General features: G+C 60.0%; 92 protein-coding genes (1 of these 92 only partly in view). 48 read left to right on the top strand and 44 right to left on the bottom strand.

The genetic code is table 11. The features are described 5' to 3' along the window. Positions 1–98: 98 nt before the first annotated feature. A complete protein-coding gene (locus tag ABAC402_RS32635; protein ID WP_023450021.1) occupies positions 99–1,757 on the bottom strand; it encodes an MFS transporter in 1,659 nt (552 codons plus the stop codon). Between the two features lie 156 nt (positions 1,758–1,913). Here ABAC402_RS32635 and ABAC402_RS32630 point away from each other — a divergent pair, with 156 nt between their 5' ends. The 14 genes from ABAC402_RS32630 (at position 1,914) to ABAC402_RS41250 (ending at position 14,804) form a co-directional block, all read left to right on the top strand. Beyond that, complete coding sequence (locus ABAC402_RS32630; protein WP_023450020.1) at positions 1,914–2,147, top strand: hypothetical protein; 234 nt, start codon at positions 1,914–1,916, stop codon at positions 2,145–2,147. Between the two features lie 161 nt (positions 2,148–2,308). Continuing rightward, positions 2,309–2,929, top strand: a complete 621-nt coding sequence (locus ABAC402_RS32625) for a carbonic anhydrase (protein ID WP_023450019.1) — start codon at positions 2,309–2,311, stop codon at positions 2,927–2,929. Positions 2,930–3,099: 170 nt separating this feature from the next. After that, positions 3,100–4,008, top strand: a complete 909-nt coding sequence (locus tag ABAC402_RS32620; protein WP_023450018.1) for an aldo/keto reductase — start codon at positions 3,100–3,102, stop codon at positions 4,006–4,008. A gap of 115 nt (positions 4,009–4,123) precedes the next feature. Then, entirely contained in the window at positions 4,124–4,984 is an 861-nt protein-coding gene (gene mutM / locus ABAC402_RS32615; RefSeq protein ID WP_023450017.1) for a bifunctional DNA-formamidopyrimidine glycosylase/DNA-(apurinic or apyrimidinic site) lyase, read from the top strand. Positions 4,985–5,149: 165 nt separating this feature from the next. After that, entirely contained in the window at positions 5,150–5,419 is a 270-nt protein-coding gene (gene rpsT, locus ABAC402_RS32610) for a 30S ribosomal protein S20 (protein WP_006271342.1), read from the top strand. 879 nt (positions 5,420–6,298) lie between these two features. After that, positions 6,299–7,723: a chromosomal replication initiator protein DnaA gene (gene dnaA / locus ABAC402_RS32605; protein WP_082179977.1), complete on the top strand. Its 1,425-nt coding sequence runs from the start codon at positions 6,299–6,301 to the stop codon at positions 7,721–7,723. Positions 7,724–7,902: 179 nt separating this feature from the next. Next, positions 7,903–9,024 carry a DNA polymerase III subunit beta gene (dnaN, locus tag ABAC402_RS32600; RefSeq protein WP_023450015.1) on the top strand — a complete coding sequence of 374 codons (1,122 nt, stop codon included), beginning with the start codon at positions 7,903–7,905 and terminating at the stop codon, positions 9,022–9,024. Positions 9,025–9,225: 201 nt separating this feature from the next. Then, positions 9,226–10,329: a DNA replication/repair protein RecF gene (gene recF, locus ABAC402_RS32595; protein WP_023450014.1), complete on the top strand. Its 1,104-nt coding sequence runs from the start codon at positions 9,226–9,228 to the stop codon at positions 10,327–10,329. A gap of 14 nt (positions 10,330–10,343) precedes the next feature. After that, positions 10,344–12,815 carry a DNA topoisomerase (ATP-hydrolyzing) subunit B gene (gyrB, locus tag ABAC402_RS32590; RefSeq protein ID WP_023450013.1) on the top strand — a complete coding sequence of 824 codons (2,472 nt, stop codon included), beginning with the start codon at positions 10,344–10,346 and terminating at the stop codon, positions 12,813–12,815. Positions 12,816–12,844: 29 nt separating this feature from the next. Then, positions 12,845–13,216 (top strand): peptidyl-tRNA hydrolase, encoded by a 372-nt coding sequence (locus ABAC402_RS0120375; RefSeq protein ID WP_023450012.1) that lies wholly within the window; start codon positions 12,845–12,847, stop codon positions 13,214–13,216. A 70-nt stretch (positions 13,217–13,286) separates the two neighbouring features. Next, on the top strand, positions 13,287–13,706 hold the full coding sequence (locus ABAC402_RS40920) for a helix-turn-helix domain-containing protein (protein ID WP_235079969.1): 420 nt from the start codon (positions 13,287–13,289) through the stop codon (positions 13,704–13,706). 4 nt (positions 13,707–13,710) lie between these two features. Next, on the top strand, positions 13,711–14,169 hold the full coding sequence (locus ABAC402_RS40915) for a GyrI-like domain-containing protein (protein WP_235079968.1): 459 nt from the start codon (positions 13,711–13,713) through the stop codon (positions 14,167–14,169). A 72-nt stretch (positions 14,170–14,241) separates the two neighbouring features. Continuing rightward, a complete protein-coding gene (locus tag ABAC402_RS32580; RefSeq protein ID WP_023450011.1) occupies positions 14,242–14,511 on the top strand; it encodes a type II toxin-antitoxin system ParD family antitoxin in 270 nt (89 codons plus the stop codon). Beyond that, positions 14,508–14,804 carry a type II toxin-antitoxin system RelE/ParE family toxin gene (locus ABAC402_RS41250; RefSeq protein WP_023450010.1) on the top strand — a complete coding sequence of 99 codons (297 nt, stop codon included), beginning with the start codon at positions 14,508–14,510 and terminating at the stop codon, positions 14,802–14,804. The genes ABAC402_RS32580 and ABAC402_RS41250 overlap by 4 nt, the downstream gene beginning before the upstream one ends. A 1-nt stretch (position 14,805) precedes the next feature. On the opposite strand, the gene ABAC402_RS32570 is transcribed toward ABAC402_RS41250, so the two are convergent. The 6 genes from ABAC402_RS32570 to gstA all read right to left on the bottom strand — a co-directional run bounded on the left by ABAC402_RS32570 (position 14,806) and on the right by gstA (position 18,973). Continuing rightward, the gene (locus ABAC402_RS32570; RefSeq protein WP_023450009.1) at positions 14,806–15,537 is read right to left on the bottom strand and encodes a vWA domain-containing protein; all 732 of its coding nucleotides are present in this window, start codon (positions 15,535–15,537) and stop codon (positions 14,806–14,808) included. Between the two features lie 135 nt (positions 15,538–15,672). After that, positions 15,673–17,226 (bottom strand): ATP-dependent DNA helicase RecQ, encoded by a 1,554-nt coding sequence (locus tag ABAC402_RS32565; RefSeq protein WP_023450008.1) that lies wholly within the window; start codon positions 17,224–17,226, stop codon positions 15,673–15,675. 38 nt (positions 17,227–17,264) lie between these two features. Continuing rightward, positions 17,265–17,726, bottom strand: a complete 462-nt coding sequence (locus ABAC402_RS32560) for a DMT family transporter (RefSeq protein WP_023450007.1) — start codon at positions 17,724–17,726, stop codon at positions 17,265–17,267. 1 nt (position 17,727) lies between these two features. After that, entirely contained in the window at positions 17,728–17,931 is a 204-nt protein-coding gene (locus tag ABAC402_RS32555; protein ID WP_023450006.1) for a 4-oxalocrotonate tautomerase family protein, read from the bottom strand. A 62-nt stretch (positions 17,932–17,993) separates the two neighbouring features. Beyond that, positions 17,994–18,365, bottom strand: coding sequence for a nuclear transport factor 2 family protein (locus tag ABAC402_RS32550; RefSeq protein WP_023450005.1), 372 nt, complete (start codon positions 18,363–18,365; stop codon positions 17,994–17,996). After that, complete coding sequence (gstA, locus tag ABAC402_RS32545; RefSeq protein ID WP_023450004.1) at positions 18,362–18,973, bottom strand: glutathione transferase GstA; 612 nt, start codon at positions 18,971–18,973, stop codon at positions 18,362–18,364. Before gstA ends, ABAC402_RS32550 begins: the two co-directional genes overlap by 4 nt. A gap of 185 nt (positions 18,974–19,158) precedes the next feature. Between gstA and ABAC402_RS32540 the strand changes: the two genes are divergently transcribed. Both ABAC402_RS32540 and ABAC402_RS32535 read left to right on the top strand, forming a co-directional pair. Then, entirely contained in the window at positions 19,159–19,470 is a 312-nt protein-coding gene (locus ABAC402_RS32540; RefSeq protein WP_023450003.1) for a helix-turn-helix domain-containing protein, read from the top strand. 167 nt (positions 19,471–19,637) lie between these two features. Further along, complete coding sequence (locus ABAC402_RS32535; RefSeq protein WP_023450002.1) at positions 19,638–21,701, top strand: transglycosylase domain-containing protein; 2,064 nt, start codon at positions 19,638–19,640, stop codon at positions 21,699–21,701. Positions 21,702–21,803: 102 nt separating this feature from the next. Here the strand turns inward: ABAC402_RS32535 and ABAC402_RS32530 are convergent, their stop codons facing one another. From ABAC402_RS32530 to ABAC402_RS0120365, 3 genes are all read right to left on the bottom strand, one after another. After that, a complete protein-coding gene (locus ABAC402_RS32530) occupies positions 21,804–22,517 on the bottom strand; it encodes a M48 family metallopeptidase (protein WP_023450001.1) in 714 nt (237 codons plus the stop codon). Further along, complete coding sequence (locus ABAC402_RS32525) at positions 22,501–23,751, bottom strand: polyhydroxyalkanoate depolymerase (protein WP_031235698.1); 1,251 nt, start codon at positions 23,749–23,751, stop codon at positions 22,501–22,503. Before ABAC402_RS32525 ends, ABAC402_RS32530 begins: the two co-directional genes overlap by 17 nt. Before the next feature lie 78 nt (positions 23,752–23,829). Further along, positions 23,830–24,363, bottom strand: coding sequence for an NUDIX hydrolase (locus ABAC402_RS0120365; protein WP_052025324.1), 534 nt, complete (start codon positions 24,361–24,363; stop codon positions 23,830–23,832). Between the two features lie 129 nt (positions 24,364–24,492). Between ABAC402_RS0120365 and ABAC402_RS40710 the strand changes: the two genes are divergently transcribed. Further along, complete coding sequence (locus ABAC402_RS40710) at positions 24,493–24,882, top strand: isoaspartyl peptidase/L-asparaginase (RefSeq protein ID WP_235079972.1); 390 nt, start codon at positions 24,493–24,495, stop codon at positions 24,880–24,882. A 400-nt stretch (positions 24,883–25,282) separates the two neighbouring features. Here ABAC402_RS40710 and ABAC402_RS32515 read toward each other — a convergent pair whose 3' ends face one another. Together ABAC402_RS32515 and ABAC402_RS32510 are read right to left on the bottom strand one after the other, a co-directional pair. Beyond that, positions 25,283–26,179 carry a hypothetical protein gene (locus ABAC402_RS32515; protein WP_031235697.1) on the bottom strand — a complete coding sequence of 299 codons (897 nt, stop codon included), beginning with the start codon at positions 26,177–26,179 and terminating at the stop codon, positions 25,283–25,285. Between the two features lie 367 nt (positions 26,180–26,546). After that, on the bottom strand, positions 26,547–27,344 hold the full coding sequence (locus ABAC402_RS32510; RefSeq protein ID WP_023449995.1) for a TerC family protein: 798 nt from the start codon (positions 27,342–27,344) through the stop codon (positions 26,547–26,549). Positions 27,345–27,605: 261 nt separating this feature from the next. Between ABAC402_RS32510 and atpH the strand changes: the two genes are divergently transcribed. From atpH to ABAC402_RS32485, 5 genes are read left to right on the top strand one after another with little or no spacing between them, the layout of a single operon-like run. Further along, the gene (gene atpH / locus ABAC402_RS32505) at positions 27,606–28,160 is read left to right on the top strand and encodes an ATP synthase F1 subunit delta (protein WP_031235696.1); all 555 of its coding nucleotides are present in this window, start codon (positions 27,606–27,608) and stop codon (positions 28,158–28,160) included. 5 nt (positions 28,161–28,165) lie between these two features. Further along, complete coding sequence (gene atpA, locus ABAC402_RS32500; protein ID WP_023449993.1) at positions 28,166–29,698, top strand: F0F1 ATP synthase subunit alpha; 1,533 nt, start codon at positions 28,166–28,168, stop codon at positions 29,696–29,698. A 23-nt stretch (positions 29,699–29,721) separates the two neighbouring features. Further along, entirely contained in the window at positions 29,722–30,594 is an 873-nt protein-coding gene (locus ABAC402_RS32495; RefSeq protein ID WP_031235695.1) for a F0F1 ATP synthase subunit gamma, read from the top strand. 9 nt (positions 30,595–30,603) lie between these two features. Further along, positions 30,604–32,052 carry a F0F1 ATP synthase subunit beta gene (gene atpD, locus ABAC402_RS32490; protein ID WP_023449991.1) on the top strand — a complete coding sequence of 483 codons (1,449 nt, stop codon included), beginning with the start codon at positions 30,604–30,606 and terminating at the stop codon, positions 32,050–32,052. Beyond that, complete coding sequence (locus ABAC402_RS32485) at positions 32,052–32,327, top strand: ATP synthase F1 subunit epsilon (protein WP_023449990.1); 276 nt, start codon at positions 32,052–32,054, stop codon at positions 32,325–32,327. The genes atpD and ABAC402_RS32485 overlap by 1 nt, the downstream gene beginning before the upstream one ends. Positions 32,328–32,400: 73 nt before the next feature. Here ABAC402_RS32485 and ABAC402_RS32480 read toward each other — a convergent pair whose 3' ends face one another. Both ABAC402_RS32480 and ABAC402_RS32475 read right to left on the bottom strand, forming a co-directional pair. Beyond that, a complete protein-coding gene (locus ABAC402_RS32480; protein WP_023449989.1) occupies positions 32,401–32,748 on the bottom strand; it encodes a DUF1428 domain-containing protein in 348 nt (115 codons plus the stop codon). A 172-nt stretch (positions 32,749–32,920) separates the two neighbouring features. Next, complete coding sequence (locus tag ABAC402_RS32475) at positions 32,921–34,195, bottom strand: type III PLP-dependent enzyme (RefSeq protein WP_023449988.1); 1,275 nt, start codon at positions 34,193–34,195, stop codon at positions 32,921–32,923. Between the two features lie 962 nt (positions 34,196–35,157). Between ABAC402_RS32475 and ABAC402_RS32470 the strand changes: the two genes are divergently transcribed. From ABAC402_RS32470 to phnE, 3 genes are read left to right on the top strand one after another with little or no spacing between them, the layout of a single operon-like run. Then, positions 35,158–35,979 (top strand): phosphonate ABC transporter ATP-binding protein, encoded by an 822-nt coding sequence (locus tag ABAC402_RS32470; protein WP_023449987.1) that lies wholly within the window; start codon positions 35,158–35,160, stop codon positions 35,977–35,979. After that, positions 35,972–37,018, top strand: coding sequence for a phosphate/phosphite/phosphonate ABC transporter substrate-binding protein (gene phnD, locus ABAC402_RS32465; protein WP_023449986.1), 1,047 nt, complete (start codon positions 35,972–35,974; stop codon positions 37,016–37,018). The genes ABAC402_RS32470 and phnD overlap by 8 nt, the downstream gene beginning before the upstream one ends. Further along, positions 37,018–37,827, top strand: coding sequence for a phosphonate ABC transporter, permease protein PhnE (phnE, locus tag ABAC402_RS32460; RefSeq protein WP_023449985.1), 810 nt, complete (start codon positions 37,018–37,020; stop codon positions 37,825–37,827). The genes phnD and phnE overlap by 1 nt, the downstream gene beginning before the upstream one ends. Before the next feature lie 41 nt (positions 37,828–37,868). Here phnE and ABAC402_RS32455 read toward each other — a convergent pair whose 3' ends face one another. Continuing rightward, positions 37,869–38,936 carry a glycosyltransferase family 1 protein gene (locus tag ABAC402_RS32455; protein WP_023449984.1) on the bottom strand — a complete coding sequence of 356 codons (1,068 nt, stop codon included), beginning with the start codon at positions 38,934–38,936 and terminating at the stop codon, positions 37,869–37,871. Between the two features lie 233 nt (positions 38,937–39,169). Here ABAC402_RS32455 and ABAC402_RS32450 point away from each other — a divergent pair, with 233 nt between their 5' ends. The 6 genes from ABAC402_RS32450 (at position 39,170) to ABAC402_RS32425 (ending at position 46,008) form a co-directional block, all read left to right on the top strand. Then, positions 39,170–39,838 carry a TetR/AcrR family transcriptional regulator gene (locus ABAC402_RS32450; protein ID WP_052025323.1) on the top strand — a complete coding sequence of 223 codons (669 nt, stop codon included), beginning with the start codon at positions 39,170–39,172 and terminating at the stop codon, positions 39,836–39,838. 105 nt (positions 39,839–39,943) lie between these two features. Next, positions 39,944–40,252, top strand: coding sequence for a hypothetical protein (locus tag ABAC402_RS32445; protein WP_023449982.1), 309 nt, complete (start codon positions 39,944–39,946; stop codon positions 40,250–40,252). A 497-nt stretch (positions 40,253–40,749) separates the two neighbouring features. Further along, positions 40,750–40,980, top strand: a complete 231-nt coding sequence (locus ABAC402_RS40905; RefSeq protein WP_369751399.1) for an aspartate 1-decarboxylase — start codon at positions 40,750–40,752, stop codon at positions 40,978–40,980. A 411-nt stretch (positions 40,981–41,391) separates the two neighbouring features. Further along, positions 41,392–43,209 (top strand): ribonucleoside-diphosphate reductase subunit alpha, encoded by a 1,818-nt coding sequence (locus ABAC402_RS32435; protein WP_023449980.1) that lies wholly within the window; start codon positions 41,392–41,394, stop codon positions 43,207–43,209. A gap of 230 nt (positions 43,210–43,439) precedes the next feature. Then, positions 43,440–44,624, top strand: coding sequence for a Gfo/Idh/MocA family protein (locus tag ABAC402_RS32430; protein WP_023449979.1), 1,185 nt, complete (start codon positions 43,440–43,442; stop codon positions 44,622–44,624). 19 nt (positions 44,625–44,643) lie between these two features. Beyond that, positions 44,644–46,008, top strand: a complete 1,365-nt coding sequence (locus ABAC402_RS32425; RefSeq protein WP_023449978.1) for a Gfo/Idh/MocA family protein — start codon at positions 44,644–44,646, stop codon at positions 46,006–46,008. A gap of 375 nt (positions 46,009–46,383) precedes the next feature. Here ABAC402_RS32425 and ABAC402_RS32420 read toward each other — a convergent pair whose 3' ends face one another. The 10 genes from ABAC402_RS32420 to ABAC402_RS32375 form a co-directional block, all read right to left on the bottom strand. After that, complete coding sequence (locus tag ABAC402_RS32420) at positions 46,384–47,415, bottom strand: type II secretion system F family protein (protein WP_023449977.1); 1,032 nt, start codon at positions 47,413–47,415, stop codon at positions 46,384–46,386. A gap of 15 nt (positions 47,416–47,430) precedes the next feature. Then, positions 47,431–48,441 (bottom strand): type II secretion system F family protein, encoded by a 1,011-nt coding sequence (locus ABAC402_RS32415; RefSeq protein WP_023449976.1) that lies wholly within the window; start codon positions 48,439–48,441, stop codon positions 47,431–47,433. A gap of 8 nt (positions 48,442–48,449) precedes the next feature. Further along, on the bottom strand, positions 48,450–49,973 hold the full coding sequence (locus ABAC402_RS32410) for a CpaF family protein (protein WP_031235690.1): 1,524 nt from the start codon (positions 49,971–49,973) through the stop codon (positions 48,450–48,452). Positions 49,974–50,106: 133 nt separating this feature from the next. Beyond that, the gene (locus ABAC402_RS32405) at positions 50,107–51,609 is read right to left on the bottom strand and encodes a pilus assembly protein CpaE (protein ID WP_023449974.1); all 1,503 of its coding nucleotides are present in this window, start codon (positions 51,607–51,609) and stop codon (positions 50,107–50,109) included. 31 nt (positions 51,610–51,640) lie between these two features. Beyond that, positions 51,641–52,321 carry a CpaD family pilus assembly lipoprotein gene (locus ABAC402_RS32400; RefSeq protein ID WP_023449973.1) on the bottom strand — a complete coding sequence of 227 codons (681 nt, stop codon included), beginning with the start codon at positions 52,319–52,321 and terminating at the stop codon, positions 51,641–51,643. Positions 52,322–52,331: 10 nt separating this feature from the next. Then, positions 52,332–54,065, bottom strand: coding sequence for a type II and III secretion system protein family protein (locus tag ABAC402_RS32395; protein WP_023449972.1), 1,734 nt, complete (start codon positions 54,063–54,065; stop codon positions 52,332–52,334). Beyond that, on the bottom strand, positions 54,062–55,000 hold the full coding sequence (cpaB, locus tag ABAC402_RS32390; protein WP_023449971.1) for a Flp pilus assembly protein CpaB: 939 nt from the start codon (positions 54,998–55,000) through the stop codon (positions 54,062–54,064). Before cpaB ends, ABAC402_RS32395 begins: the two co-directional genes overlap by 4 nt. A gap of 223 nt (positions 55,001–55,223) precedes the next feature. Beyond that, positions 55,224–55,742 (bottom strand): prepilin peptidase, encoded by a 519-nt coding sequence (locus ABAC402_RS32385; protein WP_023449970.1) that lies wholly within the window; start codon positions 55,740–55,742, stop codon positions 55,224–55,226. Between the two features lie 248 nt (positions 55,743–55,990). Further along, complete coding sequence (locus ABAC402_RS32380; protein WP_023449969.1) at positions 55,991–56,164, bottom strand: Flp family type IVb pilin; 174 nt, start codon at positions 56,162–56,164, stop codon at positions 55,991–55,993. A gap of 112 nt (positions 56,165–56,276) precedes the next feature. Further along, entirely contained in the window at positions 56,277–56,456 is a 180-nt protein-coding gene (locus ABAC402_RS32375; protein ID WP_023449968.1) for a Flp family type IVb pilin, read from the bottom strand. 442 nt (positions 56,457–56,898) lie between these two features. On the opposite strand from ABAC402_RS32375, the gene ABAC402_RS32370 reads away from it, so the two are divergent. From ABAC402_RS32370 to ABAC402_RS32360, 3 genes are all read left to right on the top strand, one after another. Further along, on the top strand, positions 56,899–57,378 hold the full coding sequence (locus ABAC402_RS32370) for a pilus assembly protein N-terminal domain-containing protein (protein WP_235079967.1): 480 nt from the start codon (positions 56,899–56,901) through the stop codon (positions 57,376–57,378). A gap of 131 nt (positions 57,379–57,509) precedes the next feature. Beyond that, positions 57,510–58,067 carry a TadE/TadG family type IV pilus assembly protein gene (locus ABAC402_RS32365; protein ID WP_235079966.1) on the top strand — a complete coding sequence of 186 codons (558 nt, stop codon included), beginning with the start codon at positions 57,510–57,512 and terminating at the stop codon, positions 58,065–58,067. Next, positions 58,067–58,627, top strand: coding sequence for a TadE/TadG family type IV pilus assembly protein (locus tag ABAC402_RS32360; protein ID WP_023449965.1), 561 nt, complete (start codon positions 58,067–58,069; stop codon positions 58,625–58,627). The genes ABAC402_RS32365 and ABAC402_RS32360 overlap by 1 nt, the downstream gene beginning before the upstream one ends. 130 nt (positions 58,628–58,757) lie before the next feature. On the opposite strand, the gene ABAC402_RS32355 is transcribed toward ABAC402_RS32360, so the two are convergent. From ABAC402_RS32355 to bioB, 4 genes are all read right to left on the bottom strand, one after another. Continuing rightward, positions 58,758–60,116, bottom strand: coding sequence for an anthranilate synthase component I family protein (locus ABAC402_RS32355; RefSeq protein WP_235079965.1), 1,359 nt, complete (start codon positions 60,114–60,116; stop codon positions 58,758–58,760). A 269-nt stretch (positions 60,117–60,385) separates the two neighbouring features. Continuing rightward, complete coding sequence (locus ABAC402_RS32350) at positions 60,386–61,894, bottom strand: AMP nucleosidase (protein WP_023449963.1); 1,509 nt, start codon at positions 61,892–61,894, stop codon at positions 60,386–60,388. A gap of 261 nt (positions 61,895–62,155) precedes the next feature. Further along, positions 62,156–62,401 carry a hypothetical protein gene (locus ABAC402_RS32345; protein WP_023449962.1) on the bottom strand — a complete coding sequence of 82 codons (246 nt, stop codon included), beginning with the start codon at positions 62,399–62,401 and terminating at the stop codon, positions 62,156–62,158. Then, a complete protein-coding gene (gene bioB, locus ABAC402_RS32340; RefSeq protein ID WP_369751398.1) occupies positions 62,394–63,374 on the bottom strand; it encodes a biotin synthase BioB in 981 nt (326 codons plus the stop codon). The genes ABAC402_RS32345 and bioB overlap by 8 nt, the downstream gene beginning before the upstream one ends. A gap of 384 nt (positions 63,375–63,758) precedes the next feature. Between bioB and ahcY the strand changes: the two genes are divergently transcribed. Then, complete coding sequence (ahcY, locus tag ABAC402_RS32335; RefSeq protein ID WP_023449959.1) at positions 63,759–65,159, top strand: adenosylhomocysteinase; 1,401 nt, start codon at positions 63,759–63,761, stop codon at positions 65,157–65,159. Between the two features lie 648 nt (positions 65,160–65,807). On the opposite strand, the gene ABAC402_RS39295 is transcribed toward ahcY, so the two are convergent. The 7 genes from ABAC402_RS39295 to ABAC402_RS32305 all read right to left on the bottom strand — a co-directional run bounded on the left by ABAC402_RS39295 (position 65,808) and on the right by ABAC402_RS32305 (position 69,965). Then, positions 65,808–66,224, bottom strand: a complete 417-nt coding sequence (locus ABAC402_RS39295) for a DUF3597 family protein (RefSeq protein ID WP_023449958.1) — start codon at positions 66,222–66,224, stop codon at positions 65,808–65,810. A 3-nt stretch (positions 66,225–66,227) separates the two neighbouring features. Then, positions 66,228–66,653 carry a DUF3597 domain-containing protein gene (locus ABAC402_RS32325; RefSeq protein ID WP_023449957.1) on the bottom strand — a complete coding sequence of 142 codons (426 nt, stop codon included), beginning with the start codon at positions 66,651–66,653 and terminating at the stop codon, positions 66,228–66,230. 154 nt (positions 66,654–66,807) lie between these two features. Further along, positions 66,808–66,963 carry a hypothetical protein gene (locus ABAC402_RS40260; protein ID WP_155847398.1) on the bottom strand — a complete coding sequence of 52 codons (156 nt, stop codon included), beginning with the start codon at positions 66,961–66,963 and terminating at the stop codon, positions 66,808–66,810. A gap of 87 nt (positions 66,964–67,050) precedes the next feature. Next, on the bottom strand, positions 67,051–67,578 hold the full coding sequence (locus tag ABAC402_RS32320; RefSeq protein WP_023449956.1) for an exonuclease domain-containing protein: 528 nt from the start codon (positions 67,576–67,578) through the stop codon (positions 67,051–67,053). Between the two features lie 125 nt (positions 67,579–67,703). After that, positions 67,704–68,516: a class I SAM-dependent methyltransferase gene (locus tag ABAC402_RS32315; RefSeq protein ID WP_023449955.1), complete on the bottom strand. Its 813-nt coding sequence runs from the start codon at positions 68,514–68,516 to the stop codon at positions 67,704–67,706. Between the two features lie 79 nt (positions 68,517–68,595). Continuing rightward, positions 68,596–69,093 (bottom strand): hypothetical protein, encoded by a 498-nt coding sequence (locus tag ABAC402_RS32310; RefSeq protein ID WP_023449954.1) that lies wholly within the window; start codon positions 69,091–69,093, stop codon positions 68,596–68,598. Positions 69,094–69,137: 44 nt separating this feature from the next. Beyond that, positions 69,138–69,965, bottom strand: coding sequence for an AraC family transcriptional regulator (locus ABAC402_RS32305; protein ID WP_023449953.1), 828 nt, complete (start codon positions 69,963–69,965; stop codon positions 69,138–69,140). Positions 69,966–70,057: 92 nt separating this feature from the next. Between ABAC402_RS32305 and cutA the strand changes: the two genes are divergently transcribed. Beyond that, positions 70,058–70,375 carry a divalent-cation tolerance protein CutA gene (gene cutA, locus ABAC402_RS32300; RefSeq protein ID WP_023449952.1) on the top strand — a complete coding sequence of 106 codons (318 nt, stop codon included), beginning with the start codon at positions 70,058–70,060 and terminating at the stop codon, positions 70,373–70,375. 71 nt (positions 70,376–70,446) lie between these two features. Continuing rightward, entirely contained in the window at positions 70,447–71,574 is a 1,128-nt protein-coding gene (locus ABAC402_RS32295) for a serine hydrolase domain-containing protein (protein ID WP_023449951.1), read from the top strand. Between the two features lie 142 nt (positions 71,575–71,716). Here ABAC402_RS32295 and ABAC402_RS32290 read toward each other — a convergent pair whose 3' ends face one another. Continuing rightward, complete coding sequence (locus tag ABAC402_RS32290; protein ID WP_023449950.1) at positions 71,717–72,313, bottom strand: hypothetical protein; 597 nt, start codon at positions 72,311–72,313, stop codon at positions 71,717–71,719. A 197-nt stretch (positions 72,314–72,510) separates the two neighbouring features. On the opposite strand from ABAC402_RS32290, the gene ABAC402_RS32285 reads away from it, so the two are divergent. Continuing rightward, on the top strand, positions 72,511–74,928 hold the full coding sequence (locus ABAC402_RS32285; protein WP_023449949.1) for a PAS domain-containing sensor histidine kinase: 2,418 nt from the start codon (positions 72,511–72,513) through the stop codon (positions 74,926–74,928). Between the two features lie 326 nt (positions 74,929–75,254). Here the strand turns inward: ABAC402_RS32285 and ABAC402_RS32280 are convergent, their stop codons facing one another. Genes ABAC402_RS32280 through sdhC form a run of 7 tightly spaced genes read right to left on the bottom strand, consistent with a single transcriptional unit; the run spans position 75,255 to position 80,575 of the window. Then, complete coding sequence (locus tag ABAC402_RS32280; RefSeq protein WP_023449948.1) at positions 75,255–76,091, bottom strand: glycosyltransferase family 2 protein; 837 nt, start codon at positions 76,089–76,091, stop codon at positions 75,255–75,257. Then, positions 76,088–76,408 carry a 2Fe-2S iron-sulfur cluster-binding protein gene (locus ABAC402_RS32275; protein ID WP_023449947.1) on the bottom strand — a complete coding sequence of 107 codons (321 nt, stop codon included), beginning with the start codon at positions 76,406–76,408 and terminating at the stop codon, positions 76,088–76,090. The genes ABAC402_RS32280 and ABAC402_RS32275 overlap by 4 nt, the downstream gene beginning before the upstream one ends. Positions 76,409–76,436: 28 nt before the next feature. Further along, positions 76,437–77,192 carry a hypothetical protein gene (locus ABAC402_RS32270; protein WP_023449946.1) on the bottom strand — a complete coding sequence of 252 codons (756 nt, stop codon included), beginning with the start codon at positions 77,190–77,192 and terminating at the stop codon, positions 76,437–76,439. Between the two features lie 2 nt (positions 77,193–77,194). Further along, the gene (locus tag ABAC402_RS32265) at positions 77,195–77,971 is read right to left on the bottom strand and encodes a succinate dehydrogenase iron-sulfur subunit (protein WP_023449945.1); all 777 of its coding nucleotides are present in this window, start codon (positions 77,969–77,971) and stop codon (positions 77,195–77,197) included. 1 nt (position 77,972) lies between these two features. Beyond that, entirely contained in the window at positions 77,973–79,763 is a 1,791-nt protein-coding gene (sdhA, locus tag ABAC402_RS32260) for a succinate dehydrogenase flavoprotein subunit (protein ID WP_023449944.1), read from the bottom strand. Beyond that, a complete protein-coding gene (gene sdhD / locus ABAC402_RS32255; protein WP_235079964.1) occupies positions 79,764–80,150 on the bottom strand; it encodes a succinate dehydrogenase, hydrophobic membrane anchor protein in 387 nt (128 codons plus the stop codon). After that, positions 80,147–80,575: a succinate dehydrogenase, cytochrome b556 subunit gene (sdhC, locus tag ABAC402_RS32250; RefSeq protein ID WP_040409967.1), complete on the bottom strand. Its 429-nt coding sequence runs from the start codon at positions 80,573–80,575 to the stop codon at positions 80,147–80,149. Before sdhC ends, sdhD begins: the two co-directional genes overlap by 4 nt. 378 nt (positions 80,576–80,953) lie before the next feature. On the opposite strand from sdhC, the gene ABAC402_RS32245 reads away from it, so the two are divergent. The 10 genes from ABAC402_RS32245 to ABAC402_RS32200 all read left to right on the top strand — a co-directional run. After that, positions 80,954–81,400, top strand: a complete 447-nt coding sequence (locus ABAC402_RS32245) for a hypothetical protein (RefSeq protein WP_023449941.1) — start codon at positions 80,954–80,956, stop codon at positions 81,398–81,400. 171 nt (positions 81,401–81,571) lie between these two features. Beyond that, positions 81,572–82,534, top strand: coding sequence for a malate dehydrogenase (mdh, locus tag ABAC402_RS32240; RefSeq protein ID WP_023449940.1), 963 nt, complete (start codon positions 81,572–81,574; stop codon positions 82,532–82,534). 293 nt (positions 82,535–82,827) lie between these two features. Beyond that, positions 82,828–83,148 carry a hypothetical protein gene (locus ABAC402_RS32235; RefSeq protein WP_023449939.1) on the top strand — a complete coding sequence of 107 codons (321 nt, stop codon included), beginning with the start codon at positions 82,828–82,830 and terminating at the stop codon, positions 83,146–83,148. A 5-nt stretch (positions 83,149–83,153) separates the two neighbouring features. Further along, positions 83,154–83,801, top strand: a complete 648-nt coding sequence (locus ABAC402_RS32230; protein ID WP_023449938.1) for a GNAT family N-acetyltransferase — start codon at positions 83,154–83,156, stop codon at positions 83,799–83,801. Positions 83,802–84,040: 239 nt separating this feature from the next. Beyond that, positions 84,041–84,445, top strand: a complete 405-nt coding sequence (locus tag ABAC402_RS32225) for an iron chaperone (RefSeq protein ID WP_023449937.1) — start codon at positions 84,041–84,043, stop codon at positions 84,443–84,445. A 7-nt stretch (positions 84,446–84,452) separates the two neighbouring features. After that, complete coding sequence (locus ABAC402_RS32220; RefSeq protein ID WP_023449936.1) at positions 84,453–84,791, top strand: helix-turn-helix transcriptional regulator; 339 nt, start codon at positions 84,453–84,455, stop codon at positions 84,789–84,791. A 113-nt stretch (positions 84,792–84,904) separates the two neighbouring features. Further along, on the top strand, positions 84,905–85,360 hold the full coding sequence (locus tag ABAC402_RS32215; protein ID WP_023449935.1) for an SRPBCC domain-containing protein: 456 nt from the start codon (positions 84,905–84,907) through the stop codon (positions 85,358–85,360). Continuing rightward, positions 85,353–85,871 (top strand): SRPBCC domain-containing protein, encoded by a 519-nt coding sequence (locus ABAC402_RS32210; protein WP_023449934.1) that lies wholly within the window; start codon positions 85,353–85,355, stop codon positions 85,869–85,871. Before ABAC402_RS32215 ends, ABAC402_RS32210 begins: the two co-directional genes overlap by 8 nt. A gap of 2 nt (positions 85,872–85,873) precedes the next feature. Further along, positions 85,874–86,440 (top strand): SRPBCC family protein, encoded by a 567-nt coding sequence (locus tag ABAC402_RS32205; RefSeq protein ID WP_023449933.1) that lies wholly within the window; start codon positions 85,874–85,876, stop codon positions 86,438–86,440. Between the two features lie 71 nt (positions 86,441–86,511). Then, positions 86,512–86,613 carry the 5' portion of an SRPBCC family protein gene (locus tag ABAC402_RS32200; RefSeq protein ID WP_023449932.1) on the top strand. The gene runs 369 nt beyond the window's last position, so only the first 102 of its 471 coding nucleotides appear in the window; its start codon is at positions 86,512–86,514; the stop codon falls past the right edge of the window.

Raw genomic sequence — 86,613 nt, 5'->3', positions numbered from 1 at the left:
AAGCGCCGCATGGCTCCTCGCAAAAGCTCGGGCGCCCGAAGTACGTTCTCTGGCGCGCTTGCCAACCCACGATGAGTCAAGATTTTCGCGGGTTGATACTACTCTACTGTGTGCAGGTCGCGGCCCTTGGTTTCCTTCATGAAGATCAGGGCAACTACAATCGCAACGACGCCGACACCCACCGTGTACCACAGGCCCCAATAGATATTGCCGGTGGCGGCGACTATGGCGAAGCTGAGCGCCGGCTGAAGGCCGCCGAACCAACCGGTACCAATATTGTACGGCAGGCTCATGGCGGTGTAGCGGACGCGCGTCGGGAACATTTCGACCAGGGCCGAGGCCATCGGTCCGTAAAGCGCAGTACAGGCGATGGCGAAGACGCACAGGATGGCGAACATGGCCCACAGATTGGCCTTCCTCGGGTCGGCCTTTTCCGGATAGCCGGCGGCGGCCATAGCGGCCTTGATGTCGGCCCCTGCCTTGGCCTTCAGCGCCTTGATCTCGGCCTTGTCGAGGCCCTGGCCCGAAGGCAGGACAATGGCGGCATCTCCGATGCGGACAGTGGCTGTCGCCGTTCCGGCGGCATCGGCTTCGTTCGAATAGGGCGCGCCAAGGCTTGTGACCGTGCTCTTGGCGAGGTCGCACGGACTGGCGAATTGTGCCGTGGAGAACAGGTCAAACTGGAAAGTGCACTGGGCGGGATCGGCGACGATCACGACCGGTGAGGCACGCGACGCCGCCTCGAAATCAGGGTTGCCGAACTTCATCAGGCCAGCGAAGCCGGGGAAGAAGGTGGCGCAGGCCAAAACCATGCCGAAGATCATTATCGGCTTGCGGCCATATTTGTCCGACAGTCGAGCGAACAGGATGTAGAGCGGTGCCGACACAAGGGTCATGCCGATGATCAGCGTATCCTTTTGCTGCGGATCTAGGCGGACAATGCGTTCCAGGAAGACCTGGGTGTAGAAGAAGCTGGTGTACCAGATGACGCCCTGGGCGGTCATAAAGCCGAACAGGGCGATCAGCATCCCCTTCAGGTTGGACCAGCGGGTGAAGATTTCCGACAGGGGCGACTTGGCGATCTGGCCCTCGGCATGCAGCGCCTTAAAGGCCGGGCTCTCGGCGGTCTTGGCGCGGATATAGACCGAGACGATCAGCAGGCCGGTCGAGATGATGAAGGGTATGCGCCAGCCCCAGTCGACGAAGGCCGGTTCGCCGACGATCTTGCGGGTGATAAGGATGATGGAGAGCGCGGCAATAAGACCGAAAGCAGCCGAGGCCTGGATCCAGCTTGTAAAGGCGCCTCGCTGGTTGGACGGGGCATGTTCGGCGACATAGATGGCGGCGCCGCCATATTCGCCACCCAGGGCAAAGCCCTGAACGACGCGCAGGAAGACCAGCAGGATGGGGGCGAGGGGGCCTGCCTGAGCGTAGGTCGGCAGGCAGCCGATCAGGATGGTGGCTATCCCCATGATGATAATGGTCCACAGAAATGTACCTTTGCGACCCTTCTTGTCTCCGATAATGCCGAAGACGATGGCGCCGACCGGCCGGGCGATAAAGCCCACGGCGAAGGTCAGCAGGGTCAGGATGGTGCCGAGTGTACCGGAAACTCCGGCATAGAAGTTCTGGGCGATGATCGAGGTCAGGGCGCCGAAAATAAAGAAATCGTACCACTCAAAGGTGGTGCCGGCGGCTGAGGCCGCCACGATGACTTTCAGATCCTTTTTGGAACTCGCCGTGTCGCTCACCGACATAATGTTGCCCCTGTATGTGCCTGTTTTGCCTTGTTATGTAACGATGTGACGGAAAGTGAGTGTAAAGACAAGGGGTCTCACTGGCCATCGGCGGATTTTGCGGCTAAGGTGGAGTTAAGGTACTGTTAAGTCTTTGGGCATGGCCTCGGGGGTAGCATGAAGTTTCTACAAATAGCGCGCGCACCGGAGGGCCTGACCTCCTACGCCAAAGTCAAACGTGCCCGTCCGGTCCATTCCCTGATCACGGTGGTCGAGGCGCTGCTCAGCCTGATCGGCGTGGCGGTGCTGATTCTGTGGGCGTGGCAGGGCTCCTTTGCCAAGGCCGGCGCATTGGTCGACAAAAGCATCGCCTGCGCCTGGACCTGGTTCACTTCGCTCTTGCACATGTAAATCAGCTAAGGTTGATCGCTTGGCTCGTTCGCTCAGTCGCCGCGGCTTGCCCGAAAGGGCCTCGGGCCCGGGTTCGCAGGCGCGGTTGCGAGTGGGAAACAGCTTGAACTGATGGTGTGGCTCACTATAACCGGCCCGACGAAACAGGCTGGAGACAGACGATGCTGGATGCGCTTATCGGCAATAATCGCGAATGGGCTGCCAAGAAAACTCTGGTCGATCCCGACTTTTTCAAGCGCCTGGTCCGCCAGCAGAATCCGGAGTATTTCTGGATCGGCTGTGCCGACAGCCGTGTTCCGGCCAATGAAATCGTCAACCTCGACCCAGGAGAGATGTTCGTCCATCGCAATGTCGCCAATCTGACACCGCACCAGGATGCCAACTACCTGTCGACCCTGCAATATGCTGTTCATGTGCTGAAGGTTAAGCACGTTCTGGTGGTTGGCCACTATGGTTGCGGCGGCGTGCGGACGGCGATCGAATCCCAGGATCACGGCCTTATCGATCACTGGCTCGCGCCAATTCGCGAGGTGGCGCATGAGCATCGCGAGGAACTGGAGGCCTGCCTCGATGATACGATTAAGCTTGACCGGTTGTGCGAACTGAACGTCATCGCTCAGGTGCGTAATGTCACGACCAACCCGATCACCGTAGCGGCCTGGCGTTCGGGTCAATCCCTGACAGTTCATGGCTGGGTCTATTCGATTGCCAACGGCCTGGTGACGGATCAGGGCGTCAGCGTTTCGGGTTTGCCAGACCGGGTGCGTATTTTCGGGATTTGACCTTTGTTGCGCAATTCGCAATCTTTATCAAACGCGGTTAACCGATGTTTACAATTGTTAACGCGCCGCCATACGGGTTTTTTATAACCTGTTGATAGGTTGTTTAACATTTCGGGGCGACAGTCCACACGCAGTCTCATGATTAAGGGACGCGGTTAAGGACGATTACTGTGGCGGCCTCTCTGGGTTTGGGTTCAGCGCAATTTGGCGGAGATTACGGTATCTCGAATGCGCGGGGACGTGTGAGCGAGGACGAAGTTCGTCAAATTCTCCAGCTTGCCGCCGACTGTAAGGTACTGACCGTGGATTCGTCTCACTATGATGGTGATGTCGAGCGCATTCTGGGGCGCAACTGGCCTTTTCCATCGCCGTTCAAGCCTCAGGTGCGGACGCTGCGCCTGGAGCACGGGCTGGATTGGCTGGAGGCGCGGTTGCGCCGCTCGGTTGACCATATGGGCTTGGTGCGCGTGCATGCGGTTCTGGTTGACAATCCGGAAGATTTGATGGGCCCATTGGGCGAAGACCTTTGGATGCGTCTGGAAAAGCTAAAGCGTGAAGGTCTGGTATCGAAGATTGGCATTTCAGCCAGTTATGACGACCAGCCACTGCTGGTCGCCCGTCGGTTCAAGCCCGACATCATGCAGCTACCGGTGTCGATCCTGGATCAGCGTCTGGTGCGTGACGGTACTTTGGATGCCTTGGCGCGTTTGGGCGTCGAGGTTCAGATTCGTTCGGTCTTCCTGCAGGGGCTGTTGTTCCTGCCGAGGGAAAAGCTCCCAGCCAATCTGATTCCGGTCGGGCCGCATCTGTCGAGGGTGCGGCGGATCATGGCCGAGTCTGGCGCCGATCCTTTGCATGCGGCTCTAAGTTTCGCGCTGAACCTGACGGGTGTGTCGACTGTGGTGGTCGGCGTGACCTCTGCGGCGGAACTGCGGGCGATTATCGCTGCGTCGGAAAGCAAGGCGCCGAAGATCAACTGGGATGCCATGGCGCTGAATGATGACGTCGCCCTGACGCCATCTTTGTGGTACAAGGACCTGGGTGAGAAGACCCAACGCCGGCTGGTCCGCGTGGCGTGAGGTTGAAGTAGCCAATCGTCTTAGCGTATCAGGGTGCAGGGAACCGCGATGCGAAAGTTTAGCTTTCCCGAGCGATGGCGACCCCATTTTTTCGTGCTCTTCCCGGATCCTGCCCATGCCCGAACTCCCCGAAGTGGAAACCGTCCGGCGCGGGCTTGAGCCCTATCTGGAGGGCGCCACCCTGGCAGACGTCCAACTGCACCGTCTGAACCTGCGCTATCCTTTCCCGGAGCGCTTCGCCGACCAACTCGCTGGCGCCACTGTCACCCGACTGGATCGCCGTGCCAAGTATCTGCTGTTCCATCTCGATACGCAAAAGGTCTGGGTCACCCATTTGGGCATGACCGGCCGGTTCCAGGTCGGACAGCAGGGTGTTGACGGCAACTATTACCACGTCGTTGCAACCGACACCAAACACCGCCATTTTTCTGTCAACGCCAGCCGTAACGGCGTTTCGCGAACTCTTGACTTCTACGATCCGCGACGGTTCGGCTTCATGTTGCTGCTGACGCCGGCTGAACTCTATGCCACCGCCTGGTTCAAGTCATTGGGCGTGGAGCCCCTCTCGGACGACCTGAACCCCGCCTACCTGATGACCCTGGCCAAGGATCGCAAGACCAACCTCAAGGCTCTGCTGATGGCCCAGGGCGGTATAGCCGGCCTGGGCAATATCTATGTCTGCGAAGCCCTGTGGCGTGCCAGGCTCAGCCCCGAGCGCACGGCCGGTAAACTCTATCCCAGGGAAGCCATCGCCCTGACCTCCGCCATCAAAGCTGTCCTTGAAGAGGCGGTCTGCGCTGGTGGCTCATCGATAAGCGATTTTGCTGCCGCCACCGGCGAACTGGGCATGTTTCAGCACCGCTTCTGCGTCTACGGCCGCAAGGGCCAGCCATGCCCGCGCGACGACGGCGGCTCCATCGAACGCAAGGTCCACCAAGGCCGCTCGACGTTTCATTGCCCCATATGTCAGGTTTAACCAGGATTGACATTCCACCGTTGTGCATAATTTTTTCCGCAAAAGCGAAATCCGGTTCACAACGGATTGACCCGATTGGCGTCATCGGTTATACGCCGCGCTCTTGAAATTCTCGCCCGGGCCGCTGAGCCGGGACTTATCCGTAACGTACGTATCAGGTGAACAATGGCTAATAATCCCGGCGCGCGCAAATCGATCCGCAAGATCGCGGCCCGTACTGAAGTCAACAAGGCGCGCCGTTCGCGCGTTCGCACCTATGTGCGTAAGTTTGAAGAAGCTCTGACTGCCGGCGACGCCACTGTTGCCCAGACCGCTTTTGTCCAGGCGCAGTCAGAATTGATGCGCGCCGTTTCCAAGGGTGTGGTTCACAAGAATACCGGCGCTCGCAAGGTTTCGCGTCTGGCTGCCCAGCTGAAGAAGCTGGCGACCGCCTAAGACCTTTCCAGGCGTGGTCTGCCGTGCAGGTCACGCCTCTTTCGACGTGTTTTCCGTGACATTTCAAAGTCTATCCGACGCTCAAGTAGAATGTGCGACGTAACGCTCATGCCTGGGGTCATTAACCCGGTCCGGTTGCGGCCTTCACGAAAAAAGTTTTGATAAATGTCGTACTAAATTCTCTTTGCGAGCGAACGAGTTATCGGAGTCAATCGAAATTTCGTCGCTTCCGAGCAAATTCCCTGGTTGACCCACAGGGCCAGAACGTTAATTTGTTCCTGCCCGGCCAACTAATCCCAACACGGATGAATTGGAAACAGTCCGGGTTCGACATCCAGCTGTCGCGCCGGCAAGGCTTTACGTGAGGCAGAACAATGCCTTACTGAGCGAGCAAACGCGAGGCCGGTCGATGAAACAGGGCTAGAGAGCCTCTCATTCGGCCGAAAAATGGACCTTCGGGTCCAAGCAGTTTTTTTCTGGTTCGCTGTCATGGACAGAGGCGGCGGAAACTTCGGGCGGCCTGTCCGGGCGAGGTAACATAGAGACGAAAGCCCCTTTTCGCGCATTAGGGGAATGAGCGGATATCGCGTGACCTGGATTCGCGTTCGGCGCGTATGCCGCGCGGCGGACGACGGGAACGCGTTGGCCGCAATCACGAAAAGTACCGGTTGTGGCAAATCCTTGTGGTGAGGGAGCCGCCATAGCCGGAGCCCTGCATCGCGTATTTTGGATATCCTTTTCGGAATTCAGGATGCCGGGCTTAACAGGCTGCCGTGTCGCTCAGGAGTGCCTCAAGCTCCGGGACGATTGCGGACAGGGAGTCACAAGTAGTGTGGGTAAAATGGGGCAATCGATCGGGGCGATAATAAAATGCCAAGCATGACAAGCTGGTCGCCGATCCTACCTGAGACGGTATGGTCTAAAGTAGCTGGGGTTCTCCGCAAGGAACTGGGAGAAGGCCCTTACAATTCGTACGTCGCACCATCGGCCGTGAAACCCGGTCCCTATGGCGATCCGGTGCTGGTGACGCCGACCGCCTATGCGCGCGACTGGATTTCCAAGAACGCGATCCGCCGCGCTCAGGAGTTGTGGCAGCAGCATGATCCGGATGCACGGGTGCTCGATATCCTGTGCCGCGTCGATTACGACGACCAGGTACGCACGGGCGGTATCGCCGCTATGAACGTTGAGTATGCGACGGTTTCTCAGGCCCCCATGGCGTCGGAACCGGTTACGGAAATCGTTGTGCCGGCCAACCGGATCAGTGGGCTGCAAGATCGCCTGACCTTCGACACCTTCGTCCCGGGTCGCGGCAATGAGTTTGCCTATACCATGTCGCGCCAGGTGGCGTCGTGGTCGGACGGTCATTTCAATCCGGTATTCTTTCATGGCCCGTACGGCTACGGCAAGACCCACCTGCTGAACGCCATCGGCTGGGAAGCCCAGGCGCGTCGGCCAGACGCCCGCATCGTTTATCTAACGGCGGAAAAATTCACCTCGACCTTTGTCAAGGCGCTGATGGACAAGTCCACGGCTGCTTTCAAAGACGAGATTCGCGGCGCCGATCTGTTGCTGGTTGACGACGTGCACTTTATCGGCGGCAAGACCTCATCACAGGAGGAGTTGTTCCACACGCTGACTTCGCTGATCGAAAACAACCGGCGCGTAGTGTTTACGGCCGATCGTCCGCCGTCGCAGCTGACCGAGATCGAAGCGCGGCTGCGCTCGCACCTGTCGTCTGGCCTGGTCTGTGCCCTCGACGTGGCCGATCAAAGCCTGCGGATGGGGATTGTCGAGCGCAAGCTTGCGCAGCTGTCGCAACGGCTTGGTGCCGCTTCGGCCCCACGGGCCGAAGTCATGCAATTTCTGGCCGATCGGGTGCCAGGGTCGATCCGCGAGCTTGAAGGCGCGGTTAATACCCTGGTGGCATCCGCTGGCGCGCGTTTAGGGAGTTTGACCTTGGAAGAAGCTATGGCGCTGTTGCAGCCCAACCTGAAAGTCGCTGTCGAGCGTCGAGTCACAGTCGATGAAATTCAGAAGCTGACGGCTGACCATTTCGGGCTGAAACAGGCGGACCTGCTCAGCGAGCGACGCACACGTTCGGTCGCCCGTCCGCGCCAGGTCGCCATGTGGCTGTGCAAGCAGCACACGACTCGCTCCTATCCTGATATTGGCCGGCGTTTCGGCGGCCGCGACCACACCACCGTGTTGCATGCGGTGAAGAAGGTCGAGGAGCTGCTGCAGGCGGATGATCAGATCGCACGGGACGTAGAAGCGCTTACCCGTAAGTTGCGCAGTAACTAAAACGGGGTTTAGAGGCTGCGGGCCCACAATCTTTTCTTCTTCCTTTTCTGGACCTTCGCCCTAAGTTGGGCGAGGCCATAGAAGGAAAGAGCAAGTGTTGGGGTCACAGGCCCCAAACCCCGTTTGAATTTCTGGCAAACTCCTCTAAGGTCCCCGTCCCGCACTTCAGGACATAAGAGATGCAATTCACCATCGAACGTGGCGCCCTGCTGAAAGCCCTTGGCCACGTACAAAACGTCGTCGAACGCCGTAACACCATCCCCATCCTGTCCAACATCCTGCTCTCGGCAGAACGGGGAACCGTAGCCTTCTCGGCGACCGACCTCGACATGGAAATCGTCGATACGGCCGAAGCCACGGTCAGCATTCCGGGTCAGATTACGGCACCGGCCCATACCCTTTATGAAATTGTTCGCAAGCTGCCCGAAGGCGCCGATGTCGAGCTGAAATATGCCTCCGGTGACGATCCCCGCCTGGCCGTCTCGGCTGGCCGTTCGCGCTTTGCCCTGCCGGTCCTGCCGGCTGGCGACTTCCCGATCATGTCCAGCGACCACGAAGGCGTTGCCTTTTCCATCCTGCGTGACGACCTTAAGCGCCTCATAGACAAGACCCGCTTTGCCGTGTCGACCGAGGAAACCCGCTACTATCTCAACGGGATGTACCTCCACACCCTGACCGAAGAGGGCTCCAACTACCTGCGCGCCGTGGCTACCGATGGTCACCGCCTGGCCCTGGCTGAGATGCCCGCGCCGGAGGGTTCAGCCGGCGGTCCGGGTATCATTATTCCTCGCAAGACTATCGACCAGGCCCGCCGCCTGCTCGACGACGGCACCGGCTACGTCGACCTGACCATAAGCCCGGCCAAGATCCGTTTCCAGTTCGGCAATGCCTCTTTGACCTCCAAGATCATTGACGGCTCGTTCCCCGATTACGGCCGCGTTATCCCCAAGAACAACGACAAGATCATGATGATCGATACCGGCATCCTCGCCAAGGCCGTCGATCGTGTTTCGACCATCTCGGCTGAAAAGTCGCGCTCGGTAAAGATGGCGATCGAACCCGGCCGCCTGACTCTTTCCGTGCGCAATATCGAAGCCGGCCAGGCCGTCGAAGAAGCCGAGATCGACTACGACAATGAGTCGATCGACATCGGCTTCAACGCCCGCTACATTCTGGATGTCATGGGCCAGATCGGTGGCGAAACGGTCGAACTGCGCTTTGCCGATGCGTCCTCGCCGACCCTGGTTCTCGACCCGGCCGACAATGGCGTTCAGTACGTGCTGATGCCGCTAAGAGTGTAGCCATGCTTTTTTATACTCCACCGCTTTGCCTGCCGGCAAGGCCGGGGGAGGTGCCGCCGAATGTCGGCGCAAGGGTCGTACATCCACTGTGTAACGCCCGCTCCGTCTCGAGCCTCGCCGGCATTCAGCACGACGCCCGGCCCCGCTTACTCGCCACCCCCTCCGGCGTTCTCGGCAGGCAAAGCGGCGAGAGGATAGTCTGTGTCTGACCACCCTCTGCAATCGCTGTCCTTGACAGAGTTTCGTTCTTACGAACGCCTCGATTTCGCCGTTGCCGGCCGAACCGTTTACCTCTACGGCCCCAACGGCGCCGGCAAGACCAACCTGCTCGAAGCCATCAGCGTCCTGAATCCCGGCAAGGGGCTGCGCGGCGCAACCTATGCAGAACTGGGCCGACGCCCCCCCGATGAGGCCCACGGCCGTTCCTGGGGCGTCATGGCCCGCCTGCATACCGGTGAGGAGGAGGTCCAAGTGGCGACCGGCTCCGACCCGCGTGACAGAACCAAACGCACCGTCCGCATCGACCAGCAACCCGTACCTGCAGCGCAACTGCTGGACCACCTGCGCATGATATGGCTGACCCCCGCCCAGGACCGGCTGTTCATCGAAGCCCGCACTGACAGGCTGAAATTCTTCGACCGCCTTGTCTATGCGGCGGAGCCCGGCCATGCTGCCGCCGTTGCCGCCTTTGAGAAGGCCCTGCGCGAACGGCTAAAGCTCCTGACAGAGGGCCCCGCCGACGAAACCTGGCTCCGCGTGCTGGAACAAAAGCTGGCTGCCAACGGCACACGTGTTATCGAAGCCCGCCGGGCCGCGCTGACCACCCTGCAAACCGAGATCGACGGTCACGAAAGCGCCTTTCCCAAGGCCGATCTGACCCTGACCGGCACTGTCGAGACCGGCGACCTGACCACGCACCTCAGCAATGGCTTCCGCAGCAGCCGCGACCGTGACGCAGCGGCCGGGCGGTCGCTGTTCGGGCCGCATCGCATGGACCTGGCCGTCGTCCACCGCGACAAAAACCGTCCAGCCTCTGACTGTTCGACCGGCGAACAGAAGGCGCTGTTGCTGAACATCATCCTGGCCCAGGGCGCGCGTCTCTCGGCCTTCAAACCCCTGCTTCTGCTGGACGAAGTTGCCGCCCATCTCGACCCTGTCCGCAGGCATGCATTGTTTGACGAGACCCATGCTTTAGGGCTACAAACCTTCTTTACAGGAACGGATTTGAGCCTGTTCGACGGCCTTGCGGGACGCGCTCTCGGCGTTCGCGTAGAAGCGGCACAAATCATTGAAATACTTGAGTAAACTGAAAGTTCTCCATGACTGATGACTCCGAAGACATCGACACCGGACTGGACGCCAACGGACAGTCCGAATACGGCGCTGATTCGATCAAGGTTCTGAAGGGTCTGGACGCAGTCAGAAAGCGTCCCGGCATGTATATCGGCGACACAGATGATGGCTCTGGCTTGCATCACATGGTCTATGAAGTGGTCGACAACGCTATCGACGAAGTCCTGGCCGGACACGCCACCCGCGTCGAAGTCATCCTCAATGTCGACGGCTCCTGCACCGTCACCGACGACGGCCGCGGTATCCCGGTCGACATCCACGAAGGCGAAGGCGTTTCCGCCGCCGAAGTCATTATGACTGAGCTGCACGCCGGCGGCAAGTTCGATCAGAACAGCTACAAGGTCTCCGGCGGCCTGCACGGCGTCGGTGTAAGCGTCGTCAACGCCCTGTCCGACTATCTCGACCTGGTAATCTTCCGCCAGGGCAAGAAGCACTCCGTGCGCTTCGAACGCGGCGTGACGGTCAAGCCGCTGGAAGTTATCGGCGATGCGCCCAAGCGCGACAACGGCCGTGATTATACCGGTTCCGAAGTCACCTTCTTCCCGTCGCTGGCCAAAAAAGACACGTCCGGCATGACGATAGAAGGCACCTTCTCGTTTATCGATTTCGATCGCAAGACGCTGGAGCACCGCCTGCGTGAGTTGGCCTTCCTCAATTCCGGCGTCTCCATCCGTTTCGCCGACCTGCGCGAGGCTGAACCGTATGAGACCCTGCTGCACTATGACGGCGGCATTATTGAATTCGTCAGGCATCTGGATAAGGCCAAGACGGCCATCATCAAGGCGCCTGTCGCCGTGCGTGGCGCGCGCGAGAAGGTCGAGGTCGACCTGGCGCTGCAATGGAACGACAGCTACCACGAGACGATGTTGTGCTTCACCAACAACATCCCCCAGCGCGACGGCGGCACCCACCTGGCGGCGTTTCGTGGGGCCTTGACCCGCGTCATGACGGCCTATCTGGAAAGCTCAGGCGCCGCCAAGAAGGAGAAGGTGACGGTCACCGGTGAAGACGCCCGCGAAGGCCTGACCTGCGTGCTCTCGGTCAAGGTGCCCGATCCGAAATTCTCGTCGCAAACCAAGGACAAGCTGGTCTCGTCCGAGGTCCGCCCGGCCGTCGAAGGCCTTGTCTATGATAAGCTGACGCAATGGTTCGAGGAAAACCCCGTCGAAGCCAAGCAGATCGTCAACAAGATCATCGAAGCGGCTTCCGCTCGCGAAGCCGCCCGCAAGGCGCGCGATCTGACGCGGCGCAAGTCGGCCCTCGATATCTCCAGCTTGCCAGGCAAGCTGGCCGACTGTCAGGAGCGCGATCCGGCCCGTTCGGAACTGTTCATCGTCGAGGGCGACTCCGCTGGCGGCTCGGCCAAGCAGGGCCGCAACCGTGAGAACCAGGCCATACTGCCCCTGCGCGGCAAGGTTCTGAACGTTGAACGCGCCCGCTTTGACAAGATGCTGTCGTCGGAGCAGATCGGCACGCTGATCGTGGCCTTGGGCGCAGGTATCGGCCGCGACGACTTCAACATCGAAAAGCTGCGCTACCACAAGATCATCATCATGACCGACGCCGATGTCGACGGCGCCCACATCCGCACCCTGCTTCTGACCTTCTTCTACCGTCAGATGCCGGAACTGCTGGACAAGGGCTACCTCTACATCGCCCAACCGCCGCTTTATAAGGTCTCCAAGGGCAAGTCGTCGCGTTACCTGAAGGACGATGCCGAGCTGGACGCCTATCTGATCGAGGAAGGCAACAGCGACGCCTTCCTGGAACTGCGCTCAGGCGAACGCATCGTCGGTGCCGATCTCGACGCCCAGGTCCGCGCCGCCAAGAGCTTCAAGGCCAGCGTCGACCGCCTGGCGTCGCGCGCCCCGGCCTTTGCCATCGAACAGGCCGCCCTGGCCGGGTTGTTTGGCGCTGCGCCGCATCTGGACCAGGTCGCCAAGCGCCTGGATCGACTGAACCAGGACGGAGACGGCCCGTGGTCGGCTGAACCCGGGCCGGCAGGAGGTTATGTCTTCTCGCGCACGCGCCGCGGCGTAACCGAAAAGATCGCCCTGGACGAGGCGCTTTTGCACAGCCAGGACGCCCGCCGCCTGGGCGAACGTGCCGACGGCCTGGGGGATCTGTTTACTGAGATCTCGATCTTTACCCGCAAGGACAAGTCGACCGACATCCGCGGGCCGCTCGACCTCGTGGCGGCGGTGCTGGAAGCTGGCCGTAAGGGTCTTTCGGTCCAGCGCTACAAGGGTCTGGGCGAAATGAATGCCGAGCAGTTGTGGGAAACCACGCTCGACAAAGACGCGCGCACCCTGCTGCAGGTCAAGGTCAACCACGCCGACGAAGCCGATGAGATGTTCTCCAAGCTGATGGGCGACCTGGTCGAACCGCGTCGTGAATTCATCCAGGAAAATGCCCTGGATGCCGAGGTGGACGCGTAAGGCCTGTGACCGAGACGGCGGCTTTGAAAATGTACGCCGTCTTCTCGCCGGCGGCGGTAAAGGGAATGAAGGGCAACCGCGGCAAGCTGGCGGCCCAGGCCGGGCATGCCTACCTGCACGCCTGGTGGGATGCGCATGCCCGGCATCCCGAGCTGGCGGCCGCCTACCGCAAGGGGCCGCGGGCCTTCAAGATCGCGCTGATGCCCAAGGACGAGGATGGTGCTGACGAAGCCTGGTTCGACCGGCTTTTGGAGGCCTACCGCGATAGGACGGGCGTGACCAAGGTGATCGATGCCGGGTTTACCGTGTTCGAAGGGCCGACCCTGACCTGTATCGGTATCGGCCCGATTTCACCGGATGATCGCGAAGAGGTGCTGGCCGGGCTGCGTCCGCTCATATAGCCAAACCGCAAGATCGGTCGAGCGCTCTGTGGTCCTGAACGCCTAAATGGTTGCGCCACGGAGGAAAACGATGACGGCGGCGCTTCACAACTACCATGCCAGAATGCAACGGGTGCTGGACTACATAGAGCGGCATCTTGACGGTGATCTCGACCTGGACACCGTCAGCGGCGTTGCGGCCTTTTCGAAGTTCCATTTTCACCGGCAGTTTTCGGCGACGTTTGGGGTGTCCGTCCATAGCTATATCCAGTTAATCCGGATGAAGCGGGCTTCGCATCAGCTGGCCTATACCGACGCCCAAAGCGTCACGGACATTGCGATGGATGCCGGCTACGACGCCCCGGATGCCTTTGCCCGCGCCTTTCGGCAAAGGTTCGGGCAATCGCCGTCTGGATTCCGTAAATCTCCCGACTGGGAGCTTTGGCATGCGGCCCTTGGGCCTCTCGACAAAGCCAGGAGCAAACTCATGCAGACGACCTTTTACCCCTAATGACGTGACGATCCGCGATGTGCCCGCAACGCCCGTGGCGATCATGGAGCACCGCGGCGACCCGGCGACGCTGGGCGCGACGATCCAGCGCTTCATCGCCTGGCGCAAGGCCGCCAACCTGCCGCCCAAAACGAATCCGACCTTTACTGTGTGGCGTTCGGAGCGGCGCCCGGCGTCACCGGCGGAGTACAGAATCGACCTTTGCGACGGGACCGACCAGCCGATCGTGGCCGGCGACCAGCAGGTCAGGGCCGGTGAGATCCCCGGCGGACGCTGCGCGGTGTTGCGCGTCGTCGGCAATACCGACAATCTGGAGCCGGCCGCGCTTTACCTTTATCGCCAGTGGCTTCCGGCCAGCGGCGAGGAAGCGCGCGATTTTCCGATCTATGGCCAGCGGTTGAGCTTTTACCCGGAAGTGCCGCAACATGAAGCGGTCGCGGACGTGTTCCTGCCGCTGAAGTAGCGGGGCAGGTTTGAAACGAGACGCGGTCTATGATAATTATTATCATAGACCGCTTTTCTTTTGGAGATCGTCATGCCCAGCAGCTATGCCTTAGGCGCGCACTTTGAGACGATGATGGATCGCTTGATCCAGTCGGGACGTTACAACTCGAAGAGTGAAATTCTGCGCGATGGTTTGCGCATCATCGAGGAACGGGAAAGCCGCCGCGAGGTCGAGTTAGAGGCGTTACGCAAGGCCATAGACGAAGGTATCAACAGCGGTCCCAGCATTCCTGCGGAAGAGGTCTTCGATCGCCTGAAAGCCAAATATCAGGCCATGATGGATGCGGAGAAGACGCAGTGAGGCTCGGCTTTTCGCCGAGTTCCGATCGCGATCTTGAGGACATAGCCGACTTCATTGCGACCGATAGTCCGGCTCGGGCGTTCACGTACATCGATGAGATCCGGGCTCGATGTTTCAGGCTTCTCGATGCTCCAAATGGTGGAAGTCCACGAGATGATCTGCGACAGGGGCTGAGGGTCGTGCCCTTCGGCAATTATCTGATTTTCTACCGAATTTACCCGGGTGAGCTCCGTATTGAACGTATTCTCCACGGAGCCCGCAATCTCGCGGCCATCTTCGATAACGACAACTGACCTACTGCTGTTTGTTCTTGACCTCTTCTTCATTGGCCGTGGCGCGGTCCTTGTCGTCGAAGACCACCTTGGCCTTGCCTTCTGACTGGCCGTAGCTGCGGTTCTTCTTCGCAAGGTTTTGCATGGTTGAGGTCATGCCGTCCTTGCTCACCGCCATAGTCTGGCTGGCGTCCACGCCCATGGCGCCGGCGTCCGAAAACTTGGCGAATTCCGCACCCAGAAAAACCACTTCCCAGCCGCGTGCCCGCGCCCGGTCCAGAGCTGCCTTTGCCGCACCCTGGTTGAACTCGGTACTCGAGTTTTCCTCACCGTCGGTCATAATCACGATGACCGCCTGTTTGGGACTGTCCTTCTCGGCCAGAGCGACCATCCGGCCGATGGCGTCATACAGCGGTGTCATACCGCGCGGGCTGGCCTCGGTGGAGGTCAGGTTGCGCCACTGTGCCGGAACGACATGGTTGCGCAGGACATCGAATTGCAGGCCGCCCTGATGGTCGAACACCGCCAGTGTAATCGAGGTCTTCAGCCCGGCGTCTTCGGGCGTCTCCTTGCCCAGGTCAACGGCATAGGCATTGACCGAGGTCAGGGCCTCGTCCCAGATCGGCGACATGGAGCCGGTCCGGTCGAGCAGGATATAGGTGGATACGCTTTGCGCCTTGACGGTGTGGGCCCGGACGGTGGCTGGGACCAGCGCCAGCAGGAACAGCGCGGCGAGCACAAGGGTTTTACGCATGGTGGGCTTCCTCAGAAAGGCAGGAGGCGTCATCGCCCCCGCTATCACAGAACACCCGGTTTGCGGCTTGCTTATGTTTGAATAACGGCGTTTTGGCTGCCAAGCGATGGCGGATTTGTGGCGGAGGGTAGAACGTCAGATCTTCGCCGCCAGTTTCAGATCGCCCTTGAATAGCTGTTTCAACAGGTCGGAATCGCGCAAGGCCACAATCGGCATCTTGCCGTCGTAGAGCTCCTCGGCGATTACGCCGGCGGCTTCGCACTGATCCAACACGTGCGTCAGCAGCGCCGCATCGTACTGCCCTTTGGCGATGCCGAAGGTCTTGATTCGTGTGGTGTAGTCAGGCTTGTCTGTCTTTCCCAGGACATGCTCGACCAGTTTCTTGCGGCCGCGGGGCCCGTTGAGGCGATACAGGGCCGACATCAGCATCTGCGCCGGTTCGGTGACGTCGGTCAGCCGCCCGCGTGACAGGCAGTTGTCGCAGCTTCCACATGTCCCACCGGCCTCTTCGCCGAAATAGCGCTTTACCGCCTGGCGCCGGCAGTCCGGACCCAATACGGTCGCAAAGAAGTCCCGTGCTTTCTGCTTCTGGACGCTCTGTTCTGCGGCGCCCTCGTTCTCACGCAATGTCAGTCGGCGGACGGCCCAACCGAGGTCGCCCGGCGCATAGAAACAGACGCCCGAAGCCGGCAGGCCGTCCCGGCCGGCGCGGCCAACCTCCTGCCAGTAGGCCTCCATCGAGGACGGCGGGTCGGCGTGGATGACGAAGCGGACATCGGCCTTGTTGATACCCATGCCGAAGGCAATCGTTGCCACCATGATCTTGGCCTTTCCGGTCATAAAGGCCTTCAGTCGGTCCTCGCGGATAGTGGCGGACAGGCCGGCGTGATAGGCGGTGGCCGAAAAGCCTTCTAAGGTCAGGGCACGCGCCAGCTTTTCGGTGCCGTCGCGCGACCCGCAATAGATGATGCCAGAGGCGCCCTTCTGCCGTTGCAGCAGGGCGGAAATCTCTTTCAGGACCGCACCCTTGCGGCGAACGAAGCGCAGCGACAGGTTCGGCCGGTCGAAGCCGGCGACGACCTCGACCGGATTGTCGAGATGCAGGGCGGCACAGATGTCGGCGCGCGTAACGTGGTCGGCGGTGGCCGTCAGCGCCATGGCCGGGACATCCGGGAACAGCGCCTTAACCTGGCCCAGGGCGCGGTATTCCGGCCGGAAATCGTGACCCCACTGGCTGATGCAGTGGGCTTCATCGATGGCGACGAGATTGACCGGCAGCCGGCTCAGCTTGTCGCGCACGAACGGCGAGGCGAGGGCTTCGGGTGACAGGTACAGCAGGTCCAGCTCACCGGTGCGGGCGGCGTCCCAGATATCGCCGCGCTGGTTCAGGTCCTGAGTCGAGTCGAGCTTGGCCGCTTTGACGCCGCGTGCCAGCAAGGCATTGACCTGGTCGCTCATCAGCGCGATCAGCGGCGATATCACCAGACCGAAGCCTGGCCGAAGGAGGGCCGGGATCTGGTAGCACAGGCTCTTGCCGCCACCGGTCGGCAGAACGGCCAGGACGTCGCGCCCGGCCAGGACGGCGGAAATCACCTCCGCCTGCTTGCCGCGGAACTGTTCGTAGCCGAAGACGCGATGGAGGATTTCGTTGGCGGCAGCCAGATCAGGCGCTCGTTCAAGCAAGGACATGGCCTTAACCTAAACGAGATCGCTCCGGATGTGAATCGTCATTGTGCGGCAGCTGGGCTTTTTGCTGCCAGCTGGGTTATGGCGACGCCGACCACAAGCACCGCCAGTCCCGTCAGTCGGACAAGGTTGACCGGCTTCACCGCCGCGCCGAACAAGCCGAAATGGTCGATCGCGGTGCTGGTAACGATCTGGGCGGCGACGATGAACAGGATGGTGTTGCCGACCCCGAACCGCGGCGTCAGGACGGCGACGCTCAGGCCGTAAAAGGCGATGATCAGTCCGCCGGTAAACAGCCACGGCGGCAGCGTCGGCAGGGTGGCGATCCCTTGCGTGCCGGTGGCCAGCAGGACGGCGGCGGACGCGATCAGGCCGACGACGAACAACACCACGACGGCCAGCACGGGATTCCCCGTCGAACGCGCCAGGGTCCCGCTGATGGCGGCCATGACGGGGATAAGGGCGCCAGCCGCAAAAGCCCAGACGGCGTATCCAGCGTTCATCTCATTGTCCCTTCTTGCGGCGTTCGCTGACGGGCTCGCCGGCAATGCCCCAATTGTCGATCTCAACCTCGTCGATGACCACGAAGGTGGTCGCCGGGTTCTTGCCCAACACCTCGACCAGCAGATCGGTAGCGCCCTTGATCAGGGCAGATTTCTGCTCGGGCGTGACGCCTTCGCGAGTGACTTTGATATTGACGTAGGGCATTCCAAACGCTTTCCAAAAAGTGTGACGCACTTTTTGGTTAAAAAGCGCGACAAAATCTAAGTCTACCTGCTCCTCAGTTGGTAATGAAAGACCTTCGACATGATTTGCCACCGGCCTCCGGTGCGGATCAGGGTGAGAAAATCGCTGAAAACCTTGGGCGCGATGGCGCATTCGACCAGCGCCCGCGCCGTATTCGGCCCGGCGAAATCGATGCTCACGATCCGATCGGCGCGAACATCGCCGCGGCTGGCCGGGGAGGGCCGTGCCGCGACGATGGGAAGATACGCCGCCATGTCGAGATGGACCAGGTCTTCGTCCGTGGCGCAGACATAGTGCGCTTTCGGATGGAAAACCTGACACAACATGGCGGCGTCGCTGTGATAAAGGCCGTCGAAATAGCGCAGCAGGACGGTCTCGACCTCCGCCTGGCTCATGCCGCCAAACCTTCGGCCTGCAAGGCAGCCTGGACAGTCGGGCGCAGGGCCATCCGCTCGACGAAGCCCTTCAGGTTTGGCCAGGTGTCGAGTCCAATGCCCGTCGGCTTGGTCCAGGTGGCGACGACGAACAGATAGGCGTCGGCCACGGAGAAGGTGTCGCCAGCCAGAAAGGCGCGGCCATCGTTCAGGGTCTGCTCGATAAAGTCCAGCTGGTGCCGCACATTGGCGCGGGCCGTCTCACGGCCGTCTTCGCTGGTGGTGCTGCGGAACAGCGGGCTGAACGCCTTGTGCACTTCGGAGGCGAGGTAGTTGAGGTGCTCCTGAACGCGCGTGCGCGCCAGGGAGCCCGGCGCGGGCGCTAAACCGGAGTCCGGCGCCAGATCGGCGATGTACTGGACGATAGCGGCGCCTTCGGTCAGGACCTGGCCGTCACCCAGTTGAAGCGCCGGGACATAGCCCTTGGCGTTGATGGTGGCGTAAGCCAGGCCGCTTTCGGTGGTACCCGCAGCGGGATCGACCTTTTCGAGCTGAAAGTCGAGACCTGCTTCGCGCAGGGCGATGTGGGGTGACAGCGAGCAGGCGCCCGGGGCGTAGAACAGTTTCATAGTATAACCTCCTGTTGGGCAGAGGCCGTCAACATGGCCACACGAGTTACGTTTGTAAATTAGATTACTTTATGTTACTTAAGAATCGGGTTACCATTCGGTAAGCAGGTTTCCAGGTCATGGTCTTAAAACTGAGGAAAAACAGAGCCGAGCCACCTCCGCCGCTGTGCGCTGTCGGTGAATGCATGGTGCTGCTGGGTGGTGCCTGGACGCCGAATGTCATCTGGTATCTGAGCGGCGGACCACGCCGCTTCGGTGAACTAAAGTCTGACATGGCGCTGATCTCGGCCAAGATGTTAAGCGCGAGGCTGAAGGACATGGAGGACAAGGGCGTTATCACCCGTACGGTCATGCCGACCTCGCCGCCATCGGTTGAATACGCCCTGACTGACTTGGGAGCAGAGCTGGTTCCGGCACTCAAGGCCATTGTCAGCGTCGGCCAGAGGCTGAAGTCGCGAAAGGCCGAAATCCCGGCCGTCCTGCCCCAGACGGGTTAGCTTCATCGCACTGTCGCGAAATTAACCCATAATTTTGCCCAATTGATGCCGTTGAGTGCACATTGGGGCTTTCACAAGGTTTCACGCGACAGAGCCGCAGTCAGCGGCTATAACTTCGCTTGGGCGCTATGGGGCTGCGCGGACGCGTGGCCGGGAGTAAGGATTTTATGGCGAAGGGTAAGGCCCCGTCTGGGGGCAAGACATCAGGCGGCCGGCGATCGCCGTTTCAGGCCATCTTCTATTGGGCGACGATCGGCGTGATTTGGAGTGTCATATTTGGCATCGCCTTCCTGGCGGTCATGGCCATAGACCTGCCAGATACGTCCAACCTGTATCAGACCAATCGCCAGCCCTCAGTTACCTACCTCGATCGTTCCGGCGCCTTGATCGCGGTGCGGGGATCACAATACGCCCCGCCGGTCGATATCGATGCGCTGCCCGACTATGTGCCCCTGGCCTTTGTCGCCATCGAGGATCGCCGCTTCTTCCAGCATCCGGGCTTCGATCCGGTCGGCATTACCCGCGCCCTGTTCCGCAATTTGAGCAAGAAGAAAGGCGCCAACCTGGCCGGCGGTTCGACCATCACGCAACAGCTAGCGCGCAACCTGTTCCTGTCGGCCGACCAGAACCTGAAGCGCAAGGTCCAGGAACTGATGCTGTCCTTTTGGCTGGAGTACAAGTTTACCAAGAAAGAAATCCTGGGACTTTATCTCAACCGTGTCTATTTTGGCGCCGGCGCCTACGGTATTGAGGCAGCATCGCAACGCTATTTCAACAAGGCCGCCAAGGCCCTGACCGTTGCCGAGGCTGCTACCTTGGCAGGCATGATGAAGGGTCCATCTTCCTACTCGCCGCTGTCGGACCAGGAACGCGCCGCGAAACGCGCCATGATTGTTTTGAACGAGATGGTCGACGCAAGGGTTATTACCCCGCAAGAGCGAGGCGAAGCCTTGTCCAAACCGATCAGTGTCTCCAAGACTCTGGCCAACGCCCATGCCCAGTACTTCGTCGACTATCTTGACGGACAGGTGCGTAGCTATATCGATCCGAAGAATACCGAGGACCTGATCGTCGAAACGACCCTGGACCTGCCGATTCAGACCGACGCCGAACGCGCCATCAAGACCATTATGGCCCGTGATGCCAAGAAGGGCGTCCAGCAGGCTGCCCTTGTCTCGGTAGACGGCGACGGCCGTATCCGCGCCATGATCGGCGGTGTGTCTTACGCGGACTCGCAGTTCAACCGCGCCGTCGACGCCCACCGCCAGGCCGGCTCTTCGTTCAAGCCCTTTGTTTACCTCACCGCCATGGAGCAGGGTTATCAGCCGAACACACCGGTGGTCGACGAAGCTTATAGCATCGGCGATTGGGCACCTGAGAACTACACCAAGAAGTACCTTGGTCTGATCGACCTGCAATATGCTCTGGCCGAGTCGGTCAATACAGTGGCGGCGCGCCTGGCCAACGACGTCGGTCGCAGCAATGTCGCCGCCACGGCCCGCCGGTTGGGGATTGTTTCCAAGTTGAACACTGATCCGGCCATGGCGCTGGGCACAGCTGATGTCACCCCGATCGAGATGGCCCAGGCCTATGCCCCCTTCGCCAATGGCGGTATCCGATCGGGCGCCTACGGTATAGTTCGCATACGGACAAAATCTGGCAAGGTGTTGTACCAGTACAAGCTGGAAAACCGGGCCAGGGTCATTGCTAATCCAGCGCTGCAAAACATGAACCAGATGATGCGCGGTGTCCTGACGCGTGGCACCGGTAGCGGCGCCCAGATCGCCGGCTACGATCTGGCCGGCAAGACCGGGACCACCAGTGATTACCGTGACGCCTGGTTCGCTGGCTATACCGGCAACTTCGTGACGGTGGTTTGGGTCGGCCGAGACGACAACACGACGATGAAGGGCAAGGTCACCGGTGGCGGTACCCCGGCGGCGATCTGGAAGACCTACATGTCGAGCGCCCTCAAGCGTATCCAGGTGACGCCTATCCCCACTGGCCCGGCGCCGGCGACCAATTTCGGTCAGGTGGCAGAGGATGCCCTAAAGAGCCTGCTGGGAACCCAGGCCGACAACGGCGCGACCTCTGCTCCGCCGGCCAATGACAATGTTCCACCGGTCGTGACCATGGATCCAATTCCGAACCCGGAAGAGAAACCTAAGAAGGACAAGACGGACGAAACGCTGGACGAAATTTTCTCGGAGGCTCAGCGGGAGAGCCAGTAAAAAAACCCTCCTGTGTGACGGAGGGTTCTTTTGTCACGCAGTTTTTCTGAAAAGTGCGTCACACTTTATCGGATTGCGCTTTTTCGAGTTCGTGGCCAAAGTTTACTGATACTTGAACAGTTCCTGGCCCTGGGTCTTCAGCCATTCTCGTGCCGGCCTGTAATCCCCGCCGTACAGCGATTTGACCTCAGCCCAGAACCTTGGGCTGTGGTCAGGATGGCGCAGGTGAGCGACTTCATGGGCGCTCAAATAGGACAGCACTGCGGGCGGGGCCAGGATCACCCGCCACGAATAGCGAATTGCCTTGCGACCCGGCGTGCATGATCCCCAGCGCCCCTTGGCGTCGAACAGAGATGATTTCACGTTGGTTATGCCCAGTTTCAGGGCATAGGCATCGGTCTCCCGCGTCAATGCCTTCAGGGCCTGCTGTCGCAGCCAGCGTTCGACGCGGCGGGCATAGGTTGCCTCATCGCCGCTGGTCAGCAATTGGCCGTCAACCAGGCGCGGCGAAATCACGCCGGGCTTCTCTGCGAGGGTCACGGACAGACCTGCCACGTTCAGAACCAACCCCGGAGCGAACCGCTCTAACTGGACGCATTTGTCGAGCTGTTTGACGATCCAGTCATGCTGGGTGCGCGTAAAGGCGATCGCGTCGGCCAGCTTGCCGGGTTTTCCGGCCGTGGCGACGACATTTCCCAACCTGTCAATGCGCACCTTGACGCCGCGGGCGCGCGGGTTGACAGCCAGCCGCACGCGGTACGGGCCGAAGTCGAGCGTATCGCCGTCTTTAAAGGATGGCTTAAGCCACGCGGTCATTCTGAGCAATAAAGTCGCGGATGCGCGGATAGATGTCTTCGCGGAAGCGGCGGCCGTTGAAGACACCATAGTGCCCGGCGCCCTTCTGGACATACAGTTCCTTCATCCCGTCCGGAATGTTCGGGCACATGCCGTGGGCGGCCTGGGTCTGGCCGACGCCGGATATATCGTCCTTTTCGCCCTCGACCGTCATCAGGGCGATGTCGGTGATGGCCGTGCAGTCGACCTTGCGGCCGCGATGAACCAGCTCTCCCTTGGGCAGGGCAAACGTCTGGAACACCAGGTTGATCGTTTGCAGATAGAATTCCTCCGTCAGGTCCAGAACCGACAGGTATTCGTCATAAAACTCAAGGTGCTTTTGCGTGCCGTCGCCATCATTGGCAACCAGGGAGTTGAAATATTCCCAATGGGCGTCGGTGTGGCGCGCTTCATTCATGCTCATGAAGCTGTAAAGCTGCACAAAGCCGGGATAGACGCGCCGACCGACTCCGGGATAGGGGGGAGGGACGGTGTGAATCATGTTCGACCGGAACCAGGTGAACGGTTTTTCCTGAGCCAGGTTGTTGGTCACCGTCGGATTGAAGCGAGCGTCAATCGGCGAACCCATGAAGGTCATGGAAGCCGGGCGGTGCGGATTGTTGTCTTCAGCCATAAGGCAGGCCGCAGCCAGGACAGGCGGCCCGGGCTGGCACACTGCCACGACGTGACAACGCGCGCCGATCACCTTTAGCATCTCCATGATATGGTCGATGTATGAGTAGAAGTCGAATCGGCCTTCCAGCACCGGCACCTGACGGGCATTGGCCCAGTCGGTGATATAGACGTCGTGGTCGAGCAGGAATTCCTGCACCGTGCCGCGCAAGAGGCTGGCATAGTGGCCAGAAAGCGGTGCAACGATCAGCACGGCGGGTCCGACGGTCTTTTTCTTGGCGCGCCGCAGGTCCGACGGATCGCGCTGGAAACGCAGGAGCCGGCACCACGGACTGTCCCAGTCTTCGATCACAGAGACTCGCACGGGATGACCATTGATCTCGATACTGTCCAGGTTCCATTCAGGCTTGCCATAGCGGCGGGTGACATTGCTGAACAGCTCGGCGGACGCATACAGGGTGCGCCCTACAGCAGTGTCGGCGGCCGGATTAAGCTTGGACCCCCAGAAATCGCGCGTCAGCTGGGCCATGGCCCGAAGCGGAGAAGCGGCGTAATAGGCGTACTCGTGCATGGAGTAGAGCATTTGGGGTGTTGAACTCGGTTACAGTTACATTCACAGCTACCATTAACCCGATAAGGCTGCCAATTGTTTACGATACGATCAATTACAATGTGATGCAAAGCCCTGCTGCATTTTTCGGGCCAGCCTTGCCAGGGACGGCGTCATATCGCCTAAATGGATAAACGGCACCCATGAAGTGGGCAGTTCGGGCGCGTCGGCCCGGCCAACGGCACGCATAAGGTAGCGGAAATCGATGTGCCAGTGGTCTGGCTCACTCTTCTTGGCATTGGCCGGCACGAAAAGGCAGTCGATATCGTAGGGCAGTTCGCTGTCCTGCATCAGCTCGCAGACAAGGCCGGTTTCCTCACGTGCCTCGCGCAGGGCTGCGGTCAGGACAGCTTCGCGGGCGTCGATATGGCCGCCGGGCTGCAGCCACTGTTTCAGGTAGGGGTGCCATATGGTGAGCAAGCTGTCGCCCTGCGGGATCAGCACCGACGCGGTGACGTGGGCGGGCGCGCTGGACCGTGCCAGCATGTCCGAAGCTTGCAGCAGCAGGTCGCAGCTTTTTTGCGCCATGGCGGATTCTTCGGGGTAACGACGGGCATAGGCGGCCAGGATTTCGATAGGTGTCATTATTTGTTTCCTTCGCTGGGGATACTGTCTCGAGATTCGGGGGTTTGTCACGTAGATGCTCACGCACCGGATTGCCTGTCTCGCACTTGCGCTGATGTGCGCTGTTCCCGCCCAGGCTCAAACCGGAAAATGGTCTCTGGCCATCCATGGCGGCGCCGGTTTCATCGACCGCGACAGCCTGACGCCGGAAAAAGAGCGCAATACCGGCAGGGGCTCAAAAAAGCACTCGCAGCCGGCCAGGCGGTGCGGGAACGTGGCGCTTCAGCGGTTGATGCCGTCGAAGCCACTGTCAAGGTGTTGGAAGACAATCCGCTGTTCAATGCAGGGCGCGGCGCGGTGTTCGCCGCCGACGGCAAGAACTATCTCGACGCCTCGATCATGGACACCTCGCGCCATGTTCTTTTTACAGGTCAGGGAGCGGACCAGTATGCCGCCGAACCTGGGCTCGAACAGGTGGGTCCGTCCTTTTTCCGCACCGAGGTCCGTTGGCAAGCTTATACCAAGCCTCATAAAGAATGACGCTTGGTATTCGCATTTTTTCAGCTCAAGCGCCGCATGGCTCCTCGCAAAAGCTCGGGCGCGCAGTCGCGCTTGCCAACCCACGATGAGTCAAGATTTTCGCGGGTTGGTATTACCTCACCTGGAAGGCGTCACAGGGTCTGTCGGGCATCGATGACACGCATAAAAACGGCACGGTTGGGGCCGTTGCCCTGGATCAGCAGGGTCACCTGGCGGCGGCGACCTGATCAGCATGGACAAGGATGGCAATGTGGGCTTCGCGCTGAAAGTTTCGGGTATGTATAGAGGCAACGTGTCGTCGGAAACCACTGCGAAAACCGAGATCTATGCCGACGCGTAAGTGGCGAATCTTCCTTTTGTCCCCTCTCCCCGTGAAGTACGTAGAGTGGGGAATCTTGCCTTACGCCGTAATGTCCAGCACCGTACCCGTCTGTGCGACCCCCTGTTTCAGGTCGCGCTCCATATCCTGCATCTCTTTGCGGAGCTCTTTCAGTTCCTTGTCCATCGCCTCGAAGACCTTGTCCATGTCTTCGTTCGGCTTTTGGGTTTTTTTCTGAAGACGTGCCGGCGTCAGCATCTTCTCGTCAATATAGGCGAGTATGCCCTTGAGTTCCTTGATGAATTGCAGGCCATCGCGACCGATCTCCCGACGCACCGCCCCAACCAGTTCGTCATGCGTCACCGTACCCTTGAACGCTTCCGTCACGCCTGCAGTCGCTGCCGCAGGGGTCTCGGCCGCGGTGTCTGCCGATTCGAATGTAGCCTGGGCCTCGCCAGCCCTCTCGCCAGCCTCGTCCTCTGCGTCTTTCGCCACCGACTCCGCCGCCGCGGTGGTCGTGGCACCGGCAGGGACATTTGCCGGCGGCGCAACCACAGCCGCTGACGCCGAAAAACTGAGATCCATCTGGCCCTTGGTGGCGTCCTTGAACTCCTTGAGTGCCGCCTTCAGGTCCTTGAAGACCTGTGTCAGGGCGCGCGCCATCTCTTTGGGATTTCCCGAAAAGAGCTTCCGCAGGATCTTCAGGTGTTCCACGAGTTTTTCGAGTTTCTGCCGAACGCGGTTCTTCCGGTCGTTCTGCGCCTTCATTTGCTCATTGTCGAACACCTTGCCGACCTTGGCCTGTAACTCCTTCTGGTGGTCGTCGGCCTTTTTGAGGACAAGATACTTTTCGTTCGACATCCCACGGGCCAGCGGCGCCATGGTCGCTTTAGCTGCGGGATTGGGGGCGTCGTCAAACGCGGGCTTGGTGCGCCTTGGCTGAAAGGCGCTTACTATGAAGCCGTTATCGATGTGCATGCACTTCGCCTTCTGCGAATGGATCAGGCAGTATCGCATGAGCAGGCTTAATACGGCGTTATCTGGCTAAAGGCTTGTCATCGGACGCAAATGCGCCCGCCTCATCGAAGCGGGCGTTGCCTTGTAATACCAGCCCGCCAAAGAACGTTCTTTGGCGCCCGAGCCTTTGCGAGGAGCCATGGGGCGCTTGAGCTGAAAAAATGCGAATACCAAGCGTCATTCTTTATGAGGCTTGGTATAAGCCAAAGCCTTGTCGCACAAGAGGGGGATGAGTTTTGATGGTATCAAAACCCCGCTCCGCGTTTATGTGTTGTCGCGCAATTATTCCGAAACGTGGCGCCCACTTTATCGGATTGCGCTTTAAAGATCAGTGCAGCTTCTTCTTTTCAGCGTCCCGCTTCCTGGCGGTGCGGGCCATCATGTTCAGCCCCTCGACCAGGGCCGAGAAGGCCATCGCCGCGTAGATATAGCCCTTGGGCACGTGAACCCCGAAGCCGTCGGCGATCAGCACGGTTCCGATCATCAGCAGGAAACCCAAGGCGAGCATAACCACGGTCGGGTTCTTTTCGATGAAGTGAGCCAGCGGGTCAGACGCCAGCAGCATGACCATAACGGCGACAATGACAGCGGTTATCATGATCGGCACGTGGTCGGTCATACCAACGGCGGTCAGGATCGAATCGATGGAGAATACCAGATCCAGCAGTATGATCTGGACGATGGCGGTGCCGGCATTGTTGATAACGGCATTCTTGGCGTCCAGAACGTCGTTGGTGGGCGCGGGATCGACCGTGTGGTGGATCTCCTTGGTGGCCTTCCAGACCAGGAACAGCCCGCCCGCGATCAGGATCAGGTCACGCCATGAGAAGGCGGTTTCGAATACAGGCTCGCCATGTTCGCCGACCGGACCGACAAAGCCCAGGTCGAACACCGGCGTGGTAAGGGCCACAATGAAGCCGATCAGTGACAGCAGCGCCAGGCGCATGATCAGCGCCAGGGCGATACCCAGGCGGCGAGTCCTCTGGCGGTCTTTTTCCGGCAGTTTGTTGGACAGGATTGAGATGAAGACCAGATTGTCAATCCCCAGCACCACCTCCATGATAACCAGGGTGATGAGCGCCGCCCAGGCGGCGGGATCGCTAAGAAGGGCTAGTATAGCGTCCATCGGTGTCTCTCTTTGCGGCCAATTCGTCAAACATAAAGGAATTGCCTTACATCTCAAGGCGTCGGGGGGAAACTAATTTTCCCACGTTCCGGAGATATTTTGTCGCACCCCAGGTGTGGCCGAATCTTTGTAATGGCCGACCTTCGTCGGTTGCGGTGCAGAAATCCCTATGCTAAGGAGCCCGCGGCCTGAGGCTGGGGAGGCGCTGCTCAATGCGCCGGTGTTCCCGTGCCCGACCGTTTTTAACCCTACGTGGACCTGATGAACGATCAATATCGAGAAACGGAAGCCGGTCAGCGCTATGCCCGTGCCGCCTTCGACCTGGCGCTCGAAACCAAGGTGCTGGACAAGGTGCATGGCGATATGGCGGCACTGAAGGATCTGCTGCTGTCGTCCGCTGAGTTGCGCACCTTCGTTTCGTCCCTGATCTATAAGTCAGCCGTAAAGCTGTCGGCCCTGACTGCGGTCACTCAGTCGCTCAACTTCAACGCCTTGACCAGCAATCTGCTGGGCGTTATGGCCGCCAACGGCCGTCTGGGCGAGTTGTTCCCGGTTATCACCGCCTTCAACAAGCGTTATGCCCTTCACAACGGCGTCGTGACTGCTGAGGTCATCTCGGCCGTGCCCCTGACCGCGGCCCAGCTCGACAGCCTCAAAACCACTCTGGCCCAGGCCTTGGGTCAATCCGCCGAGATCAACACCCATGTAGATCCGGCCCTCCTGGGCGGACTGAAAGTCCGCTTAGGCTCGCGTCTCTTCGACGCTTCGCTGAAGACCAAACTCGACTCCCTCAAATTCGCCCTTAAGAGAGCGTAACACTCATGGCCATCAACGCTGCCGAAATCTCGGCCATCCTCAAGCAACAAATCGCCGGTTTCGGCCAGGAAGCCGATGTGTCGGACGTCGGTCAGGTCCTGTCGGTCGGTGACGGTATCGCCCGCGTCTACGGTCTGGACAAGGTCCAGGCCGGTGAAATGGTGCTCTTCCCAAAGGCCGGTGTTAAGGGCATGGCCCTGAACCTGGAAAAGGACAATGTCGGTATCGTTATCTTCGGTGAAGACCGTGAGATCGGCGAAGGCGACGAAGTTCGCCGTCTCGGCGAAATCGTCGACGTGCCGGTCGGTAAGGGTCTGCTCGGCCGCGTCGTCAACCCGCTGGGAGAGCCGATCGATGGCAAGGGCCCGATCGTTGCTACCGAACGCCGCCGCGTCGACGTCAAGGCGCCGGGCATCATCCCGCGCAAATCGGTGCACGAGCCCGTCCAGACCGGCATCAAGGCCATCGACACGCTGATCCCCGTCGGACGCGGCCAGCGCGAACTGATTATCGGTGACCGTCAGACCGGCAAGACTGCCGTCGCCATCGATGCGATCCTGAACCAGAAGTCGGTCAATGCCGGCGACGACGAAAAAGCCAAGCTGTACTGCATCTACGTCGCCATTGGCCAGAAGCGCTCAACGGTCGCCCGGATCGTCAAGGCGCTGGAAGAAAACGGCGCGCTGGATTACACAATCATCGTCTCGGCCACGGCTTCGGAACCGGCTCCGTTGCAATTCCTGGCGCCGTTCGCTGGTTGCGCCATGGGCGAATATTTCCGCGACAACGGTATGCATGCCCTGATCATCTATGATGACTTGTCCAAGCAGGCTGTCGCCTACCGTCAGATGTCGCTCCTGCTGCGCCGTCCGCCAGGCCGCGAAGCCTATCCGGGTGACGTCTTCTATCTGCACTCGCGCCTGCTGGAACGCGCCGCCAAACTTAACGAGGATAATGGTTCCGGCTCGCTGACCGCCCTGCCGATCATCGAAACCCAGGCCAACGACGTGTCGGCCTACATCCCGACCAACGTGATCTCGATTACCGACGGCCAGATCTTCCTGGAAACTGACCTTTTCTTCCAAGGCATCCGCCCGGCCGTGAACGTCGGTCTGTCGGTGTCGCGCGTTGGCTCGTCGGCTCAGATCAAGGCGATGAAACAGGTTGCCGGCGCCATCAAGGGCGACCTGGCCCAGTATCGCGAAATGGCCGCCTTCGCCAAGTTCGGTTCCGACCTCGACGCCGCCACCCAGCGCCTGCTGGCTCGTGGCGCTCGTCTGACGGAACTGCTGAAGCAGCCGCAGTATTCGCCGCTGAAGGTCGAAGAGCAGGTAGCGGTCATTTATGCAGGTACCCGCGGGTACCTGGACAAGGTGGCTGTCGGCGACGTCCGCCGCTATGAAAAAGAGCTCTTGTCGCTGCTGCGCACCCGCCATGTCGACCTGCTATCGGCCATTCGCGACCAGAAAGCCCTGTCGGCCGACCTGGAAGAGAAGCTTAAGGCCGTGATCACCGACTTTACCGCCAGCTTCGCCTGAGCCAGGAAAGAGAATAATCCTCCATGGCTAGCTTGAAGGACATGCGCAATCAGATCGGAAGCGTGAAAGCCACGCAGAAGATCACGAAAGCGATGCAGATGGTGGCGGCCGCCAAGCTGCGCAAAGCGCAGGACTCGGCTCAGAACGCCCGTCCCTATGCGCAGAAGATGGCGGCGGTCATTGCCAATCTGGCCAAAGGCATCATCGGCGACAGCGCGCCGGCGATGCTGGTCGGCACCGGCTCCCAGCACAACCAGTTGGTCGTCGTCGCCACCGGCGACCGTGGCCTGGCGGGTGGCTTCAACACCGCCATCGTCCGCGCCGCCCGCGACTTCATTAATGCTGAGTTGAAGGCGGGTCGCGACGTCCGCATCATCACCATCGGCCGCAAGGCGCGCGACCAACTGAAGCGCACCTTCGCGGACCGCATCATCGAATCCTACGAAGCCGGCTCAAAATCCCCGACCATGGCGGTCGTCCGACCGATATCGGAAAAGATCGCCGCAGAGTTCAACGATGGCCGCGCCGATGTGGTCACATTGTTCTATTCACGGTTCCAGTCGGTGATCAGCCAGGTTCCGACGGCCAAGCGCCTGATCCCGGCCGATATAGACCTCAGCATCGTTCAGGATACCCATGGCGCCGTCTATGAGTACGAGCCGTCAGAAGAGGAAATCCTCGAAGTCCTGTTGCCGCGCAACCTCTCGGTCCAGATCCTGTCCTCGATGTTGGAAAACAATGCCGGCTTCTATGCCGCCCAGATGAGCGCCATGGACAACGCCACGCGCAATGCCGGCGAGATGGTCAACGCGCTGACCCTGAAGTACAACCGCTCACGTCAGGCCCAGATTACCAAGGAGTTGATCGAAATCATCTCCGGTGCCGAAGCCCTGTAAGGAAATCCAATGTCCGCTCCGCAAAAAATCTCCGTGGCCACGGGCCGCATCTCCCAGATCATCGGCGCCGTCGTCGACGTCGAGTTCGACGGTGGCTTGCCGGCCATCCTGAACGCCCTGGAAACCACCAACACGGCGTCAGGCACGCGCCTGGTCCTGGAAGTCGCCCAGCATCTGGGGGAAAACACCGTCCGCACCATTGCCATGGACGCCACTGAAGGCCTGGTCCGTGGTCAGGCTGTGAAGGACCTTGGTATGCCGATCACTGTTCCGGTTGGTCCGGCAACGCTCGGCCGCATCATGAACGTCATCGGCGAGCCGATCGACGAAGCCGGCCCGATCGAAACCACTTTCTTCAACTCGATCCACGCCGATGCCCCGGCCTTCGCCGACCAGGCGACCTCGGCAGAACTGCTGGTCACCGGCATCAAGGTTGTCGACCTGATCTGCCCGTACGCCAAGGGCGGCAAGATCGGCCTGTTCGGCGGCGCCGGCGTTGGCAAGACCGTCACCATCCAGGAACTGATCAACAACATCGCCAAGGCCTATGGCGGTTACTCGGTGTTCGCCGGCGTCGGTGAACGGACCCGCGAAGGCAACGACCTGTATCACGAAATGATCGAGTCGAACGTGAACCAAAAGGGCGGCGGGGGCACCTCGCGCTGTACCCTGGTCTATGGCCAGATGAACGAGCCTCCCGGCGCCCGCGCCCGCGTCGCCCTGACCGGTCTGGCCCAGGCCGAATATTTCCGCGACGTCGAAGGCAAGGACGTGCTGTTCTTCGTCGATAACATCTTCCGCTTTACCCAGGCGGGTTCCGAAGTGTCCGCCCTGCTGGGCCGTATCCCTTCGGCCGTGGGCTATCAGCCGACTCTGGCCACCGAAATGGGCCGTCTGCAGGAACGCATCACCTCGACCAACAAGGGTTCGATAACCTCGGTTCAGGCCGTGTACGTCCCGGCCGACGACCTGACCGACCCGGCCCCGGCCAACTCCTTCGCCCACCTGGACGCCACCACCGTCCTGTCGCGCTCAATTGCCGAACAAGGCATCTATCCGGCCGTGGATCCTCTCGACTCGACCTCGCGTATCCTCGATCCGCGCGTTGTCGGTCAGGAGCACTACGACACCGCCACCCGCGTTCAGGAAATCCTGCAGCAGTACAAGGCGCTGAAGGACATCATCGCTATCCTGGGCATGGACGAACTCTCGGAAGAGGACAAGGCGACCGTTGCTCGCGCCCGCAAGATCCAGCGCTTCATGTCGCAGCCCTTCCACGTTGCCGAAATCTTTACCGGCACGCCGGGCGTGCTGATGTCGATCGAAGACACTATCAAGGGCTTCAAGGGCATCGCCAACGGCGACTATGACCACTTGCCGGAAGCCGCCTTCTACATGGTGGGTACCATCGAGGACGCCATCGCCAAGGCTGAACGCCTGGCGGGCGAAGGCAAGTAATGGCTGATAAACTGCACGTATCGCTGGTAACGCCTGAAGCCACGCTGTTCGAAGGCGAAGTCGATCAGGTTGTTGCGCCGGGCTCCGAAGGCGAATTCGGCGTCCTGGCGAACCATGCCCCGTTCATGACCACCCTGGCCGAAGGTCCGGTGGTTATCCTGGACGGCGACATCCGCCGCGTGTTTCAGGTCCGCGGTGGTTTTGCCGACGTCAGCGAAGACGGCATGACCATTCTGGCCGAACAGGCCGAGGAATATCTCGAAACGGTTCATTGATCCGGTTCGATAGCCGAAGAGAAAAGCCCTCCGGATTGCTCCGGAGGGCTTTTCTCTTCGGCTATGAGCTCGCTCAATCCTCGATCAGCTTCGCGAAACCGCCATACATCATACGCTTGCCGTCGAACGGCATCTCCATATTGGCCATTTCAGGGTCTTCCATCATCTTCTTGTTGCCCGCATCGCGGGTCGCCTTGTCCGGCCATTCGATCCAGGAAAACACCACGGTTTCGCCCGGTTCCAGCTTTACGGCCATGGGAAACGACGTCAGCTTGCCGTCGGGGACGTCGTCGCCCCAGTACTCGTGCACGCTGAGCGCGCCATGGGTCTTTACGTAAGTCGCGAAAGCCTTGGAGCTTTCAATGTATTTCTCCTTGTTCCCGTTTGGTACAGCGAGCAAAAAACCGTCGATATAGGACATGGGGGTCTCCTTCTGTGGGTTGCCCCTAGTCTTAAGTCGCCTGGCCGGTCAGAAAAAGGCAGCAGCAATGCTCACCGGGACACAAGGTCGTGAGATATCTACGCAGGCAAACAAAAACAGGCACGTCCCGAAGTTCGTGCCTGTTCGTGGGGTTCGTGGTTGACTCCTAGCTTCAGGCCTTGGCCTTGACCCGCTTCTTGCCGCGCTTGCCGCCCTTGGGACGGTTCAACCGCACGACCTTGTTGTCGTCGAAGGTATCGGCGGCCGACCGCGGATTGTTCAGGCTGCGCGGACCCAGGCCGAACAGCGACGCCATCGGTGCATCATCCAGGAACACCGTCTCGGTTTCGCCATAGCCGTTAAAGCGCGTGCCCATGGTGACGCCATAGGCGCCCAGCATACCAATCTCGACATAGTCGCCTTCGTTAACGTCGTCCGGCAGCCAAAACGGCCCCGGCATGGAATCGATCGAGTCGCAGGTCGGGCCATAGAAACGGAAAGGCTTCAGGGTATCGGTTTCGGCCTCGTCCTGGCGGTGAAGGCGCACCGGGAAGGGCCACCTGGCATGGGTGGCGTCGAACAGATTGCCGTAGGAGCCGTCGTTCAGGTACAGGGCATCGCCCTTGCGCAGTTCGACCTTCGTCAGGACCGACGTCGATTCGGCGACCAGCGCGCGGCCGGGCTCGGCCCAGAGCTGGGTTTCCTCATGCACCTTCATCTCGTCGAAGGCGCGGTTGATAACGTCCATGTATTCCGACAGGGCCGGGGGCACCATGCCGGGATAGACCGACGGGAAGCCGCCGCCGATATCGACGACGTCAGCGAACACGCCGGCGCGGACCAGGGCGCGCGAGGCGGCAGCCATGGCGGCAGCGTAGGCAGTCGGGCGCATGCATTGCGAGCCGACATGGAAGCTGACGCCCATCAGGTCCTGGGTCGCCTGGCGGGCGGCCATCAGCAGCGACGGGGCATCGTGGGCCTGGATGCCAAACTTGTTGGTCAAGGGCAGGTTGGAACCTTCGCCTGACGTCGCCAGGCGCACAATGAGGTTCAGGTCGCGGGCACCGCCGGTGGCGTCGAGGATCTTGCGCAGCTCTTCGTGGGTATCGAGGCTGAACGTGCGGACGCCGAAGTCGAAATAGGCCCTGGCGATCGAGACGCGGCTCTTTACCGGATGCATGAACGCCAGGCGCGCGGCCGGCAGGGTCGAACGGACCAACTCGACTTCGTTCAACGAAGCGACATCGAACGAGCGCACACCAGCGGCCCAAAGGGTTTCCAGCACCCAAGGCGACGGATTGGCTTTGACGGCGTAAAAGATATCGCCCTTGAAGTTCTGCTGGAACCAATGCGCGGCAGTAGTAACGGGACGACGGCGCACGAGGGCGACGGGTCGTTCCGGAGGCTGCTTGCGGACCAGGTCCAGGGCAGAAGTGATGTGATCCACTTCGGTTCCCCGATTTTAAAGTTAAACCCAGACCGGCGTTAGCAGCGTTACACGCGCCTCATGCCAAAAAGTGCAAGAACTCGCCCGTGCACCTCTTGGGCAGTCATGAGGCGAAGACCTGAACTCTAGGGGTCCGCCGGAAGATCGGGGAACATAGTGATATGGGGCCGTATGTAAAGACTTATTTCGGATTTTTTGTGACTGCGACGATCACAATTTTACGCCCCCTCCAATTCGTGAGGAGGGCACGGGGGGTGAGGGGTTGGTCCGGCGGCAACAGTCGAAGCCGAACGTATACCAAGCCTCATAAAGAATGACGCTCGGTATTCGCATTTTTTCAGCTCAAGCGCCGCATGGCTCCGCGCGTAAGCTCGGGCGGGCAGTCGCCCTTGCCAATTCACGATGAGTCAAGGTCATCGTGGATTGGTATTATCCCTCATCCGGTCTTCGTTTCGCTTGGACACCTTCTCGCCCAAAGCAGGGAGAAGGAAAAATGGCGAAATTCTACTTATCTGAGCCACCGCGGCGCCACGACTTGCGTAGTCGTTATGAACGGCTTAATTGCGCCGGCAGCCGGTACGTCATTCCACCCCGCGAAATTCTTGACACACCGCGGGTTGGCAACACCAGCCAAAAATCTTCACAACCGTAGCCTGGTCGTCGACAAGACGCAGACGCGTTTCACACGGGATGCTTTACACACCTGCCTGCGAAGATCGTGACTCGGATACATGGCCCTTTCCGCCGCGAAAGCACACCGGATCGCCAGCGCGAAATCGAAATCCTGCGCGAACGGACGGGTAAATCGGAGCAGCCATGATGGCGTTGCGTCGAACAAATTTGCCGTGCGCGGCACTTTCCCCCATTGCCCTGCGGTCAAATCGTTAATATGACTGTCACTCGTCCGTGTGATGCGGATATGTGGTATGGGTGCCGCCAGTTAACGGCCAAGGGCAGGGTGGATGACGGCGCCTCTCGTCGAAGTAACATCGATCAGCAAGACCTTTACCCGCAAGCAGGCTGCCGCGGGCGGGAGCACGACTCAGAAGGCGCTCGACGATGTCTCGTTCGTTATGAACAAGGCTGAACGCGTCGCCCTGATCGGTCCGTCGGGTTCGGGCAAATCGACTCTGTTGCGTTCCATTTCCGGTCTTCACGCCATCGACAAGGGCAAGGGCACCGTCTCGGTCATGGGCCGCGTCGTGCAGAAGAACGGTAATCTGGCGTCCGATGTCCGCGCCACCCGCTCGCGCATGGGTATGATCGCCCAGCAGTTTAACCTGGTCGGCCGTCTGTCGCTGTTCACCAACGCGGCACTCGGGTTCCTGGGCAAGGTGTCGGGCCTGCGCAGCCTGCTGGGGCTTTGGACGGCGGAAGAAAAACAGATCGTCATGCGGGCGCTGGACCACGTCGGCGTGGCGCAATATGCTGGCCAGCGCGCCAATACCCTGTCTGGCGGCCAGATGCAGCGTGGCGCTATCGCCCGCGCCATCGTCCAGGGGGCCCAGATCGTCCTGGCCGACGAACCTGTGGCCTCGCTGGATCCGGTGACGGCACGCAAGGTGATGAAACTCCTGGTCAATCTGAATGAAGAGGACGGGGTGGGCGTCATCGTCACCCTGCACCAGGTCGACTATGCCAAGACCTATTGCGATCGCATCCTGGCGCTTAAGGACGGTAAGGTCGTCTATGATGGTCCAGCGTCGGGCCTGAGTGATGACCTTCTCAAAGATATCTACGGCGCTGAAATTGAAGACGCCTATTGGGGGGAGACCCATGCGTAAATCTGTCCTGGTTGCCGCGGTCATTATGGCGGCCCTGTCGCTGACAAGCTGCGACAACTCCAAACCAAAAGCCGGCGCCCCGCGCACCGAGATCACTTTTTCTATCCTGTCGGTCGATAAGTCGCGGGACCTGGACAAGCTGTGGGCGCCTATCCTGGCCGACATGGAAAAGCAAACCGGCCTGAAAGTAACGCCCTTCTATTCTTCGTCCTACACCGCCCTCATCGAGGCCATGCGCTTCGATCAGGTTCAGGCCGGCTTTTTCTCCAGCGCTTCCGGCCTGGAAGCGGTGAAACGCGCCAATGCCGAGGTCTTCGCCCACAATACCAATCCGGACGGCACCGACGGCTATACCAGCGTCATCATCGTACCGAAGGCATCGACAGTGACTGTCGAGGATATCCTCAAGTGCGATCGCAAGCTCAATTTCGGCATGGGCGACGTCAAGTCGACCTCCGGTACGATCGTCCCCAAGGCCTTCCTGTTCCTGCCGAACAAAGTGGATACCAACAACTGTTTCAAAAACGTCAAGTCGGGTTCGCACGGGGTCAATATCGAAGGCGTGGTTGCCGGCGTCCTGGATGCCGCCACGGCCAATTCCGATGCGCTTAAAGAACTCAGCGATACGCCGGAAGGCCGCGAAAAACTGGCCAAGATCAAGATCATCTGGCAGTCACAGCTCATCCCCAAGGGCGTTATCGTCTACCGCACCGACCTTGACCCGGTCGCGAAGGAAAAGATCAGGTCGTTCTTCCTGTCCTACGGCACAGGCACCGGCCCCGAGGCAGAACGTCAGCGCGCCAACCTGCGCGCCTTCCAGTGGGGGCCTCTGCAACCCAGCGACGCCACCTACTTGCTCCCGGAAAGGCTTATGGAGGCACGGGTGGCGCTCCAGGAAGCGGAAATTGCCGGGGACGCAGCTGCTGCTTCCGCCGCTCGTGTGGAGATCGACGCCGTCGCCAAGGAACAGGCTGACCTGGTGGCCAAGACCGCGCCACAAGCACCGGCCGACGCGCCGGCGTCTCATCAGGAGCGGTGATGACGGAGGGGCCTTATGTTAAAGGCATTCTGGCGCCGCCAACCGCGACGCTGGGTACGCGCCTGCTCAACCTTTTGGTTCTGCTGATTGTAGTGGGCCTGCTGGCCATCAGCTTCCGCGGGGCGCACATCCAGGACCTGCATATGCTGGTCGACAATTCCGCCAAGACAGGCAACTATCTGAAGGATTATCTGAGCCCGGACTTCGAGGACTGGCGGCGCTACGTCGCCGCGATGTGGCAGACGCTTGAAATGGCGCTGTGGGGCACCAGTCTGTCTATTGTCCTGGCGGTGCCCTTGAGCTTTCTGTGTTCCCGGAACATTACCCCTGACTGGATCGTTCAGCCGATGCGGGCCTTCATCGCCCTGCTGCGCGCCTTTCCAGACATCGTCCTCGGCACGGCCTTCCTGGTAGCCGTAGGCCTCGGTCCGTTGGCCGGCGTTTTGGCACTGACGGTCAGTAATACGGGCACTCTGGCCAAGCTGTTTTCTGAAGCGGTCGAGTCCATCGAAACGGCGCCGGTTGAGGGCGTGCGCGCCACCGGGGGAACCCGGTTGCATGAAATCATCTGGGGCGTTATCCCTCAGGTCGGCCCCCTGTGGACCTCATTCGCGCTGTACCGTTTCGAATCGAATGCGCGTTCCGCCACGGTGCTGGGGCTAATCGGCGCCGGCGGCATCGGGCAGCTTCTGTTCGACAATCTCAATAGTTTCGCCTACCGCCAGACCTCTGCCATTGCCATCATTATCGTCATTGCCGTGACCCTGATCGACGTACTTTCGCAGCAGATTCGTAAGCGGTTGCTGTAACAGGCAAGGCGCGCGGTCGCGCCCCCCCTTGTCCCTTTGCCTTAAACCTTCTTCACACGCTTGCGCGTTAGATGCCTAAGTTTGTTCCACAGCTTGGTCTTGGCCGGTTCCGGATAGGGTTCCAGGTTGCGGATGAACTCAGCCGCACACTCCGGCCAGGAGAACTTTTCTGCATAGGCGCGCACATCCTTGCGGTCGATCTTCAGCGCTTCAGCGATCGCCACCGCCAGATCGTCGTTTATCGCGCCGGCGCCCGACCCCGGGATAATGTCGATTGGCCCGTGTGCCGGGAAGGCGGCGACGGGGGTGCCAGCCGCCATGGCTTCGGTGATCACCAGTCCGAAGGTATCTGTCAGCGACGGGAATACGAACACATCCGAGTCGGCATAGGACCGCGCCAGTTCCTCCCCAAATCTTGGTCCGGTAAACACGACAGCGGGGTATTTTGCATGCAAGTCTTCGAGTTGCGGGCCTTTTCCGACCACCACCTTGGTGCCCGGCAGGTCGATTTTCAGAAAAGCTTCGAGGTTTTTCTCGACAGCCACCCGGCCGACATAGGTCATGATCGGCCGCGGCAGGTCGCCGAAGATCGGCTCCAGGCCCGGCCGGAAGGTTTCGGTATCGACCCCGCGGGTCCACGGCGAGATATTGATAAAGCCGCGCGATTCCAGGTCGCGCGCCAGGGTCGCCGTCGCCACCATCACCCGGCCGGACGGCTTGTGAAACCAGCGCATGAAGGCATAGCCCCACGACAACGGTATCGGCAGGCGTGCCGAGACATACTCCGGGAACTTGGTGTGATAGCTTGTGGTGAAGGGCAGCTTCCATTCCTGACATACCCGCCGAGCCGCCAGACCGACAAAGCCTTCGGTGGCAATATGGATGGCGTCGGGCTCGTAGTCCTGGATGATTTCGCGGACCTCTTCATAACAGCCCAGCGCGAGCTTGACTTCCGGATAGTCAGGCCAGGAGACGGTCTTGAACTGATTGTATTCGATAACCTTGAACTCGTGGCCCAGCTTTTCGCACTCGGCCATAGTCCGCCGAAGCGTCGTCACGACACCATTGACCTGAGGCTCCCACGCGTCGGTGGCCAACAAGATACGCACGTGTTTTGTCCTATAAAGGAAATCCGAGAAAACCCTTTGCCCGCTTCATGAGAGCTTGGCAAGGTGCCAGCGTTCAACGGCTAATGCATTTTGCTGCGCACAAAAAGTGGAAGCGGCTGAAACTTGCGAAGAATTCGCGTGTTGTGGCTTGCCTAACTGGCAAAATGCCTTATTTTTATGACACGGCAAGTGGCCGATATGACCGTCGGTGTAGTTGACGGTGAAAGAGTAGAATGAACGAGCGTGGTAAACCAGCGCAGGTGCGGGATAGTTCGGCGAAGGATCCTCCTGCGCGCGACACCCCAAAGTCGCGGCGGACGCGGGTTCAGATCCTCGATACTTCCATGCGGTTGTTTGCGGAACTTGGCTATTTCCGTGCCGGCAATGCTGCCATAGCCGAAGCCTGTGGCCTGACCCGCGGCGCCATGCTTTACCATTTCCCGACGCGTGAAGACCTGGTCGAAGCGGCCGCCTGGCACATCCAGGCTGCGCGTGAAGCCGCCTTTGAAGCCGAGGCCAAGAAGCTGAGGCCCGGCCAGGACGCGTTGGATGGCGCTATCGAAGCCTATTGGAGGCTGCTGAGTTCGATACCGTTTTCGGCGTTTCTGGCGCTGGAACGGGCAGGCCGTCAGGACGCCGAGGTCGCCAAGGCGATTCAACCGGCCCAGGAAGCCTTCGACAAGGCGGCGATGGGGCGGGCGACGCCCGGCTTCATAATGGCCGGCAACGATGCTCGTTTCCAGGCGTCGCGCGACCTGGCCCGGTTTGCGCTGGATGGCATGCATCGCGCGGCCCTGACCTATGAGAGCGAAGCGCGGATCGAAAACGTTCTGACTGTCATCAAGCGCGCCATTCACATGTTGAACCGCAAAGGCGACATCACAGATTTGTGGACGGAATAACCATACGGAAAAATTACAGCGGCCCGTGTAGACTGTGACTTCGCGCCGATACCATTTCGGCTTAGCTCAGTCCCCGTTTTTCGTTCCGAACGGAAGGAGTCCGTTATGCTGTCCCCAAAAGCCAAGGCTGCCGCCGACAAGATCAAGTCATTCGGTGAGTCGGATGTGAAATCCTTGTCCGAGGCGATCAGGCACGAGGTCGAGCACGTCTATGGCCAGATCGCAAGGAAGACAAGGGTTGCCGAAGAACGGATAAGGCAATTCACCAACCTCGCGAGCGAGGAGTTGCAGGCGGCGAGAAAGCGCGCTGTTAATGCGGTCGACGATCATCCGCTGTCTTCGACCGTCATGGCGTTGGCTGCCGGTGTGGCGTTGGGCTATCTATTAGCTCATCGTAGTGAACGCTCGTTCTGAGCCTGTCAATTCAGGTCCATGCGGCACGGGTTTGTCCCGGGTCTCTCTTTTGAACCACGGATGAACACAGATTCTCGGCCGATTCGAAAAGTTCCGCGCAGCGGCACCTTTCGGCTGGTTCGAATGCGGACGTTGATGTCGCCGAAGTCGAAGTAGGAAAACGGGAATCCCCGTTTATCCGTGTTTCAAACCTTCGCGTAGAAGGCCGCGGCGCGGAGGGTTCAAGCAGCATCAGAAAGTTTGCGCCTGTTCGCGTCGTTCGTGGCAAAATCCATTGCCAGCTAGCCGAGCCTTTGCATCTTCCCCATACAGCCGGATACCATCGACCAACCGCGAACGGCGCCCGTAAGCCCCACGAGTCATTGTATAGAGCGCAATCCTATAAAGTGTGTGGCACCCGCACGGGCGCTCCCGTTTTTGGATAAATTGCGCGACACAACAAAAACTTAGAGCGAGATGGCGATTCTACCTAAAGCCATCTCGCTCTAAGTTCCAGGATCCACTACGCCTATGTCGCCGACGCCAGCCTGGCCTATGTCGGTTACACCACGAATGACGAGACCCTGATGGATTCCGTCGGCCGGTGGGAAGGCGAGCGATCTATGGTCGTTTCCACCACCTCGGGTGCGCGACCCAAGACCTGCCTTATCAAAAAGGAACGTGATTCGGGAATCATTGCCCTAAACCGCATCGCCCCTATCTCATCGGTGCGGGTGAACAGGTCATGATTACGGGCTTTGAGCCGATGCATGTGCCGATTGTCCCCAGAGTCGTGCTGGTCGACGGCGACAATGGACTTGACCGCTACCGGTCGAAAACGGAAGACCAAATCGAGGTTTGATTCGTTCACAGAAATCGTGATTGGCGTTAATCTGTGTGAAGATCGTCCAAACCCTTGAGGCTCTTGAAAAAAGCGAAAAATTTACCCCTCATTAACGAAAAAGTTCGCCTGAACAGCATCTTGCCCGCTTGACGGATTCCCCAACTTGATCCCCATATATCGACACGAAAGGCACCCCAGCCACTAGATGTAGTTGTTAATGTGCTTTTAATGTAAGAATTTTTTGTCAAGGGTTAATGCGATTATGTCAGCGAGTGAAGCGGTTAAGCGTGAGGTTTCTGCGCCCTTTAAGCCGAACATGAATGTTCGGCCCAAGGTGCGTCCGGAGTTCAAGCTGCATAAGCATGTGGTTACCGACCCTTCGCGTGATGCCCTCCTGACTGATTTCGGCAAGACGACCCTGGACGACCGCTATTTGATGCCCGGTGAGTCCTATCAGGACATGTTTGCCCGTGTCGCCACCACCTATGCCGACGACAGCGATCACGCCCAACGCATCTACGACTATATCTCCAGGCTGTGGTTCATGCCGGCAACTCCTGTGCTGAGCAATGGTGGCGCCTCGCGCGGCCTGCCGATCTCCTGTTTCCTGAACGCCGTGCCGGACAGCCTGGAAGGCATTGTCGGAACCTGGAACGAGAATGTTGCTCTGGCCAGCAATGGCGGCGGCATCGGCACCTACTGGGGCCGCGTCCGTTCGATCGGTGAAAAGGTCAAGGGCGCCGGCCAGACCTCAGGCATCATCCCCTTCATCCGTGTGATGGACTCGCTGACCCTGGCGATTTCGCAGGGCTCCCTGCGCCGCGGTTCGGCGGCCGTCTATCTCGACGTCTTCCACCCGGAGATCGAAGAGTTCCTGGAAATCCGCAAGCCGTCGGGTGACTTCAACCGCAAGAGCCTGAACCTGCACCATGGTATCGGCATCACCGACGAATTCATGGAGGCTGTGCGCGATGGGACGCCGTTCGGCCTGCGTTCGCCGAAGAATGACGAGGTGGTGCGCTACATCGATGCCCGTAACCTGTGGCAGAAGATTCTGGAAATCCGCCTGCAAACTGGCGAGCCCTATCTGATCTTTAACGACACCATCAACCGCTCCATGCCGCAGCACCAGCGCGAACTGGGCCTTAAGGTGACCCAGTCGAACCTGTGCTCGGAAATCATGCTGCACACGGGCCCGGACCACCGCGGCCAGGACCGCACGGCGGTGTGCTGCCTGTCGTCGGTCAATGCTGAAACCTTTATGGAATGGCGCGACGCTCCGGGTTTTATCGAGGACGTCATGCGCTTCCTCGACAACGTGCTGGAGGACTTCATCCAGTGCGCGCCGGGCTCGATGGATTCGGCCGTCTATTCCGCCCTGTGCGAGCGTTCGGTCGGCTTAGGGTTGATGGGCTTTCACTCGTTCCTGCAGGCTCAGGGTGTGGCCTTCGAGTCGGCCATGGCCAAGTCGTGGAACATGCGTCTGTTCAAGCACCTGCGCCGTGAGGCCGACAAGGCGTCTATCAAGCTGGGTCAGGAGCGCGGGCCGTGCCGCGACGCTGAAGAGCGAGGTGTCATGGAGCGCTTCTCGCACAAGCTGGCCATTGCGCCGACCGCGTCGATCTCGATCATCTGCGGCGGTACCTCGGCCGGTATCGAGCCGATCCCGGCCAACATCTACACCCACAAGACCCTGTCGGGTTCGTTTGCAGTGAAGAACCCGTACCTCGAACGTCTGCTGGAGACCAAGGGCATCAATACGGCCGAAGTGTGGGACAACATCGTCCAGCACGAAGGTTCGGTGCAGCATCTGGACGAACTGAGCGAAGACGAAAAGTTCGTGTTCAAGACGGCGTTCGAAATCGACCAGCGCTGGGTGGTGGAACTGGCGGCCGATCGCACGCCGGAGATCTGCCAGTCGCAGTCGCTGAACATCTTCCTGCCCGGAGATGTCGACAAGTGGGACCTGCACATGCTGCACTGGACGGCGTGGGAACAGGGCCTGAAGTCGATGTATTATCTGCGCTCCAAATCGGTCCAGCGCGCCTCGCACGCTGGTAGCGAGACCAAGGAAGCCGTGGAAAAGATGTCGACGCCCAAGACGGATTATGAGGAATGTCTGGCGTGTCAGTAAGGGATTAAGGCGAGGGGCCTTGGGCCCCTCGACCCCGTGACTCTTCAGGGCTTGGCTTCTTGTAGCGAATAAAAAAGGGACCCGAGCGGTCCTTTTTTTATTCGCTACAGGATTCCAAAACTCTGAAGGTTATGGGGTCGAGGGGTCCGCGACCCCTTGCCTTACCCTCCTGATCAGGCCATCATGGCCTCAAAGGTAAGACCAATGACCCTGCCCCCCAGGAGGACCCCATGCAGCGTACCGGACGACGTGAGTTTCTGCTGGCGGCGGGTTTGACACCGGTGGCGATGATGGGCGCCGGCGTTCCCGAAGCCGCTCTGGCGGCCGGACAGGCGGCGATCGAAACCCTGCCGGTCCTCCCCGAGGAACAACCCAAACACAAGATCCGCTTCGGCGTCGTCGGCATGAGCCACGACCACATCTACGGCATGGCGGCGGCGGTAATGCGCGGCGGCGGTGAGTTGGTCTCGGCCTGGGGCTCCGAGCCCGACAAGCTGGCCAACTTCACGAAGCGCTTTCCCAATGTGCCGATCAAGGCCACCCAGGACGAGATCATCAACGATCCGTCGCTCCAGGTCATCCTGACCTCCCAGGTTCCTAACGAGCGCACGCAGATCGGTCTGCGCGCCATGCGGGCCGGCAAGGACGTGCTGGCGGACAAGCCGGGCATCATAACGCTCAAAGAGCTGGCTGAGGTCCGTAAGGCGATCAAATCGACCGGCAGGATGTACAAGATCCAGTATTCCGAGCGCCTGGACGTGCGCGCCGCAGTCCATGCCGGCGAACTGATCAGGCAGGGCGCCATCGGCACCGTGATCCAGACCATCAACCTGGCGCCGCACCAGATCTTCCAGAACGGTGGCGACGCCGGTGGTGGTGGCGGGCGCCCGGACTGGTTCTGGGACGATACACGTTTTGGCGGCATCCTGGCCGATATCGGATCGCACCAGGTGGATCAGTTTCTCTATTACACCGGCTCGACCAAGGCCGAGATCGTGACATCGCAGGTGGCCAACCTGAAGCACCCTGACCGCCCGAAGTTCCAGGATTTCGGCGACATGATGCTGCGCAGCGACAGAGGCTTTGGCTATATTCGCCTTGACTGGTTCACGCCGAAGGGTCTGGGCACCTGGGGCGACGGTCGGTTGTTTATCCTGGGGACCGACGGCTATATCGAGGCGCGCAAATACATCAATGTCGGCGTCGAAAAGAAGGGCAACCTGCTTATCGTCGTCAATCAGCAGGGCACACGGGTGATCGACTGCACCAACGGCCCGCTGCCATTCGGGCCGCAGTTCGTCGACGACGTCGTCAATCGCACCCACACGGCCCAGGACCAGGATCAGGCTCTGCTGGCCGCCGAACTGTCCATAAAAGCGCAAAAGAACGCCAAACGGATCAACGGCCTCGGCTAAAAACAAGGAGAGGAAACGTATGGTTAAGCTGACGAAACGCGGGTTCTTGAAGGCCGGGCTGGCGAGCGCCGTGGCTGCAGGCTTCCCCGCCATTGTCCCATCGTCCGTGTTCGGACAATATGCCCCGTCGAAGCGCATAAACGTCGCCGGCATCGGCACGGGCCGCATTTCGCGCGGCCACGATATGCCCGGCGTCATGCAATATGACCGCGCCCTGATCACCGCCGTGTGCGACGTCGACCCTCACCGCGCCGAAGAGGCCAAGGTCCTGGTCAACGAATTTTATGCCAAAAAGACCGGCAAACCCTATGACGGCGTGAAGGTCTATGCCGACTATCACGAGGTCCTGGCCAATAAGGACATCGATGCCATCATCATCTCGACGCCGGATCACTGGCACGCCATCCAGGCGATCCACGCGGTCCGTGCCGGCAAGGACGTCTACCTGCAAAAGCCGGCGTCGCTGACCATCGCCGAAGGCCGGGCGCTTAGCAATGCTGTCCTGGCTTCGGGCCGCATCCTGCAGATCGGCAGCCAGCAGCGCACCAACATGCCGCAGTTCCGTACCGCCGCCGAACTGGTCCGCAATGGCCGCATTGGCGACATCCAGCGGGTCGAGGTCGGGCTGCCGGGCGATCCTGCCGGCGGTAATCCGACGCCCATGCCCGTTCCGGACGGTTTCAACTATGACGCCTGGCTGGGCTCGACGCCCTATGTGCCCTACACGCTGGACCGCGTCCATCCGCGCGTGGGTTACGATCGGCCAGGCTGGTTGCGCCTGCGTCAGTTCGGCGCCGGCATGATCACCGGCTGGGGTTCGCACCATATCGACAGCGCCCACTGGGGCATGGATACCGAACATACCGGCCCCATCGAAGTGTGGTGTGACCATGTCGAATACCCGAGCGCCGGCCTGTGGGACGTCCATGGCAAATTCCGCACCGAAGCCCTCTATGCCAATGGCATGCGCATGAGTGTGTCGGGTGATTATCCCAACGGCATCAAATATATCGGCACCAAGGGCTGGTTGTTCGTGTCGCGCGGTGATTCGGCGGCGACGGCCAGCGATCCGAAATCGGCGCCGTCACCTAAGCTGGCGGCGTCCGATCCGAAGATCCTGACCTCGGTGATCGGCCCGAACGAGATCCATCTGTACAAGGCCGATGAACAACACGGCAACTGGCTGGACTGTATCGTCAGCCGCGACGCGCCGATCTCGCCGGCCGAGCTGGGTCACCGGGGCTGTTCGACCTGTCTGGTGCATGACATCGCCATGGTTCTGAAGCGCAAGGTCCTTTGGGATCCGGTGCTGGAGCGCTTCAGGAACGATGACGAAGCCAATGCCATGCTGTCGCGCCCGATGCGCGCCCCCTATACAATCTGAGGCCGGAAAGGTGATATTTAAGGCGAGGGGTCGCCCGCCGCATGGCTCCGGGCGTTCGGCGCGGAAATCGACCCACTGGGTCGATTTCATAAGGTTTGCCGGCCATGCGGCAAACCTTCGCTTCTCGCCCCCTGGACCTCATAGCCCTTCAGGGTTGGACTTCCTTTTTAGAGCGGGATGAGCTTTGATGGAATCAAAATCCCGCTCTAAGTTTTTGTTTTATCGCGCAATTTTTCCGAAAAGTGGTGTCCACGTTATCGGATTGCGCTTTAGCCAAAATAAAAGGGGCTCCGAAGTGGGCCCCTTTTATTTTGGTTATTAAGAAATTTCAAACTCGAACGAGTTTCGGGTTCCAGGGGCCCGAGGCCCCTGGCCTTAGATGTCTCCCTTGCCAGCTTCCTTTTGCGCCGCTTCCTCGCCGCCCTTGGCATTGGCCGACTGCAGGTCGATGACCTTCAGCGCCGCCGGACCCAGGATGACCACAAACAGCACCGGCAGGAAGAAGACAATCATCGGCACGGTCAGCTGGGCCGGCAAGGCCGCGGCCTTCTTTTCTGCCGCCGATAGACGCATTTCGCGGTTTTCCTTGGCCATGACGCGTAGAGCCGTACCCAGTGGCGTACCGTATTTTTCTGCCTGGATCATGGCCGTACAGACTGATTTGATGCCCGGGTGGGCGGTCCGTTTGGAAAATCCTTCATAGGCCTGTCGCCTTTCCGGCAGGTAGGACAGCTCCGCCACCAACAGGGACATTTCCTCGGCGAGCGCGATCGAGGTCCCGCCGATTTCCTGCGACACCTTGCTGAGCGCGGTCTCGATCGACATACCGGCCTCGACGCAGATCAGCAGCAGGTCCAGCGCATCCGGGAAGGCGGCGACGATCGACTGACGGCGTTTGGACGCATGGTTCGATATATAGATGTTCGGTGCGTAATAGCCGACCACGAAGGCGGTGACGCAGATCAAGATCTTGATGTTCAGTTTCTGGTCGAAGTCATTGACCAGGAAGATGTAGAAGGTCGCCAGCGCCCCCAGAACGAAAGGCATCAGGAAACGGAAGAAGTAGAAGGTCGAAATCGGCTTAGGGCCGCGATAGCCGGCCATGGCCAGATTTTCGGCCACCTTGGGGTCTTCCAGCAGCTTGCGCAGGTTAAACTTGTCGACGAAGCCGCGCGCCATGCCGTCATCCTTGTGGCGCAAGCCCCCGGACTGCTCTTTGACGATAGCCTGGCGCGACTGGCGGCGCAGTTCTTCGCGGCGTTGAGCCACAGCCTTCAGCCGCTTGTCAAGCTGCTCGCCCGACGTCATGCTCTTGCCGAGGGTGATAATGGTAAAGAAGACCATCACCGCCACAGCAATGGCGACAAGGTTCGACGGGTTCATGATCATGGAAGCAAACTCGGTCATCGATAGGCCTCCCCGTCAGAACTTGAAATTGATCATTTTGCGCATCATGAAGATGCCCAGCCCCATCCACACCGCGCCGCCCAGCAGCATGATCTGCCCGCGCGGATCGGTGAACATCCCGCCGATATACTCGGGCCGTGTCAGCGAGATCATGGCGCCGACTCCCGGCGGCAGGATTCCGATGATCGACGCCGAGGCAATGGCTTCCGACGACAGAGCCTTGATTTTTTCACGCATCATTTTGCGGGCGCGCAGAACGGTCGAAAGGTTGTTCAGCGCTTCGGCGAGGTTGCCGCCGGTCTTGGCCTGGATGGCGATGACGATGGTGAAAAAGCGCAGTTCCGGTGACGGGACACGTTCGAACATCTTCTCCAGAGCGCCTTCGACCGACATGCCGACCCCGACGTTTTCGACCAGACGCAGGAATTCTGGTCCTAATGGCACCGGACATTCCTTGGCGATAATCTTCAGGCCGTCGTGCACCGGCAGGCCCGACTTGATGCCACGCACCAGGATATCCATGGCGTTGGGGAACTCTTCGGTGAATTTCTTGAGCCGCCCGGCGGCCATCACGCCCAGAACCCACCTGGGCGCACCATAAGAAAAGGCAAATCCCGCTCCGACCGCGACCAGAATGCGCAACAGAAAGTCCATTTTGCCGAGCAGGACCAGTGGCACAACGAAGGCAATCGCGCCCAGCACGGCCGTCATGATCCAGAACTGAGTGACGTTGGGCGTGAGGCCGGCATGCAGCATCCGCGACCGAAGTGTCAGGCGCGCCTTGCGTTCCCGCTTTTCGGCTTCCTTGAGCTGTTCGGTGATCTGCTTGCGGCGCTCTTCCGGCGTCTTGGCGGCCGACTTGCCGCCGCGCTTGCCGCGCGAATTGGTCCCCAGTCCGATGGTCTGGGTGCGTTTGGTCAGGGCCGCGCTGCCGCCACTGCTGCCGCTGCCGCCGCCGATAAAGGCAAAGCCGACGCTCGCGATAACCACGAAGCCGAGAAAGGCGATGAGGAGCGTCATCAACATGGGTTCACCTATTCCGAAGCGTCCAGCGCTTCAGCGAGCTCACGCTCGAGTCCGTAGTACTTCGCACGGTCCCAGAACCGCGGCCGGCCGATGCCGGTGGATCGGTGGCGGCCGATGATCTTGCCCTGCTTGTCCTCGCCCTCGATCTCATAAAGGAACAGATCCTGGGTGACGATAACATCGCCTTCCAGGCCCAGCACCTCCGTGACGTGGGTGATGCGGCGCGAACCGTCGCGCAGGCGGGCAGCCTGGATGATCAGGTCGATCGAGCCGACGATCATTTCGCGAATGGTCCGCGATGGCAAACCGTAGCCGCCCATGGTGATCATCGATTCGAGGCGCGAAACAGCTTCTCGCGGGCTGTTGGCGTGCAGCGTTCCCATGGAACCGTCGTGACCGGTGTTCATCGCCTGCAGCAGGTCGAAGGCTTCCGGACCGCGGACTTCGCCGACGATGATGCGCTCGGGACGCATCCGCAGACAGTTCTTGACCAGGTCGCGCATGGAGATCGTGCCCTGGCCTTCCAGGTTAGGCGGTCGGGTCTCCAGCCGCACCACGTGCGGCTGTTGCAGTTGCAGTTCGGCGGCGTCTTCGCAGGTCACGACGCGTTCGGTCGGATCGATGAACGCCGTCATGGTGTTCAGCAAGGTTGTCTTTCCGGAACCCGTGCCGCCGGATATCAGGACATTACAGCGCGAGGCGCCGATGACGCCCAGAACGCGCGCGCCTTCCGGGCTGATGGAGCCGAACTCCACCAGGTTGCGCATGGTCAGCTTGTCTTTTTTAAACTTCCGGATGGTCAAGGTGGGACCGTCCAGAGCCAGAGGCGGCGCGATGACGTTGACGCGGGAACCGTCAGGGAGACGCGCGTCGCAGATCGGGGAACTTTCGTCGACGCGCCGGCCGACCTGGGAAACGATGCGCTGACAGATGTTCATCAGCTGCTGATTGTCTCGGAAACGGACATTGGTCAGTTGGACCTTGCCGCCGACTTCGATGAAGACGCGCTGGGCGCCATTGACCATGATGTCGGCGATATCGTCGCGCGCCAGGAGGGGCTCGAGCGGACCGTAGCCAAGAACATCATTGATGATGTCCTGAACCAGGTTGTCCTGCTCCGCCACCGACATGGAGACATTCTTGATCGCCACCAGCTCGGCGACGATGTCACGGATTTCTTCTGACGCCGCCTTGTGGTCGAGCTGGGCCAGCTGGCTGAGGTCGATGGTGTTGAGCAGGGCATTGAAGATCGCTGTCTTGGTGGCGTGATAATAGTCCGATTGTTCGCGGACGATCTCGGTGACCGCCTGGGCCTTGTGCATCTGGTCGAGACCGGCAGCCAGCTTGGATTTGGCAGCGGGCGTGTTCTTGTCGACGCGCTTTTCCTGACTCAACTCGGGCAGCGGCATGCCGCCGCCGGCCGGCGGATCCTTGCGCGGACGGGCATCGGCTTGCTGGGGCCGGGTGGCGATGTCTGAGCTGGCGGCGGCCGGCGGCGGTGCGCCGTTGACCTTACCCAAGGCATGACTCAGGGCTTGAGGACGTGCTTCGCCGGGGGCAGCGGCAGCGGGCGGTGCCTTCTGGGCACCACCGAAGCCTGCCCGGCTGGCGCCTGCGGGGGCTGTCCCCCCTTCGCTCGGACGTTTACCAAACACGTGAGTATGCTCACTTCTTGAAGAGGTTACCGAGGAAGGAAGAAGAGGCGGCCTTCTTGGCCTTGGCGGGTTCCGGGGCGCGGCCCGTGATCGAAGCGGTCAGGTGACCCAAGGCTTCGGCAGCTTTCGATGCCGGACCGACCTCGACGATCATCTGACCGTTATTGGCGGCGCTGCCGAACAGCTTGGCGTCGAACGGGATCAGGGCGCAAGGTTCAATCCCCAGGGCAGCCGTGAAGTCCTTGACAGGTATCTCGGGCCGACCGGGGGTTTCCATCTGGTTCAGTACCAGGCGTGGCGGCGCGTCGTTGGGTCGGCTGTGTTTCAGCAGATCAATGATATTCTTGGCGTTGCGCAAGGAGGCCAGATCGGGGGTGGCCACAATGACGACATCATCGGCGGCGATCAGATTGCCTCGCAACCATGGCGTCCACACGTGCGGCAGGTCCATAACGATGAACGGTGCTGCCGAACGAATCTTACGCGTCACCTCTTCATAGGCCTCTGCATCGGCCGTATAGTCCTGGTCGAGCGCGGCCGGCGACGAGAACAGCGACAGGCGTTCCGTACATTTGGTCAGCATGCGGTCCAGCAGGACAGAGTCGAGGCGGTCGGGCTCATTCAGTGCGTCGGCCAGGCCGTGCGGGGGATCCTGGTTGAAATCGAGGCCAGCCGTGCCAAAAGGCAGGTCGTAGTCGACAATGACCGTATTGGCCGACATCGATTCCGACAGGTTGAAGGCAAAGTTGTGAGCGATCGACGATGAGCCTGCGCCACCGCGAGCGCCAACGAAAGCGATAGTGCGGCCGACAAAGGGTGTTTCCGGGTCGTTGAACAGGCCGGCAATGGTCTTCATCAGTGACAGGGGCTGGACGGGCGAGACGACATATTCCGACACGCCCTGACGGATGAGTTCCCGGTACAGCGAGATATCGTTGTGGGCGCCGACGACCACGACCTTCGTGCTGCTGTCGCAGACCTCGGCCAGTTGGCCCAGCTGGTCCAAAAGGTCGCGGCCGCGAGCGGCGCTTTCGACGATGACCAGCGACGGTGTTGGCTCGTGGCGGTAGGTGTCGATGGCCTCGAAGATGCCGCCGCGCTTGACCGTGCACTGGGCGCGGCTCATGCGGCGATCCAGAGCAGCTGTGTCGCAGGCTTGCAGCGAGGCTTCTGAGTCCGGGAAGAAATGGATGTTGATGCGCGGGATCGAGATGGCGCCGATATCGTCATCGCCCAGACCGCCGCCTTGCAGCTGTTGCGGGTCGCGCCTGCCGGGCTCGCGCTTGGCCAGGGACGGGGGCTGAGCGAGGGCCTGTTGCCGGACCGGGCCGCGCTCCTGAGGCGAATAGTCGTCGCCAAACGGATCCGCTTCCGGTGCGTCATAGGATAGGGGCTCGTCCAGCTGGAATTCGTCCGCCGCGTCCAGCTTGGCGCGGAAGTCAACGAACTCGTCATCGAGATCGTCGAGATTATCGAACGGATCGGAATGGCCGGAAAGTTTCGCCTGGGGCATGGTGTCTCTCTAATCCGATATACAAGCCAAGTTACTTAATCGCCTGCGCAATGGCGCCGTTGCTCTGATCATCCTTGGCTGCCGAGGTCACTTCACCCTTGCGGTACTTGTCCAGGATTGCCGACTTGCGTGCAGCATCACCGGGCGTAGCTGTCGCCGGATTGGCCAGGTCGCGCGGATCGGCGACCTGAGCAGCCAGGTTGGCGGTCACGGCGCAACCGAAGTTTGCGAAGGGCGAATTCTTGCGCGTCGCCGCCAGGTTTTCCCAGTGCTGACCGCAGGCCGGGACATTGGCGCGGTAGCGGATCAGGTTGACGGTTACGATTTCGACGGGCTGGCTCTGGACACTGTACTGGCTGACGGTATCGCTGGAAACGTCACGCCCCATCAGGTAGCCGGAGATAGCTTTGCCGGCGGCCATAGAGGCTGGGTCCGGACTGGTGATGATCTGAACGTCGACCGGCTGGTTTGCTGTCCAGGCAGCCTCGGAAGCGACCTGGTCGAGCGCGCGTGCCTGGTTGGCCGAAATGCCGGTCGGATTAACCCGCAGATGAATGGGCTCGATCCTTGAGTCTGCGGTCAGGGCGAATTGACTGGTCGGTGTCAGGGGCGCAGGCGGTGCTATGCTGGCCTGTTTTCCAGTGGCGCAGGCGGTCAGGCCGGCGGTTGCCAGCAGGATGGCCAGGGCGGGGGATGCGAAGCGCAGGGTCATGGTCGCTTTCCTATTCAATCACATAGCCGATCGGTGCCACATAGGGACCGGTCGGACCGCCATTGGCACGGCTGCCCGAAGCCCCGTCACCGTCAACAACCTTATTCAGACGGCCCATGAAGACAGACGTCATGTCGTCGGCCACCTGAAGGTTGTCGGCGGGGGTTTGCAACTCGTCAGGATGGGTCGGATCGACGATATACGGAGTAACGATGACAACCAGCTCGGTGTCTTCATTCAGGAAGTCTCGCGACCGGAACAGGCTGCCAAGGATAGGCAGTGACGTCATGCCCGGCAGGCTGTCGATCGATTGTTTGTACTTGGATTGCAAAAGGCCGGCGATCATCAGCGATCCGCCAGACTGCATCTCGACCGTGGTTTCGGCACGACGGACAGACAGGCCGGGAATGGTCAGGTTGCTGCCGCTGGCCGTGAAGGCGCCGATATTGGTTATTTCGGACACTTCCGTTGAAATCTTGATCGATATCCGGCCTTCGGTCATGACGACCGGGGTAAAGCCCAGCCCGACACCGAACGGCTTGAATTCGACGGTGATGCGACCTTGGTCGTCTTCGGCCACCGGGACGGGGAATTCGCCGCCGGCCAGGAATTTGGCGGATTCGCCGGAGACGGCGGTCAGGTTGGGTTCGGCCAGTGTGCGGATCAAACCGACGCGTTCAAAGGCCTGAAGGCAGGTGGCGTTGGAGCTGCCCGTCACGGTCTTCCAGGTGGTGGTGGCCGCCGCGGCCAGCGTGCCGGTGAGCGTATTGGTGTTGCCGTCCGTCGCGGTGTCGTTGGCAGTCAAGGTTTCGCGCGGCGATCCATCCGCATTATAGGACTGAATATCGTTGAGGACCCGTCCGTCGGTATTGGTAAAGCCGTTTACGATTTGCGTGGTATCGTCGCTGCTGGTGCCGTTCGAATTATCAGTAGTTCTCACGCTGTTCTGACCGTAGCACAGACCGCGGCCGCCGTAAAAGTTACCGTTCGAGCCGTAGGAATTGGCACGGCCGTAGGAATAGGACTGCGTGCCGTTGTTGTAGACAACATCAGAGGACAGTCCCAGTTGCTTGATGGCCGAGCGCTGGACCTCGATGACGCGGACCTTCAGGGTCACCTGGTCTTTGCCCGCGATCGACATCAGGTTGATGACGTCTTCGGGTTTGGCGACGTAACTGGCAGACAGGCGGACAATCTGGTCCGCCTGGGCAATGTTTTGGGCCATGCCCGAGAGCACAACGCGGCCATTCAACGACTGCACTTCGACCTTGCTGTTCGGGAACAGGCGGTGGACACTGTCGGCGAGCTCGTCTGTGGCGGCTTCGACGCGAATAGACAGGTTTAGGATCTGGCGACCGCCGGCGTCGAAGAAGATGGCGTCGCTCTGGCCACCCTCGACCCCCAGAACGAAGATGCGCCGTGGCGTGCGCAGCACGGCGTCGGCGACAGCGGGGTTGGAGACGAAGACGTCGGCAGCATCGGCTGGCAGATCGATCACGGCAGACCGGCCCTTGGGCAGGCGAAGGACCTGGACCTGGGCTGTGCTGGTCTGGGTGCGGGCAGCCGTGCCGCCTCCGGTGACCGGCGCGACGACGCATCGCGGGCTGCAGACAGAGTTATACGGCTTGGGCTCGCCGGTCGCATGGGCTGAGCCCGCCAGGACGGTCATCAGTCCGGTCAGGGCGGTGGCGGACAGCAAGGCGAATCGCGAGGGCTTGCCGTAGGACTTCATGAAAGGGCTCATCGGGATACCGTTACCTCTGTGGCCTGGCCGTTACGATAGACACGCACTGGCTGATCTCCTTCGGCGCCGCCGGTCGGCACCATGGTCACTGCGCCGGAAGGACCCTGCGCGTCGGCGTAGGAACGCAGCATCAGCGACAGGGTGCCGGAAGCTTTGGCCAGCGTCACGACCTGGCCGTCAGTAGGTGACACCTCAAGGGTCGCTGTGGCGCCAATGACGCTTTGCTTGTCTTTGTCAGTTGAGACCGCCTGGTCGATGGCCAGAACGCGAATGTTGCGCAGAACCGGCTGAACGGTGTCGACGGTGCCGCGGCCTGAGGCCGACGGTGTTTGGTGGGTGACCAGAATGTCAACGCGGTCACCTGGCAGGATGAAGCCGCCGGCGGTGTTGTCAACGCTGACGGGTACGGCCAGGGCTCGCATGCCAGGCTGCAGCATGACGGCCATGAAGCCGCCTTCGTCGGCGCGGACGATCTTGGCGTCGATGATCGGTTCGTTTGCCAGGATGTCTTCGCGGGCAACGCCGCCGACATAGGCTTCCTTGGTGGGCGAGGGGGCGATCTTGTCGGCGACGGCCTGGGTCACGTCTGCAACTTTTTCCTCGACCTCACCCTTGGCCTTTTCTCCGTCCTTGGCCGGGGCGGCGCCTTCCGTGCCCGGGGCGCCGGCCGGCATGCCGCCGTCGACGATATAGGCCGGGTTCAAGGAGGTGACGGGCCATTCCTGCCACGTCAGGTCGCCTTCACTAAGGCGAGTACCGGCCTTAAGCTCGCGGGTGGCGATCAGGACGCGGGCGGTCGCAACGGCGGGCGCCTTCTCTACTGTGGCCTTGGCTTCCTGGGCGCCGTTACCGGCGATCATACCGCGGACCAGAAAGGCCAGCAGTATGGCGGCAACGGCCGCGACTCCCATTACGACGTAGCGTGACGCCTTCATGACCGAAATCTTCCCTCGTTGTGACCGGCGCGCCATTCGCTCTGTCGTGAGCGCAGCCAGGTCGGCGTGGATATAACTCCGGAAAACTTTGGCTTAAGGTTAGTTAACGTTCACCTAAAGAAACCCGGACGTGGGTCGTTTTCGGTCACTTGACGACATTTTTTCTCGAAACGCGCCGAAAACGGACCACGGACGACGATGAAACTGCCGGCAAGGGCAGCTGTCAAAAATTTAGCAAAGGTGTGAGATGAGCCCACAGGTCGCTGTGCGGAATGGCCAGAAGGCCGCCTGCGCAGATGGCGATCCCATAGGGAATGCCGGTCTTGGGTTCGAGATGCTGGCCCAGCCATTTCGGCAGCTTCGGCGCCCAACCCCAGAAAAGCCTGCGCGCTGTGATGATCGCCAGAGTCAGCGCCCCGCCAGAGATGGCGGTGTAGAAAAGGAGTGCGATAAAACCGTCAAACCCAAGCCACAGTGCCGTTGCCGCGATCAGTTTGGCGTCGCCCCCACCCATGAAGCGCAGGGCGAACAGCGTCATGCCCAGAACCAGCGCTGCAGCCGCGACCGCGACATGGATGCCGATTTCGCCGACCGAAAGGCCAAGCAACACTGCGGCGGGAAAGAAAAGGGCAGCGAGGACCAGGTTCAACCGGTTCGAGATGGTCATGGCGACCAGATCGCTGACGGCGGCCCACAGCAGATATGCCGGATAGGTGAGGGCGAAAATTAGCGGGATGGACACGGCTGAAGGCCTCGATGGCGACAGGGACAGGCTATATCGCAGCGTAAACGGCCGGTCTTAAAATCTGCTTACGCCGTCGTGGGATTATGCCAGCCCGCGAAATTCTTGATACACTTCGGGTTGGCAAGCGCGCCAGCGTACGTTTCTGGGGCGCCCGAGCTTATGCGAGGAGCCATTCGGGGCGCCTGGTCCGGCGCTTGAGCTGGAAAAATGCGGGTACCAAGAGTCATTCTTCATGAGGCTTGGAATTAGCCACCATTTGTTGCAGCTTCCGTGGAGTCGCGGATCTTTTCGTACATGTCGGTGAAGGATTGGCCGTAGGCCGTAATGGCGCCGACCACGCCGAGGAACAGAAGGCTTGCCAACAGCCCGTATTCGATGGCTGTGGCCCCCCGCTCATCAAGTATAAATCGGTGCAACATGGCGACTAACGTCTTTCAGAAACGTTTTGCGGATAGAAAAAGGGCCGCAGATAACTGCTTATCTGCGGCCCCGGTTCCCGGTTTTGGACCGGTACGCTGTACGTGTCGGCGATTAGCCGGCGTTGGCGGTATCCAGTTCGTCGGAGACCTTCGTGAAGGTGTCGGTCAGCGACGTGGACAGGGTGCCGAGGATCGAGATCAGAGCGACGGCGATCAGAGCGGCGATAAGGCCGTACTCGATTGCAGTGGCGCCCGATTCGTCCTTGGCAAAGCGATTGAAGAACTTGGTCATGGTATTTCTCCTGGTAAGATCAAAGTAAAGCAGTTGAGACATTCATCGTATCGGGGGGACCGGCTAGAACGGCTCAATTGCTCCCGAACACGAGATCAAACTAACGAACTTGGGTTAAAGTGAAGTAAATAATCGAGTAAAGGCTGAAATTTTCTATAGTTAATTTTGCTTTACTGTTAAAATAGATTAACCTTAACTACAATTAACCTCGGAAATCGTTGAATCAAAACCAAATAATTTTTGTTAGTATTGTGTTTATTAATTTTAAAGAATTCTTTTTTACCATGTTTCCTAACGCGGCCCTCATGCCTGGGCCATAAATTAGCCTCATGCCCAAAAGTACCAGGATGTTTTTTGGAACCGTCGGGATAAAAATGAGGCGTAAAGTATCGTGTGACGCGGGCATTTTGGGCCCCATCTATATAGAGCGTGGACCTGCACCATGAAAAAGACGATGACATTCCCGATTCTGGCTACCGTTCTGGCTTTTGGGCTTTGCCTGGCAGCGCCGGTTTTGGCCGGTCAGCCGGTAACGGTAGAAAAGAACCATACACTGCGGGTGACCCTGGTGGCGCCGGCCGGCACGGTGGTGGTTGGCAATCCCGAGATCGCCGATGTGACGGTGATCGACTCACGCACACTATATATAGTCGGCAAAGGATTCGGCAGCAGCGCGGTGAACGTGACAGGCCGCGACGGACGTTCTCTGTTCGACGGCGAGGTGACCGTAACGGCACCCCAACGTGGGGCGATTACGGTCTATAAGGGACTGAAGCCGTCGCTGATGGTTTGCACCAATGTCTGTATCGCTGAAGAAACAACATCAACAACATCGACCGCGGGCCAGGCAAGCGCTACGCCGGTTGTGATGTCGCAAGGGCCTGTGCAGGCGCCAGCGCCCACAGCGATGGTCGCCCAGTAGAACCAATACGACAAGGTGAGGTGAAACCCATGCCGACGTGCGCGGCATGGGTTTTGCATATGCACTGGTGCCTTTTTGTGGCGATGCCTTAACGGACTGTTGACCCAGGCTGTGTAAGAGTAGCTGTCAGGATGAGAAAGCGCGTAACGCAGCCCATGGCCATTTTTACTGTTCGCAAGCTTGTGAAAAAATTCGGCCGCGACCGGAAAGCGTCGGCGGCGGTGGAATTCGCGTTAATCGCGGGTCCACTGATTTTCCTGATTTGTGCATGCATCGAGCTGGCGCTGGTAATTCTGTTGTCGGTGAGCCTGGACAATGCCACCGACGTCGCTGCCCGTCAGATCCGCACGGGCATTTCGACCTCTGGCAATACTTCGCTGAACGCTTTCAAACAGAAGGTCTGCGATAACATGGGCTGGTTGTCGGGTAGCTGCATGAGCAGTCTGAAGGTCGATGTCACCACCTATAACAATTTCTCCGAGATCCCGACCGTAGATCTGGTCAAGAACGGTCAGTTCGACGACGCCGCCTTCAAGTTCAATATCGGTGGCGCCTCCAAGATACAGCTGGTCCGCGCCTATTATGCTTGGCCTTTGATTACGCCTTTCCTGAGTGCCGGCTTGACCACGCTGAGCAACAAGGATGCGGTGATCACGTCCAAGGTCGTCTTCCGCAACGAGCCCTTCTGATGTTACGCCGCCTGAACCGACTGTTTTCGCTAAAAGCCTTTCTCCAGGACAAGAAAGGTGTGTCTGCCATCGAGTTCGCGATGGTAGCGCCTCTACTAATCATGGCCTATCTCGGCCTGGCTGAACTCACGCTGGGGATGATGGCATCGCGTCGGACCTCCCACCTGGCCGCCACCATCGGCGACCTGGCGGCACAGTCAGAAACCTTGTCCAATGCCAATATTACTGACCTCTGGGAGATCGGGACTTCGATGCTTCAGCCGTTCTCGACCGGCACCAAACTGAAGATGCGACTGACCTGTGTGACTATGAATGCGTCGAACCAGGCCAAGGTTGTCTGGAGCAAGGACAACGGCAAGGGGCTGACGGCCTATGCCAAGGACTATAACCTGACGTCGGTGACAACGTCGCAGATTTCGGCTAACGAGAGCCTGATCGTAACCGAAGTCGAGTACGATTATGATTCGCCGATAGGCAATTTTTTGCCGGGAGAGACCAACTTTAAGGATACGTTTTATCACCACCCGCGTAATGGCGCGGCGGTGACAGGACCGTCTTAGAGCGCAATCCGGCAAAGTGTGCAGCGCTTTTCGGATAAATTGCGCGACAAAACAAAAACTTAGAGCGAGATGGCGATTCTACCTAAAGCCATCTCGCTCTGGGATTTGGGGCCTGCGACGCCACACCCCATTATTCGACAACGCCGGTCAACACCTTGCGTATCAACGACAGCTTGGTCTCGGTCTCAATCCGTTCGGCCACGGGCTCACTGTCCGCAACGATGCCGCCGCCCGCCGCGACACGGACATGCCACCGGCCCCCTTCATCGCGCTCGCAGGCCAGGGTCCGGATCAGAACGTTCGAATCCATCGCCCCGCCGGCATCGATAAAGAACAGCGACCCGCAATAGGGGCCGCGCGCCGCCTCCATCTCGCTGATTACCTTCATCGCCTGAACCTTGGGTGCACCGGATATCGAGCCCGGAGGGAAGGTCGCACACAGCACATCGGCGGCTGTCTTGCCCTTAACCAGTTGCCCCGCAACCGTCGACACCAGGTGATGGACATTGGGATAACTCTCCAGGGCGTGCAAAGCCGTCACCGCCACACTGCCGACCTGCGCCACCTTTGAGAGGTCATGCCGCATCAGGTCGACAATCATCAGATTCTCCGCCTGGTCCTTGGCGCTGGCAAGCAGTTCCACCCCCAAGGCCTCATCCTCGGCCACGGTAACCCCGCGCGGCCGCGTGCCCTTGATCGGCCGCGTCTCCATCGCGCCGTCCCCGTCCATACGGATAAACCGCTCGGGACTGTTCGACACAACCGCCCTATTCCTCAGGCAGACAAAACCGCCGAACGGCGCCGCGCCGGCCGCCTGAAGGGCTTGCATAACGTGGCCGGGCTCGACGCCGGCGCGCAAGAGCCCGGTCCAGCCGCGTGCGAGATTGGCCTGGAACAGGTCGCCGGCATGAATTTGGCGTACCAGGGCCGCCACCTTGTCCTCGTGCACCTGGTCGGTCGCCTCCAGCCGCAGCGCCTCGTCCATCAAGCCCGTTGGTAGTTCGACCACGGCTGTGCCCTGCCACGCCGCAACAATAGCCTCGACCGCCGCCGTCGCCGCAGCATGCGTCTCTCCGCGTCCGATCGCTGACAGGGTCCCGGCATGGTGGTCGAACGCCAGCACCGCCGGAAACCGCATCACCACCAACTCCGGCCAGGCACTGCGGCCCTCGATGCGAAAAGGCCTGCGCTTCATGCGCTCCAGCCTTAGCCCCAATTCGAAAGACGCCAAGCCGACCAGCCCGCCGGTAAAGGGGGGCAACCCCACCACCCTGTCGGCCGGGTTCACAAAGGCGGTCGCCTGAGCCAGGATGTCGGCAACTTCATACGGATCGTCATAGTCGAGTACCGCGTGGGCATCTGGCGCTGTCATCAGATAGCTATAACGCCCCAACGCCCCGCCATCGGAGACCATGCCGGCGGCAAGCGGTTGCGTCATCCATCCGGCCAGCCGTTCACGAATGCTCTCGAAAGGGAGAGCAACGGTCACGATCTCTTGAAGCCGGGGCAAAAACCGCAACATTCACAGCAACTTGATTCGATTGAAGGTGTTAAGGGACTATGCTGATATCAGGATTTGACCCGTCACTTCAAGACGGTCCGACGACCAATTGAAGTCAGGTCTAAACCCTATGGATGGAGGTCCATTGATCTTACTGGAGCGGATGGCCATGGGTTCTGAGCAGACCCCGCCGGTCCTCCGCTCCTTTTCTTATTCCCCCAAACTTAGGTGTGGCGGGGCCTTCGCCACATCAACGGTCACCGAAACGGCGGTTCGTCGAAGGCCCGCAATTTGCGGCTATGCAGCTTGGTGCCATAGTCGCGCAAAATGTTCATCGCTTCGATGCCGATATCGATGTGCTCGCGGATGGCGCGCTCATAGAAATGGTTGGCCTGCCCTGGCAGCTTCAGTTCGCCATGCAGCGGCTTGTCCGAAACGCACAGAAGTGTTCCGTAGGGCACCCGGAAGCGATAGCCCTGAGCCGCCAGAGTCGCCGACTCCATATCGATGGCGACGGCGCGCGATTGCGAAAAGCGCAAGGCGCTGGAGGTGTAGCGTAGTTCCCAGTTCCGATCGTCGGTGGTAACAACCGTGCCGGTGCGCAACCGCTTCTTCAGGGCATCGCCATCTTCGCCGGTCACTCGCACGGCCGATTCATGCAGAGCCTGCTGGACTTCGGCGATAGGCGGGATCGGGATCTCCCGCGGCAACACATCGTCCATGATGTGGTCGTCGCGCAGATAGGCGTGGGCCAGGACATAGTCGCCGATGCTCTGGGATGGACGTAGCCCGCCGCAATGTCCAATCATAAGCCAGACGTGTGGGCGCATGACGGCCAGGTGGTCGGTGATGTTTTTCGCATTGGACGGACCCACGCCGATATTGACCAGGGTGACACCCTGGCGGCCTTCGCGCATCAAATGGTAGGCTGGCATCTGGTGCTTGCGCCACGGTGAATTGGCGATCAGCTCTTCCGGATTGGGCGTATCCTTGGTGATGGTGAAGTAACCGCAGCAAGATAGGGCGGTATATGGGCTATCGAGTTTTTTCAATTGTTCCAGAGCATAGGCGACGAACACATCGACATAGCGATTGTAGTTGGTCATCAGGATGTAGCTCTGGGTATGCTCGGCCGCTGTGCCTGTATAGTGGCGCAACCTGGCCAGTGAGAAATCGGTGCGAAGCCCGTCGAACAGAGCCAGCGGCCGATGGCCGTTTTCGTCCTTCATATCCAGGCCATCGGCGACTTCGTTGCCGATCAAAGCCAGTTCGGTGGCGGGAAAATGCCGCATCAGGTCCAGGGCCGAAACGCTGTTCAGATCGAGACCAGCACCATCCAGGACATAGGGATAGGGGATTTCCTGATCCGACAGGCTGACCGAACAGTCGGCATTGTAGTCGCGGATCAGAAGTTCGAGCTGTTCTTCGATATGGTCGCCGAACAGGTCCGGTCGCGTGATTGAAGACGAATAGCTGCCTGGTCGCGAAAAGCGGGCGAAGGCGCGATTGACCTGGGGATGACGGTTGTTCTGCACCATCAACTCGTCGGCCTCGTCGAGGTTGCCTTTCCAGGTGACCGTCAGCTTGGGGTAACAGTAACGCCCGGCGGTGCGCAGGTTTTTCGACGGCACTTGACGGTGTTCGAGATAGTTATGCAGGTCTTCCTGCAGGGCGGCGACGGCCTGGGCGTATAGTGTTTTCAGTTGCCCGACGAGGACGGATGCGGAATTGGTCATCGCATCCTTTTCTTTCACATGCTTGTTCATGGTTGGATCGTAACAGCGTCAACGCTTCCCGCCAAGGGCGCGAGCCTCACTTTTTGCAAACGAATCCTTGCCGAAGCGGGGAAGGCGGAGGGTTCTCTGATGAAGTTATCAGAAACGTGGGTGATCCTTATACCTCCCTGCGCCTGCCCGGCGAGGGGACCCTGAGCGTAACGCAACGCAGTGAAGTGAAGCGAAATGGTGGTGTGGCGACTTGCGGTCAGGTCCGGCGCATAGACGTTTCCGAATTGGCGTACTTACGATTCATCTCGGCGAGGAAATCATCGAAACTGAAGTCTTCAATGCAACCCGACTGTTCGCCTTCCCCGCGGGGGTATGAAGCAGGTACAGCAATCCGTAAGGTGGCCGCAGCGTCAGAAGCAGGTGCTCGAACACCTTGGGATCACCAAACGGTACGCCGGCCACGAGACGTCCATCCTGGATTTCATAGGTATTGAGGTGCACATGCTCCAACCATTCGTCATTCTCCTGGCGGCCGAGCTTATACATGCATCGCCATCGGCTCCAGACCCAGTTCCCGCATAAGGTGGGCATCGGTGCCGGGCTGCGGATTGGGCGTCGTCAATAACGTATCGCCAACAAAGATCGAGTTGGCGCCGGCCAGGAAACACAAGGCCTGAAGCTCTTCGCTCATTTCGCTGCGGCCGGCCGACAACCGTACCATCGACCGCGGACATACGATGCGCGCCACGGCAATCGTCCGAACAAATTCCAGCCCCGATATGCCCCCATCACGCCCGGCCTTCTCGCCCAGCGGGGTACCCGCAATGGCCACAAGGTTGTTGATCGGGATAGAATCCGGCGGTGACGGCAGGGCGGTCAACTGGTGCAGGAACGACACCCGGTCGGCGCGGCTTTCGCCCATACCCATGATCCCGCCGCAGCAGGTCTTCATGCCGGCATCGGCCACGGCCGCAAGCGTATCCAGCCGTTCCTGATAGGTCCGCGTCGTCACCACCTGATCATAATACTCCGCTGATGTATCGAGGTTGTGATTGTAGTAGTCGAGCCCGGCGTCTTTCAGCGCCACCGCCTGGTCCGGCCGCAGCATCCCCAGTGTAGCGCAGGTTTCCAACCCCATGGCCTTGACCCCGCCGATCATCGCGCTCAGCGCCGGCAGGTCGCGATCCTTCAACTCACGCCAGGCCGCGCCCATGCAGAACCGCTGGGCGCCGCCATCCTTGGCCTTACGCGCTTCGGCCAGAACCGTATCGACGGTCATTAGTCGCGACGCCTTCAGACCTGTATCGAAATGGGCCGATTGCGAGCAGTAGCCGCAGTTTTCGGCACAGCCGCCAGTCTTCACCGACAACAGTTGCGACAGTTGGACTTCGTTTGGATCAAAATTCGCCCGATGGACCTCTGCGGCGCGGAAGACCAGTTCCATGAAAGGCAGATCAAAGAGTTCCGCTATTTCGTCCTTGTTCCAGTCCTGGCGCATAACCGTCTCCGTTTCGCGCAGGTTTATGTCAGGCAGTTTCATTCGGCGCAATCAGATACAGCGGCGACACCGTATCGGCCGCAAAGACACCCTGGTCGCCGCCCTGCTGGCCAACGAAAACGCGCCGCCGAGGCAAAGCCGGTGGTATGGCATGCTCCCGCAGTTGGGCTCGCCGGCCGGGCTCTTCCCTGACGCCCTATGCCGCCACCTGGCTTCAGGCCAACCATGGTCTGGCGTTTGTCGGCTGCTACCTGCTCGCCTTGGCGGCGATCAGCCCGATCTGCCTTCTTCTGTCGGAAAAGGACGAGGGTCTAGAATCATATAAAGATATCTTTATATCTTTATTGCATGGTTGGCTGTCGCCCGCTATAAGCCGGTTCATATCCCCCGAAACGGACTCGCATCATGCCCGCTGCTCAAGATTTTATCGTCAAAGACCTGTCCCTCGCTGCCTGGGGCCGTAAAGAAATCGACATCGCCGAAGGCGAAATGCCGGGGCTGATGGCGACCCGCGCTGAGTTCGGCAAGGACCAGCCGCTGAAAGGCGCGCGGATCGCCGGTTCGCTGCACATGACCATCCAGACGGCCGTGCTGATCGAAACCCTGCAAGCCTTGGGCGCCGAAGTCCGCTGGGCCTCGTGCAACATCTTCTCGACGCAGGACCACGCTGCCGCGGCCATTGCCGAAAAGGGCACCCCTGTCTTCGCCATCAAGGGCGAAACCCTGGAAGAGTACTGGGACTACGCTCACCGTATCTTCGAATGGCATGACGGTGGTTACCCGAACCTGATCCTGGACGACGGCGGCGACGCCACCCTTCTATGCGTCCTCGGCCCCAAGGCGGAACTGGACGGCACCCTGCTCGACAATCCGCAGAATGAGGAAGAAGAAGCGCTCTACAAGGTGATGAAGCGCTATATCAAGGAAAAGCCGGGCTTCTATTCGGCCATCCGTGATTCCATCAAGGGCGTGTCGGAAGAAACCACCACCGGCGTTCACCGCCTGTATGCCATGGCGCAAAAGGGCGACCTGCCCTTCCCGGCGATCAACGTCAACGACTCGGTGACCAAGTCGAAGTTTGACAACCTGTATGGCTGCCGTGAATCCCTGGTCGACGCCATCCGCCGCGCCACGGACGTCATGCTGGCCGGCAAGGTCGCGGTCGTCCTGGGTTACGGCGATGTCGGCAAGGGTTCGGCCGCGTCTTTACGTAACGGCGGCGCCCGCGTCATCGTCACCGAAATCGATCCGATCTGCGCCCTTCAGGCTGCCATGGAAGGCTATGAAGTCCGCACCGTCGAGGACGTCGCCCCGGTCGCCGACATCTTCGTCACGGCTACGGGCAACAAGGACGTGCTGCGCCTGGAACATATGCGGGCTATGAAGCACAATGCCATCGTGTGCAACATCGGCCACTTCGATTCCGAGATCCAGATTTCGTCCCTGCGCAACTACAAGTGGGACGAGATCAAGCCGCAGGTCCACCACGTCGAATTCCCGGATGGCAAGAAGATCATCGTCCTGTCGGAAGGCCGCCTGGTCAACCTGGGCAACGCCACGGGCCACCCGTCGTTCGTCATGTCGGCCAGCTTCACCAACCAGACCCTGGCGCAACTGGAACTGTGGACCAACGGCAAGACCTATGAGAACAAGGTCTATACCCTGCCCAAGCATCTGGACGAAAAGGTCGCTCTGCTGCACCTGGAAAAGCTGGGCGCCAAGCTGACGGTCCTGAACCAGGAACAGGCCGACTATATCGGCGTAGCCGTCGACGGTCCGTTCAAGCCGGAACATTACCGGTATTAAGATAAAAGGCCCTTACCCGATCCGGTTGAGGGCCTTATACCAAGCCTTATAAAGAATGACGCTTTGTATTCGCTTTTTTTCAGCTCAAGCGCCGGACTAGGCGCCCCCCATGGCTTCTTGCAAAAGCTCGGGCGCCCGAAGTACGTTCTCTGGCGCGCTTGCCAACCCACGATGAGTCAAGATTTTCGCGGGTGGGTATTATTGTTTTTCCAGGTATCTACTGATTTTTGCATGCAAATTTTGCAACGTATGTACTGATGCTTTCAGGCGTTAGTCGACCCATCGCACCTTTGCTGTATGGGGATTTCAGATCCGTAAGAGAATCCCCCTCCGCAGTGTAACGAAAGGTCATGTTTTTGCAGTTAATCTCTCGCGTTGAATAGCTGGCACCACTCGGACCAATACGCTTTGTGGTTATTTCAACATTTCCGTTAGGCAACTTTTTCTGACCCAACGAATAGTATCGCGCTCCGGGGTCAGTGGGCACACTTATGAGCGGTTCCGCCGTCGCGGGAAACGCCAAAGTGGCAACGAAAGTTAGCGCGATAATAGCTATTACATTTTTTGACATGTTTTGTTCCCCGCACAGGATTTTTAGGGTTACATTTATTCAACTGTAGCGCGAAGATTTATTTCGACATACTTCTCCTATTTGCGCAAATCCGCCGGCACCAACCCGCCGCGGTCTTCCAGTTCGCGCATCACCGCGGCATACAGCGCCTGGTCGTCACCATTGTCGGTAACGTCCAGCTCCTCAGCCAAGGACCGCCGGTTTTCCACCGTCGGATTGACGCCGCACAACTTCAACAGGTCGGCCACAGAGCCCTGCCAGTCGAGGTCCTTGTCTTCGGCTTCGCGCGCCAGGATGGCCTCGATATCGATCTGGCCCAGCAACGGCACCAGAGGCGGCGCCCCGAGGGGCGTCGACATGGTCGTTGCCGGCGCCAGAGCCATCGGCGCAATAATCGGCGGCGGCGTATCCTGTTCGACGGTCGGCGCCTGGTAGCGCCGGCTGAAGATAAAGTCTTCGATCGCTTCGAAGACGGTGTCGTAAAAAACGGCCATAGTTCAGTCCTTCAACTCGGCCGGGACCTTGCCACCACTGTCTTCCAGCTTGCGTATGACCTGCTTATGCAGCCAGATGTTCATGGTTGCCGAGTCGTCGGTGTCGCCGGTGTAGCCCAGCTCCTGGGCCAGTTCTTTGCGGTTCTGCAGGCTGGAGTCGATGCCGCACAGCTTCATCAGATCGACGATCGATTGACGCCAGTTCAGCTTCTGAGCCGTGTCCGCCGCTTCGCGGTCGAGGATGGCTTCGATATCGATCTCTTGCGTGGGCCGGTCCAGGATAGTCCCGGCGGAGGCCGGCTTGCCTGCCGGTGACACCTGAGCCGGGTTTTGGCGGGCCTGCGGTTGCGCCGGTGTGCTGTCGTCTTTGCCAGGGGCATTGAACTTTTTACCGAACAGAAAATCCTTGATATTGCTGAAAATGCCCATGCTAGCCTCCCAATGTAGATGGCAAAACCTACTGTGTCGCACAGTAAAAAAACGATGGGCGTTTCAGCGTCAGGCTTGCACGCTTTCGTGAAGCCCCGGGGGTACGGTCAGTACGACCCAGTTAAATCGCGCGACACCCGGACCAGAAACCAGGTCAAGCAGCCGCCACAGCTGCCCAAACTTGGAACGAAGCTCCGTCGCCAACAAAGCCCCAGCCGACATGCCGTGGCACTATAGGGTGACGCAGCAGATCGCGGGCGGCGTCGCGCCATTCGTTGAAATTTCCCCGTTCCGTCACCTCAAAACGCATGTGACTTTCCTGAAAACCCGTCCGCTTCAGTGCCAGTCCTGCGGCGCGTTAGTCGACCGGTCGTTGCGGTGCGCCAGTTGGCCGCCTCTACAGTCCTTTGATCTTCAGGCGGAACGTGTCTGCCAGATGGATCAGAGCCTCGGCGTTCCCCATGGCGTCGTCGACCGGATCATGGGTATGCGCCGTCTTGCGAAACTGCTTCCAATCCGACGCTGCCGACCAATTGCCTTTCAGCCCGGCATAAAGGTCGCCGATCCGCCGGCCGGAATGGCCAAATGGATTTTTCTCTCCGATCAGCGCGCAGTAATAGTTCGGCCACTGGAAATCGAAAGCTGGATTGTCCGACACAAGAACCGGACGGTCGTTCGAATTGTCCTTCAGGAAAGCGATCATCTCGCGCGTCCCGGTCTCAGCCGCCGGATAGGCCAGATGTTGTTCCCGGCTAATGCCCGACACCGCCAGAGCTTCGGGTATCCATCTTTCGGAGATGGGCGAGAAATGCCCCATGAAGGTAGTTTTGAGCTCCCTGTCCAGCTTGACGATGCCGATAGACACCATGGAGTAGATGCCGGCGGCCGGGCCGTCGGACTCAACGTCAACGATAAAGACACCCATTGTCTTTTGTTTTCTTTCTTCTTTTCAATGCACGCCGATTATCGCCTTTTCCGCAGCTTTTGCCAAGACAACAAAGGGCCACGGAAATCCGTGGCCCTGACGTTCGCCTGTTTTGATGACAAATCTTATGCCGGCTTGCGGAATCGCAAGGTCATCCGGTCGCTTTCGCCGATCGCGTCGAACGCTGCCCGCTCTTCCGGCGTCAAGGTGCGGCTGTCGTTTTTGCTGCTGCGCACGGGCTTCAGCGTCCAGACGCCGAACGGATGGTCGCGCGTGTCTTTCGGATTGGCATTGATCTCGGAGCGGTCTTCCAGCACGAATCCTGCCTTCTTTGCCGCGGCAATGACGTAGGATTCCGGCACATACCCGGTGCCCGCCATCGGATCGGACCCTTCCGGAGCGCGGTGCTGTTCCACCGCCAGTATGCCACCGGGCTTCAGGGCACCATAGAAGGCACCCATATAGTTGTCGGTGGTCTGGCCCTGACGGGCCCAGCTATGGAAGGCTCGTGCCACCAGGATCATGTCGGCTGAATTGGCCGGCAGGCTGGTAAAGTTGCTTCCGCTCAGAGGGTAGGCCTTGACCTCGCCGTAGATCGACTTGTCGGCCACCGCCGCCCAAAAGGCAGGATCGTCGGTCTTTCCCATGGCGGCAGCATAGACCCCGCCCGTGGTATGCGCGTAAGGCGCGAGAATCTCGGTCCACCAACCCTTGGCGCCGGGATTGACCTCGAAGATGGTCATGCCGGGCTTGAGGCCCCAGAAGCTGAGCGCCTCGATCGGGTGGCGCTGACTGTCGCGCGCCTTGTTCTCGGCCGAGCGCCACGAACCGGCGACGGCATCGTGCAAGGCCTTGTCTTCATGGTGATTGGCCAGGGCCGGGGTGGCGATCAGAGCTGTGCCCAGCAGGGCGGCGAGGACGTGACGGCGGATGGGCATTGTGGGAACCTTCCAAGGGCTGTTGTATCAAGGTTATACGCGCAACTCTGACTTTCCGGCGGTCGGACCTGCATCCCTTTCAGGATGACAGTTCGGTGCGCTTTGGAACAAGATGGCGCCACCACCGTCCTACGGCTTCCTGCACCACGATACAAAGCGATATGACGCCGGAAACCTTAAGGGTGTTCCAGAGGAGCGCTGTGACGGCCTCGTCCGGAGTCGCTCCCTCAATGACCAAATAGCTTCCGGCAATCAGGCCCGCCGCAAAAAAGAGGCTCACCATCAGCACGATGAATTTTACCGTGCGCATCAGAAAGGGTTCAGCCTCACCCTTGTACCAGGCGGAAACCGTTATCATGCGCAGGCCGAAAAACTTCAAAGACCACAGAAATGTGACGAATGAAACCAGAATGACGGCTGTCGCACCGGAGAATGTCAACCAGGCGACCACCGGGAATTGGTCCCAATCTCCGCTCGCCTGATAATACAGATAGCCGGATCCGCCGCTCACCAGGGCGAAAACCACCACGATGAGCAGAGCGATATCCCTTCCGATGGCGCCCGGTGTTCCTGACATGCAGCCCCTCTTTGACCAAGGCATAGCATCAACTACCCTTCAGGTCACGCGACAGGAATCCAGATTTCGATAACGCCCGTTCCGGTTCGGCCGTCGAAACGCTCATCCATGCGCTCGAAACAGGGAGCATTGATCGGTTCGACACCGGCGGCAGGAATCCAGTGTTCGTAAACATGCCGCCAGGTGTTGGCGATGCCGGCGACGTGACCGCGGTGCTCGAACACGGCATAGTCGTGGGCGGCGACCTTCAGCCTGGCAAATCCTTCCGGCAGGTCAGGATCGCCCTCGATCTCGACGGCGGCCATATAGTCGAACTCGTTCTGGTTGGTGAAGTTGTAAGAAATCCCATAGGCCAACCCGCCCTTCTGACCGTCGATCTGGCCGTAATGGGGGTGAAGCCGCTGCCACAGGGCGGGGATGCCGGTGAGATTGTCCTTGGAATAGTGCTCGCTCAGGCCGGCGAAGACCAGGGCGGGCGCCTTGACGCGGCGGGGTGATTGTACCGGGAGGGGTTGGACTTCGGTCACGATAAGGGGCTCCGTCAGTTTCAGTTGGGCGAGATTGCCCGATTGACGCAACACCTTGGGCGATAGGCCGAACTCGGCGCGGAAGGCGCGCGAGAAGGCTTCGTGAGAACCGTAGGCTGCCGCCACCGCGACCGACAGGATGTCGGGCGCGGTGTTCAGTTGCCGGGCCGCCTGGCTGAGCCTTCGCGCGCGGACATAGGCCATCAGCGGCCAGCCGGTAGCGACGGCGAACAGGCGGGTGGTATGAAACCGCCCGACTCCGGCATGCCGGGCGATGTCGGCCAGGCTGATGTTTTGGTCGAGATGGCGTTCGACATACCACAGGATCTTGCGGATCAGGCTCACGGGGTCTCCTGGAAACTGCGTCGAGGCATAGCCTAGACCGGACGAAAAAGCGATATTTGACCGATGTTGCGGTGACGCATAAACATCGGTCCATGACCGATATCGTGACCGTTTCCATTGCGTGCGCCAATGACGCTGAAGCCCAGACCATAGCCCGGCTGCTGGTCGAACAGTGCCTGGCCGGCTGCGTGCAATTCCACCCCATCCACAGCACCTATATCTGGCAGGGCGCGGTCGAATCCGCGGCCGAGATTATGCTGACGGCGAAGACGGTCACCGCAAAACTCCCCGCCATCGAGGCTGCCGTTATGGCCGTCCATAGCTACGATGTGCCCGAAATCCTGGCCCAACCCGTCGTCTGGTGCAGCGAATCCTACGCAGCCTGGCTCCACAACGTGCTGGAAGGGTAAAAAACGCTGGACGACTCCCGATGCGGGATCGTACCAGCTTTGTTAACTGTAAAACGTAACAGAGGCACACCATGGCCGACATCCACGGCGTCTGTCCCGACAAGTTTTCCCGTGTCAGGGAAGGCTTCTCCAACCTTTTTGAGTCCAGCCAGGAACGGGGCGCCCGATTTACCGCCGTCATCGCCGGCGAGACGGTCCTCGACCTGTGGGCCGGATCCGCTGATCGCGACGGCGCGCAAGCCTTCAATGCCAATACTTTGACGCCAGTGTTTTCGACCGGCAAGGCCGTCATGGCGCTGCTGATCGCCCGCCTGGTCGACAAGGGCAAGCTCGACTACGACACCGCCGTTGCCCACTACTGGCCGGAATTCGGCCAGGCCGGCAAATCGCGAATCACCGTCGGTCAGCTGATGTCGCACCAGCATGGCCTGCCGGGCTTCAACCCCGCCCAGCCCGACCCTGCCATCTGGTTCGATCCCGTCGCCACGATCGACGTGCTGTGCAAGCAGACCCCGATGTGGACTCCTGGCACAGCGTCCGGCTACACCCCTATTGCTGGCGGCTACCTGATCGGTGAACTGTTCCGCCGCATCGATGGCCGCACCCTCGGCACGGCCTTGCGCGAGGACCTTGCCAACCGTTTCGGACTGGACCTGTTCATCGGCACACCCGACAGCGAAGTCCCGCGTATCGCCCATATGCAAAAGCCGCCGGCGGCACCCGACCTCGGCGTCATCGACAAGATCAAACAGGCGGCCTTCTTCGATCGTGGCTCCGCGCCGGCCGGACGCGGCTCCGATGTCTGGCGTCGGGCCGAGATACCCTCGGCCAACATGCACGCAACGGCCTTGGGCCTGGCGAAGTTGATGAACGCTGTCGCCAATGGCGGCGTGATCGACGGTAAGCCGGTGCTCTCGCCCAAGGGCATCGACGTGGCAACCCGCGAACGCATTCATGGCCAGGACAAGGTTCTGCCTTTCAAGCTGAGCTGGGCGGCGGGTTTTCTGCGCAACAAGGGCATCGGAATCTACGGCCCGAACCCGAACGCAGTCGGCCATTCCGGTTGGGGTGGCTCGTGTGTCATGGCCGATCCAGACCGCAAACTATCGGCGGCCTATGTCATGAACAAGCAGTCGGTCCACCTGATCGGCGACCAACGCCCGGGTCGGCTGATCGCTGAGCTATACGGCTGTTTGTAAGGTTTTTGAGCCCGGAGCTTACGCGTGTGCCACAGACGCCTATAAAGAACTGAGAATGCGTCAAGCCATGATGTACCGGGTGCAAATGAGCTCACCAGGCCTCTCGGTATTGGCCTTCTGCTTCTCTTCCGGCAAAAACTGGTTATTCATCGGCGATCACAATCCCCGGATTGTCCGGAGGAATAAAATCGAACAGACCGAAATCCAAAGCCTTCTGCGGTCGCCCCCCCGTCAACGGGCTGTCCATCAGGCTCAGTATCTCCTGCGCGGTTAGCTGCCCCTTCCTTGCCCGCTTACGCAGGTCCTTAACATTTCCCGCCGCTCCCGCACGTGATGCCATCGCGCCGTCCAGCACCTTCCAATAGCTGAGCGATAACTGCCAAACTGTCTCCAGCGGCGCCGCGGCCCTTGGCCAGCGTTCACCATCGCTGAATACCGGCCCGGTTGACCTTGACCGCCGTTTTGGCACATCCTTCATCCGGCACGTCAGCTTGCAGAATCGGTTCTCGATCGGAGGCAAGAAGATGTGCCCTGGCCGGTGGTCCTCGACCAGGCCGGCATAGATGTTCAAGGCCTGGGCTTCGTCTTCGAACAGAGGGCCGACAGACTGGGTAACGAAGGCAACCGGCTTTCCGGCTTCGGTCGCCGCCTCCTTTTCACGGACGGCGCGTTTCACCTGACCCTGTTTCAACAGGGCCAGGGCTTCATGGGCATCCTTGGCGACGGGGTAGGCAATCAATGATATGGCCGTTCATGTTTTGATCCCAATGTCTTAGACCAAACTACAGTGTTTGCAAACTTCCGGGCGCCGAAAAATGCCGCTTTCATGACAAGTCCAAAAACACTTTCGTAATCATGGTTAATGGCATTTTCATAATTCGGGCGAATCGTCCTAGTGTAGCGCAGAGTACCAGTGATTCGTACGGAAAGCCTCGCATGGCCTTAGATTCCATCGCCTATACCGCGGCCGCCGGCGCAATGGCGCTGGCCCTGTCAACGACCTATCTGGCTTGGCGCACGCGGTCTAAGCTTGCCAAGGCGCGTGACCTGCTCAAGAGCGACCTCTTCGTCAAGGAAACCATGCTGAGCGAACTCGACGCCGCCACATCGGCGTTCGATGAGGCCTTCCTGGCCGTCGAAGGCGACGCCGTCCGGCTCGTCTGGGGCGACGACACGCTCAAAGCCTGTGCCGAAGCCCTTGGCGTACGTGCGAACAGCGACGCTGAACGTGCCCCTTTGGTCGTCGAGGCCTTGGGCAAAACGTCTATGGACGCTTCCAAAGGGTTGAAAGCGCTGATTGCCGAGGGCAGGACCTGCAGGTTCGAGGTTTTTGCTGACTGTGCGCCCGGCCTGATCGCCGCCAAGCCGTCCGGGCTGACACTGATCATCGAAGGCAAGGCGTCCGGCGCCACCGCCTGGATCCGTCTGGCTATCGCCGGCGCCAAACAATCCCTGTCATCGGGACCATTTGCCCAAATGGCCGAGCACTTGCCGGCGCCGTGCTGGATCTGCGCTCGCGACGGCCGCATGGTCTGGGCCAACGAAGCCTGGTTGAAGGCCGCAGAGGTGTCAAACCTCGAACAGGCTTTGCGCGACGGCGCCACACTCGACCGCAACGCCGACGCTTTGGTATACGACGCCAGCGAGTCACGTGCGCGCCGCGAAGGTTTCCGCTGGCTGACCGTCGGTGGTCAGCGCCGTGCTTTCCAGGTTATCGCGGAGCCGCTGAACGAAGCCTATACCTGCGCCTATGCCGTCGATGTTACCGAAGCCGAAGACAGCCGCGAGGCGCTGAAGCGGCACGCCAAGGCCCATGATGAGACTCTGGACAGTCTTGAAGACGCTGTCGCGATCTTCGGCCCCGAGCGCCAGTTGACCTTTCACAACCGTGCCTTCGAAAAATTGTGGGAACTGGAGCCGGCCTGGCTGGCCGAGCGCCCGACCCATGGTGAATGGTTGGACCGCCTGCGCCAGAAGCGTCGCCTTCCCGAAACCAGCGACTACGCGGGCTTCAAATCCCGCGAAGCGGAATTTTTCGGTCTGACCCATACGGCTGATGACGAGATGTGGAGCTTGCCTGACGGCCGTTCCCTGCGGGTCGTGCGTCAACCGCATCCGCTTGGCGGGTTGCTGATCCTGTTCTCGGACAAGACCGGCGAGTTGAAGCTTAAGGCGCAGTTTAACGCGCTGATTCAGGTCCAGAAATCGACCCTGGACCAGCTCAACGAAGCCGTTTCGGTCTACGGCAGCGACGGTCGTCTGCGTCTGCGCAACCAGGCTTTCGACAAATTCTGGAATCTGCGCAGCGACGATATCGCCGCGGTCATGGACTTCGCGCATATCGCTGAACTATGCCTGCCCCTTGTCCACGACCGTGGTTTTTGGACCGAGTTGAAGGCGCGCGTCACCGACACCGACCCTCTGGCCCGTGCGCCGCAGCAAGGCGAGATCAAGATTTCTGACGGCCGCCTGGCGCAATGGCGTACCCAGCCCTTGCCGGACGGGGCAACCCTGGTCGTCTTCTCCGACGTCACGGCCACCCGGTCGCTCGAAAAGGCCATCGAGGCGCGCGACGAAGCACTGAACGAGTCTGTCCGGCTGAAGCGCGAGTTCGTCGCCAACGTGTCTTACGAGCTGCGCACGCCCCTGACCACCATTGTCGGCTATGCCGACCTGCTGCATGCCCAGAATATCGGCCAGGATACTAAGCAGAAGGCGTATCTCGACTCGATCCAGTCGGCAGCGCAGGAACTGGCACGCTCGATCGACGATGTGCTCGACATGGCCCAGATCGATGCCGGCGAGATGTCCGTTTCGACGGGGGACGTCCGCCTGCTCGATATCGTGGCCGAAACTGCCGCACGTCAGGCCGACGCCTTTAAGGCCAAGAGCGTGCGATTCGACTATAGCGGCGTCCGCGAAGCCGGGCTCGTTCACGTCGACGCCCGCCGTCTGGGTCAATGTCTGGACCACTTGCTGGGCCATGCCGTGCGCAACGCCACGGCGGCCGGCATGGTCAGCCTGAACGCGCAGAAAGAGGGCGACAACCTGCTTCTGGAGGTGGCCTATTCCGGCCGCGGTATTCCCTACCACGTCCAGGCGCACATCTTCGACCGCTATATTGGTCGCGAACGCGGCGGCCCCGGCCTGGGACTGGCCCTGGTCAAGGCGCTGGTCGAGTTGCATGGTGGCTGGATCACACTTGAAAGCGAGCCGAACGAGGGCGCAAGCTTCAAGATTCGACTGCCACGGCAGAGCGACGTAGGACGCGTCGTCGTCGTCGAGGCCAAATCGGTGGCGTTGGTTGTCAACGATGCGCCCAAGACTGGCAGTACCGTTGCCGATGTGGCCTGATTTGGGGGCGATTCGCCAGATTGATAGAGTTTTGAGCTGTTATCTCGCAAACACAGCGATGTTTGTGCGAAAATGAGTCAATCATGTAGTGTGGCTTGGTTAACTTAACCACGATCCACGAAACCGCGAATCAACTGTTGAAAGCCTTTGACGCTCATTGCAGCATCGGAATGACGCGGCATTCTTGCACGGCTAGAGCGGGGTGAGTTTTGATGGAATCAAAATCCCGCTCCAAGTCTTTGTTTTGGCGCGAAATTTTTCCAAAAAAGTGGCGTCCACCTTATCGGATTGCGCTCAAAGGTACACATCGCTTCCGAAAGCTGATGCTATGGCAATGTCAGAATTCGCTTGAACTGCTCATACATCGGCAGGAACAGCGGCAGGCGCGCGTCCATTTCGTCGTGACGGTGGTCGTTCTGGTCCAGCAGGGCCCAGATTTCCTCACCGTCGGTGCGAATGCGTTCGGGATGGTCGCTTTCGGCGCCGGCCCGTCCACGCGCGATCTTCCGGTTGTAGTCTTCGCGTGACTTGGCCTGATAGTGGTTGAGCTGGGCGACGCTATGGTCGATGACGTCGGCAATGCCAGGTGTTGTCATCTTGACCGGGACGCCGCTGGCGTGGACCAGCTTGCCGCTTCGCAGGTCAGCGTGATGAATCCACATCCATTCGACGCACGACACACGCGCCAGCGTCTTTATATGGCAGTTGTTACTGAAATGTTTGTCCGGGCCGGTGCGGAAGGCGTCGGTCACCAGTTCATAGTCGGAGGTTAGGCGCCCGCCCGAGCCGAAAGTCACCCAGTTCAGTGCCACGGCCCCAACTTCAGGCCCGAAACGCGCCAGAAACTCCGTCATGTCAGCATCATCGTGCAGCATCAGGAATTCATCGCAGTCGATGAAAGCAACCCAGTCGAAGCCGGCGAGGCGCTCGGTTAGGGCGTCGTTATAGGCGGCGATCTGCGGCGACTTGCCAGGTTCGTAAGGCCACGGAATGCGCTCGATCGGGTACTCTGCGGCCAGCGTATCGAGGATGCGGCCCGTGTCGTCGTCGCTTTCGTTGTCGTAGACGATGACCTTGTCGAAGCCCAGTCGCAAGTGATAGGCCAGCCATTCGGTGATAAAGCGGCTTTCGTTCTTGGCAATAGCGACCAACGCGACCGTCAATGCTGGTTTTCCGGCATGCGCACAATCAGGCCATCCAGCGCGTCGGACACGATGATCTGGCATGACAGGCGCGAATTGGGTTGCAGGTCGTTGGCGAAATCGAGCATCGATTCTTCCATCACCGACGCCGTGCCGCTACGGTCGGTCCAATTGGTGTCGACATAGACATGGCAGGTGGCGCAGGCACAGGCGCCACCACAGTCGGCGTCGATGCCAGGGATGTTGTTCTTGACGGCGCCTTCCATGACGCTCTGGCCGCTCTTCACGTCGATGACGTGTTCCTTGCCGCTATGTTCGATATAGGTAATCTTGGCCATGGTCTCGGATTTCGTCGGGTCAGTCGGCTTACATGTTCGGGAAGACGTTGTTCTGGACGACGTTGCTGCCTTCGGTATTGCGGCCTTTTTTGATGAAGAGAAGGTTATGGTAGAAATGCATCCCGACGATGTTCATGTCGAAATAGTTGGGCTGATAGGCCGGGCGGTGCATTTCCTGCCAGTTTAGCCCATCGACCAGGCTCTTGAAGAAGGGCATGGAGGCCTGGTGGGTATCAACCTGGGTCAAGCCGCCGCCATAGGGCGTCCAGTAGCTGGTCTGCATGTCCTCGATAACGTACCAGCCGTCGTCGGCGAGGTGCTGAAACAGCATGTAAAACGTGCCAATGACGTGCTCCGAGCGGTGACTGCCGTCGTCGATAATGATGTCAAACTTGGCGCCCTTCAGATCGGTAAGGATCTGGGCCAGGATGATCGGATCGGCCTGAGAGCCCTGATAGGTGCGAATGCGCTCGCCTTTGACGTTGGGCTTCGGGATCAGGTCAAGCCCGGCGATTTGGCCCTTTGGAAAGTAGTCCTGCCACATCCGCAGTGAATTGCCGCCGGCCTGTTCGTCGAAGTCGCCGCCGATACCGATTTCCAGCACATTGACCGGGCGGTCGCGCAGCTCGGCGAAATGGCGGTGATAGTGTTGGGTATAGCTGTGGCCTCCGGTCTTGTCGGTGCCGTGGCGTTCGGCCAGCAAGGTCAGTTCGTCCTTGCGGGGTGTTTCGCCGCGGCCGGAGATTTTCGACAGGATGGAACCGATCAGACCAGTGTCGGACATGCTTATCCCTTTGCGGGCATGAGTTTCTTGATCTCTGCGATCGCCTTTGCCGGATTCAGACCCTTGGGGCAGACCTGGGCGCAGTTCATGATGGTATGGCAGCGGTAGAGCTTGAAAGGATCTTCCAGCGCTTCCAGTCGCGCCTTTCGGTTTTCATCGCGCGAATCGGCGATCCAGCGATAGGCCTGGAGCAGGGCGGCAGGGCCAAGATACTTGTCCTGGTTCCACCAGTAGCTGGGGCACGAGGTCGAGCAGCAGGCGCACAGGATGCACTCGTAGAGACCGTCCAGCTTGTCGCGGTTCTTCGGAGTCTGCAGCCTTTCCTTTTCGGGATCGGGCGTCTTGGCCTGAAGGAAAGGTTCGATCGAGGCGTACTGGTTGTAAAATCCTGTCAGGTCGGGGACCAGGTCTTTGACCACCGGCATGTGCGGCAGCGGCGCTACGGTAATTTCGCCCGAAAACTCGTCGTGGCCCTTGATGCAGGCCAGTGTATTGCGGCCGCCGATATTCATGGCGCACGAGCCACAGATGCCTTCGCGGCACGACCGGCGGAACGAAAGCGTCGAATCGAGGCTGTTCTTGATGTGGATCAGGCTGTCCAACAGCATCGGGCCGTGGTCGGCCGAATCGACCTCATAGGTGTCCCAGCGGGGATTCTCGCCGCTGTCCGGATCAAACCGGTAGATCTTGTAGGTGCGCGTCGTCTTGGTCCGCTTGGCGACCTTGTAGCGCTTGCCAGTCTTGACCTTGGAATTCTTGGGGAGGGTAAGCTCGACCATATCAATAAACCCGTGCCTTTGGGGCGATATACGCGATGTCGTTGGTCATGGTGTAGGTGTGGACCGGACGATAGTCGATATTGGTTTCGCCCGAGGCCAGGTCAAGCCAGGTCAGGGTGTGTCTCATCCAAACACCGTCGTTGCGGCTCGGGAAGTCTTCGCGGGCATGGGCGCCGCGCGATTCCTGACGGTTCAGCGCACTGTCGACCGTCACCACGGCCTGCGAGATCAGGTTGTCGTACTCCAGCGCCTCGACGAGGTCAGTGTTCCAGATCAGGCCGCGGTCCTTGATACCGATATCGCCGGACGCCCGGTAGATATCTGCCAGCCGTTTGCTGCCCTGTTCCAGGGTCTCGCCGGTGCGGAAGACGGCGGCGTCTTCCTGCATGGCGTGTTGCATGCGATCGCGTAAGATCGCCGTCGGCGTGCTGCCGGATGCCGTGCGGAACTTTTCGAGGCGGTCGAGATGCCCTTGCACGGTCGTAGCCGGCAGTTCTTTGTGCGGCGTGTTCGGCTTGACCAGTTCGGCGGCGCGCAGGCCCGAGGCCCGGCCGAAAACAACCAGGTCGATCAGCGAGTTGGAACCGAGACGATTGGCGCCGTGCACCGAGACGCACGCAGCTTCGCCCACGGCCATCAGGCCCGGTACGACCGTGTCGGCATCGCCGCCCTTCTTGGTCAGGACCTCACCGTGATAGTTGGTCGGGATGCCGCCCATATTGTAGTGGACGGTTGGGATGACCGGAATCGGTTCCTTGGTCACGTCGACGCCAGCGAAGATCTTGGCGCTTTCCGAGATGCCCGGAAGACGCTTGTGCAGGACGTCCGGCGGCAGGTGATCGAGGTGCAGGTGGATGTGGTCCTTCTTGGGACCGACGCCGCGACCTTCGCGAATTTCCATAGTCATCGAGCGCGAAACGACGTCGCGTGAGGCCAGGTCCTTGGCCGAGGGGGCGTAACGTTCCATGAAGCGTTCGCCGGCCGAATTGGTCAGGTAGCCACCTTCGCCGCGCGCGCCTTCAGTGATCAGGCAGCCCGAGCCATAAATGCCGGTTGGGTGGAACTGCACGAACTCCATGTCCTGGAGCGGCAGGCCGGCGCGCAGAACCATGGCATTGCCATCGCCGGTGCAGGTGTGGGCCGAAGTCGCCGAGAAATAGGCGCGGCCATAACCGCCGGTGGCCAGAATTACCAGGTGGGCGCGGAAGACGTGGATGTCGCCGGTGTCGAGCTGCCAGGCAGTGACGCCGCGGCAGACATCTCCGTCCATAATCAGGTCGAGCGCGAAATATTCGATGAAGAACTCGACATTGTTGCGGATCGACTGGCCGTAAAGGGTGTGCAGGATGGCGTGGCCCGTACGGTCGGCGGCGGCGCAGGTGCGTTGCACCGGACCTTCGCCGAAGTTGCGCGTCATGCCGCCGAAGGGGCGCTGATAGATCTTGCCGTCCTCGGTGCGCGAGAAGGGCACGCCCCAGTGTTCCAGCTCATAAACCGCCTGAGGCGCGTTACGGACCAGGTATTCGATGGCGTCCTGGTCGCCCAGCCAGTCCGACCCCTTGACGGTGTCGTACATGTGCCACTGCCATTTGTCCTCGCTCATATTGCCGAGGCTGGCGGCGACCCCGCCCTGGGCGGCGACGGTGTGCGAACGGGTCGGGAAGACCTTGGTGATGCAGGCGGTCTTCAGGCCGGCCTGACCAGCGCCAAGGGCTGCACGCAGGCCGGAACCGCCGGCGCCGACCACGACGACATCGTAGTCGTGGTTGATGATGTTGTAGGTCTTGGTCATTTACGCCCCCTGGTACACGAGCCAGAGCGCGCCAGCGGTGGCCACGACCACGGCCGCACTCAGCCCAAAGGTAAGGAAGATAAGGAAGCCGCGCGTGCCGGACTTGCCGATATAGTCGTCGATGATGACCTTGAGGCCCATGTACATATGCCAGGCGGTAATCAAGACGGTGGCGGCGATTGCCGCCATGTTGAGCGGCCGGGACACGAAGGCCAGTGCACCTTCATAGCCGGTGCCGGCTATGGTGAAGCCAGCATAGGCTGCCCACAGGGTCAGGGGGATCAGGGCAACCGAGGTGAAGCGTTCGGCCAGCCATTCGCCCGCGCCATGCCTGGCGGATTTTTTCCAGGAGAGGGACGAGCGGTCCATAGCGTCGTTATTGCTCACAGCGTCACCTTCCCGGTTGCAAACAGAACGGCCCAGAAGGCGACGGTCAGAGCTACGCCGAGCAGCAGGGTCCACGTGGTCAGGCTGTCGGCTGTCTTTGGCCCGAACGAAGCACCGGTGTCCCAGATGAGGTGGCGCAGGCCACCGGTCAGGTGGATGAAGCCGGCCAGGCTGAGGCCGAACCACACCAGCAGGCCCAGGGGCGTCGAGGCATATTGTACGAATACTGTGTAGGTTTCACGTCCCATCGCCAGGCATACGAGCCAGACAGCAACCAGGATCACCCCGGCGACCGAGGCTGAGCCGGTGACACGGTGCAGGATCGAGCCCAGCATGGTGACATGCCAGCGCCAGATTTGCAGATGGGGGGAGAGGGGGCGGGTTGGAATTTTGGGAGGTAACGTCTTCAACGTTTGTTCGGACATGGCCGGACCTTTATCCTCTACGCTCGGCGATAAGAAATCACCGCGACAAAGCCTTATAGCATCATAGCATTGCGGGTCTTTTAGACCCTGAGACCGTAGTGTCAACAAACCATTGCGTCGCAAAAGGGATTTTGGCCCCGTCTGTGACATAAGGTAGCGATCACACAGCGGTGACTGCAAGACTCAACGAAGACCCAGATTGAATCCTAATTTCGCCAAATTCCAGTTGTTCCCTTATCCGGTGAAAGAATTCTTAAGACCCTGATGTTGAGGTCATAGTGTCATGGGTAGCGGCGGTGCCGTGACACCTTTAATATTCGGTCGAACCTGCCAATTGAACCTGTTCTGCGAGTACCCGAAGTGTTGTTTGTTTATCTCATGTCCGCCGCGCTGATTGCGCAGGAGCCCGTCACAGTCAACGACTATCGCCGTGACTACGAACCCCCGCGCAGCGAGTCTGAAGCGCGCTACGACTCACGTCTCCAGGAGGCGTCCATCGGCCGTATCGGGCAGATGGAAGGCGCCTGGCAAGTGGCCACCCTTGACGGCAAAAAGCTGATTAGCCTTGAGCTGCGTCAGGCCGACGGCCAGATCGAAGGCGCCTGGCGTTCGTCAAGCGGCGGCTATGGCCTGAATGGATCGGGGTTCGTTTCTGACGCCACTTTGATCGGCCGCGACTTGGAAATGAACTATTTCGTTGGCCAGGCCAAATCGCCGATTATTCTGCATCTGCGTCAGGAGTCGAACGGTGTGTGGCGCGGAACCTCAATGAATGTCGCGGGCGAAAAAACGCCGGTGGTGCTGACCAGGGCTAGTGGTAGTTAAGGTTTTGACGGATTAACGTTTCTTACCTCTCCCCGCAGGCGGGGAGAGGTAAGTTCTGCCAAATCCCTTTTCCCTTTTCATTCGCATCCGCAGCAAGGACTTGCGCCAAAGGCCTTTAGGGATTAGACGCTCCCATAAAATTCTGGCGCAATAGTTTAAAGGGGAGTTCCCATGGCGCGTGCGAAGATTGCTTTAATCGGTGCGGGTATGATCGGTGGGACGCTGGCCCACATTTGCGCCCGTGAGGAACTGGGCGACGTCGTCCTGTTCGACATCATGGAAGGTGCCCCCCAGGGCAAGGCGCTTGACCTCGCTGAGGCCACCGCCGTGTTCGGCTCGGACGTTTCGCTGAAGGGCGCCAACGACTATTCCGCTATCGCCGATGCCGATGTCTGCATCGTCACGGCCGGCGTACCGCGCAAGCCGGGCATGAGCCGCGACGACCTGCTGGGCATCAATCTGAAAGTTATGAAGGCCGTGGGTGAGGGCATCAAGACCTACGCCCCCAATGCCTTCGTCATCTGCATCACCAACCCGCTGGATGCCATGGTGTGGGCGTTGCGCGAGTTTTCGAGCCTGCCGCATAAGAAGGTCATTGGTATGGCTGGCGTGCTCGACTCAGCGCGGTTTGCCTACTTCCTGGCCGAAAAGACCGGCGTTTCGGTCGAGGATATCCACGCCTGGACCCTGGGCGGTCACGGTGACGACATGGTGCCGATGGTTCGTCACTCGACCATCGCCGGCCTGCCACTGCCCGAAGCTGTGGCCCAGGGCTGGATGACCCAGGACGAACTGGACGGCATCGTCAAGCGGACCCGCGGCGGTGGCGGCGAAATCGTCGCTCTGCTGAAGACCGGTTCCGCTTTTTATGCGCCGGCGGAATCGGCCATTGCCATGGCCACCTCGTACCTGAAGGACAAGAAGCGCGTGCTGCCATGCGCAGCCTACCTGTCGGGCGAATACGGTTTGCGAGGTCTCTATGTCGGCGTGCCGGTCGTGATCGGCAAGGATGGCGCCGAGCGCATCATCCAGTTCTCGGTTAACGAAGACGAAAAGGCGATGTTTGCCAAGTCGGTCGAGTCGGTCCAGGGCCTGATCGCGGCCTGCAAGACCATCGATCCTTCCCTTGCCTGACGCACTTGATCTTTCTCACATCAAGGCCGCCCTGGAAACAGGGCGGCTTTTTTATTTCCGAACGGGTAGGTTGCGAATGCCGGGCGTGTGCTGTGACCAGGGCGCAATCCGATAAAGTGTGACGCACTTTTTGGAAAAATTGCGCGACAGAACAAAAACTTAGAGCGGGGTGTTGATTCCATCAAAACTCATCCCGCTATAGGCGAACGTCGTGAGGTGGAGCATGTTGCAAAAGGCATGGCCACCTGCATCAAGGTACGCTAAATTCGCGTCAAACACGAAAGGGCTGTGCGATGAAAAAGTTTGTTCTGACCGGACTGGGTGTGGCCGTCCTGGTGCTTCTGGCGTCGTGTGCCGACCGGCCGATGGGCCATGCAGGTGATCCGGCCTTGCTGCGCGGCCTGATTGACGGACTATTGGCGCCACTGGCTTTCATCGCCAGCCTGTTTACCGACGATATCCGCATGTATGCCTTTCCCAACGTCGGACGGTGGTACGATCTTGGCTTCATTCTGGGGCTGAGCGCCTGGGGCGGGGGCGGCAGTCACGCCGTGACTCGCTTCATCTACGTCGACCGAAAAAGCGGCCGCACCATCGAACAGCGTGACGCATAGGTTTCATGATCACATCATCGCCCTTAGGTCCGACCCTGGAAACGCCACGTCTGATCCTGCGTCCACCTGTGGCGGCGGATTTCGACGCCTTTGCCGCCTTCAGCGCTGATCCAGAGGTAACCCGTCATATCGGCGGCGTCTCTTCGCGGCCGATTGCCTGGCGAACCTTTCGCACCCATGCCGGCGGTTGGGCGCTGGATGGTTTTCACATGTTCAGTGTTCTGAACAAGGCAACCGGCGAATGGATGGGCCGGATCGGGCCGTTGTATCCTGATGGCTGGCCGGGCCGCGAGATCGGTTGGGGCCTGAACGCTAAATGGTGGCGAGGCGGATACGCCACCGAGGCGGCCGTGGCTTGTATGGATTTTGTTTGCGACAGCTTGGGCTGGGACGATATCGTCCACACCATCGCGCCGGACAATAGCGGTTCCCAGGGCGTGGCGCGCAAGCTGGGCTCGGTCAATCGCGGACCGGGCAAACTGCCCGATCCGTTCGCCGAACATGCGACTGAAATCTGGGGACAGACCCGGACGCAATGGCAGGAGAATCGCAGACGTTTTGTTTCTGATGGGCCGTGGGGTGGTGTCTTTTCTGCGCCAGGCGGTGATCTCGGGGGAAGAGACGCTTTTTTTTCGTCGGGACGTTCGGGATAGAACAGGTCAGGTCCTCGTTGCGGTGATCAGGTCGCGATTGATAGCGGCCCGGCCCGCCCTGCCCGTTGCCTAAAGGCTCGTCAGGACCAAAGCTGGTAAGAAGCGCACGGCAATTTCCCCCTTGTTTTATGCTGCATTCGACCTTCTGGGCGCGAGTCTCAAATCCGTGTTGACTCATTAGAGACGGCGGGGTATTTAACCGAATAGTTATTTAACTCAAAAGTTAAATAGAGGACGTTGTGGAAACTCAAGCCGCTCCCCAAAGCGCTCACAAGGATGTCGATGCCTACCTGGCCCAGGTGCGACCTGAGTTCGCAGCGGCGCTTCAGAATGTGCGACGGCTGATCCTGTCGGTGGCGCCCGATGCCAAGGAGATGATCAGCTACGGCGTGCCCAACTACAAATGGCACGGGCCTCTTGTGTCATTCGGAGCAGCGACGAAACACTGCGCCTTCTACGGCATGAGCCCTAAGGTTCTGGAGCGGTTCAAGGATGACCTGGCGGGTTTCAGTACCTCGCCCGGCACCATCCGGTTTACGCCGGACACACCGATCCCGGAGGCGGTTCTGGCGTCGATCATCGAAGCCCGCATGGCTGAAAACCTTGAGACTGAGGCGGCCCGCGCCGCCAAAAAGAAAAAGTAGACCGCGTATGTCTGAAGACCCATTGAGCCTGACCCTGAACGCCCTGGCCGACCCGACGCGCCGGGCGATCCTGGCGCGGCTCAGCCTAGGCGAAACAACGGTCAACGAACTGGCCGAGCCGTTCGAGATGAGCCTGCCGGCCGTATCCAAGCACCTGAAGGTGCTCGAAAAGGCCGGGCTGATCTCGCGTTCACGCACCAGGCAGTGGCGGCCGTGCAAGCTGGAAGCCGGGCCGCTGAAACAGGTCGATGCCTGGCTGGGTGAGTACCGCACGATGTGGGAGCAGAGGTTCGATCGCCTCGATGCCTATCTGAAGACGCTGAAGCCAGACGGGGATTTGAACTGAGGCGCTTGCTATGGGGTTGCTGCCAGACAAAGAGCTGTGGGATGCGCGTTTTAACCGCCTGGCGGGTCATGTAAAGAAACTGCGGGCAGACGCCGCTGCAAAGGAGACCGGGAATGGATAGTCCAAATAGTGACACGGGCTTTACGGTGATCAATACCCGCTACCTGGCCTTTGCGCCGGAGCAGGTCTTCGGCGCGTTTGCCGATCCTGCACAGCTGTTGGTGTGGTGGGGCCCGCACGGCTTTACCAATGTGGTTGATGAATTCGACTTCCGGCCCGGCGGCGTCTTTCGTATCACCATGACCAACGAAACCGGCCGGACCTTCGAAAACGCCAAGCAGTTCCTCGACATCGAACAACCGCGGCGCGTCGTCTTGCGCCACTACCAGCCGATGCACGACTTCACGATGACCATGCTGTTCGACGCCGACGGCGACGGCACCGAACTGACCTGGCGCATGGATTTCGTGCCCGGATCCGACAGCGCCATAGCCGAGTTTCTGCAAGCTGCTAACGAACAGAACTTCGACCGCCTTGAAGCCTTTCTCAACGGAGATACCCATGACTGAAGCTCCTGCACATGAAGACGAAGTCTTCAAGATGCGCCGCACCTTCGACGCCTCGCCCGACCTGATGTGGGCGATGTGGACGCAGAAGGATCACCTGGAGCAATGGTTCGGCCCGGCCGGCATGACCCTGGTCGTCAAGTCCCATGACCTGACTCCGGGCGGGGTCTTCATCTACGGCATGGAGGTCGCCGGCATGGTGATGTGGGGCAAGTGGGTATTCCGCGAGATTCAGCCGACCTCGCGCCTCAGCTACGTCCTGTCCTTCTGCAACGAAGCGGGGCAGCCGGTGCGCCACCCGATGGCGCCGACCTGGCCGCTGCAGATGCTCTGCGAACAGACCTTTTCGCCGGCTGAGGACGGCAAGACCCTTTTCGAAAGCCGGTCGTGGCCGATCCATGCCACGGTGGAAGAACGCGCCGTTTTCAAGGTGGGCCATGCCAGCATGACGGCCGGCTTCGGCGGCACCTTCGCCAAGCTGGAGACCTACCTGAAAAACGTACAGGGAGGCTGATCGTGGGAATCATCCTTCTCATCCTGGTCAGCTCGGCCATCGCAGCTGTGCTGATCGTCGCGGCGACGAAACCCAACATATCGCGTATCCAGCGCTCGGCCACCATCGCCGCCGCGCCGCAGACAATCCTTGACCATGTCGGGGACTTCCGCAAATGGCGCGCCTGGTCGCCGTGGGAGGCCCTTGATCCAGAACTCAACCGCGCCCACAGCGGTCCGGACTGCGGGGTCGGCGCCGTCTATGAGTGGCGTGGTAACGGCAAGGCCGGCGCCGGCCGGATGGAGATCATCGAGCAGACAGAGTCGAAGATCACCCTCAAGCTCGACTTCATCAAGCCGTTCCCGGCCAACAATATTGCCGAATTCCTGCTTCAACCCGAGGAGGAGGGTCAGGTCCTGACCTGGATCATGACGGGTCCCCAGCCCTTTTTGGCTAAAGTGATGGGCACGCTGTTCAACATGGACGACCTGGTCGGCAAGGATTTCGAAGCCGGCCTGAAAAACCTCAAAACCCTGTCCGAATCGCCCGAGGCTGCGGCCGGAGCCGATAAAGAAGGACTCGCTTCATGACCGGTTTATGGTTCGCTATGGCAGCCCTCGCCCAGGCGGTCCTGCCCCTCAAACCGCAAGGCTAGACTCGCTTGACCTATTCGACTCACCACCACACGTTCGCCATCGAGCGCGAGGTGAAGGCTCCGCCCTCGCTTGCCTTCTTCGCCTGGGCCGATGCCAAGGCCAAGGCC

The sequence above is a fragment of the Asticcacaulis sp. AC402 genome, from assembly GCF_000495835.1.
Taxonomy (GTDB): domain Bacteria; phylum Pseudomonadota; class Alphaproteobacteria; order Caulobacterales; family Caulobacteraceae; genus Asticcacaulis.
This window is presented reverse-complemented; position numbering and strand designations above follow the sequence as displayed.

Bases quoted from the DNA above. Each gene is read 5' to 3' on its own strand.
- ABAC402_RS32375 (WP_023449968.1), bottom strand. From the start codon at position 56,456: ATGACCAAGTTCTTCAATCGCTTTGCCAAGGACGAATCGGGCGCCACT.
- ABAC402_RS32555 (WP_023450006.1), bottom strand. From the start codon at position 17,931: ATGCCCTACGTCAATATCAAAGTCACTCGCGAAGGCGTCACGCCCGAG.
- ABAC402_RS32400 (WP_023449973.1), bottom strand. From the start codon at position 52,321: ATGACCCTGCGCTTCGCATCCCCCGCCCTGGCCATCCTGCTGGCAACC.
- ABAC402_RS0120375 (WP_023450012.1), top strand. From the start codon at position 12,845: ATGTACGCCGTCTTCTCGCCGGCGGCGGTAAAGGGAATGAAGGGCAAC.
- ABAC402_RS40920 (WP_235079969.1), top strand. From the start codon at position 13,287: ATGACGGCGGCGCTTCACAACTACCATGCCAGAATGCAACGGGTGCTG.
- ABAC402_RS32570 (WP_023450009.1), bottom strand. From the start codon at position 15,537: ATGCGTAAAACCCTTGTGCTCGCCGCGCTGTTCCTGCTGGCGCTGGTC.
- ABAC402_RS32415 (WP_023449976.1), bottom strand. From the start codon at position 48,441: ATGTTGATGACGCTCCTCATCGCCTTTCTCGGCTTCGTGGTTATCGCG.
- ABAC402_RS32265 (WP_023449945.1), bottom strand. From the start codon at position 77,971: ATGGTCGAGCTTACCCTCCCCAAGAATTCCAAGGTCAAGACTGGCAAG.
- ABAC402_RS32580 (WP_023450011.1), top strand. From the start codon at position 14,242: ATGCCCAGCAGCTATGCCTTAGGCGCGCACTTTGAGACGATGATGGAT.
- ABAC402_RS39295 (WP_023449958.1), bottom strand. From the start codon at position 66,224: ATGGCCGTTTTTTACGACACCGTCTTCGAAGCGATCGAAGACTTTATC.
- ABAC402_RS32215 (WP_023449935.1), top strand. From the start codon at position 84,905: ATGGATAGTCCAAATAGTGACACGGGCTTTACGGTGATCAATACCCGC.
- ABAC402_RS32285 (WP_023449949.1), top strand. From the start codon at position 72,511: ATGGCCTTAGATTCCATCGCCTATACCGCGGCCGCCGGCGCAATGGCG.
- ABAC402_RS32370 (WP_235079967.1), top strand. From the start codon at position 56,899: ATGAAAAAGACGATGACATTCCCGATTCTGGCTACCGTTCTGGCTTTT.
- mutM (WP_023450017.1), top strand. From the start codon at position 4,124: ATGCCCGAACTCCCCGAAGTGGAAACCGTCCGGCGCGGGCTTGAGCCC.
- ABAC402_RS32540 (WP_023450003.1), top strand. From the start codon at position 19,159: ATGGTGCTGCTGGGTGGTGCCTGGACGCCGAATGTCATCTGGTATCTG.
- ABAC402_RS32515 (WP_031235697.1), bottom strand. From the start codon at position 26,179: ATGCACATCGATAACGGCTTCATAGTAAGCGCCTTTCAGCCAAGGCGC.
- ABAC402_RS32445 (WP_023449982.1), top strand. From the start codon at position 39,944: ATGCTGTCCCCAAAAGCCAAGGCTGCCGCCGACAAGATCAAGTCATTC.
- ABAC402_RS32430 (WP_023449979.1), top strand. From the start codon at position 43,440: ATGCAGCGTACCGGACGACGTGAGTTTCTGCTGGCGGCGGGTTTGACA.
- ABAC402_RS32550 (WP_023450005.1), bottom strand. From the start codon at position 18,365: ATGAGCCAGGCGGAGGTCGAGACCGTCCTGCTGCGCTATTTCGACGGC.
- ABAC402_RS32320 (WP_023449956.1), bottom strand. From the start codon at position 67,578: ATGGGTGTCTTTATCGTTGACGTTGAGTCCGACGGCCCGGCCGCCGGC.
- ABAC402_RS32510 (WP_023449995.1), bottom strand. From the start codon at position 27,344: ATGGACGCTATACTAGCCCTTCTTAGCGATCCCGCCGCCTGGGCGGCG.
- ABAC402_RS32230 (WP_023449938.1), top strand. From the start codon at position 83,154: ATGATCACATCATCGCCCTTAGGTCCGACCCTGGAAACGCCACGTCTG.
- ABAC402_RS32435 (WP_023449980.1), top strand. From the start codon at position 41,392: ATGAATGTTCGGCCCAAGGTGCGTCCGGAGTTCAAGCTGCATAAGCAT.
- ABAC402_RS32625 (WP_023450019.1), top strand. From the start codon at position 2,309: ATGCTGGATGCGCTTATCGGCAATAATCGCGAATGGGCTGCCAAGAAA.
- ABAC402_RS32315 (WP_023449955.1), bottom strand. From the start codon at position 68,516: ATGCCCATCCGCCGTCACGTCCTCGCCGCCCTGCTGGGCACAGCTCTG.
- ABAC402_RS32325 (WP_023449957.1), bottom strand. From the start codon at position 66,653: ATGGGCATTTTCAGCAATATCAAGGATTTTCTGTTCGGTAAAAAGTTC.
- ABAC402_RS32450 (WP_052025323.1), top strand. From the start codon at position 39,170: ATGAACGAGCGTGGTAAACCAGCGCAGGTGCGGGATAGTTCGGCGAAG.
- atpH (WP_031235696.1), top strand. From the start codon at position 27,606: ATGAACGATCAATATCGAGAAACGGAAGCCGGTCAGCGCTATGCCCGT.
- ABAC402_RS32535 (WP_023450002.1), top strand. From the start codon at position 19,638: ATGGCGAAGGGTAAGGCCCCGTCTGGGGGCAAGACATCAGGCGGCCGG.
- ABAC402_RS32525 (WP_031235698.1), bottom strand. From the start codon at position 23,751: ATGCTCTACTCCATGCACGAGTACGCCTATTACGCCGCTTCTCCGCTT.
- ABAC402_RS40710 (WP_235079972.1), top strand. From the start codon at position 24,493: ATGGTCTCTGGCCATCCATGGCGGCGCCGGTTTCATCGACCGCGACAG.
- ABAC402_RS32405 (WP_023449974.1), bottom strand. From the start codon at position 51,609: ATGCCCCAGGCGAAACTTTCCGGCCATTCCGATCCGTTCGATAATCTC.
- ABAC402_RS32245 (WP_023449941.1), top strand. From the start codon at position 80,954: ATGTCCGCCGCGCTGATTGCGCAGGAGCCCGTCACAGTCAACGACTAT.
- atpD (WP_023449991.1), top strand. From the start codon at position 30,604: ATGTCCGCTCCGCAAAAAATCTCCGTGGCCACGGGCCGCATCTCCCAG.
- ABAC402_RS32380 (WP_023449969.1), bottom strand. From the start codon at position 56,164: ATGTTGCACCGATTTATACTTGATGAGCGGGGGGCCACAGCCATCGAA.
- cutA (WP_023449952.1), top strand. From the start codon at position 70,058: ATGACCGATATCGTGACCGTTTCCATTGCGTGCGCCAATGACGCTGAA.
- ABAC402_RS32530 (WP_023450001.1), bottom strand. From the start codon at position 22,517: ATGACCGCGTGGCTTAAGCCATCCTTTAAAGACGGCGATACGCTCGAC.
- ABAC402_RS32420 (WP_023449977.1), bottom strand. From the start codon at position 47,415: ATGACCGAGTTTGCTTCCATGATCATGAACCCGTCGAACCTTGTCGCC.
- ABAC402_RS32395 (WP_023449972.1), bottom strand. From the start codon at position 54,065: ATGAGCCCTTTCATGAAGTCCTACGGCAAGCCCTCGCGATTCGCCTTG.
- ABAC402_RS32630 (WP_023450020.1), top strand. From the start codon at position 1,914: ATGAAGTTTCTACAAATAGCGCGCGCACCGGAGGGCCTGACCTCCTAC.
- ABAC402_RS32275 (WP_023449947.1), bottom strand. From the start codon at position 76,408: ATGGCCAAGATTACCTATATCGAACATAGCGGCAAGGAACACGTCATC.
- ABAC402_RS32635 (WP_023450021.1), bottom strand. From the start codon at position 1,757: ATGTCGGTGAGCGACACGGCGAGTTCCAAAAAGGATCTGAAAGTCATC.
- ABAC402_RS32220 (WP_023449936.1), top strand. From the start codon at position 84,453: ATGTCTGAAGACCCATTGAGCCTGACCCTGAACGCCCTGGCCGACCCG.
- gstA (WP_023450004.1), bottom strand. From the start codon at position 18,973: ATGAAACTGTTCTACGCCCCGGGCGCCTGCTCGCTGTCACCCCACATC.
- ABAC402_RS32350 (WP_023449963.1), bottom strand. From the start codon at position 61,894: ATGAACAAGCATGTGAAAGAAAAGGATGCGATGACCAATTCCGCATCC.
- ABAC402_RS32345 (WP_023449962.1), bottom strand. From the start codon at position 62,401: ATGTATAAGCTCGGCCGCCAGGAGAATGACGAATGGTTGGAGCATGTG.
- ABAC402_RS32210 (WP_023449934.1), top strand. From the start codon at position 85,353: ATGACTGAAGCTCCTGCACATGAAGACGAAGTCTTCAAGATGCGCCGC.
- ABAC402_RS32365 (WP_235079966.1), top strand. From the start codon at position 57,510: ATGAGAAAGCGCGTAACGCAGCCCATGGCCATTTTTACTGTTCGCAAG.
- ABAC402_RS32485 (WP_023449990.1), top strand. From the start codon at position 32,052: ATGGCTGATAAACTGCACGTATCGCTGGTAACGCCTGAAGCCACGCTG.
- ahcY (WP_023449959.1), top strand. From the start codon at position 63,759: ATGCCCGCTGCTCAAGATTTTATCGTCAAAGACCTGTCCCTCGCTGCC.
- phnE (WP_023449985.1), top strand. From the start codon at position 37,018: ATGACGGAGGGGCCTTATGTTAAAGGCATTCTGGCGCCGCCAACCGCG.
- ABAC402_RS32425 (WP_023449978.1), top strand. From the start codon at position 44,644: ATGGTTAAGCTGACGAAACGCGGGTTCTTGAAGGCCGGGCTGGCGAGC.
- ABAC402_RS32560 (WP_023450007.1), bottom strand. From the start codon at position 17,726: ATGAACGCTGGATACGCCGTCTGGGCTTTTGCGGCTGGCGCCCTTATC.
- ABAC402_RS32270 (WP_023449946.1), bottom strand. From the start codon at position 77,192: ATGTCCGACACTGGTCTGATCGGTTCCATCCTGTCGAAAATCTCCGGC.
- gyrB (WP_023450013.1), top strand. From the start codon at position 10,344: ATGACTGATGACTCCGAAGACATCGACACCGGACTGGACGCCAACGGA.
- ABAC402_RS32360 (WP_023449965.1), top strand. From the start codon at position 58,067: ATGTTACGCCGCCTGAACCGACTGTTTTCGCTAAAAGCCTTTCTCCAG.
- ABAC402_RS32480 (WP_023449989.1), bottom strand. From the start codon at position 32,748: ATGTCCTATATCGACGGTTTTTTGCTCGCTGTACCAAACGGGAACAAG.
- ABAC402_RS40260 (WP_155847398.1), bottom strand. From the start codon at position 66,963: ATGCGTTTTGAGGTGACGGAACGGGGAAATTTCAACGAATGGCGCGAC.
- dnaN (WP_023450015.1), top strand. From the start codon at position 7,903: ATGCAATTCACCATCGAACGTGGCGCCCTGCTGAAAGCCCTTGGCCAC.
- ABAC402_RS32295 (WP_023449951.1), top strand. From the start codon at position 70,447: ATGGCCGACATCCACGGCGTCTGTCCCGACAAGTTTTCCCGTGTCAGG.
- phnD (WP_023449986.1), top strand. From the start codon at position 35,972: ATGCGTAAATCTGTCCTGGTTGCCGCGGTCATTATGGCGGCCCTGTCG.
- ABAC402_RS32565 (WP_023450008.1), bottom strand. From the start codon at position 17,226: ATGTCCTTGCTTGAACGAGCGCCTGATCTGGCTGCCGCCAACGAAATC.
- atpA (WP_023449993.1), top strand. From the start codon at position 28,166: ATGGCCATCAACGCTGCCGAAATCTCGGCCATCCTCAAGCAACAAATC.
- dnaA (WP_082179977.1), top strand. From the start codon at position 6,299: ATGACAAGCTGGTCGCCGATCCTACCTGAGACGGTATGGTCTAAAGTA.
- ABAC402_RS32495 (WP_031235695.1), top strand. From the start codon at position 29,722: ATGGCTAGCTTGAAGGACATGCGCAATCAGATCGGAAGCGTGAAAGCC.
- cpaB (WP_023449971.1), bottom strand. From the start codon at position 55,000: ATGAAGGCGTCACGCTACGTCGTAATGGGAGTCGCGGCCGTTGCCGCC.
- ABAC402_RS0120365 (WP_052025324.1), bottom strand. From the start codon at position 24,363: ATGACACCTATCGAAATCCTGGCCGCCTATGCCCGTCGTTACCCCGAA.
- ABAC402_RS32235 (WP_023449939.1), top strand. From the start codon at position 82,828: ATGAAAAAGTTTGTTCTGACCGGACTGGGTGTGGCCGTCCTGGTGCTT.
- sdhC (WP_040409967.1), bottom strand. From the start codon at position 80,575: ATGTCCGAACAAACGTTGAAGACGTTACCTCCCAAAATTCCAACCCGC.
- sdhA (WP_023449944.1), bottom strand. From the start codon at position 79,763: ATGACCAAGACCTACAACATCATCAACCACGACTACGATGTCGTCGTG.
- ABAC402_RS32470 (WP_023449987.1), top strand. From the start codon at position 35,158: ATGACGGCGCCTCTCGTCGAAGTAACATCGATCAGCAAGACCTTTACC.
- rpsT (WP_006271342.1), top strand. From the start codon at position 5,150: ATGGCTAATAATCCCGGCGCGCGCAAATCGATCCGCAAGATCGCGGCC.
- ABAC402_RS32310 (WP_023449954.1), bottom strand. From the start codon at position 69,093: ATGTCAGGAACACCGGGCGCCATCGGAAGGGATATCGCTCTGCTCATC.
- mdh (WP_023449940.1), top strand. From the start codon at position 81,572: ATGGCGCGTGCGAAGATTGCTTTAATCGGTGCGGGTATGATCGGTGGG.